This window comes from Nocardia puris, assembly GCF_003315035.1.
Taxonomy (GTDB): Bacteria; Actinomycetota; Actinomycetes; order Mycobacteriales; family Mycobacteriaceae; genus Nocardia; species Nocardia puris.
The window spans coordinates 167,192-282,534 of sequence record NZ_QNRE01000004.1; the positions used below are offsets into that span (position 1 = coordinate 167,192).

The 115,343-nt window shown below is 69.4% G+C and carries 96 protein-coding genes and 4 pseudogenes (1 of these 100 cut by a window edge); 56 read left to right on the forward strand and 44 right to left on the reverse strand.

Annotated features, from left to right (window positions below):
• Window positions 1-223, forward strand: the 3' portion of a protein-coding gene (locus tag DFR74_RS13855) for a cupin domain-containing protein (protein ID WP_067503233.1). Its footprint begins 167 nt before the window's first position; the window shows 223 of its 390 coding nt (coding positions 168-390); its start codon lies beyond the left edge, outside the window; its stop codon occupies window positions 221-223.
• A 196-nt stretch (window positions 224-419) separates the two neighbouring features.
• Here the strand turns inward: DFR74_RS13855 and DFR74_RS36655 are convergent, their stop codons facing one another.
• Both DFR74_RS36655 and DFR74_RS13865 read right to left on the reverse strand, forming a co-directional pair.
• Complete coding sequence (locus DFR74_RS36655) at window positions 420-737, reverse strand: hypothetical protein (RefSeq protein WP_198161663.1); 318 nt, start codon at window positions 735-737, stop codon at window positions 420-422.
• Window positions 738-774: 37 nt separating this feature from the next.
• Window positions 775-1,179, reverse strand: a complete 405-nt coding sequence (locus DFR74_RS13865; RefSeq protein WP_067503226.1) for an SdpI family protein — start codon at window positions 1,177-1,179, stop codon at window positions 775-777.
• Window positions 1,180-1,320: 141 nt separating this feature from the next.
• Between DFR74_RS13865 and leuS the strand changes: the two genes are divergently transcribed.
• Window positions 1,321-4,167, forward strand: a complete 2,847-nt coding sequence (leuS, locus tag DFR74_RS13870) for a leucine--tRNA ligase (RefSeq protein WP_067503221.1) — start codon at window positions 1,321-1,323, stop codon at window positions 4,165-4,167.
• A gap of 49 nt (window positions 4,168-4,216) precedes the next feature.
• Here the strand turns inward: leuS and DFR74_RS13875 are convergent, their stop codons facing one another.
• The gene (locus tag DFR74_RS13875) at window positions 4,217-5,008 is read right to left on the reverse strand and encodes a polysaccharide deacetylase family protein (protein WP_232331619.1); all 792 of its coding nucleotides are present in this window, start codon (window positions 5,006-5,008) and stop codon (window positions 4,217-4,219) included.
• A gap of 162 nt (window positions 5,009-5,170) precedes the next feature.
• The gene (locus DFR74_RS13880) at window positions 5,171-5,860 is read right to left on the reverse strand and encodes an SDR family oxidoreductase (protein WP_067503213.1); all 690 of its coding nucleotides are present in this window, start codon (window positions 5,858-5,860) and stop codon (window positions 5,171-5,173) included.
• Window positions 5,861-6,079: 219 nt separating this feature from the next.
• Here DFR74_RS13880 and ggh point away from each other — a divergent pair, with 219 nt between their 5' ends.
• From ggh to DFR74_RS35955, 3 genes are all read left to right on the forward strand, one after another.
• Window positions 6,080-7,417: a glucosylglycerate hydrolase gene (gene ggh / locus DFR74_RS13885; protein ID WP_067503208.1), complete on the forward strand. Its 1,338-nt coding sequence runs from the start codon at window positions 6,080-6,082 to the stop codon at window positions 7,415-7,417.
• Window positions 7,418-7,527: 110 nt separating this feature from the next.
• Window positions 7,528-8,271 carry a glycoside hydrolase family 25 protein gene (locus DFR74_RS13890; protein WP_084537299.1) on the forward strand — a complete coding sequence of 248 codons (744 nt, stop codon included), beginning with the start codon at window positions 7,528-7,530 and terminating at the stop codon, window positions 8,269-8,271.
• A gap of 118 nt (window positions 8,272-8,389) precedes the next feature.
• A complete protein-coding gene (locus tag DFR74_RS35955) occupies window positions 8,390-8,563 on the forward strand; it encodes a hypothetical protein (protein ID WP_157115789.1) in 174 nt (57 codons plus the stop codon).
• A 21-nt stretch (window positions 8,564-8,584) separates the two neighbouring features.
• On the opposite strand, the gene DFR74_RS13895 is transcribed toward DFR74_RS35955, so the two are convergent.
• The 3 genes from DFR74_RS13895 to DFR74_RS13905 form a co-directional block, all read right to left on the reverse strand.
• The gene (locus tag DFR74_RS13895) at window positions 8,585-10,648 is read right to left on the reverse strand and encodes a PhoX family protein (RefSeq protein WP_067503423.1); all 2,064 of its coding nucleotides are present in this window, start codon (window positions 10,646-10,648) and stop codon (window positions 8,585-8,587) included.
• A gap of 185 nt (window positions 10,649-10,833) precedes the next feature.
• The gene (locus DFR74_RS13900) at window positions 10,834-11,631 is read right to left on the reverse strand and encodes a hypothetical protein (protein WP_067503202.1); all 798 of its coding nucleotides are present in this window, start codon (window positions 11,629-11,631) and stop codon (window positions 10,834-10,836) included.
• A gap of 93 nt (window positions 11,632-11,724) precedes the next feature.
• Window positions 11,725-12,261 carry a lipoprotein LpqH gene (locus DFR74_RS13905; protein ID WP_067503199.1) on the reverse strand — a complete coding sequence of 179 codons (537 nt, stop codon included), beginning with the start codon at window positions 12,259-12,261 and terminating at the stop codon, window positions 11,725-11,727.
• Between the two features lie 152 nt (window positions 12,262-12,413).
• Between DFR74_RS13905 and DFR74_RS37980 the strand changes: the two are divergent.
• The 4 genes and pseudogenes from DFR74_RS37980 to DFR74_RS13930 all read left to right on the forward strand — a co-directional run.
• Window positions 12,414-13,334 (forward strand): annotated as a pseudogene (locus tag DFR74_RS37980) (hypothetical protein); the annotation flags it as partial.
• Window positions 13,335-14,017: 683 nt separating this feature from the next.
• The gene (locus DFR74_RS13920) at window positions 14,018-15,649 is read left to right on the forward strand and encodes a hypothetical protein (protein WP_067503196.1); all 1,632 of its coding nucleotides are present in this window, start codon (window positions 14,018-14,020) and stop codon (window positions 15,647-15,649) included.
• Window position 15,650: 1 nt separating this feature from the next.
• Window positions 15,651-17,174 (forward strand): tetratricopeptide repeat protein, encoded by a 1,524-nt coding sequence (locus tag DFR74_RS13925; RefSeq protein ID WP_067503192.1) that lies wholly within the window; start codon window positions 15,651-15,653, stop codon window positions 17,172-17,174.
• Window positions 17,175-17,195: 21 nt separating this feature from the next.
• Window positions 17,196-18,461, forward strand: a complete 1,266-nt coding sequence (locus DFR74_RS13930; RefSeq protein WP_411719601.1) for a CHAT domain-containing protein — start codon at window positions 17,196-17,198, stop codon at window positions 18,459-18,461.
• Between the two features lie 57 nt (window positions 18,462-18,518).
• Here DFR74_RS13930 and DFR74_RS13935 read toward each other — a convergent pair whose 3' ends face one another.
• The 3 genes from DFR74_RS13935 to DFR74_RS13945 form a co-directional block, all read right to left on the reverse strand.
• Entirely contained in the window at window positions 18,519-18,815 is a 297-nt protein-coding gene (locus DFR74_RS13935) for a hypothetical protein (protein WP_084537317.1), read from the reverse strand.
• A 112-nt stretch (window positions 18,816-18,927) separates the two neighbouring features.
• Window positions 18,928-19,653: an amino acid ABC transporter ATP-binding protein gene (locus DFR74_RS13940; RefSeq protein ID WP_067503182.1), complete on the reverse strand. Its 726-nt coding sequence runs from the start codon at window positions 19,651-19,653 to the stop codon at window positions 18,928-18,930.
• Window positions 19,654-19,656: 3 nt separating this feature from the next.
• Window positions 19,657-21,441: an ABC transporter substrate-binding protein/permease gene (locus DFR74_RS13945; protein WP_067503179.1), complete on the reverse strand. Its 1,785-nt coding sequence runs from the start codon at window positions 21,439-21,441 to the stop codon at window positions 19,657-19,659.
• 247 nt (window positions 21,442-21,688) lie between these two features.
• Here DFR74_RS13945 and DFR74_RS13950 point away from each other — a divergent pair, with 247 nt between their 5' ends.
• Window positions 21,689-22,951, forward strand: coding sequence for a cytochrome P450 family protein (locus DFR74_RS13950; protein ID WP_067503175.1), 1,263 nt, complete (start codon window positions 21,689-21,691; stop codon window positions 22,949-22,951).
• A gap of 44 nt (window positions 22,952-22,995) precedes the next feature.
• Here the strand turns inward: DFR74_RS13950 and DFR74_RS13955 are convergent, their stop codons facing one another.
• Entirely contained in the window at window positions 22,996-23,793 is a 798-nt protein-coding gene (locus DFR74_RS13955; RefSeq protein WP_067503171.1) for an LLM class F420-dependent oxidoreductase, read from the reverse strand.
• 156 nt (window positions 23,794-23,949) lie between these two features.
• Window positions 23,950-24,147 (reverse strand): annotated as a pseudogene (locus DFR74_RS13960) (hypothetical protein); the annotation flags it as partial.
• Between DFR74_RS13960 and DFR74_RS37625 the strand changes: the two are divergent.
• Entirely contained in the window at window positions 24,068-24,526 is a 459-nt protein-coding gene (locus DFR74_RS37625; protein ID WP_267898905.1) for a MarR family winged helix-turn-helix transcriptional regulator, read from the forward strand. The pseudogene DFR74_RS13960 and the gene DFR74_RS37625 sit on opposite strands and share 80 nt — an antisense overlap.
• 12 nt (window positions 24,527-24,538) lie before the next feature.
• Here the strand turns inward: DFR74_RS37625 and DFR74_RS13970 are convergent, their stop codons facing one another.
• Genes DFR74_RS13970 through DFR74_RS13980 form a run of 3 tightly spaced genes read right to left on the reverse strand, consistent with a single transcriptional unit; the run spans window position 24,539 to window position 27,503 of the window.
• Window positions 24,539-25,924, reverse strand: coding sequence for a cytochrome P450 (locus DFR74_RS13970; protein ID WP_067503164.1), 1,386 nt, complete (start codon window positions 25,922-25,924; stop codon window positions 24,539-24,541).
• A complete protein-coding gene (locus DFR74_RS13975) occupies window positions 25,921-27,027 on the reverse strand; it encodes an MAB_1171c family putative transporter (protein WP_147265827.1) in 1,107 nt (368 codons plus the stop codon). The genes DFR74_RS13970 and DFR74_RS13975 overlap by 4 nt, the downstream gene beginning before the upstream one ends.
• 8 nt (window positions 27,028-27,035) lie before the next feature.
• Complete coding sequence (locus DFR74_RS13980) at window positions 27,036-27,503, reverse strand: hypothetical protein (RefSeq protein WP_195125052.1); 468 nt, start codon at window positions 27,501-27,503, stop codon at window positions 27,036-27,038.
• 270 nt (window positions 27,504-27,773) lie between these two features.
• On the opposite strand from DFR74_RS13980, the gene DFR74_RS13985 reads away from it, so the two are divergent.
• Window positions 27,774-28,856: an ABC transporter ATP-binding protein gene (locus DFR74_RS13985; protein WP_067503155.1), complete on the forward strand. Its 1,083-nt coding sequence runs from the start codon at window positions 27,774-27,776 to the stop codon at window positions 28,854-28,856.
• A gap of 499 nt (window positions 28,857-29,355) precedes the next feature.
• Here the strand turns inward: DFR74_RS13985 and DFR74_RS13990 are convergent, their stop codons facing one another.
• Entirely contained in the window at window positions 29,356-29,862 is a 507-nt protein-coding gene (locus DFR74_RS13990; protein WP_198161662.1) for a winged helix-turn-helix transcriptional regulator, read from the reverse strand.
• 94 nt (window positions 29,863-29,956) lie between these two features.
• Between DFR74_RS13990 and DFR74_RS13995 the strand changes: the two genes are divergently transcribed.
• Window positions 29,957-31,126 (forward strand): thiolase family protein, encoded by a 1,170-nt coding sequence (locus DFR74_RS13995; protein ID WP_067503152.1) that lies wholly within the window; start codon window positions 29,957-29,959, stop codon window positions 31,124-31,126.
• A 146-nt stretch (window positions 31,127-31,272) separates the two neighbouring features.
• Here the strand turns inward: DFR74_RS13995 and DFR74_RS14000 are convergent, their stop codons facing one another.
• The gene (locus tag DFR74_RS14000) at window positions 31,273-31,587 is read right to left on the reverse strand and encodes a hypothetical protein (RefSeq protein ID WP_147265828.1); all 315 of its coding nucleotides are present in this window, start codon (window positions 31,585-31,587) and stop codon (window positions 31,273-31,275) included.
• A 223-nt stretch (window positions 31,588-31,810) separates the two neighbouring features.
• On the opposite strand from DFR74_RS14000, the gene DFR74_RS14005 reads away from it, so the two are divergent.
• Window positions 31,811-32,776 carry an o-succinylbenzoate synthase gene (locus DFR74_RS14005; protein ID WP_084537295.1) on the forward strand — a complete coding sequence of 322 codons (966 nt, stop codon included), beginning with the start codon at window positions 31,811-31,813 and terminating at the stop codon, window positions 32,774-32,776.
• 40 nt (window positions 32,777-32,816) lie between these two features.
• On the opposite strand, the gene DFR74_RS14010 is transcribed toward DFR74_RS14005, so the two are convergent.
• The gene (locus DFR74_RS14010; RefSeq protein ID WP_067503409.1) at window positions 32,817-33,329 is read right to left on the reverse strand and encodes a TIGR04338 family metallohydrolase; all 513 of its coding nucleotides are present in this window, start codon (window positions 33,327-33,329) and stop codon (window positions 32,817-32,819) included.
• 164 nt (window positions 33,330-33,493) lie between these two features.
• The gene (locus DFR74_RS14015) at window positions 33,494-34,333 is read right to left on the reverse strand and encodes a DUF2786 domain-containing protein (RefSeq protein ID WP_067503145.1); all 840 of its coding nucleotides are present in this window, start codon (window positions 34,331-34,333) and stop codon (window positions 33,494-33,496) included.
• 147 nt (window positions 34,334-34,480) lie between these two features.
• Between DFR74_RS14015 and DFR74_RS14020 the strand changes: the two genes are divergently transcribed.
• The 8 genes from DFR74_RS14020 to DFR74_RS14055 all read left to right on the forward strand — a co-directional run bounded on the left by DFR74_RS14020 (window position 34,481) and on the right by DFR74_RS14055 (window position 41,910).
• The gene (locus DFR74_RS14020; protein ID WP_067503406.1) at window positions 34,481-35,782 is read left to right on the forward strand and encodes an ABC transporter substrate-binding protein; all 1,302 of its coding nucleotides are present in this window, start codon (window positions 34,481-34,483) and stop codon (window positions 35,780-35,782) included.
• Between the two features lie 45 nt (window positions 35,783-35,827).
• Window positions 35,828-36,853, forward strand: coding sequence for a carbohydrate ABC transporter permease (locus DFR74_RS14025; RefSeq protein WP_407675169.1), 1,026 nt, complete (start codon window positions 35,828-35,830; stop codon window positions 36,851-36,853).
• A complete protein-coding gene (locus DFR74_RS14030) occupies window positions 36,853-37,731 on the forward strand; it encodes a carbohydrate ABC transporter permease (protein ID WP_067503142.1) in 879 nt (292 codons plus the stop codon). The genes DFR74_RS14025 and DFR74_RS14030 overlap by 1 nt, the downstream gene beginning before the upstream one ends.
• Window positions 37,732-37,903: 172 nt before the next feature.
• A complete protein-coding gene (locus DFR74_RS14035; protein WP_067503139.1) occupies window positions 37,904-40,195 on the forward strand; it encodes a transglycosylase domain-containing protein in 2,292 nt (763 codons plus the stop codon).
• Between the two features lie 260 nt (window positions 40,196-40,455).
• A complete protein-coding gene (locus tag DFR74_RS14040; RefSeq protein ID WP_067503136.1) occupies window positions 40,456-40,914 on the forward strand; it encodes a GyrI-like domain-containing protein in 459 nt (152 codons plus the stop codon).
• A gap of 10 nt (window positions 40,915-40,924) precedes the next feature.
• Window positions 40,925-41,350, forward strand: coding sequence for a GyrI-like domain-containing protein (locus DFR74_RS14045; RefSeq protein ID WP_067503135.1), 426 nt, complete (start codon window positions 40,925-40,927; stop codon window positions 41,348-41,350).
• 36 nt (window positions 41,351-41,386) lie between these two features.
• Window positions 41,387-41,644 (forward strand): type II toxin-antitoxin system Phd/YefM family antitoxin, encoded by a 258-nt coding sequence (locus DFR74_RS14050; protein ID WP_067503134.1) that lies wholly within the window; start codon window positions 41,387-41,389, stop codon window positions 41,642-41,644.
• A complete protein-coding gene (locus DFR74_RS14055) occupies window positions 41,641-41,910 on the forward strand; it encodes a type II toxin-antitoxin system RelE family toxin (protein WP_067503133.1) in 270 nt (89 codons plus the stop codon). The genes DFR74_RS14050 and DFR74_RS14055 overlap by 4 nt, the downstream gene beginning before the upstream one ends.
• Before the next feature lie 64 nt (window positions 41,911-41,974).
• Here DFR74_RS14055 and DFR74_RS14060 read toward each other — a convergent pair whose 3' ends face one another.
• From DFR74_RS14060 to DFR74_RS14075, 4 genes are all read right to left on the reverse strand, one after another.
• Window positions 41,975-43,072: an inositol-3-phosphate synthase gene (locus tag DFR74_RS14060; RefSeq protein WP_067503132.1), complete on the reverse strand. Its 1,098-nt coding sequence runs from the start codon at window positions 43,070-43,072 to the stop codon at window positions 41,975-41,977.
• Window positions 43,065-43,622 (reverse strand): PadR family transcriptional regulator, encoded by a 558-nt coding sequence (locus DFR74_RS14065; RefSeq protein ID WP_067503131.1) that lies wholly within the window; start codon window positions 43,620-43,622, stop codon window positions 43,065-43,067. The genes DFR74_RS14060 and DFR74_RS14065 overlap by 8 nt, the downstream gene beginning before the upstream one ends.
• 125 nt (window positions 43,623-43,747) lie before the next feature.
• Window positions 43,748-44,533, reverse strand: coding sequence for a DUF1707 SHOCT-like domain-containing protein (locus tag DFR74_RS14070; protein ID WP_067503130.1), 786 nt, complete (start codon window positions 44,531-44,533; stop codon window positions 43,748-43,750).
• Between the two features lie 19 nt (window positions 44,534-44,552).
• Entirely contained in the window at window positions 44,553-45,617 is a 1,065-nt protein-coding gene (locus DFR74_RS14075; protein WP_084537294.1) for a DUF1707 SHOCT-like domain-containing protein, read from the reverse strand.
• A 506-nt stretch (window positions 45,618-46,123) separates the two neighbouring features.
• On the opposite strand from DFR74_RS14075, the gene DFR74_RS14080 reads away from it, so the two are divergent.
• The 3 genes from DFR74_RS14080 to DFR74_RS14090 all read left to right on the forward strand — a co-directional run bounded on the left by DFR74_RS14080 (window position 46,124) and on the right by DFR74_RS14090 (window position 51,355).
• Window positions 46,124-46,543: a DUF5318 domain-containing protein gene (locus DFR74_RS14080; RefSeq protein WP_170160757.1), complete on the forward strand. Its 420-nt coding sequence runs from the start codon at window positions 46,124-46,126 to the stop codon at window positions 46,541-46,543.
• Window positions 46,544-47,012: 469 nt separating this feature from the next.
• The gene (locus tag DFR74_RS14085) at window positions 47,013-49,574 is read left to right on the forward strand and encodes a transglycosylase domain-containing protein (protein WP_411719602.1); all 2,562 of its coding nucleotides are present in this window, start codon (window positions 47,013-47,015) and stop codon (window positions 49,572-49,574) included.
• A 68-nt stretch (window positions 49,575-49,642) separates the two neighbouring features.
• On the forward strand, window positions 49,643-51,355 hold the full coding sequence (locus tag DFR74_RS14090; RefSeq protein WP_084537292.1) for a glycosyltransferase family 87 protein: 1,713 nt from the start codon (window positions 49,643-49,645) through the stop codon (window positions 51,353-51,355).
• A 14-nt stretch (window positions 51,356-51,369) separates the two neighbouring features.
• On the opposite strand, the gene DFR74_RS37820 is transcribed toward DFR74_RS14090, so the two are convergent.
• On the reverse strand, window positions 51,370-52,920 hold the full coding sequence (locus DFR74_RS37820; protein ID WP_067503125.1) for a TerD family protein: 1,551 nt from the start codon (window positions 52,918-52,920) through the stop codon (window positions 51,370-51,372).
• A gap of 19 nt (window positions 52,921-52,939) precedes the next feature.
• Complete coding sequence (locus DFR74_RS37120) at window positions 52,940-54,253, reverse strand: TerD family protein (RefSeq protein WP_067503122.1); 1,314 nt, start codon at window positions 54,251-54,253, stop codon at window positions 52,940-52,942.
• Between the two features lie 179 nt (window positions 54,254-54,432).
• On the opposite strand from DFR74_RS37120, the gene DFR74_RS14105 reads away from it, so the two are divergent.
• The 6 genes from DFR74_RS14105 to DFR74_RS14130 all read left to right on the forward strand — a co-directional run bounded on the left by DFR74_RS14105 (window position 54,433) and on the right by DFR74_RS14130 (window position 60,323).
• Window positions 54,433-55,056, forward strand: a complete 624-nt coding sequence (locus tag DFR74_RS14105; RefSeq protein ID WP_067503119.1) for an AIM24 family protein — start codon at window positions 54,433-54,435, stop codon at window positions 55,054-55,056.
• 11 nt (window positions 55,057-55,067) lie between these two features.
• Window positions 55,068-55,760, forward strand: a complete 693-nt coding sequence (locus DFR74_RS14110) for an AIM24 family protein (RefSeq protein ID WP_067503115.1) — start codon at window positions 55,068-55,070, stop codon at window positions 55,758-55,760.
• 3 nt (window positions 55,761-55,763) lie between these two features.
• Window positions 55,764-56,525 carry an AIM24 family protein gene (locus tag DFR74_RS14115; RefSeq protein ID WP_067503112.1) on the forward strand — a complete coding sequence of 254 codons (762 nt, stop codon included), beginning with the start codon at window positions 55,764-55,766 and terminating at the stop codon, window positions 56,523-56,525.
• A 295-nt stretch (window positions 56,526-56,820) separates the two neighbouring features.
• Window positions 56,821-58,272: a serine/threonine-protein kinase gene (locus DFR74_RS14120; RefSeq protein ID WP_233444440.1), complete on the forward strand. Its 1,452-nt coding sequence runs from the start codon at window positions 56,821-56,823 to the stop codon at window positions 58,270-58,272.
• Window positions 58,248-59,474 (forward strand): DUF7373 family lipoprotein, encoded by a 1,227-nt coding sequence (locus tag DFR74_RS14125; protein WP_147265829.1) that lies wholly within the window; start codon window positions 58,248-58,250, stop codon window positions 59,472-59,474. The genes DFR74_RS14120 and DFR74_RS14125 overlap by 25 nt, the downstream gene beginning before the upstream one ends.
• A gap of 3 nt (window positions 59,475-59,477) precedes the next feature.
• The gene (locus DFR74_RS14130) at window positions 59,478-60,323 is read left to right on the forward strand and encodes a hypothetical protein (protein ID WP_067503104.1); all 846 of its coding nucleotides are present in this window, start codon (window positions 59,478-59,480) and stop codon (window positions 60,321-60,323) included.
• Window positions 60,324-60,335: 12 nt separating this feature from the next.
• Here the strand turns inward: DFR74_RS14130 and DFR74_RS14135 are convergent, their stop codons facing one another.
• Genes DFR74_RS14135 through DFR74_RS14150 form a run of 4 tightly spaced genes read right to left on the reverse strand, consistent with a single transcriptional unit; the run spans window position 60,336 to window position 66,314 of the window.
• Window positions 60,336-61,178, reverse strand: coding sequence for an HAD family hydrolase (locus DFR74_RS14135; protein ID WP_067503101.1), 843 nt, complete (start codon window positions 61,176-61,178; stop codon window positions 60,336-60,338).
• The gene (locus tag DFR74_RS14140; RefSeq protein ID WP_084537291.1) at window positions 61,179-63,875 is read right to left on the reverse strand and encodes a phosphoribosyltransferase; all 2,697 of its coding nucleotides are present in this window, start codon (window positions 63,873-63,875) and stop codon (window positions 61,179-61,181) included.
• Window positions 63,872-65,083 (reverse strand): HpcH/HpaI aldolase/citrate lyase family protein, encoded by a 1,212-nt coding sequence (locus DFR74_RS14145; protein ID WP_084537290.1) that lies wholly within the window; start codon window positions 65,081-65,083, stop codon window positions 63,872-63,874. The genes DFR74_RS14140 and DFR74_RS14145 overlap by 4 nt, the downstream gene beginning before the upstream one ends.
• Window positions 65,084-65,096: 13 nt before the next feature.
• Entirely contained in the window at window positions 65,097-66,314 is a 1,218-nt protein-coding gene (locus tag DFR74_RS14150; protein WP_232331616.1) for a coiled-coil domain-containing protein, read from the reverse strand.
• A gap of 144 nt (window positions 66,315-66,458) precedes the next feature.
• On the opposite strand from DFR74_RS14150, the gene DFR74_RS14155 reads away from it, so the two are divergent.
• The 3 genes from DFR74_RS14155 (at window position 66,459) to DFR74_RS14165 (ending at window position 69,010) form a co-directional block, all read left to right on the forward strand.
• Window positions 66,459-67,034: a TerD family protein gene (locus DFR74_RS14155; protein WP_067503098.1), complete on the forward strand. Its 576-nt coding sequence runs from the start codon at window positions 66,459-66,461 to the stop codon at window positions 67,032-67,034.
• A gap of 169 nt (window positions 67,035-67,203) precedes the next feature.
• On the forward strand, window positions 67,204-68,304 hold the full coding sequence (locus DFR74_RS14160; protein ID WP_067503095.1) for a DUF475 domain-containing protein: 1,101 nt from the start codon (window positions 67,204-67,206) through the stop codon (window positions 68,302-68,304).
• 94 nt (window positions 68,305-68,398) lie between these two features.
• On the forward strand, window positions 68,399-69,010 hold the full coding sequence (locus tag DFR74_RS14165) for a TerD family protein (RefSeq protein ID WP_067503091.1): 612 nt from the start codon (window positions 68,399-68,401) through the stop codon (window positions 69,008-69,010).
• Window positions 69,011-69,166: 156 nt separating this feature from the next.
• Here the strand turns inward: DFR74_RS14165 and DFR74_RS14170 are convergent, their stop codons facing one another.
• A complete protein-coding gene (locus DFR74_RS14170) occupies window positions 69,167-70,537 on the reverse strand; it encodes a glycosyltransferase family 87 protein (protein ID WP_084537289.1) in 1,371 nt (456 codons plus the stop codon).
• 147 nt (window positions 70,538-70,684) lie between these two features.
• Here DFR74_RS14170 and rpsF point away from each other — a divergent pair, with 147 nt between their 5' ends.
• From rpsF to DFR74_RS14200, 6 genes are all read left to right on the forward strand, one after another.
• On the forward strand, window positions 70,685-70,972 hold the full coding sequence (rpsF, locus tag DFR74_RS14175) for a 30S ribosomal protein S6 (RefSeq protein WP_067503084.1): 288 nt from the start codon (window positions 70,685-70,687) through the stop codon (window positions 70,970-70,972).
• An 87-nt stretch (window positions 70,973-71,059) separates the two neighbouring features.
• Entirely contained in the window at window positions 71,060-71,602 is a 543-nt protein-coding gene (locus DFR74_RS14180; protein ID WP_067503383.1) for a single-stranded DNA-binding protein, read from the forward strand.
• 57 nt (window positions 71,603-71,659) lie between these two features.
• Window positions 71,660-71,911 carry a 30S ribosomal protein S18 gene (gene rpsR, locus DFR74_RS14185; RefSeq protein ID WP_067503081.1) on the forward strand — a complete coding sequence of 84 codons (252 nt, stop codon included), beginning with the start codon at window positions 71,660-71,662 and terminating at the stop codon, window positions 71,909-71,911.
• A gap of 17 nt (window positions 71,912-71,928) precedes the next feature.
• Window positions 71,929-72,387 carry a 50S ribosomal protein L9 gene (gene rplI, locus DFR74_RS14190; RefSeq protein ID WP_067503078.1) on the forward strand — a complete coding sequence of 153 codons (459 nt, stop codon included), beginning with the start codon at window positions 71,929-71,931 and terminating at the stop codon, window positions 72,385-72,387.
• 686 nt (window positions 72,388-73,073) lie between these two features.
• Window positions 73,074-76,166 (forward strand): replicative DNA helicase, encoded by a 3,093-nt coding sequence (locus DFR74_RS14195; RefSeq protein ID WP_067503076.1) that lies wholly within the window; start codon window positions 73,074-73,076, stop codon window positions 76,164-76,166.
• A 357-nt stretch (window positions 76,167-76,523) separates the two neighbouring features.
• Window positions 76,524-76,847: a helix-turn-helix domain-containing protein gene (locus DFR74_RS14200; RefSeq protein ID WP_084537288.1), complete on the forward strand. Its 324-nt coding sequence runs from the start codon at window positions 76,524-76,526 to the stop codon at window positions 76,845-76,847.
• Window positions 76,848-76,994: 147 nt separating this feature from the next.
• Here the strand turns inward: DFR74_RS14200 and helR are convergent, their stop codons facing one another.
• Both helR and DFR74_RS14210 read right to left on the reverse strand, forming a co-directional pair.
• On the reverse strand, window positions 76,995-79,145 hold the full coding sequence (gene helR, locus DFR74_RS14205; protein ID WP_067503074.1) for an RNA polymerase recycling motor ATPase HelR: 2,151 nt from the start codon (window positions 79,143-79,145) through the stop codon (window positions 76,995-76,997).
• A 20-nt stretch (window positions 79,146-79,165) separates the two neighbouring features.
• The gene (locus DFR74_RS14210; RefSeq protein WP_084537287.1) at window positions 79,166-79,825 is read right to left on the reverse strand and encodes a glycosyltransferase; all 660 of its coding nucleotides are present in this window, start codon (window positions 79,823-79,825) and stop codon (window positions 79,166-79,168) included.
• Window positions 79,826-80,128: 303 nt separating this feature from the next.
• On the opposite strand from DFR74_RS14210, the gene DFR74_RS14215 reads away from it, so the two are divergent.
• On the forward strand, window positions 80,129-80,653 hold the full coding sequence (locus DFR74_RS14215; protein WP_084537286.1) for a hypothetical protein: 525 nt from the start codon (window positions 80,129-80,131) through the stop codon (window positions 80,651-80,653).
• A 16-nt stretch (window positions 80,654-80,669) separates the two neighbouring features.
• On the opposite strand, the gene DFR74_RS14220 is transcribed toward DFR74_RS14215, so the two are convergent.
• Window positions 80,670-82,034, reverse strand: coding sequence for a flavin monoamine oxidase family protein (locus DFR74_RS14220; protein WP_067503071.1), 1,365 nt, complete (start codon window positions 82,032-82,034; stop codon window positions 80,670-80,672).
• A 92-nt stretch (window positions 82,035-82,126) separates the two neighbouring features.
• Window positions 82,127-82,735, reverse strand: a complete 609-nt coding sequence (locus DFR74_RS14225; protein ID WP_067503068.1) for a TetR/AcrR family transcriptional regulator — start codon at window positions 82,733-82,735, stop codon at window positions 82,127-82,129.
• Between the two features lie 368 nt (window positions 82,736-83,103).
• Between DFR74_RS14225 and DFR74_RS37130 the strand changes: the two genes are divergently transcribed.
• The 5 genes from DFR74_RS37130 (at window position 83,104) to DFR74_RS14250 (ending at window position 89,226) form a co-directional block, all read left to right on the forward strand.
• The gene (locus tag DFR74_RS37130; RefSeq protein ID WP_067503065.1) at window positions 83,104-83,697 is read left to right on the forward strand and encodes a hypothetical protein; all 594 of its coding nucleotides are present in this window, start codon (window positions 83,104-83,106) and stop codon (window positions 83,695-83,697) included.
• A 135-nt stretch (window positions 83,698-83,832) separates the two neighbouring features.
• Window positions 83,833-85,527, forward strand: a complete 1,695-nt coding sequence (locus DFR74_RS14235) for a cutinase family protein (protein ID WP_067503062.1) — start codon at window positions 83,833-83,835, stop codon at window positions 85,525-85,527.
• 171 nt (window positions 85,528-85,698) lie between these two features.
• Window positions 85,699-86,361 carry a class I SAM-dependent DNA methyltransferase gene (locus DFR74_RS14240; protein ID WP_067503059.1) on the forward strand — a complete coding sequence of 221 codons (663 nt, stop codon included), beginning with the start codon at window positions 85,699-85,701 and terminating at the stop codon, window positions 86,359-86,361.
• A 156-nt stretch (window positions 86,362-86,517) separates the two neighbouring features.
• Entirely contained in the window at window positions 86,518-87,870 is a 1,353-nt protein-coding gene (locus DFR74_RS14245) for a WS/DGAT/MGAT family O-acyltransferase (protein WP_067503056.1), read from the forward strand.
• Between the two features lie 237 nt (window positions 87,871-88,107).
• On the forward strand, window positions 88,108-89,226 hold the full coding sequence (locus DFR74_RS14250; RefSeq protein ID WP_067503052.1) for an NAD(P)H-dependent flavin oxidoreductase: 1,119 nt from the start codon (window positions 88,108-88,110) through the stop codon (window positions 89,224-89,226).
• A 7-nt stretch (window positions 89,227-89,233) separates the two neighbouring features.
• On the opposite strand, the gene DFR74_RS14255 is transcribed toward DFR74_RS14250, so the two are convergent.
• From DFR74_RS14255 to DFR74_RS14265, 3 genes are all read right to left on the reverse strand, one after another.
• Window positions 89,234-90,202 carry a DUF5996 family protein gene (locus tag DFR74_RS14255; protein ID WP_067503376.1) on the reverse strand — a complete coding sequence of 323 codons (969 nt, stop codon included), beginning with the start codon at window positions 90,200-90,202 and terminating at the stop codon, window positions 89,234-89,236.
• Between the two features lie 154 nt (window positions 90,203-90,356).
• On the reverse strand, window positions 90,357-91,127 hold the full coding sequence (locus tag DFR74_RS14260) for a FadR/GntR family transcriptional regulator (protein ID WP_067503050.1): 771 nt from the start codon (window positions 91,125-91,127) through the stop codon (window positions 90,357-90,359).
• A gap of 610 nt (window positions 91,128-91,737) precedes the next feature.
• The gene (locus DFR74_RS14265) at window positions 91,738-92,340 is read right to left on the reverse strand and encodes a GDSL-type esterase/lipase family protein (RefSeq protein WP_067503045.1); all 603 of its coding nucleotides are present in this window, start codon (window positions 92,338-92,340) and stop codon (window positions 91,738-91,740) included.
• A 169-nt stretch (window positions 92,341-92,509) separates the two neighbouring features.
• Here DFR74_RS14265 and DFR74_RS14270 point away from each other — a divergent pair, with 169 nt between their 5' ends.
• The 3 genes from DFR74_RS14270 (at window position 92,510) to DFR74_RS14280 (ending at window position 96,508) form a co-directional block, all read left to right on the forward strand.
• Window positions 92,510-93,193, forward strand: a complete 684-nt coding sequence (locus DFR74_RS14270; protein ID WP_233444441.1) for a 2OG-Fe(II) oxygenase — start codon at window positions 92,510-92,512, stop codon at window positions 93,191-93,193.
• Window positions 93,180-93,947: an SDR family NAD(P)-dependent oxidoreductase gene (locus DFR74_RS14275; RefSeq protein ID WP_228789774.1), complete on the forward strand. Its 768-nt coding sequence runs from the start codon at window positions 93,180-93,182 to the stop codon at window positions 93,945-93,947. Before DFR74_RS14270 ends, DFR74_RS14275 begins: the two co-directional genes overlap by 14 nt.
• A gap of 188 nt (window positions 93,948-94,135) precedes the next feature.
• A complete protein-coding gene (locus DFR74_RS14280; protein WP_067503037.1) occupies window positions 94,136-96,508 on the forward strand; it encodes a lysylphosphatidylglycerol synthase transmembrane domain-containing protein in 2,373 nt (790 codons plus the stop codon).
• On the opposite strand, the gene DFR74_RS14285 is transcribed toward DFR74_RS14280, so the two are convergent.
• The 3 genes from DFR74_RS14285 to fadD5 form a co-directional block, all read right to left on the reverse strand.
• Window positions 96,505-97,059 (reverse strand): GNAT family N-acetyltransferase, encoded by a 555-nt coding sequence (locus tag DFR74_RS14285; protein ID WP_067503034.1) that lies wholly within the window; start codon window positions 97,057-97,059, stop codon window positions 96,505-96,507. The genes DFR74_RS14280 and DFR74_RS14285 overlap by 4 nt on opposite strands.
• A 54-nt stretch (window positions 97,060-97,113) precedes the next feature.
• Window positions 97,114-97,908, reverse strand: coding sequence for a hypothetical protein (locus DFR74_RS14290; protein ID WP_147265830.1), 795 nt, complete (start codon window positions 97,906-97,908; stop codon window positions 97,114-97,116).
• Window positions 97,909-98,071: 163 nt separating this feature from the next.
• Window positions 98,072-99,643 carry a fatty-acid--CoA ligase FadD5 gene (gene fadD5, locus DFR74_RS14295; protein WP_067503028.1) on the reverse strand — a complete coding sequence of 524 codons (1,572 nt, stop codon included), beginning with the start codon at window positions 99,641-99,643 and terminating at the stop codon, window positions 98,072-98,074.
• Between the two features lie 335 nt (window positions 99,644-99,978).
• Between fadD5 and DFR74_RS14300 the strand changes: the two genes are divergently transcribed.
• From DFR74_RS14300 to DFR74_RS14330, 7 genes and pseudogenes are all read left to right on the forward strand, one after another.
• Window positions 99,979-100,950 carry an NAD(P)H-dependent flavin oxidoreductase gene (locus DFR74_RS14300; RefSeq protein ID WP_195125032.1) on the forward strand — a complete coding sequence of 324 codons (972 nt, stop codon included), beginning with the start codon at window positions 99,979-99,981 and terminating at the stop codon, window positions 100,948-100,950.
• Window positions 100,951-101,131: 181 nt separating this feature from the next.
• Window positions 101,132-101,410, forward strand: a complete 279-nt coding sequence (locus DFR74_RS14305) for an acyl carrier protein (RefSeq protein ID WP_067503025.1) — start codon at window positions 101,132-101,134, stop codon at window positions 101,408-101,410.
• Window positions 101,407-106,878, forward strand: a complete 5,472-nt coding sequence (locus DFR74_RS14310; RefSeq protein WP_067503022.1) for a type I polyketide synthase — start codon at window positions 101,407-101,409, stop codon at window positions 106,876-106,878. The genes DFR74_RS14305 and DFR74_RS14310 overlap by 4 nt, the downstream gene beginning before the upstream one ends.
• Window positions 106,879-106,911: 33 nt before the next feature.
• Window positions 106,912-108,657 carry a fatty acyl-AMP ligase gene (locus DFR74_RS14315; protein ID WP_067503018.1) on the forward strand — a complete coding sequence of 582 codons (1,746 nt, stop codon included), beginning with the start codon at window positions 106,912-106,914 and terminating at the stop codon, window positions 108,655-108,657.
• Between the two features lie 402 nt (window positions 108,658-109,059).
• Window positions 109,060-110,202, forward strand: a complete 1,143-nt coding sequence (locus DFR74_RS14320; protein ID WP_067503015.1) for a cation:proton antiporter — start codon at window positions 109,060-109,062, stop codon at window positions 110,200-110,202.
• An 84-nt stretch (window positions 110,203-110,286) separates the two neighbouring features.
• Window positions 110,287-111,067: pseudogene (locus tag DFR74_RS14325) on the forward strand (transposase).
• Between the two features lie 176 nt (window positions 111,068-111,243).
• Window positions 111,244-112,632: pseudogene (locus tag DFR74_RS14330) on the forward strand (IS1380 family transposase).
• A gap of 173 nt (window positions 112,633-112,805) precedes the next feature.
• Here DFR74_RS14330 and DFR74_RS35405 read toward each other — a convergent pair.
• The 4 genes from DFR74_RS35405 to DFR74_RS35415 form a co-directional block, all read right to left on the reverse strand.
• Complete coding sequence (locus tag DFR74_RS35405) at window positions 112,806-113,369, reverse strand: hypothetical protein (RefSeq protein WP_147265831.1); 564 nt, start codon at window positions 113,367-113,369, stop codon at window positions 112,806-112,808.
• Entirely contained in the window at window positions 113,366-114,268 is a 903-nt protein-coding gene (locus DFR74_RS35410) for a hypothetical protein (RefSeq protein WP_147265832.1), read from the reverse strand. The genes DFR74_RS35405 and DFR74_RS35410 overlap by 4 nt, the downstream gene beginning before the upstream one ends.
• Window positions 114,265-114,432, reverse strand: a complete 168-nt coding sequence (locus DFR74_RS35965; protein ID WP_157115788.1) for a hypothetical protein — start codon at window positions 114,430-114,432, stop codon at window positions 114,265-114,267. Before DFR74_RS35965 ends, DFR74_RS35410 begins: the two co-directional genes overlap by 4 nt.
• Window positions 114,433-114,578: 146 nt before the next feature.
• Window positions 114,579-115,343, reverse strand: coding sequence for a hypothetical protein (locus tag DFR74_RS35415; protein WP_147265833.1), 765 nt, complete (start codon window positions 115,341-115,343; stop codon window positions 114,579-114,581).

Genomic DNA, 115,343 nt, shown 5'->3' on the forward strand with positions numbered 1-115,343 from the left:
CGTCCTCGTCGCGCGCGGCACCCTGGATCACCCGGGGGCGGATGGCGTTGCGGTGACCTACCGGCGCGGCCGCGTCTTCCGGGAACCGAGCGGCCCCGCGTACCCGCACGTGGCGCGCAATCTCGGGACCACCCCGGTCACCCTCTTCGTCGTCTACCTCACCCCGAAGGGCAGCCCGCTCTCGCGGAGCCTCCCACCCCCGCCGGGCATCGCCTCGGACTGAGCGCCTCGGGCGCCCACCCCAGCGGCGCGAAGATCCGTTCGACGTGAACCCCCATCCGGGCACACCCCGAGCGCTACGCCCCAGCGGCCCGAAGAACCGTTCGGCATAAACGCCCGCCCGGGCACACCCAGAGCGCTACGGCGCATCGTCCCCTATCAGCGGGCCGACGTCGCGCGGTGACCGGGGCACGCAGCGTTCAGCTGCCTCCACCCCCGCCGCAGCCACCTCCGCCACCGCAACCACCGCCGCCTCCCCCGCCGCCGTCACCCCCGTGACCGCCACCGTCGAAGATCCCGCCGAGGAATCCGCCACCGGCCGCGCCGGCACCCCAGCCCGCGCCGCCGCCGCTACCGCTACCGCTACCGCGCAGCGAGCCCCGGCCCGACGAGCGCGGCAGCGCGTTGTCGCGGATCACGCGGATCACGCCGACGACGAGCGAGAATCCGGCGAGCAGAAAGAACGGCCAGGCCGCGTCGAAGCCGAACGTGCTGGTGATGATGGCCCCGACCAGCACGACACCGCGCCGCCCCATTTTCCGGCGGCAGCGGGCCTCAGCTCGCGGGCTGGCAGGCGTCGCGCAGCGAGCACGCCCCGCAGGAGTTGCCGCAGCCGCCGGTGTCGGCGGGGACCAGGCCCGCGATGGCCCGCCCGGCCGCGTTCGCGCCCGCGCCCAGGGTGAACAGGGCGATCACGGCGGCGAATCCGGCGACGACCAGCGCCATCGGCCCACCGGCCGCATACGCGACGAGTCCGGCGGCGAACAGCAGCGCGCCGGCCATCACGGAGGTGGGGGCGGCGATGCGGTTCGCGACGCGGAAGGTCTCTTCGGTGCTGAGGGCCTCGTCGGTGTGGACACCGACGAAACGGTTGCGCGGCAGCTTGCCGGTGAGCCCGAGCACGCCGGTCGCGACGGCCACCGCGGCCAGCGCGAACAGGACGAGAGCGACGACGAACACCCCAGCAGATTAACCTACGACTCCGCGCGTACTACTCGCGGTAGGGGGTGGCCCCGATTTTCGGCCCCTGACGTCGGGCGTTCTACCCTGTAGGAGCAATCCCAGGCGACCGAGAAGCGACACAAAAGCGAAGGCAGGACCGTGGAGGACACCCGAGCCACCGACAGCGACGTACCCCAGCACCGGTACAACGCCGCTCTCGCGGGCCAGATCGAGGCCCGCTGGCAGCGGAACTGGGCGGAGCGGGGCACGTTCGAGGCCCCGAACCCGGTCGGCCCGCTCGCCGGTGCGACTCCCGCGGACAAGCTGTTCGTGCAGGACATGTTCCCGTACCCGTCGGGCGCGGGCCTGCATGTCGGCCATCCGCTCGGCTACATCGCCACCGACGTCTTCGCCCGCTACCACCGCATGCACGGCCGCAACGTGCTGCACGCGCTGGGCTACGACGCCTTCGGCCTGCCCGCCGAGCAGTACGCGGTGCAGACGGGCGCGCATCCGCGCGACACCACCGAGGCCAATATCGCCACCATGCAGCGTCAGCTGGACCGCCTCGGCCTGGGGCACGACCGGCGCCGCTCGTTCGCGACCACCGATCCCGAGTACTACAAGTGGACGCAGTGGATCTTCCTGCGCATCTACAACGCCTGGTACGACCTGGAGCTCAACCGCGCCCGGCCGATCGCGGAGCTGGAGGCGCAGTTCGCCTCGGGTGCGCGGGCGGTGCCCGACGGCAAGACCTGGGCGGAGCTGTCCACCGCCGAGCGGCGCGCGCTGATCGACTCGTATCGCCTTGTGTACCAGACGGATTCGGTGGTCAACTGGTGTCCCGGACTGGGCACGGTGCTGTCGAACGAGGAGGTCACCGCCGACGGGCGCTCCGAGCGCGGCAATTTCCCGGTGTTCCGTAAGCGCCTGTGGCAGTGGATGATGCGCATCACCGCCTACGCCGACCGCCTGGTCGACGACCTGGAGCTGCTGGACTGGCCCGACAACGTGAAGGCCATGCAGCGCAACTGGATCGGGCGTTCGCGCGGCGCGCAGGTGAAGTTCGACTCGCCCGCCGGACAGATCGAGGTGTTCACCACCCGCCCCGACACCCTGTTCGGCGCGACGTACGTGGTGCTGGCCCCCGAACACGAGCTGGTCGACGCGCTCGCTGCCGCGGCGTGGCCCGAGGGCACCAACCCCCGCTGGACCCACGAGGGCGCGGCCTCCCCGGCCGACGCGGTCGCCGCCTACCGCAAGGAGATCGCGGCCAAGTCGGATCTGGAGCGCCAGGAGAACAAGGAGAAGACCGGCGTCTTCCTGGGCGCCTACGCCACCAATCCGGTGAACGGCGAACAGATTCCGGTCTTCATCGCCGACTACGTGCTCAGCGGATACGGCACCGGAGCCATCATGGCGGTGCCCGGCCACGACCAGCGCGACTGGGAGTTCGCCACCGCGTTCGGCCTGCCCATCCGCGAGGTCATCGCCGGCGGTGATCTGAGCCAGGGCGCGCATTCCGGCGACGGCGAACTGGTGAATTCGGACTACCTGAACGGACTTCCGGTCGAGGAGGCCAAGGCCACCGTGATCGGCAGGCTGGAGGCCGACGAGTACGGCACCGGCACCATCCAGTACAAGCTGCGCGACTGGCTGTTCGCCCGTCAGCGGTACTGGGGCGAACCGTTCCCCATCGTCTACGACGAGGACGGCGCACCGCACGCGCTGCCGGAATCCATGCTGCCCGTGCAGCTTCCGGAGCTGGACGATTTCGCGCCGGTCACCTTCGACCCCGACGACGCCGACTCCGAGCCCTCCCCGCCGCTGGCCAAGGCCACCGACTGGGTGCACGTGGAACTGGATCTGGGCGACGGCCCCAAGACCTACCGCCGCGACACCAACGTCATGCCGAACTGGGCGGGCAGCTCCTGGTACCAGCTGCGCTACACCGACCCGACCAACGCCGACGAATTCTGCGCCAAGGAGAACGAGTCGTACTGGGTGGGCCCGCGCACGGACGAGCACGGCCCGAACGATCCGGGCGGCGTGGACCTCTACGTCGGCGGCGTGGAGCACGCGGTGCTGCACCTGCTGTACGCGCGGTTCTGGCAGAAGGTGCTCTACGACCTGGGCGATGTGAGCGGCAGCGAGCCCTACCGACGCCTGTTCAATCAGGGCTACATCCAGGCCCACGCCTACACCGACGAGCGCGGCGCGTACGTGCCCGCCGCCGAGGTCGTCGAGCGCGACGGCAAGTTCTTCTGGACCGACGCCGCCGGCGCCGAGATCGAGGTGTTCCAGGAGTACGGCAAGCTGGGCAAATCGCTGAAGAACGCGATCTCGCCCGACGAGATGTACGAGCAGTACGGCGCGGACACGTTCCGGTTCTACGAGATGTCGATGGGCCCGCTGGACCTCTCGCGCCCGTGGTCCACCAAGGACGTCGTCGGCGCGCACCGCTTCCTGCAACGCGTGTGGCGACTGGTCGTGGACGAGGAGACCGGCGCGGTCCGCGTCATCGAGGACGCGCCGTCACCGGAGACGCTGCGCCTGCTGCACCGCACCATCGCCGGTGTGGACGAGGATCTGGCCGCGCTGCGCGACAACACCGCGGGCGCGAAGCTGATCGAGCTGACCAACCACCTCACCAAGACCTACCCCGACGGCGCGCCGCGCACCGCGGTGGAGCCGCTGGTGCTGATGCTGGCCCCGCTCTCCCCGCACATCGCCGAGGAGCTGTGGGAACGGTTGGGGCACACCACCTCCCTGGCGCACGGCCCCTTCCCCGTCGCCGATCCCGCACTGCTGGTGGAGGATTCGGTCGAGTACCCGGTCCAGGTGAACGGGAAGGTCCGCAGCCGCATCCAGGTGCCCGCCGACGCCGACAACGCCGCCATCGAGGCGGCCGCACTGGCCGACGAGAAGATCGTGGCCCTGCTGAACGGCGCGGCCCCGCGCAAGCTCATCGTGGTGCCGGGGCGGTTGGTCAATATCGTCGCCTGAGTCGAGGCCGGGGCGGTGCTCCTTCGATGCGAGTGAGTACCGCCCGGCGCTAGACGGGCGGCAGCAGGACGTCGTTCAACGTCACCATCGACAGGTTGCGCTCCCGGATGATGTCCACCAGCTGCCCGTAGCACCGCGTGACGGCGGGCGCGTTCGCGTGCCCGATGATGATCGTCTGCGGGTTGAAATACTTTCGCGCGCACTCGATCAGGAATTCTTCGGTGATCACCCCGGAGTCCGAGAGGGACCCGAACCACATGGTGGGCACGGTGTAGCCGAGGTCGGCGGCGACACGGTCGACGATCGCGTTGTGCCTGCCGAACGGCGGCCGGTAGTAGGGCGTGCCGTCGACGCCGAAGTTATTGCGCAGGAACGTCTTCGCACGTTCCAGCTGGGACGCGGCCGTCGAGGCGGAAATGGCCGTCAGGTCGGCGTGGTCCCAGGTGTGGTTGCCGAGCTGGATCTGTCCCGATTCCACCAAGGGCCGCAACTCGTCCCGGTGCTCGGTCCAGGACGGGTAATGGGCGGTGACGAAGAACGTGAACCGCGCGCCGGTGTCCTTCGCGAACTTGATGTAGGCGCCGACCACTTCGGGGCTCGCGCCGTCGTCGACGGTGAGCGCGAGACTCGAACCGGGGCCGGGCAGCCCGGTGATCGTGGCGGCCGGGATCGGGGTCTTCGGACCGCCGGGCGGCGGTGGCAGCAACGGCTGCGCGGGCGGCGGCGGGATTGCGGCTTCTCCCGCGCCACCGGCGACCGATTCCCCTTGGGCCGCGGTGCAACCCGTGAGGGCCGCGGCGGTCCCCGCGGCCACGAGGGCGAGCAATTGTCGTCTGTCCACAGCGGCCCCGCACTCGCTCGAACTCACCGCCCACCGGTCGGCGGGCGGCCCAGATCCCCGAACCGGTAGGGATCATAGAGCATCCAGCTACCGACCGGCGTACACCGCGCCGCCCTCGGGCGCGATTGGTCCGGGTCTGCGAATGCCCAGTTCCGACGCCCGCTATCGGGCGATGGGCCGCAGCACGATCTCGGTGGGGTGCGCGTCGCGCGGAGTCTCGACGGCGTTGCGCACCGCCGCGGCAACCGTTTCGGCGGTGAGAAATTCCTCGGGCCGGTACGGCCGCCCCTCGCCCGCGACGATCTCGCGCTGCATATCGGTGTCGATGCGGCCCGGGTGCACCGAGGTCACCCGCAGCAGCGGCTCCTCCAGGCGCAGCGCGTCACCGAAGGCGCGCAGGCCGAACTTGCTGGCGGCGTAGGACGCCCAGCCCGCGTTGGCGCGCAGACCCGCGCCGGAGTTGATCAGCACCACGTGCCCGCGCGCGGCCCGCAGCGCGGGCAGCAGCAGCCGGGTCAGCTCGGCGACGGCGATCAGGTTGGCCTCCAACGTATTCCGCCACTGCGCCACCGACGACTCCGCGACCGTGCCGAGGTCGGCGACGCCCGCGTTGTGCACCAGCACGTCGAGGTGGTCGATCTCCGAGACGGCCGCGGTCACCGCCGGATAGTCGGTGAGCGGCACGGCGAAGGGCCGGGCGTCGGGCAGTTCGGCGCGGATGGCGTGCAGCGAGGCGGGGGTGCGCGCGCCGAGCAGCAGATCGTGGGTCGGGGCGAGTTCCCTGGCGATCGCCGCGCCGAGGCCGCGGCTGGCGCCGGTGATCAGAGCGGTCGGTTTCCGGGCGGTGGTCATACACAAAACGTAATAGGTCCGGCCAATACGTACCGAGGGGCGTAAAAACGCGTAGCGCCCGGACGATCGGTAGCGATGCACGCATACGTCGTCGGTCACCAAACTCCACGGACGGGGCATGCCAGAGTGAGAACTGCCGAACACCATCCGGTCGCGCGCCGGGCCGAGCCGGACTCCGCTGAACGCGCGTACCTGCGCGTGGCGTCGCAGAATAGGGGGATGACGAACCCGGGTTTCACCCCCACCCAGCTCGCGGCCCGCGCCGCCTACCTGCTGCGGGGCAACGACCTGGGCAGCATGACCAGCGCCGCGCCGCGCCTGTACCCGCACATGTGGAGCTGGGACGCGGCGTTCGTCGCGGTCGGGCTGGCGCCGCTGAGCGTGGAGCGCGCGGTCGTGGAGCTGGACACGCTGCTGTCGGCGCAGTGGAAGAACGGGATGATCCCGCACATCGTCTTCGCCAACGGCGTCGACGGCTACTTCCCCGGTCCGGCGCGCTGGGAGTGTCGCAAGCTGGCCGCGAACGCGCCCGACGGGCCGGACACCTCCGGCATCACCCAGCCGCCCGTGCACGCCATCGCCGTGCAACGCATCCTCGACCACTCCCGCCGCCACGGCCGCAGCACCCGGGCCACCGCCGAGGAGTTCCTCAACCGGCGCTGGCCCGATCTGGTGCGCTGGCACCGCTGGCTGGCGCACGCGCGTGACCCCAAGGAGAGCGGGCGGATCACGCTGTACCACGGGTGGGAATCCGGCATGGACAACTCGCCGCGCTGGGACCGCGCCTACGCCAACGTCGTGCCCGGCGAGCTGCCGCCGTACCGGCGCGAGGATGTGCTGGTGGTGTCGGACCCCACGCAGCGGCCCACCGACCGCGAGTACGACCGCTACCTGTGGCTGGTCGAGCAGATGCGCCGCGCCGGCTACGACGACTACCAGCTGACCTCCACCATGAGCTTCGCGGTGGAGGACGTGTTCGTCACCGCGATCTTCGCGCTGGCCTGCGAGGTGCTGGCCAATATCGGCGAGGAGTACAAGCAGCCGCACGCCGACGTGCGCGATCTCTACGCCTGGGCCGACCGGTTCCGCGCCGGTGTGGTCGCCACCACCGACGCGCGCACCGGCGCGGCCCGCGATTTCGACGTGCGGTTGCAGCGCTGGATCACCACCGAGACCTTGGCCGTGTTCGCACCGCTGATCTGCGGCGGACTGCCCCGCGAGACCGAGCGCAGCCTGCTGCGCCTGTTCGAGGGCCCGCGCTACTGCGGCCACCCCGACCTGCGCTACGCGCTGCCGCCCTCCACCTCCCCCGTCGCCAAGGACTTCCGCCCGCGCGAATACTGGCGCGGCCCGGTCTGGCCGGTCATGAGCTGGCTGTTCTCCTGGGTGTTCGCCCGCCGCGGCTGGGCCGAACGCTCCTTCATGCTCCGCGCCGAAGGCCTGCGCCAAGCCAGCGACGGCAGCTTCGCCGAATACTACGAACCCTTCACCGGCGAACCCCTCGGCAGCATGCAACAGTCCTGGACCGCCGCCTCGGTGCTGGATTGGCTGGGGTGAGCGCAAGCGCGCCCTCTCCCCCGCGTCGTGGCCCAGCACAGTGAACTGTCGGCGAAAGACCCACTTGTCACTCTGGTCACAGGAGCCGGGGGTGGCTAGTCTCGGGCGGCATGGATAACACTCGGTGGAGAGCGGTTCGCGGTGTTGCGGGGTCCGTGCTCGTGGCGGGCGGCATCCTGGGGGTGGGCGCCCCGGTGGTGGGGGCGCAGCCGACCGGGCCCGATGTGTCGTCGTGGCAGCACGTCGACGGGCGGATGATCGACTGGGTCGCGGTGAAGCGGTCCGGGCACGACTTCGCGATGGTCAAGGCCACGGAGGGGCTGAACTACATCAATCCTTACTTCGTGCCCGACAGCGTGCTGATGCGGGCGGCCGGGGTGGCGCGCGGGACGTACCACTACGCGCAGCCGAGCCTGCCGCCGGAACCGCAGGCCGCGCTGTACGCGACGGTGGTGCTCGGGCAGAACGGACCGCTGGACATGCCGCCCGTGCTCGACCTGGAGCATTCCGGCGGACTGTCCCCCGCGCAGTTGATCGACTGGACGCACCGCTACCTGAACACCGTGCAGGCGCTCACCGGCCGGACGCCGATCATCTACACCTACCCCAACTTCTGGAAGACCGCGATGGCGAACACCAACGCGTTCACCCGCTACCCCCTGTGGATCGCCGACTACCGCGGCAACGCCCAACCGGAGGTGCCCGGCGGCTGGCCCACCTGGACGTTCTGGCAGCAGACCGACTCCGGCCGCATCCCCGGCATCAACGGCCCCACCGACGTGAACGTATACAGCGGAGCCCAAGGCGATTTCACGCGTTTCGCGAACATGGGCGGGTTGACGGGCAGCGGGTAGCAAGGTCGCCCGGCGTTCGCATAGCCCCGAAATATGCTGGGCGCTAACGATGTTCGCCCGCGTAGACGGCGATGAGCACCACTTTCGACCCTGTTCTGCGCCCCGGTGGGCCCGGGCGATGACCCGGCCGGTACGCGTCCTCGTCGCCGACGACGAACCGCTGGTCCGCGTCGGCATCGTCGGCCTTCTCGACACCGAGGAACGGCCGGCCGCGCTCGGATCGGGCTACGCTCGCCGGCTCACCAGGGTCCGGCAGAGCCGGCCCTCCGTGGAGAGGCCGGCTCTGTCCTGAAATCGGTTGGCGGGCCCTGCCTTACACGCCGATGCGCCCGTTGCCCGACTTCCACACCACCGCCACCGACGGGCGGGGCTGCGAGGAGCCGCCGTCAGGCCAGTGCGAGATCGGATTCTCCGCCGAGGCGTCGTCGGACTCGCCCGGGTGCTGCACACAGACCAGCACCCGCGACTCGGTGATGACCGGCCCGCAGGTCTCCGCGCCGCGCGGCACGGTGAGGAACTGCTTGGTCTCGCCGCGGTTCTCGCCCTCCAGCACCACCGAGAACAGCCCGTCGTTGGACTTCAAGGCGTTGCCGTCGGTGGAGATCCACAGGTTGCCGTACTGGTCGAAGGCCAGGTTGTCGGGGCAGGAGATCGGGCTCACCTTCGACTTGTCGAACCCGCCGAAGTAGGTGTCCGCGGCGTTCGGATCGCCGCAGACCAGCAGCAGCGACCAGGTGAACGTCGTACCGGTGTGGTCGTCGTCGATCTCGAGGACCTGCCCGTTCTTGTTCAGGTTGCGCGGGTTCGCCTCGTCGGCCGCGGGCTTGCCCTCGGCGCCGCGGTTGCTGTTGTTGGTCAGCGCGACGTAGACCTTGCCCGTGATCGGATTGGGCTCGAAGTCCTCGGGGCGGTCCATCTTGGTCGCACCCACCTTGTCGGCCGCCAGCCGGGTGAACACCGCGACCTCCTCGGCGGTGAAACCCTCCACCAGCGACCTGCCCTTTCCGTCGGAGCCGGTCTCCAGCAACGGAATCCACTCCCCGGTACCGGTGAACCCTTGATCGGAAGGCAGGGTGCCGCTGCCGTCGATCCGGTCCGGGTGGTCCCCGGTGAGCTTGGCGACGTACAGCGTGCCCTCGGCCAGGATCTTCATGTTCTCGCGCCTGCTCGACGCACCGGTGCCGGGCTGCACCTTGCGGGAGGAGACGAACTTGTACATGTAGTCGAACCGCTCGTCGTCACCGGAGTAGGCGACGACGTCTCCGCCGTCGGTGACGTAGACGGTTCCCGCCTCGTGCTTGAACCGCCCGAGCGCGGTGTGTTTCACCGGCGTCGACTGCGGGTCCCACGGATCGACCTCGACGATGTACCCGAAGCGGTTGACCTCATTGGGCTCCTGCGTGATGTCGAAGCGCTTGTCGGCACGCTCCCAGAAGTACGGCGTGGCCCCCTCGACCAAGCCGTAGCGCTTCAGGCGCGCCGCGGCGTCGGGGTCGGTGATCCGATCACCGTGGGAGAAGTACTGATTGAAGTTCTCCTCGCCGGAAAGAATGGTTCCCCAAGGGGTGACTCCGCCGGCGCAGTTGTTGAGCGTGCCGAGCACCTTGGTGCCGGTGGGGTCGGCGGAGGTCTTCAGCAGATCGCTGCCCGCGGCGGGACCGGTCACGGCGAACTCGGTGGACGGCGTGATGCGGCGGCTGTACTGACCGAAGACCGGGGTCAGCTTGCCCGATCCGGACTCGCCCCTCACCTCGATCACGGTGAGTCCGTGCGCGGCCAGGGTGATGCCGATCTGCTCGTCGGTAGGGTTGCTCTCGTCGTACCCGCGGAACATGTGCGGCGCGGTGGTGTACTCGTGGTTGACCACGAGCAGGAAGCTGTTGGCCTGGCCCTCGATGGGCAGCAGCGCGGCGAAATCGTTGTTGTACCCGAACTGCCTGGCCTGCGCGGCGGCGGTCTGGTTGTCGAAGTCGAAGGCGGGCGCGTCCTCGAAAAGCGGGTCGCCCCAGCGGATCACGACGGACTGTTCGTAACCCTCCGGTACGACCAAGGCGTCGTCGGTGTTCGGCGCGACCGGGGTGAACCCGGTGCCCACGCCCGGCGACCCGGCGGCGTCGGTATCGGCGGCGCCGGAGGCTCCGTCGTCACCGCAGGCCGCGAGCGCCGAGGCGGCGCCGACCGCGAGCACCGCCGCCGCGCCGCCCTTGATGAGGCCGCGCCGGTTCAGCGAGCTGACGATATCGCCGAAGTAGGCACCGGCGGAATCGTTCGGCGGCTCGTGGAAGCACGCGTTACCGCATTTGTACTCGCAGGTCACGGCGGCGCGATTGGAGCGGCCGTCGTGCTGCACGAAGAGGGCGAGTGGCTTGAGACTCACGATCACTCCTGACTCGAGCTGACGGCCGCACGGTAAACGGCGCAGACAATTCCAAGGAAACACCCAGATGAACAGCCGACCAATTAGGTAACCCTCAGTTTGCGGACGCCCAGCGAGGCGATCCACGACAGGTTCGCAGGCCCCGGTGGATCGCGCCACCGGAACCCGCGAACCGACGGGTGCGCTCACGCGTTGACGGGGATCGCGGTCACCACCTCGCGCTCGTTCTCCGGCAGGTAGTGCACCTGGAGGATGCGGCCGACCTGCACGTTCCCGATCGCGGCCGGCGGCAGGAACTTCTCGGAGCGGGTGGCGAAGGTGCTGCCGTCGGGCCTGGTCACCACCAGGTCCAGCTCGACCTTGGTGTGGCCGTCGCGGATCTCGCCGGGCACCGAGAGCGCCCGAACCACCGCCTGCGCCGCCACGCCCCGCGCCACGATGTCGAGCTTGGCCTTCGTGGTGAAGCCCTTGCGGATCATGGATTCGTTCATGGCCCGCTGGGCCGCGACGGCATCGCCGGACATGTCGATCTCCACCCGGTCGGTGCGGCCGGGCAGATAGCGCACGGGCAGCACCACACCGGGCCGCAGCAGCGACAGCTCGGTGAGCGGCACGATCTTCTTCGCGGACGACTCGAAGACCTTCCCGTCGGCCGTCTCGACGGAGAACTCGATCAGCACCTGCGGCTGGTCGTTGAGCCGTACGCCGGTCTGCTGGAACGATTTCACGGTGCCGATGCCCATCGGCGCGTTGCGGAACTCACCGGAATTGCGGCCGGTCATCGCCGACCCGATCCCCTCGCCGGTGAACGCGAACACGAAGATCAGCAGCATGAACGCGAGCATCGGCAGGACCATCAGGCCGTTCGCCCAGGCGCCGGAGTCGTAGGGGCCGGACGGTTCGTAGGTGAGGCCGTGCCAGAGGTAGGCGCCGACGGCGAGCACGGCGATGGCTACGGTGGTGAGGCGGACATTGCGGATCATGGTCGCTCCCTGGGGTTTTCGGTGTGGCCGGGCTCTCGGGAACCCGCCGCCCCGCGCGGAGGGCGCCGGGCGGCGGGAAGCCGAACGTCCGGATCAGCCGCCGACGATGGTCGAGCAGGCGAAGGTGATGTCGAACGTGGCGGTCGACGGGCCGGCCATCGGGTTGGTCATGTCCGGCGCGCCGACGCCCTCGCCGGTGACCTTGAAGGTGTTGCCGTCCTTGACGACCTTCGCCGAGCCGCCGGGCTGGCCGTTGCCGTATCCCACGGCGTAGGGCAGGCCCGACGAGCCGCCCTTGCTGCCCGCGATGCCGACCGCCTGCACAGTGTCGTCGCCGGTGAGAGTGGCGCTGACCGAGAGCTGGCCGTAGGTGGCGTTGTCGTTGTCGGTGAGGGCCAGCGCCAGCGTGTCGCCCTGCTTGGCGCAGGTGGTGTCGAAGCTGCCCGCGAGCTCCTTGCCGTCGACCAGCGCCACGGAGCCGCCGCCCGACGGGGCGGCCGCCGCGCTGGTGCCGGGGGCCGAGGTGGCGGGGGCGGCGCTGTCGGAATCGTCGCCGCAGGCGCCGACGAACGCGGTGAGCGCGACGGCGGCGAGGGTGGCGGCTCCGGCGCGGAAGACGGTGGTGTTCATGGTGGTGCTCCTTCGTTTCTCGGTGATGCGGCCCGTTGCTGGGGCGGCCTGAGAGAAACGTAGGAACGGCGCCCGGCCTACCGATCCCAGGTTTGCGCGTTCCGTCGCGGCGGCGGTGGCGTTAACCTGGCACGATGCGACGACCGCGCGCCATGGTGCTGGACGAGGTGTGGCGCGGTCTGGACGGTGTCGAAGCGCTCAGCGGCCCACACGGCGGTCCGCTGCGCCGCACGGTGAAACTCGTGCTGGACCCGCTGGTCATCCGGCCGGTGCGACACCCGGCGTGCGCGGGTCCGCTGATCGGCGCCGACGGCGCGACGCTGCTGGCGAGCCTGGTCCACGCGCACGCCGACGCGCTGCGCGCCACGGCGGCGTGGTTCACGCTGCTCAAGCAGGTGCGGCGCGGGTTGCGGGTCACCGAGGGGAATCCGCAGGACCTGTACTTCCAGCGCTGCTTCGAGCTGGCCGTCACGGCGGGGCATCCGGATCCGGCGCGCGACCGCCCGCGCGCCGAGGCGGCGTTGCGCGACATCCACTCGTTCGCCGCCGGGCGCACGACGCAGGCGCTGAAGGACCATCTCACCGATGCCGAACGGGCCGAACGGCTTTCGGCGTTGATCGCGGTGGCGTGGGGAAGGCGGCCCGGTGCTGTCGCGGGGCGGGAGTTCGCGTTCGCACCGCTGCTGGAAGCGTGCGTGAGTGGGGATGGTGGTGAGCTGTTCCGGCGGCTCGTCGCGTCCAATGCGGGTACACACACCGGGATCTCGCTGTGGTACCGCGAGAAGGATTGCGGTGCCTTCGATTTGGGGCTCACCGAGCACCCGTTGCCGCAGCCGCCGCGGCTCGGTGCGTCGGCCTCCACCGCCGACCTCGGGTTACCGTTCGATCGCACCGTGTACGAGCGGGTCTTCACGGTGTTGCAGGCGTCTACCGAACGGGCCGAGCTGCCCGCGATCCCCGATCTGGTGACCGACGAGATCGCCCGCAGCTGTGCGCCGTGGGCGCTGCTGGACGAGACGCTGCGCGTGGTGGCGAGCGCGGGAGTCGCGTTGGCGCTGGGTCTTTCGCCGATCGTGGGGGCGGAGGGGATGTCTGACGCGGCGCGCAGGGAGCATCGGAGCGGCGGTCCGCGGGCGCGAGGTCACGAGTCCGGCTCGGACCCGCGGCATGCCGTAGCCGGCGGGCGGGTGACTGCCGAGGCCAGCTCGCATCGCGAGTTCTCGGGCGAGCGCCGGAGGGAGGTCGGGGTGGCGAGTCTCGCGTCGGCCGGCACGGGCGCCGACAGCGCGGTCCGCGCCAGGGAGGGCGCGCCGCACACCCGAGCGGTGGCAGTCGATACCGGTGCGAGTGCACCCCATACCGGAGTCGTCGGCTCGCGGGATTCGGGTCCGGACGGTGTCGGGCCCGAGCGTTCGAGCGGGGAGACGGCCGCGCATCGGGTCGTGAATGCCCGGTGGCGGCGGGAGGCCTATGTGTTGCAGGCGCGGCGGTTGGTGGTGAGCGGAGCCGAGGTCGAGGGGCCGCTCGGGGCGATAGCCGAGGAGTTGCGGACGCCGTGGCGGCCGTATCTGCGCAGGCTGTGGGTGCGGCTGCACGGGCGGGATGTGCGCGGTGCGCCGGCGGACGAGCCGGGCGAGCTGTGGGACCTCCTCGACGGCGTGGCGCGCTCGGTGATGCTCGATCACCGCACCCGCGTGCGCAAGGCGCTCAGTGTGCGGGCGGCGGAGCCGGGCGCGGCGGAATCGAGGGCGAGCTGATGGAAGTGCGGGTCCGCGTACTCACCGACGGGTCGATCGCCATCGCCCCGGCCGGCGCCCCCACCGTGCTCGACGACGCCCCGGCCCCCGACACGGCGGTCTTGGAGGTAGCGGGCGGCCACCTGACCTGGAGTCTCCTTGCCGGCCAACGCATCCCGGCCGCCGTCCTGGACAACGCCGACGCCGCCCAGGACTGGTTGTGGGCCCTGTACGGAGAACGCGTGGCCGTCGTGATCGGCGAACTCTCCGCCCCGACAGGGGATTCCGGAGGACCGGGCGATGGTGGGGCACCGTCCAGCGCCGGCATCCGGACCACCGAGCCCGGCAGTTCCGCCGCCGACGGCGGAGGCATCGGGCAGACCAGTGTCGGCGGAACAGACCGGTTCGAGATTGGCGCGGCCACGCGCCCGCGCGGTGGTGCGAGTCCACTCGGCGCCGACGACCATGCCGGCGAGAACGGCGGCATTACAGCTGGAGGTGGTGTGGAACCACCGCCCGACGACGACGTCGACGCAGCCGCCAGCGGAACGACCGAGCCCAGCGGCGCGACGGACCGGTTCGGCACCGGCCGGGCCATGCGCCCGCGCAGCGGTGCCACCGCGTCCAGTGGGACGGCTCCGCTCGGCGACGATGACAGCACCGCCAAGGTCGACGGCGGCGCGACCGACCCCGGCGACAGCGTGGTCGAGAGCCGCGACAGGGCGACGTCCAGCGCTCACCTCGATACGGCTGACGTCGCGAGGTCCGGTAGCGCTCCGGGCGAAGGCGGGGCCGCACTCGGCGATGGCAACGCGGCCGGGTCTGGTGGGGGTAACGCGGAGTCGGTCGTCGCGCCGGGCGTTCACGGATCGGCGGACACGTCCGGCACCGAGGCGAACGGCCCGGCCGTCGCGATCGATCTGCTGGTCGAACCCGCGCTGCCCGAGGTGGTGGGGCGGGCGTGGCGGTTGGCGTACGCGCACTGGGCGGCGCGGTGGTGGCCGGCGTCGACGGTGGATGGGATTCCGGCGTTGGATCAGGGGTTGCTCGCACGGGAGATCGCGACGTTGACCGAGGAGTGCGAGCTGCTCGTGGACGGCGCGGATGCGGAAGTTGCAACGGAAGACGTTGTGGCCGAACCACTGTCGGCCAGGGCCGAGGATTACGCGCTGGCGGCTGGTGGTGCGCGCGGCGGTGGGCTGGCGTTCGGGCGCGGGATCGGCGGGTGGGATTGGTGGCGCTGCCCGCCGGGACTGGTGGATGCGTCCGAGCGGGCGGTCTCGTGGGATTTGAGCCGGGAGGCGGGCGCGACCGTCGCGCGGGTTCAGGTCGTCGCGGCACCCACGCTGACCTCCGCGCCGGACCATCTGCGCCCCCGCGCGGCGTTCACGACTCCGGCGGGAAACGTGACCGCCGACCTCACCCTGCGCGGCGACACCTGGTACGGCGAAACGCCCCTCCCCGCCGACTCGGTCGACACCGTCGAGGTGTACGTCCCGGGCGTCGGCGCGACCACCCGCACCGATCCCGCACTCCGGCAACGCATCCGGGATTTCGCTACCACCCGCGTGCGCCGGGCGAGTGCGCCGGACGACGCGGACCCGCCCCTGCTCGCGGAAATCGCCGCCGCCGCAGGCGAATCGGACTTCTGATATGGCGCAGATTCCCGAGAACTCCCCACCCGGCCTGGAACTCCTCTACGAGGGCGCCGCCGCGCATCAGCGCGGTGACGTGGTGGAAGCATTGCGCATCTTCGAGCACGCCGCGCGCACCACCGAAGGCGGGGTGCGGGTGAGCGCGCTGATCAACGCGGCGAGCATGTGCGACGAGTTGGGCGAGCACGCGCGGGCGATCGCCATGTTCCGGGAAGCTCTGGCGCAGATCCCCGAGGACGCCGTGGAGAAGCGCGTATCGACGCTGATCAACTACTCGCAGGCGCTCCAGCACGTCGGCGAGCTGGACGAGGCGCAGGACGCGCTCGAGCGGGGCTACGCCGATCTGGCTACGCACCCGGATCTGGTGGCGCTGCGCATTCCGTGCCTGCTCTCGCTCACCGCCGTCGCGTTCCATCGCGCGCAGTGGTTGCGCGTGATCGACCTCGCCACCGAATCCCTGGATCTGGCCGACCGTTTCGCGCCGGAACTGCGCGCGCATCCGCTGATGAACCTGGCGGGCGCGTATTTCGAGACCGGACGGCGCGAGCTCGGTCTCGACTTCGCCACCCAGGCGCTGGCGGCGTTCGAAGCGGCGGGCGACGTGAACGGCGTCGCGGAGACCAAGCAGAACCTCGCGGTGCTGTACACGCGGGTCAACAGGTTCGACGAGGCGGAGGCGCCGCTGCGGGCCAGCCAGGAGTACTTCGAGCAGGCCGGGCTCGGCTACCGGGCGGGTGTGGGGCTCAAGACGCTGGGGTTTCTCGCCGAGGGCCGCGGCGATCTCGACGGCGCGGGCGAACTGTACCGGCGCAGTCTCGACTACTTCACCGAATCGGGGGCCGCGCTGGACGTGGCCGCCGTCCAGACACGCTTGGCCACACTAGAATTCGCCCACGGCCGCCTCGCCGAGGGCCGAGAACTGCTCGACACGGCGTTCCGGGCCTACGCCCAGCGCGGGCTCGGATTGCATTGCGCCCAGGTCGATTTCTGGCACGCGACTCTGCTGGAGATGGTGGTCGACCACATCGAGGGCACACCGCCCGCCGAACTCCTCACCCTCGGCCGCGACGTCGCCGTGACGGCCGCGATCGCCATCGACGCCGTGCGATACACGCTGCCGGGCGGCGGGCAGCGCGACCAGTGGAACCGCGAGATCGCCGACCCCGCCACGCGTCTGGCCTTCCGGTTCGCCTACCTGTGCGGCGACGCCCAGCTGATCGTGGACCTGGTCGAAACCCACTGCGCCGGAACCACACTCGACATGGACCGCGCCGCACGCCCCGCTCCACCGCGCCTACCCCTCGAACCCCTCACACCCACGGAGTCGCACGCCGACACCGGCCCGGCCCTGCGCTTGGGCTCCGCGCTCGCCCACGTCGCCGCCGAAGCCGGCCTCCCCGTCACCCCACCCCCGCGCCTGGCCGTTGCCCCGGACGGCCACATCGCTCTGGCGGATTACATCACCGCCGCCGAACAACGCTACGGCCGCACCGTGCGAGAGGACCGGGTGCTGCCGGTATGAGCAACGAAAGGTGTTGCGGGCGTGCCTGACACAACCGACACCCAGCCCACCGCCATAGTGCGGATGGCCGACGCCGGCGACCTCTACATGTCCTGGCGATGGGAAGGCGACCCGGACGCGCGCGGGACCGCCATGCTGCCCGGCGCGCAGGTGGACGAGGCGGTGGCCGCGCTGGCGGCGGCACTACCCGATCCGCGCGGCGCGGACGGCCTGCGGGATTGCCTCACCACAGGCGCGTTCATGAACCGGGACGCGGAATACCACCTCGCCCAACAGCTTTCCCGTGCCCTGCTCCCCCAGGCACTCGCCGTCCAACTGCACGCGCTGCACACGCGAGGCGTGCGCCCACACCTGCGGATCCAACCGTCACCGAGGGTGGCGCAGGTGCCGTGGGAACTCCTCGCACCCGACCCGACTCTAAGGCTCCTCGACATCGCCGACGTGAGCATGCTCGCCCCGGCGGGCGTCGTGCACGCACCGGGACGGGTCGCGCGCACATGGCACACCGACCGCGAGCTGCCGGTCGTCGCCGTGCTCGACCCCCGGGTGCCCGGTTTCCGCGCGGACTCGGCGCTCGGTTCGGTGCTGGGCCGCATGGACGCCACATCACCGCTGGCCGCTCGTGTGGCCGAACACAGTGCGCGCCAACGACTCCGGCCCGAGGTGGTCGATCCGGTCGAGGCGTTCCGCCGCACCGACCTGGACCGCGACTGGCTCTCGAAGACGTTGCGCGCCGGCGCCTCCCGGCTGATCTACGTCGGCCACGTCACGGCGGCCGCGCCGGAATCGGGGCGCAGCGAGAACGCGGAACTGCACCTCGCCTGCACCGCCGGCGCGCTCGGATTCGCCGAACCGCAGCGCACCCACCGCCCGCTCTCCGCGAAGGACCTCCTGCTCGGCACCCACACGCTGAGCGAGGAGCCCGTCGCGGGCCCCGAGCTCTGGCCGATCCCCAGCCGGGTCGCGCTCATCGCCTGCGAAAGCGGCGGCGACCTGCGGTTCACCGAGGCGCTGGGCCTGATCGCCGCCATGGTGAACGGCGGTGCCGAACTCGTCACCGCCACCCGCTGGCCGCTGCCGACCGACCTGGCGTTCCAGCGCCTGGCCGCCGTCGACGCGACACCGCTGCAAGACGTGGTCCGCGCCGTCGACACCGCCCACGACCACCCCGACCCCCTGACCACCCTCGCCGAGTGGCAACGCGCCCGCCTCACCGCGTGGCGCGAATCCGCCGCCCCGGCCGACTCACCTCTGCTCTGGTCCGCCTTCGCGACCTTCCACACCTAGCCACGAAGACCCGGGCGGACGCGAGAAACGCCCGCCCGGGGTCCGGCGCTCGCCGGGTCAGTGCTCGTCGTAGTGACCGTCGTGCGGGGCGTGGCGGTGGCCGTCGTGGATGTAGTCGACGTGGTCGCCGTGCGGGACCGCGACGTGCCCACAGCCCTCGCCGTGCACGTGGTCGTGGGCCGTGTGTTCGGTGTGACCCGCGGATTCGCACTCGTCGAAGTGGCCGTCGTGGGCGCGGTGCAGATGACCGTCGTGGACGTAGTCCACGTGATCGCCGTGCGGCACCGCCACGTGGCCGCACCCGGGTCCGTGCTCGTGCGCGTGACCGGTGTGCTCGAGGTGTGCTGTGGTCATCAGAATGCCTTCTTCCAAGCCGATGGACAGGAGATCTGTGATCGGTAACACATTAGCGTATATGCATCAGTATAGATTGCTGACGATGCGCTGACAGCCCCCGATCACCCCGTCAGAGCACTTGGGAGAGGAATTTCCGCAGCCGCTCGGTCCGCGCGTCGGTGAACAGGGCGTCGGGCTCGCCGGTCTCCACCACCTGGCCCGCGTCCATGAACACCACGTTGTCCGACACGCTGCGCGCGAACCCCATCTCGTGGGTCACCACCACCATCGACATCCCGCCCGAGGCCAGCTCGGCCATCAGCGCCAGCACGCCCTTGACCAGCTCGGGATCCAGCGCCGAGGTGGCCTCGTCGAAGAACATGATCTGCGGCCGCATGGCCAGCGCGCGGGCGATCGCCACCCGCTGCTGTTGCCCGCCCGACAGGTTCGCCGGCCGCGAATCGGCCTTCTCGGCGAGGCCCACGATCTCGAGCTGCTCGAGCGCCAGCGCCCTGGCCTGCTCCTTGGACAGTCCGCGCAGCTTGCGCGGGCCGAGCGCGATGTTCTCGGCCACCGTCATGTGCGGGAACAGGTTGAACTGCTGGAACACCATGCCGATGCGCTGGCGCAACCGGTCGGGGTCCTCGCGCAGCACCGATTCGCCGTCGAGCAGGATGTCGCCCTCGTCGGGCTCGTACAGCCGGTTGAGCACCCGCAGCAGGGTCGACTTGCCCGAGCCGGACGGTCCGATGACCGTGGTGGTGGTGCCCGCTTCGACGTGGATGTCGATCCCGCGCAGCACGTGGTTGCGGCCCAGGGTCAGGTGCAGGCCGGTCCCGGTGAGAGAGGCACTCATTGATCAGCGTCCTTCGGTGATGGTGGCCTGCTCGAGCTCGTCGAGGGGGCGGTCCGGGCGTCCCGTGCGCATCCGGCGGTCGATGTAGTTCACCAGGTGGGTCAGCGGCACGGTCAGCACCAGGTACATCAGGCCCGCCGCGACCAGCGGCGACAGGTTGCCGGTCTGGGCGTTGAGATCCCTTCCCACCGCGAACAACTCGCGCTGGCTGGCCAGCAGGCCGAGGAAGTAGATCAGCGAGGAGTCCTTGATGAGCGCGATGAACTGGTTCATCAGCGCGGGCAGCACGCGCCGCACGCCCTGCGGGATCACCACCAGCGTCATGGCCTGGCGGTAGCCGAGGCCGATGGCGCGGGCGGCCTCGAGCTGGCCCGGTTCCACGGATTGGATTCCGGAACGGAAGATTTCGCCGATGTAGGCCGAGGCGAGCAACGCCAGCGCGACCGCGCCGAGCCAGTACGGATTGCTGCCGGTGATGTCGCGGACCACCGGCCCGATGCCGAGACCGATGATCAGAATGATCACCACGGCGGGCAATCCGCGGAAGATGTCGGTGTAAACCCTTGCGGGCCACCGCAACCAGCGCGTGCGCGAGATGCCCGCGACGGCCAGCAGCATGCCGAGCAACGTGCCGAGCACACCCGAAACCACCGCCAGGATCAGGGTATTCGGCAGACCGGTCTTGATCAGATCGGGAAAGGCCTTGCGGTACAGCTCCCAATCGAAGAAGGTCTCGCCCAGCTGCTGCAACGTCGACTTGGGCGCGGACTGTTCGGTGGCGCCGGTGTCACCGCGCTCGGCGGCCAGCGCCGCGAAGTCGGGCAGGTCCGGCACCGGCGCGGCCTTGGAACCCGGCTTCCAGCCCGGCGGCAGTTCGCGCGGCACCCAGTCGCTGTAGAGGCGGGCGTAGGTGCCGTCGGCGATCACGGCGTCCAATCCGCTGTTGAGCGCGTCGATGAGCGGCTGATTGCCCTTGTTCACCGCCCAGGCCGCGAAATTGTCCAGGCTGAAGGAGTTCGCCACGATCGCGGTGCCGTCACCGGGTTTGACCGCGCCGTCCGCCTGCGCCGACGGCGCGACCCAGGCATCCACCTGACCGGTGCGCAGATTCGCGTAGGCGGTGTTGTAGTCGGGGAACTTCACCGGGTCCAGGCCCAGGGTGTTCACCACGTACTCGTCCTGCACGGTGCCCTGCACCACCGCGATCCGCGAGCCGGGCCCCAGGTCGTCGAAGCCCTTGACGGGGCTGGTGTCGGACACGACCAGCGCGAAATACCCGAAGTCGTAGCCGTTGGTGAAGCCGACGAGTTCGCGGCGCGCATCGGTGGTGGTGATGTTGGACGAGCCCACATCGAACCGCCCGCCCGCCACCTGGGCCAGCAGCCCGGCGAACTCGGTGCCGGAGAACTCCACCCGCAGACCGAGTTTCGCGGCGACCGCGCGCAGCAGTTCGTTGTCGAAGCCGGTGAACGAGCCCGCCGAGTTCACGCAGATGCTGGGCGGCGCGTCGGAGAGGGTGCCGACGCTGAGCACGCCCGGGGTGAGCAGCCCGAGCCGGTTCACGTCGATGCTTTCCAGCGGCGCGACCGTCGCGGTGGTGTAGCGATCGGGACCGGCCGCCGCGGGAATGGCGAGGTTCTCCGGCGCGGCGGAGGCGGCGTTCACCCCCGGTGGCGCGCACAGATCACGGCTCTCGCCCGTGGAGCCGCACCCCGTCGCGGCGAATCCCACGGTGAGCAGGATCAGGGCGAGCAGGGCGCGGTAGCGCGCGACGAGCAGACCGGACATGACGGATCACAGTAACGGGTATCGCGCAAATACACAGCAACACCAGGGGAAACGCGATTTGGGTCACGCGCGAGCGCCTCGGCGCGCTGTGCGAGAATCGCCGCGCGGTTTGCCCGGGGGAAGCAGACAATTCCGACATCCCGTTCGCCGCACGGGTTCCACCGATCGAAACGCTCGACGTTCCACCGCTGCTCGCCACGGCGCGCACGCCTCGCAGAACAGCCAAGCCACCTTCGAAAGGACGTACGTGAACCACCCGGAGTCGCAGCCGCCCGCACCGGCCGACGAGATCCTCGAACTGACCGACGACAGCTTCTACCGTGACCCGCACGCCGTCTACCGCGTGCTGCGCGCCCGCGGGCCGATCCACCGCGTGCGCCTGGACGGCGTGCTGGGCTGGCTGGTGGTCGACGGCGACGTCGCCAAGCAGGCCTTCGTCGAGCCGACCATCAGCAAGCGGGTCAGCTCGCCGGAAGGGCAGGCGGCGCTGGCGCGCAACGGCGCGGCCGGACTGTTCGGCGGCGCGGTCAACGACAACATGCTCTTCGCCGATCCGCCGCAGCACACGCGGCTGCGCGGACTGGTGTCGAAGGCGTTCGCGGGGCGCGCCGTGCGCGGGCTCGGTCCGCGCGTCACCGCCCTCGCCGACGACCTGCTGGACGACATGCTCGCGCGCGACCGCGCCGACCTCATCGACAGCTACGCCTTCCCGCTGCCGATCGCGGTCATCTGCGAACTCCTCGGCGTGCCGGACGACGACAAGGACGACTTCCGCTCCTGGACCGCCGTCGTGGTGGACGAGACCGCGGGCGTGGAAGCGCGCACCAGCGCGGGCATCAGCTTCTTCACCTACCTCACCGAGCTGATCGCGGCGCGCACCGACCACCCCGGCGAGGACCTGCTCTCCGACCTCATCGCGGCCAGCCAGGACGGCGACCGGCTCGATCAGCAGGAACTCATCGCGATGCTGTTCCTGCTGCTGGCAGCCGGGCACGAGACGACGGTCAACCTGATCGGCAACGCGGTGCTGGAGTTGCTGCGCGATCCGGCGACGGCGGCTCGGTTGCGCGCGGCACCGGAGCGGATCCCCGCGTTCGTGGAGGAGATCCTGCGCTGCCAGGGCCCGGTGCACTTGGCCACCGCGCGCTTCACCACCGCGCCGATCACGTTGGGCGGCAAGGATATCGACGCCGGGGAGTTCATCATGATCTCGCTGGCGGCAGCCAACCGCGACCCCCGGCGCCATACCGACCCCGACCGCGTCGACCTCGACCGCACCGACAACCGCCACCTCGCGTTCGGCCACGGCATCCACTACTGCGTCGGGGCCGCGCTGGCGCGCATGGAGGCGACCGTGGCCATCACGCGGCTGCTGGAGCGGGTGCCCGCGATGGCGCTGGACGGGGAGTTCGACGAATTGTCCTGGCGCAGGAGCCTGCTCATCCGCGGGCTGAGCGAACTGCCGGTGCGGTTCGCCACCGCGGACGAATACGTGCTCGCGCCCGTGTGATCCGTTGGTGGTGTGGACGATTCGCCCGATCGTCCACACCACGCTCACGCCAGGCCCGCGACCTGTTCCGGGTTCACCTCGTCGCGCCAGCGGATCGCGCGGATCAGTTCCCCGAGGTCGTAGTCGGGCCCGCTCACGCCGACCGTGAACAGTGAGACACCCGCCGCCCGGTAGGCGGGCGCCTTCTCCACACCCGGCCAGGCCAGCGACCGTTCGATGCGCGATTCGTCGGTGCCGACGGCGGCGGCGTGCTCGGCGAGGACCGCGTTCTTGCGGGCCAGCGTCTCCAGATCGGAGAAGCTGTGCCAGATGTCGGCGTACTCGGCGACCAGGCGCAGCGTCTTGCGTTCACCGCCGCCGCCGATCAGGATCGGGATGTCGCGCGTGGGCAGCGGATTCAGCTTGCGCAGTCGGGTGGTGAGTCGAACCATGTTGTCGCGCAACAAGTTCAGGCGCGACCCTGCGGTACCGAACTCGTAACCGTATTCGTCGTAGTCCTTCTGGAACCAGCCGCCGCCGATACCCAGGACCAGCCTGCCGCCGCTGATGTGGTCGACGGTGCGCGCCATATCGGCCAGCAGATCGGGGTTGCGGTAGCCGCCGCCGGTGACCAGCGCGCCGATCTCCACCCGCTCGGTCTGCTCGGCGAACGCGCCCAGCATGGTCCAGCACTCGAAATGCGCGCCGTCGGGATCACCGCTGAGCGGATAGAAGTGATCCCAGTTGAACACGATGTCCACGCCCGCGTCCTCGGCGCGCAGCACCGCGTCGCGGATCAACCCGTACTCCGGCGCGTGCTGGGGTTGCAGCTGGACGCCGATCCGAACCGGTCGAGTGCTCACAGTCCCTCCTCCTCGCTCGCCCCCGCGCACGAGGCTACCGGCGGGCGCGTTCCCTGCCCACCGCATCGCGGTTCACCAGCGGTTCCAGTGCAGGACCTGGGTCCGGTCGACGCGGGCGGCCGGGCGGAATTCGGTGCCGAGGGTGTAGGCGAGAGGGTGCCAGCGCTGCCGGTTGCGGCCGGTGGGCGCCTGGGTGGCGAGGTCGACGCACTCCTCGATGAGGTGCCGGGGTACCGGCCGGGTGAGGTCGAGGCGTTTGCGCACCGCGCGGGTGGTGGACAGGACTTCGTCGGCGGTCAGGTTCAGCGATATCGGGGCCCGCTTCCTCGGGGCGGGCGCAGCGCCCGTCTCCATCTGTTCACAAATCATCTTCGGCGCCGCCGCGGCGGCGGCCACGGAACCAGGTCTCGGCGTCGGACAACACCTGGTGCTGCGCATGCTCGCGGCGGTGGGCCCGTGCTCCCAGCGCACGCTCAGCGAGGAACTGCGGATCGACCGCAGCGTCATGGTCGGCATCGCCGACGACCTCGAAAGCCACGGCTACGTTCGCCGCGAACGCGATCCCGGCGACCGCCGCGCCTACGCCGTCACCCTCACCGCGGCGGGCAAACGCGCACTCACCGCCGCCGAGCGCACCGTCCCCGCCTTCCTCGACCGCACCTTCGCCGCCCTCACCCCCCGCGAACGCGACCAGCTCACGACTCTTCTCGGAAAACTCTTGGCCGCGAGCTGAATCCGGCCGCACTCAGCGGGGATGCAGCCTCAGGCGGAAACCGTCGGGCTTCAGGGTGATCTGTTCCCGGACCTTCAGGCGGTAGCGCGGGTCCGGTTCGAAGGTGAAGGTGCGCAGGATGTGCGCCAGGGCGAGCAGGATCTCGTGGTAGGCGAACTGGCGGCCGATGCAGGCGCGCTCCCCGGTGCCGAAGGGCTTGTAGATGTGCGGGCCGAGGCGGCGGAGGTTCTCCGGGAGGAAGCGGTCCGGGTCGAATTCGTCGTGGTCGGACCCCCAGACGGGGTCGCGGTGCGCCTGCAAGGTCAGGACGAACACCCAGTCACCCTCGGCGAACGAATACTTCCCGTCGCCGATCGTGACGTCGTGCCGCGCTTCCCGGAAGTACCCGGGGGCGATCGGCCACAGACGCAACGTCTCGTCCACCACGCGACGCAGGTACCGGAGCTTGCCCACGTCGGCGTACTCGAGCTCGCCACCGGACCCGCGTTCGTCGACTTCGGCGCGCGCCCGCGCGGCGATCCCGGGATTCGCCGCCAGGAAGTGGAGCGCGAATGCCAGTGCGCCCGCCGACGTTTCGTGACCGGCGACCAGGAAAGTGAGGATCTGGTGGCGGATATTGATCTCGTCCAGTCGCTCGCCCGTCACCGGATCGGCGCTGTTGAGCATCAATCCGAGCAGGTCGGCGGTGCCGTCGGGATCCTCGCGGCGGCGCCGGGCGATGACCTCGTCGACGAGGCCGTGCGCGAACGCGATATCGCGCCGGTGCTGGGCGGCGCGTGCCCGCGGCAGATTGTGCAGGGCGGGAGGCAGATTGGCATTGCGGTTGATATGGCGCAGCCCGCGGCCCATCGCGGCGACGAAAGGATGCTCGTCGCCGCGCGTGAACGAGTCGAAGGAGTAGCTGAATCCGGCCCGGCCGATCACCTCCAGCGTGAATCTGTTGGCGGAATCGGCGATGTCGATCCACTCGCCCGCCCGGGCGGTCCAGTGCTCGAGCAGGTCCGACACGGCACCCGCCATGGTCCGGTGGTAGCCGCGCATCGCCTCCTGCGTGAAGGCGCTCGCCAGAATGTGGTGTGCCCTGGACCAATTGGGCTCGTGGTTGTAGGCGGTGAACAGGCCGTCGCGCACGATCGGGCGCATCAGCTTGAACAGCACACCGACGTTCTTGGTCCAGTGCCGCTCGTCGTTGATCTCCGCGATCAGATCCGGCCCGCTCACCACGACGATCGGATAGCCCGCGATGCGGCGCTCGAAGATCGGCCCGTAGCGCCTGGCATCGGCCATCGACGCCTGGGTGGGCCGGACCGGGTTCACCGTCAGCACATCACCCAGCCACGGCAGCCGCCAGCGCGGGTGCGGCAGCGGCGTCGCGCGATGTTCCGATACGCGTGTCAATGGATTCGCTCCTCATACATCCGGTCGCCCACGCGCCGGACAGCGTCGGGCCAGAAGGCGGCGATCGCCGCGAGCTGCGTCGAATCTCCTGGCAGAGAATACGTTTCGACGTCGGCGGACTGGTTCGACACGCGGCCCTCCCGCTCGGCACGCAGCGCCCGCGCGATGCGCAGCGCGGCGCCCTCCGGTGGGGCGGCGATCGGCTCGGCCGGCGGTTCCGCACCACGGCGCAACCGCATCAGCGCATCGTGAATCTCGACCGTCATGCGGTGCCAGCGCACCCGGTCGTCCAACGCCGCCCACTCCGCCGGGGTGTAGAGCACGACCTCAGGAAAAGCGTCGGTCAGATCCCGCCACATCGGACGCAGCAACCGGATCTCGCGACCCATGCCCGCCCACCCCAAGCGCGAAAGGGTCTCGGTGACAAGGGGAATCGACGTGACGACGGCCGCGCAGAGGGTGGCGGCGAAGAAGGTGGCCGCCTTGCGCACCATCTGCGGGTCCGGCGAATCGGTACCGGTGAGCACGTGGACGGCGGCGACCGACGGTCCCGCGATCGCATCGATCAACAGCCCGCCCGCGGCGGCGAGAATGACGGCGTACACCAGCCGCTCACGCGCCTTCGATTCGGCGGCCCGGAATTCGCGAACGCCCAATCGCAGGATGCGCAGCGCGCACACCGCCAGGGGCACCCCGAAAACGCCCCAGAACAGGATCGACGGAACACCGAGCGCCTGATCGATGAGCAATCCCTCGGATCGGGCCGGTGTACCGGCGATCAGGACCACGGCGAGCACACCCGCCGCCGCGGCGTCGTAGCGCCGTTGGCGCGGCCGCGCCGAGGCCGGGTCCGCACCACCCCAGAGGGCGGCGATGCCGTAGACACCGGAGAGCGTGAAAAGGATGCAGCCGAGCGAGAATTGATGCAGCCAGCTCGCGATGCCGGGCGCCACGCCGCGTTCGTGGAGCAGCAGCCCGGCCAGTGCCCACGTGAGCGACCGGTTGATGAGGTGGTCGACCGCGCTGTCGCGCACCATGATCCACCGCGCGGCGGCGATCAGCGCGACCACCGCGATCACCGGAATCGCGAAAGCGGCGGGCACCGGCGAGATCATCGCTGTCGTCCGCGAAAGAACGTGGCGCGCAAGGTACTCGGTGCCGCGGCCGGGGACTGCGCGCGCACCATCGCCAGATCGGCGAACATCTCCGCCTCCCGCTCGCGCGCGTTGGCGTAGGCGTCGCGGCCGAGCACGCGGTGAATCGCCTCGGCCGACACCGAGGGGAGCAGTTCGCGCAGCAACCCGTGGTCGGTGTCGGTGCCGGCGGGGGCACGGTCGTGTCCGAGCAGCATGTGCCCGACCTCGTGCAGCACGATGTGCTCGGCGTGCCGATCGGAGGTGCGGTCGTCGTAGGCGATCAGGTCGTCGTCGCGGCGGACGATCCACAGGCCACCGCCACCGCCACATCCGGCGGTCGCCACGCCGGACATGCTGACGGGGTGGAGGGTGATCGGACGCGCTCGGTACTCCGCGACCGCCGAGACGTAGGCGCCCAGATCCCACGGGACCGGGATCGGCACCGCGCGAAGGAGATCGTCGAACCTCTCCTCGATGTTCCGCACCCCGACCCCCGGTGATATGCCGATGAAGCGGGCGCATTTCGCGACCCGACGATCGGGAAGACCCCGCCGACAACGACAGTACCGGGGGTCGCGCCGGCGGGCGAGGGATGGAGGGGGTGGCGAGGGCCGGGGTGGCGGCTACGATCGCGGGGTCGCCGGGGGACCGGCGGCGCAACCCCTCTACTCGGATCGTCCGGCACGTTCCTGCCGGTGAAGGGAAGATTTCTCGTGGCTACGGTGACGTTCGACGGTGCTACGCGCCGGTATCCCGGGGCGAACAAGCCCGCGGTGGATCAGTTGGATCTGGAGATCGCCGACGGTGAGTTCCTGGTGTTGGTGGGGCCGTCGGGGTGCGGGAAGTCCACGTCGCTGCGGATGCTGGCGGGATTGGAGGAGGTGAACGGCGGGCGCATCCTGATCGGGGCGAACGACGTGACGCACGCCGAACCCAAGGACCGCGATATCGCGATGGTGTTCCAGAACTACGCGCTGTACCCGCACATGACCGTCGCCGAGAACATGGGCTTCGCGCTGAAGCTGGCCAAGGTGGCCAAGGCGGAGAAGGAACAGCGGGTGCTGGAGGCCGCGCGACTGCTGGACCTCGAGCCGTATCTGGACCGCAAGCCCAAGGCGCTGTCGGGCGGTCAGCGCCAGCGCGTGGCGATGGGGCGGGCGATCGTGCGCCAGCCGCAGGTGTTCCTGATGGACGAACCGCTGTCGAACCTGGACGCCAAGCTGCGCGTGCAGACCCGCACCCAGATCGCGCAGTTGCAGCGGCGGCTCGGCACGACCACGGTGTACGTCACCCACGACCAGGTCGAGGCGATGACGATGGGCGACCGCGTGGCGGTCCTCAAGGACGGGCTGTTGCAGCAGTGCGCCGCGCCGCGCGACCTGTACCGCGATCCGGCCAACGCGTTCGTCGCCGGGTTCATGGGCTCGCCCGCGATGAATATGTTCACGCTGCCGGTGGAGAACGGCGCGGTGTCGCTGGGCGGGTTCGCGCTCGCGGTGCCGCGCAGCGTGACCGACGCCGCCGAGGGCAGCGTGGTCGTCGGCATCCGCCCCGAGCACTTCGAGATCGGCGGGCACGGCGTCGAAATGGAGGTGGACGTGGTGGAGGAGCTGGGGTCGGACGCCTACGTCTACGGACGCACCATCGCGAGCAACGGGCGCAACGGTGGCGGGGAAACGATTGTGGCGCGGGCGGATTGGCGCAACCCGCCGGCCAAGGGGGCGCGGCTGCTGCTGTCGACGGTCGCGGAGTGCACGTACTTCTTCTCGACCGTCGACGGACGTCGGCTGACGTGAGCACGCCGCCGGGCCGGGACCGCGATCGGCGCCCGGCTCGGCAGCGCTGGATTTCGGCTCAGTTCTCGCACGAGGGCGATTTGTTCTCGCCGATGCACCGGGGCAGCGCACCTTGAAATCGTCGACGCGCTCGCACCCGGAACCGATCCCGTTGAAGATGTTCGCGACCCGGCTCACGACGACCACCGCATTGCCTTCGGCGCGGAACTCGATGTCGTCGGACAGGTCACTACCGGTCATACGCAACTGCGATCCGTTCATGACGACGCCCGCGGTGGCGGCCGCATGCGCGGGCGCCGCCGTCCCGATGACGGCCGCGGCGGCCGCCGCGCTGACGAATGCCGATACCACAGCGCGTGTTCTCTTCATGGGTCCTCCCGAGGGTCCGGCGAGCCGTTGCTCGTCGTTCACAGGAGGTCACACGAACCGGAAACGGCTGGTTCACGCGAGAGAAACCACAGGCGTCCGGTGAAACGATCCCGGGCGCGCGTGATGCGCGTCAGCCGCGGCGGGCGCGGCGGAACTCTTCGTTGAGGCGCACGCCCAGCTGATCCAATGCGATCTCGCGGCCGGACGCGCTGCGCACTTCCACGCGGACCGGGTCGCCGGTGGCCGCCTCCACCAGCAGCAGGGGCGACGGGCCCGGCTGTAAGTACTTGTCGCCCCACTGCATCAGGGCCAGCACCGCGGGCAGCAGATCGCGTCCCTTCTCGGTGAGCCGGTACTCGTTGCGGGTGCGCTGCCCCGCCTCGCGGTACGGGTGCTTCTCCAGCAGGCCCGCGTCGGTCAGTTTGCGCAGGGCGGCGGCGGCAGCGGCGTCGGTGATGCCGATGCGCGCGGCGAAACCGTCGAAGCGGCGGGTGCCGTAGTAGGCCTCGCGCAGCGCCAGGACCGCCGACCGGCTGCCGACGATGTCCATCGCCTTGGCGATCGAGCACTCGTCGGCCCGCCACGCACTCAGATCGGCCAGGGGCCCTTCCATCACGGCTGCCATGACGGACATCATATCCCGTTCTGGATTGAGTGAACTATAGCCAGGCGTTACTCTGGCTATAAGCAAATAGAGCCAGGGGTCACCCGGGCCGGAGGAAGGAATCGCCATGAGAGACGCGGTGATCGTGGAAGCGGTACGCACGCCGATCGGCCGGGGCAAGCCGAACGGGGCGCTGCACGACGTCCACGCCGTCGATCTGCTCGCGCACAGCCTGCGGGCGGTGGTGGAGCGCAGCGGTATCGACCCGGCGCTGATCGACGATGTGATCGGCGGCGTCGTCACCCAGGTCGGCGAGCAGGGCGCGAACGTCACGCGCCGGGCGGCGCTGGCCGCCGGCTATCCGGAATCGGTGCCCGCCACCACGGTGGACCGGCAGTGCGGCAGCAGCCAGCAGGCCATCCACTTCGCCGCGCAGGGCGTGATCGCCGGCGCGTACGACGTGGTGGTGGCCGCGGGCGTCGAGTCCATGGGACGAATTCCCATGGGGTCCAACCTGATCGGCTCCGAGGATCTGTCGGGCGTCGCGTTCGCCGAGCGCTACCCGGACGGCCTGGTGCCGCAAGGCATCAGCGCGGAGCTGATCGCGGCCGAGTGGGGGCTCACCCGCACCCAGCTCGACGAGTTCGCGCTGGGCAGCCACGACAAGGCCGCGCTGGCCACGAAGAACGGGCTGTTCGCGCCCGAACTGGCCCCGATCAACGGGCTCGAGACCGACGAGGGCATCCGCGTCGGCAGCACGCTAGAGACGCTGGCCGAGCTGCGGCCCGCCTACTACGACCCGGCGATGGCCGAGCGATTCCCCCAGATCGGCTGGGAGATCACCGCCGCCTCGGCCAGCCAGGTGAGCGACGGCAGCGCGGCGGTGCTGATCATGACCGGCGAGCGCGCGGCCCAGCTCGGCCTGCGCCCGCTGGCGCGCCTGCACAGCTTCGCCGTGGCCGGCGACGATCCGCTGATGATGCTCACGGCGGTGATCCCGGCGACGCGAAAGGTGTTGCAGCGGGCCGGGCTTCAGCTGTCGGATATCGACCTGATCGAGATCAACGAGGCGTTCTCCCCCGTGGTGCTGGCGTGGGCGCAGGACACCGGGGCCGACCTGTCGAAGGTGAATGTCAACGGCGGGGCGATCGCCCTCGGCCACCCGCTCGGCGCGTCCGGGGCGCGGTTGATGACCACGCTGGTGCACGCCCTCCGGGAGCGCGGCGGGCGGTACGGGCTGCAAACCATGTGCGAAGCAGGCGGACTCGCGAACGCGACCATCGTGGAACGGTTGTGAGCGCGTTCTGATCTGTTGAGCATCGAATAGTCAGGGTGTACAGGGGAGTTCGCCGATCGCTGCGGTCGGCGGACTCCCTTCGCACGATTCGCGGCTCGATCGGGCGAGCATGCGGCCGGCGGACCCCCACCTCCCCACCCAGCCGCTCAGGAGAACAACACCGCGACCAGCAGCCCGGCGATCCACGCCTCGACGATCAACGGGATCGCGATGAGCGGCGTCCACCCGATCGGACGCCGGGCACGGACACGCCCCACGACGCGGTACGCCGCCCAGGCGAGCGCGGCGAGGATGCCCGCCCACGCGAGCACGTAGGCGGCGGACGTGGACCGCTCGCCGCGGCCGGCGACGTCGTAGAGGGGAACCGTGTTCGCCGCGAACCAGGCGAGAGCGAGCGCGAGGGCGGTGCCCACCGCGGCGCGCGCCAGGTCGGCCGGACGGTCGCGGAGCGGTGGGCGCACGGGTTCCATGATGCGGGGGCCCCGCACCGGCAGGGGCCGGTATTCAAGTAGTCGGCATTCCGGCCCGCCGGGCGATAGCGGCCAGCGGCTGCGGTCGCCAGGTGCAGGATGTCGATCCGAGGCGTCCGGAGCGGTCGGAACAGTGTGTCGCGCGCCCGCGGCGGCCGGTAGCCGGTGGAGCCGATCGCGACCGAGCCGCCGGTAGGCGTCGTAGGGTGGCTGGGTGAGCAGCGCTGAGCCCGTTGTGTACGCGATTCCGATGCGCACCCGGTTTCGCGGGATCACCGTGCGGGAGGGGGTGGTGATTCCCGGCGCGGTGGGGTGGGGGGAGTTCTGTCCGTTCCCGGAGTACGACGACCGCGAGGCGGCCGCCTGGTTGGCGACGGCGCTGGAGCAGGCGGGCGAGGGGTGGCCGGAGCCGGTGCGCGAGCGGGTGCCGGTGAACTGCATCGTGCCCGCCGTCGGGCCGGAGCGGGCGCACCGGATCGTCGCCGAATCCGGTTGCCGCACCGCGAAAGTGAAGGTGGCCGATCATCCCGTCTCGCTCGCCGAGGACATCGAGCGGGTGGCGGCGGTCCGGGACGCGCTGGGGCCGGGCGGGGCCGTGCGCATCGATGCGAACGCGGTGTGGGATGTGGACACGGCCGTCGCTCGTATTCTCGAGATCGACCGCGCGGCAGGCGGTTTGGAGTACGTCGAACAACCCTGCCGCACCATCGAGGAACTGGCGGCGGTGCGGCGGAAGGTGGACGTGCGGATCGCCGCCGACGAGTCCATCCGCCGCGCCGAGGACCCGCTGCGGGTCGCGGTCGCCGGCGCCGCCGACGTGGCGGTGCTCAAGTGCACCCCGCTGGGCGGCGTGCAACGCGCGCTGGAGGTCGCCGAGGCCGCCGGGCTGCCCTGCGTGGTGTCCTCGGCGCTGGAGACCGGTGTCGGCCTGGGCGCGCAACTGGCCCTCGCGGGCGCGCTGCCCACCCTCGATTTCGCCTGCGGCCTGGACACCCTCTCCCTCTTCGAGGGCGACCTCGTCACCGACTCCCCGCGCCCGATCGACGGCTACCTCCCCGTGCCGCACACCCCCGCCACCCCGGACCCCACCCTCCTCGACCGCTACCGCCACCCCGACCCCGACCGCGTGGCCTGGTGGAACGCCCGCTACGAACGAGTCCGCGCACTGCTCAACCGCTGACGCGGCCGCAGCCTGCCCCGTGTCGGCACGCCGACGGCCTTCACGCGAAGCGCACGCCGCAGCCGTGCATCGTCGCGCGCAACAGCAACGCCGCCTCCGGGCCGATCACACCGTCCACCAATTCCACGTAACGAGTGCAGAATTCGGGTCCGTGGGGTGCCGTGGCGCCCGGGGCCGGGTCGAGGTGGTGCGCCAGTTCGTGCAGGACGACAAGTTCGCGCAGCGCCCACGCGGTGCCGCCGGCGTGCGGCGGCACCGCGAGGACCGCCGCGTCCGCTTCGTAGTGGGCGGCGGTCGCTCCGGCACGCGACCGCACCCGAACCGGCACGACGGCTCGATCCCATTGGGCGCGAACCCAATTGAGCGCTAGTACCTTCTCAGCATAGGACTGCACCGCGTCCACCGAGGCGAAACGGCGCTCGATCGGCAGCGTCAGATGCGACCCGTACATGTCGAGGGCGCGATCGCCGTGCTCGTCGGCCAGGTCGAAGGCGTTGCGCACCAACTGTTCCGCGTCGTAGACCTTGGTGCGCTGCACGTCACGCGCGGCCACGCCCACACCTCACGTCGCCACCACCACGGTCGACCGCGATCCGCTCGGAGCACAGGCGCCTACTCGCCCGCGCCTCGTATCACGCAGCAGCCGTGCGCACTCCGTCACCAGTCGCGGCACCCCACCTCGGCACTCCCTCCGCCACCGGGCCGAGGACACACCCTTCACGCCGAGCCCCGCGACGGCAATTCCCCACGCACGCCACCCAATTCGGTCGACGGACGCAGCCGCGCCGCCTGTCCCGCGCGATCCCCTGCCCGGCGTGCGGCAGCGGAATGCCCGGTCGAGGTCTGCGGACCGCGCCAGGTGCCGCGCGCCTCGGAGGTCGCAGTGTAGAAGTCGACGAGTTCGATCTCCTTGTCGCGCAACGCGAGTGCTGTCCCGGCCGCGGCCGACTCCACCGCCTCGGCCTCCACCTCGGACTTCACCTTTGCCAGCCGCCTGCCCACCCGCGCGGCGAACGCCATCTGGAAGTTGAGCCGGGCCGTCACGGGCGCGGCGGGCGCGCGCACCCGCGTGCGGACCGTGCGCCCGAAGCGACGCTCGGTCACGATCTTCTCGACCGTCGCCGTGCGGTACTGCCCCGATTTGATGTAGTGATCCGACGCGCGCACCATCTGCACCAGCAGGCTCGCGTACAGCGCCTCGCAGGTGTCGATATCGGTGTCGAAGCCGTAGGCGTACACCTGGGTGGAGGTGCGGGCAACGTCGCAGCGCACATCGTTGGCGTGCGCGATCGCGACGAACAACTGCACGTAGGTGCGCAGCCCCTTCTTCCCCGGCTCGCCGATCGGGATGATCCGCTGCACCGGCGTGGCCCGGCGCTCACGCACCGCGACGTGCGCCCGCGCCACCGCGAGGTCGATGGAGGACTTGGTCGCCAACCGCTGCGCGGCCGCGAGGAACGCCTCGGCCTCGTGCTCGTTGTCGGTGGCCTCCGCCTTGCGCAGCAGGCCGCCGATGCGGGTGAGCATCCGGTCGGGAACCGCGTCGGGCGAAGTCATCGGCAGCCAGCGTAGTCATCGCGGCGGGGTCCCGCCGCGCCCGGATCTGGACCGCAACTCGGGCGTGGCGGATGAACGCCGTGTATCTTGCGTTGTGCAACCGGCAGGGTGTGCTGCTGCTCACGTCGTAAACATGGAGTGTCCGCGATGGCTTTGAAGAAGGTGTCGTCCCTACGTTCGTCGCTCGTGCCGAAAGCCGCGCTCGCGGCGGTCTCGGCCGCGGTGCTGGCGACGACCTTCGCCACGGCGTGCTCGAGCGACGGCGGCGGCAACCCCACGGGCGAGAACCTCGAGGGCCGCGGCCCCATCACCTACGTCGAGGGCAAGGACACCACCGAGACCGGTGTGGTCAAGCAGCTCATCGAGCGCTGGAACGCCTCGCACCCCGACGAGCAGGTGACGTTCAAGGAACAGTCCAACGACGCCTCCCAGCAGTACGACGACCTGGTCGAGAACCTGCGCGCCAAGCGCTCCGACTACGACGTGATCGCCCTGGACGTGCCCTGGACCGCCGAGTTCGCGGCCAAGGGCTGGATCCAGCCGCTGAAGGACTCCTTCGCCATCGACACCTCGACGCTGCTGTCCCCGCCGGTCGCCAGCGCCACCTACAACAACACCCTCTACGCCGCGCCGCGCAACACCAACGGCGGCCTGCTGTTCTACCGCAAGGACCTGGTGCCCAATCCGCCCACCACGTGGGCCGAGATGCTGGGCCAGTGCCAGATCGCGCGCGACAACAACATCGGCTGCTACGCCGGGCAGTTCGCGCCCTACGAGGGCCTGACGGTGAACACCTCCGAGGTGATCAACGCGTTCGGCGGCACCTTCGTCGGCGCCGACGGCAAGACCCCCACCGTGGACAGCGCCCAGGCCCGCGCCGGCCTCAACACCCTGGTGACCGCCTACAACAACGGCGACATCCCCAAGGAAGCCATCACCTTCAAGGAGCCCGAGTCGGCCAACGCCTTCACCCAGGGCAACCTGCTGTTCCTGCGCGGCTGGCCCTCCACCTTCGGTGACGCGGGCGCCGAGTCGTCGCTGGTGAAGGAGAACTTCGCGGTCGCGCCGCTGCCCGGCGAGAGCGGCGTCGGCGCCTCCACCCTGGGCGGCTACAACGCGGCCATCAGCGCGTTCTCCAAGAACAAGGCCACCGCGCTGGACTTCCTGCGCTTCCTGATCAGCGAGGACGCCCAGCACATCATCGCCTCCGGCGCGCTGCCCTCGGTGCGGGCCTCGATGTACGACGACCCGGCCCTGATCGCGAAGATGCCGTACCTGCCCGCGCTCAAGGAGTCGATCTCCAGCGCGGTGCCGCGCCCGGTGACCCCCTTCTACCCGGCGGTGTCGAAGGCCATCCAGGACAACGCCTATGCTGCCCTGACCGGAACCAAGTCCGTCGACGACGCGATCATCGGCATGCAGAAGGGCATCGAGACCGCGGGCTCGTAGAGGATGCGCAGCGGACCCGGCCAGACCGTAGGAGAGAGATAAACGGTGTCGGACCCAACGCGCGCGGCCACAGGCGTGTCCGGCGAGGAGTTCCTGCCGCGTAAGCGCGGACTCGGCGAGCGCATCGCCGCCGAGCTGCGCCTGTCGGCCAAGGCGTGGATGTTCGTGACGCCGGTGCTGATCGCGCTGGCGGTCGTCATCGGCTACCCGGTGGTGCGGGCCCTGTACATGTCCTTCCAGAAGGACTCCGGGCTCGACCCCGCCACCGGCATGTTCGTCGAGGGCGGCAGCGCCGGGATCAGCAACTACACGCACTGGCTGTTGCAGCAGTGCACGCTGCCCACCGGCGAGACCGTCGCCTGCCCCACCGGCAACCTGGGCTCCCAGTTCTGGATGGCCATCGGCGTCACGCTGTTCTTCACCGTGATCACCGTGACGCTGGAGGCGACCATCGGCCTCGGCATGGCGATGGTGATGGCCAAGAGCTTCCTCGGGCGCGGCCTGCTGCGCGCGGCGGTGCTCATCCCGTGGGCCATCCCGACCGCCGTCACGGCGCGCCTGTGGGAGTTCATGTTCCAGTACGACGGCGTGGTCAACAGGGTGCTCGGCACGAACATCCTGTGGACATCGGACCCGTGGGCCGCCCGGTTCGCCGTGATCGCGGCCGATGTGTGGAAGACGACGCCGTTCATGGCGCTGCTGCTGCTCGCCGGTCTGCAGGTCATCCCCAACGACGTGTACGAGGCCGCGAAGGTGGACGGCGCGTCGGCGTGGCAGCGGTTCACCCAGATCACCCTGCCGCTGCTGAAACCCGCGCTGCTGGTGGCGATCCTGTTCCGCACCATGGACGCGCTGCGCATGTACGACCTGCCCGCGATCATGACGCTGAACAACCCCGACACCCGCACCGTGTCGATCCTGGTGGTCGACCAGGTGCGACAGGGCCCCAACAGCGCCGCCGCGCTGTCGGTGATCACCTTCCTGCTGATCTTCGCGGTGGCGTTCGTGCTCGTGAAGGTCCTCGGCGCCAACGCGGTGCGCACCCAGGAAGCCCAGCGGGAGGCGCACTGATGAGCACCACGTTCGACAAGACCCGCGCGAACGGCGCCGTGCCGCTGCGCAAGCGCCTCTCCTCGCTGCGCATCTACCTCGGCGTGCTGATCGTGATCCTGTGGGGGCTGGGGCCGTTCTACTGGATGGCGGTGACCGCGTTCCGCGACCCCGTCTACCAGTTCGACAACACGCCGTGGCCGACGCACCTCACGCTGGAGAACTTCCGCGACGTGTTCGACACCAGCCGCGGCAACGACTTCGGGCGGGCGCTGCTCAACAGCGTGATCATCGGCAGCGTCACCACCGTGATCGCCCTGGTGATCGGGATCTTCGCCGCCTACGCGCTGGCCCGGCTGGCCTTCCGCGGCCAGTACGTGGTGGCCGGACTGATCCTGAGCGCGTCGATGTTCCCGGTGGTCGTGCTCGTCACGCCGCTGTTCCAGCTGTTCACCAACCTCGGCTGGATCGGCAAGTACCAGGCGATGATCATCCCGAACATCTCCTTCGTGCTGCCGCTCACCGTGTACATCCTGGCGTCGTTCTTCACCGAATTGCCCTGGGAGCTCGAAGAAGCCGCGCGCATCGACGGCGCGTCCAAGATGCAGGCGTTCCGCCTGATCATGCTGCCGCTGGCCGCGCCCGCCGTCTTCACCACCGCCATCCTGGCGTTCATCGCCTCGGTCAACGAGTACCTGCTGGCCCGCCTGCTCTCCAGCGACCAGACCGAACCCGTCACCGTCGCCATCGCCCGCTTCTCCGGCAACAACCCCCTGGTCCAGCCGTACGCGGCGATCATGGCGGCGGGCACGATCGTCACCATCCCCCTGGTGATCATGGTGCTGCTGTTCCAGCGGCGGATCATCTCGGGTCTGACGGCCGGCGGTGTGAAGAGCTGAGTTTTTGGCGCGCCGGGGCGCGCGTGGTCGGTCGTCGGGCTCCCTCCCCGAGGTGGCTGGGAGAGTGCGGATCGTGCGTCGCATCGCCGTGCTTGGGCCGGTTACTCGTGTGACAGGAGTAAAGTCCGGGGCGGTGGTTGGTCGTTGATCCTCGCTCCGGGAGGAGAGTGTCGTGGGCTCGGTCGGCAAGGGGCGCGGCAAGCGCGACGCCGGGCGCAAGGCGGCACCGACCCACGCGTCGATCGCGGGGTGGAAGGAGCGCGACACCCCCGAATCGCGGGAGCGCAGGGCGCGGGCCGAAGCGCAGGCCCGGGAGCGTGAAGCACCACCACCCCGCCGGCCGCGCACGCGCGGGGAGCGGGTGCGCCGCCTGATCCTGGCGCTGTTCATCATGTTCGTCGCGGTGCCCGCGCTGCTGTTCGTGCTCGTCTACTGGAGCGCCGACATCCCCGACCCGGCGGCCGTGCGGACGAACCAGATCGCCACCATCCTCGCCGCCGACGACACCACCGAGATCGCGAAAGTGGTTCCCCCCGACGGCAATCGCACGCCGGTGCCGCTCGCCGACGTACCCAAGCCGGTGCGCGACGCCGTGCTCGCCGCCGAGGACCGCGACTTCTACACCAACCCCGGCTTCTCCACCAGCGGCTTCCTGCGCGCGGCGCGCGACAACCTGCTCGGGCGCGAGGACGCGGGCGGCGGTTCGACCATCACCCAGCAGTACGTGAAGAACGCCTTCCTCGGCTCCGAGCGCACGCTCACCAGAAAGATGCGCGAACTCATCATCGCGGCGAAGATGTCGCGGCAGTGGAGCAAGGACGACATCCTCGCCGCCTACCTCAACACCATCTACTACGGGCGCGGCACCTACGGCATCGCCGCGGCCTCGCGGGCGTACTTCGCCAAACCGCCCGCCGAACTCACCCTCGCCGAGGGCGCGGTACTCGCCGCGGTGATCCGCACGCCCTCGATCCTCGACCCGGAAACCCATCTGCCGGAACTGAAAGCGCGCTGGCAGTACGTGCTCGACGGCATGGTCGAGATGAAGGTGCTGGCGCCCGGCGACCGCGACGCGACCGTGTTCCCCGAGATCGTGCCCGCCACCGAGATCCCCGACACCGACACCGCGCGCGGACCCGAGGGGCTGATCCGCACCCAGGTGCTGCGCGAACTGCGCGAGTCGGGCATCAGCGAACGCGATCTCAACACCGGCGCCCTGCGCATCACCACCACCATCGACCCGCGCGCCCAGCAAGCCGCGCTGGCGGCGGTGCGCGACCGGCTCGGCCCGCAACCGCCGGACCTGCGCGCCGCGGTGGTCTCGATCGACCCGCGCTCGGGGGCGGTGCGCGCCTACTACGGCGGCGAGGACGGCGTCGGCTACGACTTCGCGCAGGCGCCGCTGCAAACCGGTTCGGCCTTCAAGGTTTTCGCGGTGATCGCCGCGCAGCAGCAGAGCATCCCGCTGTCCCGGGTGCTCGACAGTTCCCCGGTCACCGACCGCGGCACCACCATCACCAACGTCGACGGCGAGTCCTGCGGGCGGTGCAGTATGGCCGAGGCGCTGAAGCGCTCGCTCAACACCAGCTTCTACCGGCTGACGATGTCGATGTTCGACGGGCCGCAGGCGATCGCCGACGCGGCGCACCAGGCCGGCATTCCCGAGGAGATCCCGGGCGTGGGCAAATCCCTCACCGAGCACGGGGAGCGACCGCTGAACGGCATCGTGCTGGGCCAGTACCTGGTGCGGCCGATCGATATGGCCTCGGCGTACGCGACCATCGCCGCGTCCGGGATGTACCACCAGCCCTACTTCGTGCAGCGCGTGGTGACCGGTGACGGACGGGTCCTGCTGGACCGGGGCAATCCGGAACACCCCGTCGGCAAGCAGATGCCGCCCGGCCAGCAGCGCGTCAAACCGGCGATCGCGGAGAACACCCTCCAGGCGATGCTGCCGATCGCCGCCTACTCCAACGGCAAGGCACTGGCCGGCGGACGGCCGTCGGGGGCCAAGACCGGCACCACGCAGCTCGGCGAGACCCGGCGCAACAAGGACGCGTGGATGATCGGCTTCACGCCCTCGCTGTCGACGGCGGTGTGGATCGGCACCGAGCAGTCGCAGCCGATCCGGACGGCGGGCGGCGCCGATATCTACGGCTCCGGGCTGCCCGCCGACATCTGGAAGCAGATGATGGACGACGCCCTCGACGGCACACCGGTCGAGCAGTTCCCGGTGGAACCGGCGAGCGCGCCCGCGAATCCGCAACCGCAGGGCGGGAATCCGTACGACATCCTCAACCCGCCCCGCGCGCCGGAGCCGCAAGCCCCGCAGACCCCGGCGCCCGAGAGCCCTCAACAGCCGGAGCCCGAGCCGCCGCAGGGGCCGGCGATCATCATTCCGCCCGCCCCGACCCAGCAGCTCCCGGCCGACATCTTCCCGGGGCTGGGCGGACCCGCGCCGTGAATCTCGATTCGATCTTGTGACCTTCTGGACGGCGCGGGGGAACGCACGGCATGGCAGCATCGTTGGCCAGAGTGAGAGCGCCGGACGTCGCCGGAGTGACCAGGGGCGACGCCCCGCCGACGGGAACGATGCGGAAGGATAGGCGCTCGAGCGACGACGGCAGCGGCGTGATCGTCGAGCCCGGAGGCGGTAGCGTGCGGACCGCGGCGGGCCCGCTCGCGCCGCCGATCGAAGACAGACTAGAAATAGGGGCTACGCCGGTGGATTTCAATGTCGTTGACCGTCCCGAGACGCTGGTGGCGGGCACAGTACTTCGCAGCCCGGCGCTCGCGGTCGAGGGACCGCGCCGCGCGAAGGTGGAGGACGCGTGGAAGCGCATCCTCTCCCGCCGGCTACCCGGCCCGCCGACCACCGCGTACGTCGACCACGCGCCGGAGATCAACTCCTATCTGACCCATATCGTGGGCTACCGCTGTCGCGGTCTGGAGGATCTGCTGCCGGGCGACGTGCTGGCCCGGGTGCCCGCCGGGCGCTTCGCGCGGTTCACCGCGAGCGGCGACAACCTCGGCGATACGATCGTCGGCATCTGGCGGGCGGTGTGGGACGCCGAGGCGGCGGGCCGTCTGGTGCGCTCCTACACCGGCGACTGGGAGCACTATCCCGACGCGCACACCGCCGAGGTCTTCGTGGCGCTGGCCGACGAACCGAGCGACGGGTAGGAACGCAGAAGTGGATTTCGAGATCGTCACCCTGGACGAGAGCCTGGTCGCCGGACTGACCGTGCCGCTGACCGGTCGCGAGGTGGCCGCGCGCGATCTGGACCTGGTCAACTTCACCTGGGATCGCTACCTGGCCAGGGAGAAGCCCGTGCCCCGCGTCGCCGCCTACATCGGCCAGAACGACCACGCCGTCGCGGTTCTCGGCTACGAGGTGTCCGGCCTGGACGATATGGACGCCGGCGACGTGCTGACCCGCATCCCCCGCGGCCGCTACGCCAAGTTCGTCGTCTCCGACAAGCCCTACGACCTGCTGCGCACCGCGTGGGCCCAGGTCGCCAAGGCCGAGAGCGCGGGCACCATCACCCGCTCCCACACCGCCGAGATCGAGCGCTACACCGGCCCGACCTCGGTCGAGGTCTACGTCTCGCTGGATTGAGACCGCCGTGTACACGATTACGTGTACACTTCGGGCATGTCCGAGATCAGCATTCGTGAGCTGCGCGCCAACCTGGCGACCCATGTCAAGGAGGCGGAGTCCGGTGAGCAGGTGATCATCCTGCGTGACGGCGTTCCGGCCGCGGCGCTGGTTCCGCTGTCGGTGGTCGAGGCCTTCGATGCGGCCGAGGACGAACTCCTCGCGCGGGAAGCCGTGGCCAGACTCGAAGAGGGCGGGCCCACTTTCACCATGGCGGAGGTTCTCGCCGATCTCTTCGCCGAAGACGACGAATGAAGTATCGCTTCCACTTCACGGACCAGGCGCGCCGTGAACTACGAGCGATCGAGCGGTACGACGCGATGCGGGTACTCACCGCACTGACCGCGCTCGGCAACGATCCCTACGCGCCGGGGCTGGATGTGAAGAAGCTGGCGGGTCACGAGGACCTGTACCGACTGCGAGTCGGCCGTTATCGGGTCGCGTACCGCGTCGACAACGGTGTTCTGGTGATCCTCATCGTGAAGGTAGGTTGGCGCAAGGACGTCCACCGCAGCCTATGAAACCCGCAAAGCCGGTCGGAGATCATTCTCCGACCGGCTTCCCTCATCATCGGGTGCAGGGTGCTCAGCCCTCGATGATGAACGCTTCCAGCTGGGCGCGGGCGATGTCGTCGGCCAGCTGCTGGGGCGGGGACTTCATCAGGTAGGCCGAGGCCGGGATGACGGGGCCGCCGATGCCGCGATCCTTGGCGATCTTGGCGGCGCGCACGGCGTCGATGATGATGCCCGCCGAGTTCGGGGAGTCCCACACCTCGAGCTTGTACTCCAGGTTCAGCGGGACGTCGCCGAAGGCGCGGCCCTCGAGGCGCACGTAGGCCCACTTGCGGTCGTCGAGCCAGCCGACGTGGTCCGACGGGCCGATGTGCACGTCGCCTGCGCCGAGCTCCTTCTTGAGGTTGCTGGTCACGGCCTGGGTCTTGGAGATCTTCTTCGACTCCAGGCGCTCGCGCTCGAGCATGTTCTTGAAGTCCATGTTGCCGCCCACGTTGAGCTGCATGGTGCGGTCGAGCTGCACGCCGCGGTCCTCGAACAGCTTGGCCATCACGCGGTGGGTGATGGTGGCGCCGACCTGGCTCTTGATGTCGTCGCCGACGATCGGCACGCCCGCGTCGGTGAACTTCTGCGCCCACACCGGATCGGAGGCGATGAACACCGGCAGCGCGTTGACGAACGCGACACCCGCGTCGATGGCGCACTGGGCGTAGAACTTGTCGGCCTCCTCCGAGCCCACCGGCAGGTAGGACACCAGCACGTCGGCCTTCGCGTCCTTCAGCGCCTTCACGACGTCGACCGGCTCGGCCTCGGACAGCTCGATGGTCTCGGCGTAGTACTTGCCGATGCCGTCCAGCGTCGGGCCGCGCTGCACGACCACATCGCTCGGGGGTACGTCGGAGATCTTGATGGTGTTGTTCTCGCTGGCGAAGATCGCCTCGGCGAGGTCGAAGCCGACCTTCTTGGCGTCCACGTCGAAGGCGGCGACGAACTTCACGTCGCGCACGTGGTACGGGCCGAACTTGACGTGCATGAGGCCGGGAACGGTGGAGGTCTCGTCCGCATCCTTGTAGTACTGCACGCCCTGGACCAGTGAGGAGGCGCAGTTGCCAACGCCCACAATGGCCACGCGAACTTCGGTGGCGTTCTCAGCCGTCTTGATTTCACTCATGGCCGCTGTTTCCCTCTTTCTGTGGTGCCGCCTTCGTTGATTGCTCCGCCGCAATCAACTCGTTGAGCCAGCGCACTTCGCGCTCGCTTGATTCCAGACCGAGCTGGTGAAGCTGCCGGGTGTAGCGATCCAGGGACCCGCTGGCCCGTTTGATCGCCTCCCGCAGCCCCTCTCGGCGCTCCTCGACCTGCCGTCGCCGGCCCTCCAGGATCCGCATCCGCGCTTCCGCGGGGGTGCGGCTGAAGAACGCCAGGTGGACGCCGAAGCCGTCGTCGGTGTAGTTCTGCGGGCCGGTGTCGGCGACCAGTTCGGTGAACCGCTCCCGCCCCTGCGGCGTCAGGTGGTAGACGCGCCGCGCGCGGCGCATGGTGACGCCCGCCGCGTTCTCCTCGGCGATCAATCCGTCGGCCTGCATGCGGCGCAGCGTCGGATAGAGCGACCCGTAGGAGAAGGCCCGAAACGGTCCGAGCAGGCCCGTCAGCCGCTTGCGCAGCTCGTAACCGTGCATGGGCGCTTCGAGGAGCAGCCCGAGGATTGCCAGCTCGAGCATCGGGCTTCACCCCCTGACTGTTGTGCAGACCTAACCGATGGATGCGACTTCCGAGTATATCGGACCGATATAACCGTGCACAGCGGTGTCCGATATGTGAGGTATTCGCGCAGGTGTGGCGCGGTTCAGTCGGTCGGCGGACTGATCTCGACGACCTCGCCCGCCAGGGTGATCGTGAGCGACCCGGACGCCTGGTCGTCGTTTGTGACGTACACGCGGACCGTCGGCTCGGTACGGCCGCGCGAGGTCTCGGGCAGCGCGAAGGAGAGGTGGGTGATGCGGCCGTTCGCCACGCCCAGCGTCCGCGCGGCACCGGCCAGCAGCGGGGCGAGGGCATCGACGTCGGTCGCGCCGAAATCGAGGGTCGGCGTGCTCGGTTTGCGACCGGGCCTGCTCTCCGGATCGCCGAACTCGCCGTCGAAGCGGAAATCCCGATAGGTGTTGCCGGTACCGCGCCGGAAGCTGGCGTACTCCGGATACAGCGACAGCGAGTCGGCGACCGCGTCACCGAACTCGGCGCGATGGCTGTCGAGGAAGAAGGCGACCCCGGCGCCGGTGGTGAGATCCGGGATCGACGGCTCGCCGGGCGCGCCGACGGCGTCCCCGGTCTCGCGCGCGACGCAGCCGACCAGCATGCCGAACAGCGCCACCACCAGCAGCAGCGAGGCCGGGATCCACCACCGCGTGCCGCGTCCGCGGACCACCGGGGCGTTCACCAGGTCGCCGGGGATCTGGAGGTCCGCGATGAGCGGGTCGAGCTGCCCGAACGACGTTGCGCGCATGGCGGTTTCGGTGCGCGCGGCGTGTTCGGCGGCGGTGAGCTGGCCGTCGGCCAGTGCCGCGTCGAGCAGTCCGCACACATCGGCGCGGTCGCTGTCGCGCGCCCGCAGCCGCGCCGTATCGGCCATCATCGCCGCCCTTCTCGCCCGCTCACGACGGTTCCCTGATGTCGAGGATCTCGCCTTCCGGCGTCAGATAGACCCGCCCGTACTGGCTGCGGTCGTTGCTCACGCTGATCTCCACCACGGGGCGCACCGCCTCCGGACGGGGCCGCCCGGAGATCCACACGGTGTCGGGCCCGAACTCGAGGTAGCCGATCCGGCCGTCCGGGACCTTGGTGAGCGCGACGGCCTCGGCCAGGACGCGACCGAGCGCGTCGAGATCGAGGGTGTCCAGATCCACGGTCGTGTCGCCTTCGCGCCGCGGGGTGAGCGTCGAGGAGGACCGCTGGAACCCGCCGCGATAGTCCCAGTCGACGGTCCAATCCGGCCCTTCCGGGGCGTAGCGCTCGGCCGAGGCGAAGGTCTCGTGGAAGCGCGCCTCGGCGACGACCGTGTCGCCGAACTTCGCCCGGTAGCGCTCGATGAACGTCCGGATGCCCTCGACGGTGTTCGGCGCCGGATAGGGCACCACCTGCGGGGCGACAGTTTCGAGATCGGCGCGCACGGTGATCTCCGGAGCGGCGGGCGCGTCGTCCTCGCCCGCGAGGACATATCCCGCGACCACACCGAGCACACCGGCGAGCGCGAGCCCGGCCGCGAACCACAGCGGACGCCGCGAGCGCGGTTTGTTCGGGGCGGTGTCGGCGACGCGTTGCAGATCGGCGACGAGTGTGGCCAGCTCGCCCAGGGTCCGCGCCTCGGCGGCGAGTTCGGTGGCGGCGCGGTGCTCGTCGGCGTCGAGCTGTCCGTCGCCGTGCGCGGTGTCCAATACGCGCACCACGTTGGCGCGATCGGCGTCACGCGCCCGGGTGTGCGGCGGATATCCGTGCCGCGCCCGGATCCGGCGCGGTGTGGCCACCCGCTCCGGCGCGAGGTCCTCGGCTCCGGCGGGAACCTGCAGGTCACCCGTGAGCCGCGCCAATTCCTCGACCGTCTTCGCGGAAGCAGCCCGTTCCCTGCGGTCGTGATACTCCTGCGCCCCGAGCTGACCCTCCGCGTAGGCGGCGTCCAGCAGGCTGGACGCCCGCACCCGATCCAGATCACGCGCTCTCATCCGCTACCACGCCTTCGAAACCTGACCCAGCGCACACATGTGTGTCCGGTACCTACTGCCAAGCAATACGCCGAAGGCGTTGGCTCCCGCATGCGTTACCCCACCCTCGCGACCTGGCTCAACGCACACAAGTGGATTCTGTCACCCCTTGCCGAGCAATACGCCGAAGGCGGTGGCTCCCCACATGTGGGCACTGTCACCCCGCTCGCAGCAATGCCCTCCGAAGACGTTGGCGTGCGCGCCCACATTCGCTACGACACCCTCGGAACCCAGCTCAGCGCATACATGTGGGTCCCGCGCTTACTGCCAAGCAATACGCCGAAGGCGTTGGCTCCCCCAGCTCAGCGGACACATGTGAGGTCGGCACTCACTGCCAAGCAATACGCCGAAGGCGTTGGCTCCCCCAGCTCAGCGCATACATGTGGGTCCCGCGCTTACTGCCGAGCAATACGCCGAAGGCGTTGGCTCTTCCCCCCGATGTCGCCGACGCAGTTACTCTGGGTGTCGTGCGAATTCAGCGGCAGGTGGTCGACTACGCGCTCCGGCGCCGGTCGCTGCTGGCTGACGTCTATGCGGGCCGGGTCGATGTCGCCGAGGTGTGTGATGCCAATCCGTACCTCCTGCGCGCCGCGAAGTTCCACGGCCGGGGGAGCGAGGTCACGTGCCCTATCTGCCGGAAAGAACAATTGACCCTCGTATCCTGGGTCTACGGCGACGGCCTCGGCCCGGTGGCGGGGTCGGCGCGCACACCCGAGGAACTCGTCCGGCTCGCCGAGACCCGCGAGGAGTTCTCGGTTCACGTCGTCGAGGTCTGCCGGACCTGCAGCTGGAATCATCTGGTGCAGTCCTATGTGCTCGGCACTGCCCCGGCGCCGACGCGCCGCCGTTCGGGGGCTCGGGCGAACCGGCGCACCGCCGCCGAGTGATGTGTCCGGTCATCCCTCCCCCGGATGACGCGCGGGACCCGCACGGGTCGGTACCGCGCCGCGCCTGCCCGACCGCTACGAGTTATGGAGATCCTGTTCAGTGAGTTCGCCCTACGAGAATTCCCCTTACGGCGATGATCGCGGCCGTACTCAGCGCAATTCACCCCCGGCTCCGCCGCCGGGCCAGCGACAGGCTCCCCCACCCGGCTTCCGCCCCATGCCCCCGCCCGGCCCACGTCCCGGGCCCGCGGGCGGCCCGAACGGCAGGCCGGGGCAGCCCGGTCCGGGCGGTCCCCGTCCCGGACCCAACAACCCGCCCAACGGACGCCCCGCGCCGCAAGGCGGTCCCGGCGGTCCGCGCGGGCCGATGCCCCCGAACCGGCAAGGTCCCCCGCCGGGGCGGCCGCCGCACGGTCGTCCCCCGCAGCCCGGCCCCGCCCAGGGCGGCGCGGCCGGCGCCACGCAACGCATGCCGCACCCCGGCCCCGTGCGAGAGGCGCCCACCCAGAAGGCGGGTCCCGCGCGTCCCGCGACGCTGAGCGAAGCGGTCGCCAATCGCGATCGCCGCACCGGCTCCGAGCCGACCGTCCGCTCCGGCACCGAGGCGACGGTGCGCTCCGGCACCGAGACCACCGTGCGGACGGGCACGCGCACCGGTCAGCGGCGGGGCGCCGACCGCAAGTCGGGCCCGAACACCGGAGAGCGGCGCGCCCAGGCGTCCGGCGCCCCGCCCTCGGGTCCGCCGCCGCACCGCGGCGGCGGCGACGACTCCGGCGGCCCCGGCAAGCGCCGCCCCGAGGGCAAGCGCCGGTTCCCGTGGAAGACCTTCCGGCGCGTCTGTTACGCGCTGGTGGCGCTGATGATCATCGTGCCCAGCTCGGTCTTCCTGATCGCGTACACCACCGCGACGGTGCCGCAGCCCGGCGACCTGAAGACCAACCAGATCGCCAACATCTACGCCTCCGACGGCACCACCGTTCTGAGCAAGGTGGTGCCGCCGCAGGGCAACCGCACCGACGTCACCATCGACCAGATCCCGCCGCACGTGCGCAACGCCGTGATGGCGGCCGAGGACCGGGATTTCTACAGCAACCCCGGCTTCTCCATGACCGGTTTCGCGCGCGCGGTGCGCGACAACCTGCTCGGCAAGGAGAGCGCGGGCGGTGGCTCCACCATCACCCAGCAGTACGTGAAGAACGCGCTGGTCGGTGACGAGCGCTCGCTCACCCGCAAGATGCGCGAGCTGGTCATCTCGCTGAAGATGGGCCAGAGCTGGAGCAAGGACGAGATCCTCGCCGCCTACCTGAACACCATCTACTTCGGGCGCGGCGCGTACGGCATCGACGCGGCCGCCAAGGCGTACTTCGCCAAGCCCGTGGGCGAGCTCAACGTGGAGGAAGGCGCGGTCCTCGCGGCAACCATCCAGCTGCCGTCGCTGCTCGACCCGGAGAAGAACCCCGAGGGTGCGAAGGCGCGCTGGGAGTACGTGCTCAACGGCATGGTCGAGACGGGCAACCTGCCCGCCGCCCAACGCCAGGGCATGCAGTACCCGGCGGTGGTCCCGGCCACCTCCACGCAGGACAAGACGCTGGACTCCGGTCCGGAGGGCCTGATCAAGACCCAGGTGCTCGCGGAGCTGACGGCGGCGGGCATCACCGACAAGCAGCTCAACACCGAGGGCCTGCAGATCACCACCACCATCGACCCGAAGGCGCAGCAGGCCGCGGTGGACGCGGCGCGCAGCAACCTCGAGGGCGAGCCCGCGACGCTGCGCTCGGCGGTGGTGTCGATCGATCCGCGTTCCGGCGCGGTCCGCGCCTACTACGGCGGCGAGGACGGCCACGGCTACGACTTCGCCAACGCCGCGTTGCAGACCGGTTCCTCGTTCAAGGCCATCGGCCTGGCCGCGAATCTCGAACAGGGCGTGCCGCTTTCGCAGATGTACGACAGCTCCCCGCTGACCGTGCACGGCGTGCGGATCACCAACGTCGAGGGCGAATCCTGCGGCATGTGCACCATCGCCGAATCGCTGAAGCGGTCGTTGAACACCAGCTTCTACCGCATGCAGCTGGACATGCAGAACGGCCCGGAGAAGATCGCGGAAATGGGCCACAAGCTCGGCATCCCGGAGGAACTGCCGGGCGTGGGCAAGACGCTGTCCGAGCCGGGTGGCGTGGGCCCGAACAACGGCATCGTGCTGGGCCAGTACCAGTCGCGGCCGCTGGACATGGCCTCGGCCTACGCCACGCTCGCCGCGTCGGGCGTGTACCACGCGCCGCACTTCGTGCAGCGCGTCGTGACCGCCGACGGGCAGGTGCTGCTCGACCGCGGCGAGCCCGCCGGTGAGCAGCGCGTCTCGGCCGCGGTCGCCGACAACGTCACAGCCGCCATGCGCCCCATCGCGGCGTACTCGCGCAACCACGGCCTGGCGGGCGGGCGCGAGTCGGCGGCCAAGACGGGTACCGCGCAGCTCGGCGACACCGGGGAGAACAAGGACACCTGGATGGTGGGCTACACGCCGTCGCTGTCCACGGCGGTCTGGGTCGGCTCCGTCGACAACTCCCCGTTGCGCAACTACGCGGGGGCGAAGCTGTACGGCTCCGGCCTGGCCTCCGACATCTGGAAGTCGACGATGGACGGCGCGCTCAAGGGCACGCCGAACGAGACCTTCCCGAAGCCCGCCCCGATCAAGGGCCAGGCGGGTGTGCCGGAGTGGTCGGCACCGTACACGCCGCCCTCGACGGTGGACGCCCCCTCGCCCCCGGTGATCATCGCGCCCACCCAGGTCGAGATCCTGCCCGGCATCACCATCCCGATCCCGGGCGTGCAGCCCGCACCGCAACAACAGCAGCGCCCGCAGCAGAGCCAGAACGATCCCGGTCCGCTGCCGGGCCAGCCGACCGCACCCTCCGACGACTCCTCCCCGGGCAACGGCTCACCGAGCAATCCCGGCGGCGGCAACGGTGGCGGGACCGGCAACGGCGGGACCGGTGACGACTCCGGCGGCGGAGGCGCCGGCGAGGAAGAGTGACGGCCCCCGCCCACCGTGGGGACTGTGACTCGTAGCCGCCCGGTGAGCACCCACTAGGCTCGGATGCCGTGACCGATCAGCGAGTGGTGGACGCCGGGCGGCCGGGTGGGGGCGATGGGGCGCGGTATGTTTCGCCGGGGCCGGTCGCGTTCGATCCGCGGTCGGCCGACGGGCGGGACAAGCCGAGCCGCAATGATTCGCTGACCGCGCAGGTGAGCACGGTGGTCGGGGGGCCGGTAGGGGAGCACGCGCTGATCGGGCGGGTGCGGTTCTGGACGCCGCTGCGGATCATCCTGCTCTACACGGTGATCTTCCTGGCGCTGGGCTGGGCGGCGAAGGCGGGCTGCATCCAGCAGACGAGCACCGAGAACGGCGCGCTGACGCTGGACTGGAGCGACGGCCGCCAGTACGTCGCCCTGTGCTACTCCGACACGGTGCCGCTCTACGGCGCCGAGCGCCTCGACGAGGGCGCCTTCCCGTACAAGAAGTCGTGGGTGGAGGAGCGTCCGGACGGCACCATCGAGGTCCGGTACATGGAGTATCCGGTCCTGTCCGGCCTGTACCAGTACGGCGCTATGCAGATCGCCAAGACCTGGGACGCGCTGCCGCTGCCCGGGGCGCTCCAGGTGGTCATCTATTTCAACGTCGTCGCGTTCGGCCTGGCCATCGCGTGGCTGATCACGGTGTGGGCCTCGACGCTGCTGGCGGGGCGCCGGATCTGGGACGCGGCGCTGATCGCCTGTTCGCCGCTGGTGATTGTGCACGGGTTCACCAATTTCGACGCGCTCGCCACGGCGTTCGCCGCGACCGGCCTGCTCGCGTGGGCGCGGCGGCGGCCGGTGCTGGCCGGCGTGCTGCTGGGCCTGGGCGGCGCGGCCAAGCTGTATCCGCTGCTGCTGCTCGGCCCGATCGTGGTGCTGTGCCTGCGCGCCGATCCGCGCCATCGCGCGCCGAGCTCCCACGTGGGAGTGCGGTTGCGCGAGATCGACGGCGGGGAGGCGTTCGCGACGTGGGTGCGCGAGACGCCCGATCGCGTGCGCCACCTGGCCACCCGCCCGCTCGGCGCGGCCGGACTGGCGGTCTCGGCGGCGATCGGCACGTGGGGTCTGGTGAATCTGCCGATCGCGCTGCTGTTCCCGGACGGCTGGCGGGAGTTCTTCCGCCTCAACACCACCCGCCACGCCGACCCCGACTCGATCTACAACGTGATCACCTCGTTCACCGGCTGGCCGGGCTTCGACGGCGAGCTGGCGCACGGCCAGCCGCCGACGATCCTGAACGCGGTGTCGCTGGCCCTGTTCCTGCTGGCCTGCGCCGGGATCGCCTACATCGCGCTCACCGCGCCGCGCAGGCCGCGGGTCGCGCAGCTGTGCTTCCTGGTGATCGCCGCGTTCCTGCTGACGAACAAGGTGTGGAGCCCGCAGTACTCGCTGTGGCTGGTGCCGCTGGCGGTTCTGGCGTTGCCGCACCGCCGAATCCTGTTGGCCTGGATGACGATCGACGCCCTGGTGTGGGTGCCGCGCATGTTCTACTACCTCGGCATCGACCGCAAGGGCCTGCCCGAGGAGTGGTTCACCGCCACCGTGCTGGTGCGCGATATCGCGGTGATCATCCTGTGCGCGCTGATCATTCGCCAGATCTACCGCCCCGAGGAGGATCTGGTGCGCAACGACGCCGTCGACGACCCGGTCGGCGGCGTCCTCGACCGCGCCCCCGACCCGCTACTCCCCTGGCTCCCACAAGCCTTGCGCCCCAAGGACACTCTCACCCGCACGGGGTGAGAGTGAACCGTCCCCTACGTCCCCGGCCGCAGCAATCGCGCGACGTGCTGCGGGTCGCGCGGGAGCAGGTCCAGTTCGAGGTGCCAGGGGCTGCCGGTCCACGGATCGAACAGCGGAGTGTCCTGCACCGTGGGCAGGTGCCTGCACGCCTGGGAGAGCGCGGCGACCGTGCTGTCGGGCGAGGCGGATTCGTCGCTGCCGACGATCACCATGGACAGCCCGATCAGGTCCCCGCGCAGGGTGAGCGCCGAGATGCGCTGGGCGTCCAGTGACGAGTACCCGTGCGGGAAGTCGGCGGCCAGCAGCACCCGATGCTCGGCGGGCGGGACGAATGACCCACCGCTGTAGGCCATTTCGGCCATATCGACGGCGTCCACCAACGCTTGCAGGCGGGGCGAGATATCGGCGTGGTCGGTGACCGGCGCCCCGTTCATCGACCCGGCGAGCGGGGCGAGCAGGCCCGCGAACGCGCCCGACAGGTCGATGACATCGATGCGCGCCGGGCGACCGGGATCGGCGGCCAGCAGGCGCGCCAGCAGCGCGCCGACCACCGGCACCACGGCGGCGGAATGCTCGGTGTCGATCCACAGCGGCCGCGTGAGCGGCACGGGCACCGTGTACGGGATGCGCAGCGGGCCGCGGTCCAGCGCGTACAGCTCACCGAGGCGGATGCCGTCGCTCGGCTTCGGCGGACCGTCCCACGCGGGCGAGGACCACGAGGCCAGTGCGGGCGGCAGCAACCGGTCGGACTCGGCGAGTTCCCGGATGAGCTGTTCGCTGTCACGCCGGTGGTTGCTCTCGGCCACGGCGATCAGTTCGTCGTGACGACGTTGCGCCTCTTGCCTTTTCGCCTCCGCCCCCGGGGTGTTGCGGGTGGCCGGATCGCTGACGGCCGCGGAGAGTTCCTCGTCGAGCCGCTTGCCCGCGTAGTCGCGCGCCGATTCCAGCGCGGCGGCCGAGCGCGCGGCGTCCTCGAAGACCATCCACAGCCGCTCCAGCCCGTGCGCCACCTCCAGCGGGGCCGGACCGCCGACCGGATCGGCCTGCGGGATCGCGTCGCGATCACCCACCGGATGCGGTGCGTGCGAGGCGGGCTGCGCACCGGCCGCGTCCACGCCGTGCGCGGGCAGCAGCACGGGCAACCCGCCCGCGTACCCCTGCCCCACGGCGCGCACCTTCCATTCGGCCCCGCGCCGGTACACCTCGAGGCAGATCATCGCGGCCTCGCCGGCGGCGGGCACGATCGCGAATTCCGCGGTGACCACACCGTTTTCGGACAGCAGCGCCGTCAGCGGCCCCAGCGTGGCGCCACCGGTGCTCGCCACCAACAGCACCGCCTTGGCCTCGGACCGGAGGACGGAGGTCGTGATGACGACCTCCGCCCCGGCCAGTTCCACCCCGCCGGTGGCGGGGTTGCCGTGGTGCACGTGATCCGACGCGCCGGAAACGCGCAGGTCCTCCCCCACGACCAGAGCGGAAATATCCAGTGCCGCATCCGATCTCACACCGAATCGCAGCACGTCCGCGCGCAACGGGGTGTTCTGCCCCGCCTTCAACTCGATCACCTCGACGGTCCCCGGTCGATCAGAGGAAGCGGCCGAGCTGCGGGATGGCCTCGCCGGGATGCTTGGCCTGGAAGCCCTCGCCGAGCGCCTGCAACTTCCAGTCCGCGCCCACCCGGAACACCTTCGCCATCGCCATCGCGGTGAACGGCATGCCGCCCGCGAGGGTGTAGCGGGCCAGCTCGGCGCTGTTGGAGCCGTCGACGAGACGGCAGAACGCGTTGCGCACCTGCTCGAAGGTGTGGCCCTTGTAGGAGGTGACGATGAACACGAGTGAGGTGACATGCGGGGGAATTCTGGTGAGATCCACCAGAATGACCTCGTCGTCACCGTCACCCTCACCGGTCAGGTTGTCACCCTGATGGCGAATCGATCCGTCCTTGGAGGTCAGCTGGCCGTAGTAGGCGAAGTCGACCGGATTCGCCTCGGCGAACATGATCACCGAGGCGTCCAGGTCGATGTCGACGGTGCGGTTGCCGAACATGCCGCGGGTCTGCACCGGGTCCCAGCCCAGGCCCATCTTGACGAAGGCCAGCTGCTGGCCGCCCTCCTTGCGCAACGTGACGCGCTGGCCCTTCTGCAGGCTGACGGGCCGGTCCTTGCTCAGGCTGACCTCGCCCGTCTGCTGGGACGGGGCGGGCGGCGGAGCACCCTGGCCGGGCGGCGGCGGGAAACCCCCACCGGGCGGGGGCGGGTAGCCCTGATCGGGAGGCGGCGGGTAACCACCGCCGGGCGCGGCGTACTGCGGCGCGGGCTGCGCGGCCGGCGGCGGGTAGTTCGCGGGCTGCGGCGCGGGCGGCGGCGGGGCCTGCTGCGCGGCCGGGGGCGGCGAATCATCCACGGTGACACCGTGATCGGTGACCAGCGCCGCGAATCCCCCCGCGTAGCCCTGGCCCACGGCGCGGACCTTCCACGAGCCCTGCCGCCGGTACAGCTCGAGCGCGATGACGATCGATTCCGAATCGAGCCCGTCGATGCGGTACTGGTAGAGCTGGTTGCCCGCGGCGTCGGAGATGATCGCGGTGGGCGGCGCGAAGCGGCCGAAGCTGGCCGACGCGTCGTCGAGGGTGATGACGGCCCGGATCTGGTCGATATCGCCGGGCACCTGGTTCAACGAGACCGCCAGGGAGGCGGGCTGCCCCGCGGGCGCGGGCTGCAGGTTGACGCCGGGACCGCTGGGCTGGTTGAAGAACACGAAGTCCGCGTCGGAGCGGACCTTGCCCCGCTCGGTCACCAGCAGCGCGGACAGATCAGCCGGAGCCGTCAACTGGACGGAGATCACCACATCGTTGGTGGCCAGTGGACCGTTCTGGCCCTTGGCGAGTGTTGCGGACAAGTTCGACCCTTCGCTTGTCGGTGCGTACTGCCTGCCACTCTACGAGAAACGGACGCGGACGGTCCCGGGTCGGGACGAGGGGTGCGCGGCCCGCCTATCGGTTACTGTGACGCTCGCAGACCCCACCAGCGGCCACCGGCGCGCGCGGGGAGGAACTCGAGACAACGGGGCGGACCCCTATGGCACAGCTTTTCGAACAGTCGAAGAAGGTGATCGAAGCGCAGCTCGCGGGGACGAGCGTGCGCGCGATCTCCGGTTCGATGATCGCCTACGAGGGCAACGTGCAGTTCAAGTCGGCCGGTTTCGGCGGCGGCGACGGCGTGCTCGCGGGGCTCAAGCGCCGCGCGACCGGTGAGAGCCTGTCGCTGATGGAGTGCGCCGGGCACGGCCGGGTGTTCTTCGCGGTGAACGGCCAGCACGTCACGGTGGTGAACCTCAACGGCGACACCTTGCAGGTGGAATCGCAGCAGTTGCTCGCCTTCGCCGGAAACCTGCGCACCGACGTGCGTTTCGCCGGGATGGGCGGCGCGCGCAGCGGGCAGGGCCTGTTCACCACCACGGTCAGCGGGCAGGGCCAGGTGGCGCTGCTCTCGGCGGGCGGCCCGCTCATCCACCTCGAGGTGACGCCGCAGTTCCCGCTGGTGGTCGACCCCGACGCGTTCGTGGCGGCCAAGGGCAATCTGAATCAGTCGTTCGTCTCCGGCATCACCTGGCGCGACGCCATGGGCCAGGGCGCAGGCGAGACGTTCTCGCTGCGCTGGGAGGGCCAGGGCGTCGTGTCGATCCAGCCGGCGGAACGGTAAGGGGCACGGGCGTGTTCGAGAAGGTCAACGACAAGGTCGTCAAAGTGGACGTGGGCCGGGCGGGCGGCGTGGTCGCGCGGACCGGCGCGATGCTGTTCTATCGCGGCGACGTCGCGTTCGCGCCGCACCAGATCCCCGGTTCACAGGGGATGGGCGGCGGCGGGCTGATGCGCATGGCCGGCCGCATGATGGCGGGCGAGCACGAACGCACCATGCTGGCGCAGGGCAACGGCGAGGTGCACTACGGCTTCGCCGGGCTGGAGGTGCAGGTGGTGCAGATCCAGCCGGGCGCGACGCTGCGCGTGGAAGCCTCACGGCTGCTGGCCAATACGGCCGGGCTGCAGAGTTCCATCGTGTCGGTGGCCAGTTCCGGCGGCGGAGGCGGTGGCGGCCTCATGGGCGCGCTGCGCGGGGCCGCGTCGGGCGCGCTGACCGGGCAGGGCATGTTCACCACGCAGCTCTCCGGCCAGGGCGCGGCGGTGCTGCTCGGGCACGGTGGCTTTCTGGAACTGCAAGTGGGCGGCCCGAATCCGATCGTGGTGGACCCGCAGGCGTTCGTGGCGGCCTACGGCAACGTGCAGACCGAGCTGAAGACGGCGCTGAGCTGGCGCGACGCGGTGGGGCGCGGCTCGGGCGAGGCGATGCAGTTGCAGTGCGTCGGCCAGGGTGTGGTGTACGTGCAGGCCTCCGAAGAGAAGTTGTGAATCATGGCGCAGATCCTGAACCCGATGAATCTCGGTGAAAGCGACAACATCCCGCACAACAGCTACGCCTTCTGCATCGATCTGACCGGCCCGTGGTTCATGCGCAAGGGCGCGATGATCGCCTACTACGGCCAGATCGAATTCCAGCTGCTCACCCACGGCCTGCAGGGCGGCATGCTGCACATGGTGTCGGAGCAGTTCTCGGCGCCGATGTTCACCGGTGACTACGTGGTAGCCCAGGGCCATGGCAAGCTCATCCTCGGCGACCGCGGCTACGACATCAACTCCTACGACCTCGACGACGGCAACCTCACCATCCGCGCGGCCAACCTGCTGGCCTTCGAACCCGGCCTGGCGCTCAAGCAGTCGATCGTGCCCGGGTTCCTCACGCTCATCGGCACCGGCAAATTCCTGGCCTCCTCCAACGGCCCGGTGATCTTCGCCGAACCACCGCTGCGGGTGGACCCGGAGTCGCTGGTCGGCTGGGCCGACTGCCCGTCGCCCAGCCACCACTTCGACCAGCAGTGGGTAACCGGCTTCCTGGCCGCGGGTGCGCACCGGTTCGGGGTGAACTCCGGCGAGGAGCGCCAGTTCGATTTCACCGGCGCGGGCACAGTGCTGATCCAGTCCAGCGAGAAGGTGATCAGCGACGTGGAGATCGTGCGCACCATCGAGGGTCAGTTGCAGAGCGGCGTCAGCGTGGGCGGGTTGCAGCAGTTGCAGGCCGTGATCGCGCGACAGCTGGGGCAGCAGCAGAGTTACTGACGGCCGGACGCACGGTCGCGGCCGGTGTCGTGGCGGCCGTGCCGCTGGTGGGCTCCCCGGCCGTGCCCCAGATCAGATCGCTGGCAGGGCAGTCGGTCACGTCACCGGCCGGGCCGTCGGTCGCGCCCCGGTCGGGCTGTCGGCCGACCGCGCCCGTCGTCCTGCCGCCGGTCGAGCTGAGACCTATGACGACGCCGCCGAACCCGCGACCGATCGGTGCACCACCTCGCGCAGCCCGGCGGACACCCGGCGAGCGCGGGGACGCCGGGTGGATCTCCCGCTAGAGTCGGTCGATGTGGCCCCCGCGCAATCGCTTCGACCCGGCAGCGTGTTCGCCGGGTACCGGATCGAAGGGCTCGTGGGCGCGGGCGGAATGGGCAGCGTCTACTCGGCGCACCACCCGCGACTGCCCAGGATGGTGGCGCTGAAGCTGCTGCACCCCTCGTTCGCGGCCGACCCGGTGTTCCGCGGCCGATTCGAGCGCGAGGCGCAGCTGGCGGGCCGCCTGGACCACCCGAACATCGTGGCGATCCACGATCGCGGGCAGGAGGGCGAGCAGCTCTGGATCGCCATGCAGTACATCCAGGGCGGCGACGCCGACTCGCTGGCCCGCGGCGGTCCGCTGCCGCCCGCGCGGGCCCTGCACATCGCCCGCGAGACGGCCAACGCACTCGACCACGCGCACGCCGCGGGTCTGCTGCACCGCGACGTGAAACCCGCCAACATCCTGTTGCGCGCGCCCTCGGCGCCCGGCGCGCCCGAACAAGTGCTGCTCACCGATTTCGGCATCGCCAAATCCGCCGACGAGGTCGGCTCCCTCACCCAGACCGGCACGCTGCTGGCGACCCTGCGCTACGCCGCGCCCGAACAGCTCTCCGGCGGTGAGCTCGGCCCGCGCACCGACCAGTACTCGCTGGCGTGCACGCTGTTCCACCTGCTCGCGGGCCGCCCGCCGTTCACCGCCGACACCGCGGCCGGGGTCATCGGCGCGCATCTGATGCAACCGGTGCCGCGCATCAGCACGCTGCGCCCGGACCTGCCGCCCGCGCTGGACGCGGTGTTCGAGCGGGCGATGGCCAAGAATCCGGAGCACCGGTTCCCCAGTTGCGCGGCGATGGCGGCGGCCGCGTCGGCGGCGTTCGATCCACCCCGCGCGCCGCTCCCGCCCACACCGCCGCCGAGCCGAAAGCGCCGGTGGCTGTTGGCACTCGGCGCGGTGGCGGCCGTGCTCGCGGTGGCGGGCGCGGGCGCCTTCGCCTTGCGCCCCGACGAAACTCCTACCACCACAACGACTTCCACACCGCCGCCCACCACGTCCACCGCCCCCGATCCGTGGGCCGCCGGACGCGACACCGTCGCCTTGTTCCCCGACCTGCTGCCCGCCGGCCCCGACACGGTGGGCTACCGCGATCTGCGGTGCAGTTTCGCCACCAAGAACCCGGGCGCGGTGTGGGAGCACGGATTCAACTGCACCGACCGCCAGGGCCTGGAACTCCAAGTGCTCCAGCACGACAGCGCCGCCACCGTGGACCGCTACGTCGCGACGCTGGAGCAGGGCGCCACCGAGACGCTCACCTCGCGCTACGGAGAACCGCTCACGGTGCGCAAGTTCAACGGGTCCACCGGCCCGTGGATCCTCGTGCGATTCGGCGCCGCTCCGCGCTCGTCCGTGCTGCTCCAGGTCTTCGAGAAGGGGAGCTCCCACCAGGAGGTGATCGACGAATGGTTGCGAAGCGCCCCGCTGTGAGGCGGCTCGGGCCCGCCGCCGCACTGCTGTCCGCGCTGACGGTCACGGCGTGCTCGGGCGTCGCAGGCACGCCCACGCCCGCCGAGATCGACGTGCGCACACTGGATGTCGGCGCCTACAACATCGAACCGGCCGACGTGGAGGCCATCCGCACGCCGAACGACGGCCGCATCCTGGAAGGGTTGCGGATGGCCGGTGCCATCGCGATCCCCCACCAGATCGACGAGACCTTCGTGCACAACTGGGGCACCGACGTGCTCGAGTCACCCGCGAAGGCGGCGCAGGCCTCGGCCATCTCGAGCGTGAACACCCCGACGCTCGAAAAGCACGGCATGATAGTCGCTTTCGACATCGGCGAGGGCGACCGCGCGTTCCGGTCCGGTACGCCCGCGCTCGACATCGACGCGAACCTCACCCGCGTGGTGCTGTTCCGCTTCCCCGGCGAGGCCGCCGCACGGGACGCGGCGCGCGAGATGGAGGCGCTGGACTTCTCGGTCAGCCCCGACAACGAACCCGCCCCGATCCCGGATCATCCCGGCGCGCACGCGCATTGGCGCCCCGGCATCCGCACGATCGGCGCGACCTACGCCCAGGGGGAGATCGTGGTGAGCGTCTTCGCCCAGCACCGGACCCCCGACAAGGACGCGCTCGCCGACCGGGTGGCGCAGGTCCTGGACGCGCAGATCCCGCTGCTGGAGGAGTTCCAGCCCACCCCGCCCGACGAGATCGACGAACTGCCACGCGATCCCGACGCGATGCTGCGCCGCATCCTGGTGCCCGGCCCGGCCGGGCAGCGGCTGCCCATCTCGTCGCGCGAATACGGCTCGTGGAGCGGGCGCGCCACCGTGCACTATCGCCCGCTGGACAACGAGGAGATGGCGGCGGCCTGGGACGACGGCGGCGTGGAATCCGTCGCACAGGCGTTCAGCACCACGCTTTTCCGCTTCCGCGACAACGAGGCGGCGCGGGCCTTCGGGGACGCGTGGGCCGATACGGTCGGCGGCAACGTGCGGGCCGTCGACGGGCCGGAGGGCCTGCCCGACGTGCGCTGCGTGGAGCGCGCCGCGTCGAACGACGAGTCCGCGCTGGCCCGCTGCTACGTCATCTACCGGGAGCACGCCGCGTTCGTCAGCGGCGGCACCGCGGAGAACGCGCGGCAACAGGCGGCGGCGCAGTACGCGCTGCTGGTGAACGGCGCGTAGCCGATGGTGCGCGGCAGGATTCGGTTGCTGGTCGCGGTGCTGGCGGCCCTCGCGATCGGTTGCGGCCGCGAACCGGCCCCGCCGCCGCATCCCGCACCCGCCGGGCCGACCCCTGAGCAGCAGGCCGCGTTCGCGGTGATCGACGGGGTGTTCCGGGACTGCGGGTTCCCGATCGTCGGCCTGCCCACCCGCGACCTCGACGTCGAGGAGGACGAGCTGTCGATGGTGCCGTGGATCGTCGCGTCCCTCGGCAATGACACGCTGCCCGACGTGATGGCCGGGTTGCGGCGCTGCGCGGAACTGCTTCTCGCCGCCACCGAGTCGTACGGGCGCCTGTCCGTGAAGCTGTACATCACCGACCCCGCGACCGTGGCCGCGCTGCCGGAACCCACCGACACCGCCACCCCGCTGTCCCGGCTCGACGACTACGCGCGGCTGCTCGAGCTGCGCGCCGCACCCCACTACTTCCTGAAGGCGCTGACCATCCACTCGACCGGCGACCGCTTGGATTACACCTGGCCGCAAGACGATCGGGCGCTCGCCGAAGAAACCATCCAGCGCCGCATGACCGACTGGCTCGCCGACCCGGCCGCCGTCCTCGGGCCGAGCCCCTACCAGCGCAACCGCCTGGTGCCCGGACGGGCCGACCGCCTGCGGTACTACCGGATGCTGTGCGGGGTGCCGCTCGACCAACGGCAGAAATGCGACGGGCCGGTGCCCGGGATCGTCGCGGCCACCGTGGACATCCACACCCTCGAGGTCACCGACTTCCGCATGCTGCCCGGCCTGCCCCACGGGTACTCCCTCAACCGGCTGGACGACCCGCTCGAGCCCGACCTCACGGGCTGAGCGGGTCGCGAATCACGCCGCGCGGGGCGCGGAGTCGATGAACCAGTCGATGATCTCCTCGCCGGCGAGAATGCCGCTGGCCTTGGTGACGGTGAGGTTCGGGCTGGTCCAGTTCAGGTGCTCGAGCTCGCCGTGGCGGGGGCGGATGGCCGAGTCGGCCGCGCGCAGCATCGCCGCGTCCAAGGCGCCGTCGCCCGCGGCGAAAGTCAGTGCGTCCGGGCTCAATTCACCGCTGTCCACCAGGCGGCGGCGCACCTCGGCCACCGCCGTGCTCTTGCAGACCACGCGCGGCATGGTGTAGATCTTGCGTCCCTGCTGGGAGGCCGACCACCCGCGCTCGGCGCACCAGGCGCCCCATTCGGCCAGGAAGTCCTCCGGCACCGCTTTCGGCCGCACCACCAGGTAGCAGAACAGGTGGTCGGCGATGCGGAACTTGGTGCACCAGGAATCGTCGATGCGCGAGCGCAATTCGGCGCTCACCTCCGAGAGCGTCGCACCGCCCGCCCGCACCTGCGCATCGATGTCGATGCGCCAGCGCATATCCGGGACGCCGTCCACCAGGATGTTGCCGCCGTTGCTGGTGATGGCGTAGCGCCACGGCGCTCCCGGCAGGGCGATCCTGGTGAACTGCTTGATGGTTCGCGTGGTGGTCGGGATGACGGCCGCCGGTTCGGTCAGCGTCCGCATGCGCAGCGCCGCCGCGGTGGTCATGAAGGAGAGCGGCGCGCCCTCCAGGTGTTCCACGCACACGGTCGCCACCTCGTCGGCGGTGCTGAACGCGTTGCGCGAGTAGATCATGGTGCGGTCGAGATCGGTGGCGACGAGCGCCTGTCTTCGAGGTCCAGCGGGAAACATCTACTTCGGTACTTCCTTGATCAATCCCATGCACGAGTACGCGAGGTCGGGCACGACCTCGACGGGGACGCCGCGGGCGGCGGCCAGCAACCGGATGTGCGCGTGCTCCGGCGCGTCGGGCTCGCGGACGAGCACGCGCCATGGCACCCGCCGCAACAGCACCCGGGTGGTCTCGCCCACGCCGGGTTTCACGAAATTCACACTGGTGACGCCATATTCGGCGCGTACCTTGTCCACGGAAGCCCAGCCCGTCCAGGTCGGGGTACGGTCCGAGGCCCGCACGGCGGCCACCTCACCGGCCACCCGGGGGCGCACGGCGTCGAACGCGACGGTGACCGTGTCGAGCAGCCGCACCGACACGTCGTCGCCGGCGAGTTCCCGGTAGAACTTCGCACCGTGGAAATCGCCGGGCCCGATCAGCTCGTCGTTGAGCACGGTGCGCGAGATCAGCCCGGACACCGTGGAATTCAGGCAGGCCGAGGCGATCAGGAAATCGTCGCGGGTGCCGTAGGTGGTGACGCAGTGGCCCGGGTCGGCCAGCACGGCCAGCCGGTCGTCGAACCGCGCGCCGCCCGCGGCGTGATAGGCATCCAGCGCCTCGCCGAGTTCCTTGGTGATCGCGCCCTTGCCGGTCCACCCGTCCACGAAGACGATCGAGGACGGATCGTGGTGGTGCGCCAGGTAATCCAGCGCGACCGGGTCGATGCCGCGATCGCGCACGATCGACACCGCGTAGTGCGGGGTATCCAGGCTCGGCAGCCCGGCGCCGCGCCCCGAGGCGAGCCAGCGCCGCATGAGGATGCCGATCGGCGTGCCCGCGCGCGCCAGCGACACCAGCACGATGTCCTCGCCGCGCTCGGCGACCACCAGCTCCGATACGGTCCCCACCGCCAGGGCCAGGCGCTCGGCGCTCTCAGCGAGCACGCGGTCGAACAGGTCGCGGTAGGCGGCATCGGGCTGGTACTCGACCGGCAGGGATTCCGCGTAGTGCGCCTCTCCGGCCTGGATGCGTGTTTCCCGTTCCGCCACATCGGCTTCCAGGTCCACGTCGGAGAGATCCTTGAGCAGCCAGGTCACCTCGTCCGGGGCGTAGGAGCCGAAGGCGGGGCCGCGCAACGGCTCCGGGAAGGATGCCGAATCATCCTGCCGCACAGTATTTTCGGCTGAATCACCCGCCAGTGCGAGGTGGTCGGCCATCGCCGCTCCCCCTTCGCGCTCGCCGGTGCGCCCAGCGTCCTGTTCGCGGGGATCGGCTCCACCGGCGCGCGCGGAGTGCGGCGCGCGGGGACCGGCCGTGCCGCTGCGCGTGGCGGGCAGCGCGTGAGGCTCGGTCCGGCCGGTCCGCGCGAAGTGCAGCGCACGGGACTCGACCTCACCGGTGCGCGCGGCGTGCAGTTCTCGAGGATCGGCGCCCGGCAGCACCGCCAGCAGCACATCCGCGCCCGACGCCGTCAGCACGTCGATCAGCCCGCCCTCGGCCACCAGGTCGGCGGTGTCGGCGGGCGCGTCGATCACCACGAGCAGGATCGGCTCCCCGGTGGGGCCGGTCTGTTCCCCGGTGAGGGCGCGCAGCTCGTCGTCCAGATCGGCGGGCCACTGCGCGTTGTAGAGGTAGCGCGGTACGTTGTCGGGTTCCGGTGCGGTGAAACGGAATCCGCGCCGCAGCGGATACCCGGGCTCGTCCAGCACGTAGGCGGGCGAGCGCGTGGTGGTCTGGAACCGGGTCGCCACACCGGCGTCGGCCAGTCCCGACGCCAGCCGCAGCGGCAGGTACATCAGCTCCTCGTGACCGATCACGATCACCGGACGGTCGCCGCCGAGCCGCGTGCGCAGCGCGGCCACCGCCACGCCCACCGCCGCGTCGAACGCCGGCGCGTCGGTGTCGAGGATGCCGTGCCTGCCGCCCTCCGGCACCGCACCGGGCCAGGGCAGCGCCAGCCGGTCGAACGAACCACGCCGCGCGGCAACGGGATTCAACGCCGGTTCGGGCAGCGCCTCGACGGAGTCCACCAGTCCGTCGGGCAGCAGCGTGAGACCCGAAGCGAGACAGACGGTGTCGATCCGCGCGCCGAGCTCGGCGGCGACATCGGCGAACACCGCGCGGTCGGCCTCGGTGCGCATATCCACCAGCGAGGCCAGCACGTAGTGCGCCCGCGGCGAGGACGCGTGCAGCGCGCGGATCGCGTCGATCGCCGTCGCTCCCGTGGAGATCTCGTCGTCCACCAGCACCAACGGCAGGTCGTTGAGGAAGATGCCCGCGGGCGCGGGCTGCAGCAGGTGCGAGGTGGCGTGCGAATGGCCCTCCTCGAAACCGGTGAGCGTCTCGGCGGTGGCCACGTCGCGGCGCGTCGAATGCAGGTAGCAGTGCGCGCCCAGCCGTGCCGCGACGATGTGGCCGAGACCCGTTGCCGTTTCGGCGAATCCGAGCACCACGGCGTCGCCACCGTCCAGCAATGGACGCACCAGATCACCGAGCCGGTCACCCGCGTCCAGCACCACGCGCGGATCGGTCGGCAGGTGCTTGCCCAGCACCGTCGACACCAGCAGGTGCGCGCGGCGCGGATTGCGCCGCAGACCGGGCTGGATCAGCCACTCGATCGCCAGCTCCCCGGGCAGCGCGCCGCCGGCGGGCCCGCCGTGCGAAGCCACGTGCCGCAGCTCGAACCCGAGCGTGCGGGTCGCCCACGGCGCCGTCATACCTTCACCAACGCGCTGAGCAGATCCACGAACGACACTCCCTTGTTCGCCACTCCGAAAACCCTTGCCCGCAACAGTGTTTCGCGCGCCCAGCTGCGGTGCGGGCGCATCTCGTTCATCTTGTTCCGGTACTCCGAGGCGGCCACACCGCCCACGTCGACCTGCAGGATGTCCAGCGCGTCGGCGTACTCCTCGTGCGTCACCACCGACAGGGCGTGCACCGCCGCCACGTGCGAGGGATGGATCACCGTCTTGCCCTGGATGCCGTTGGCGCGGTCCAGCGTGATCTCGCGCAACAGCCCGTCCAGATCCCGGCTCACCAGGTACTGCCGGAACGGCACCGCGTCGGACTCCTCGAACGGCGCGGTGCGCAGCAGCGGGCGGAACATGCGCTCGTGATCGGCGAAGTACTCCCACACCGGGCCGGTGATCACGAACCCGGTGCCGTCGGCGCGGCCCAGGTAGTTGACGATGTCGGCGATCACGTCGGCGACCACCCGCACGTCGTAGATGGTCAGATCGCGGTCGCGCCGGATGCCGAACGTCGAGCACATATCGGTCGCCCCGACCCGCACCGCGAGCACCCGCTCCCGGTGCTCGGCCAGCACCGCCGCGATGTGCGCCAGCTCCTGATCGCGGGTCTGGCGGTGCACCAGCGCGGCCGATTCGAGCACCGGCATGCCGAACACCTGGCGCCGCAGTCGCACCGACGCCGCTTCCAGGGCGGCCAGGTACTTGTGGCAGGAGGCGCTGTCGAACTTCGGGAACACGAACCCGGTCAGCGCCGACGCGCCGATCCCCAGCTGCTCGACGATCTCGCCGATGGCGTCGGCGTCGCGCACCCGCACGAACAGCAGCGGGTTGGGGTCCTCCCCGGCCGCCAGCTCGTCCAGGGTCGCCACGGCCTGCCGCTTGGCGAACTCGACCTCGTGATCGGCCACCGCGTCCTCGAGGTCGATCACCATCGAACACACGCCGCGCTCGGCCCGGCGGCGGATGGTGTCGGCCAGATCCGGCCTGGTGGCGGGCGCGTACAGCGTGGCGCCCAGCCCGTAGGCGAGCAGTTCCCGATCGGTGCTGTCGCCGAAGGCTTCGGGCTGCCGATGGAACAGCGACCTCGCGTCCGGACCCTGCAACTGCCGGAAATGCCGCAGTGGCAGCCGTTTCCGGAGGGAAACCTCCCCCCGGACGGCGACAGAAGCGGTCATCGATCACCCGTCCTCATTCTCGTCGTGGTCCTGCGTGCTTTCTCATGCGATCCACCACCCCGGCTATGAATTCGGTGACGGCATCCAGTTCCGTCACATAGGCCCAGTAGTCGGGATGGCGCCCCGACAGTGTCTCGGTGATGCGCTCGATGCGCTCGGCCTGTGCGTCCAGCACCGAGCCCCATTCGGCGACGAGCCCCCGGCTGACCGCGAGCATCTGCGCGTCTCGCAGCCGGAATCGTACGGCTTTCGCCTTCTCTTGCGGATCCGCGCGGACCGAACGCAGCAACGCGAGCCGTCCGGTGACGGCCTCGATCCGCTGTTCGGCCTCGGCGAGGTTCCCCCGCGCCGTGGAGGTCAATTCAAGGGCTAGCTCCGGGTTGTTCTCGCCCGATGCCGCCCGCGCCCGTGCCAAGGCGTCGGCTGCCGCATCGATGGCTCGCTGACTGTCCCGCTCATTGTTGGCCAGATCCGCCGAACTCGCAGCATTGAACTCCCGCAGCAGCGCCGAGTACGCCTCGCTCACCCGCTCGGCCCGGTGCCGCACGGCGTCCACCCTGGTCCGCACCGACGCGATCGCCGTCTGGGCCGCCGCACGCCGAGATGGGGCCTGCGCCAAGGCATCCGAGAGTTCCCGTGTCACCGTTTCGAGCCGGTTCGCGGCCTCGCGCACCGCGCCCGCGGGCGTATCCGGGCCCGCCGATTCCAGTGTGAGCATCGCCTCATCGACCGCCGCCGCGGCGCGGCGCACCGAGGGATACCCGGCGTATTCGGAGCCCACGACACGCCCGCGTTCCTCGGCCGCCGCGGCCAGCACCCGCTGCGCCAGCTGCGGCACCGTGCGCAGCACCGACACCGCGTGCTCGAGCTGGCTCCGGTCGGCCTGATAGAACTCGTCCACGGCGCGGGCCGCGTCGAACAATTGCCTGGTCACGGCGTCGGCGCGGGCCTGCCCCCGCGGCAGGGCGGTGCCCTCGCGCTGCGCGGTCTCCAACTCCTCGGTGAGGCTCAGGTAGGCGCCCGCCGCCGCGTAGCAGCGCGCCCGCACCGGCTCCCAGGCCGCCGCGTACCGGGGATCGGCGAACACCTGCTCGGCGGCGTGCACCGCCGCGTCGGCGGCCGACTGCCGCCGATCCATGTCCAGGAACGCCTCGGCGAGCCGGGCCCGGGCCCCCTCGATCCACTCGTCGTCCCCCGAAAAGCGGAACCAGCCGCGCCTACGCCCTGCCACGCCCCGATGGTAGGAGATCTCGCTGCTCACCGGGGCGTACCCCGGTTCCTACGCAAGTTCGCCGAAACCTACTACTGTCGTAGGGCGTACCCGGCGATTCGGACATGCTGGGACCACAGACGAACTAATGGAAGGGATTCCCGTATGGGTGTCAGTCTGTCCAAGGGCGGCAACGTCTCGCTGTCGAAGGCGGCTCCGAACCTGACTGCTGTCTCCGTCGGCCTGGGGTGGGACATCCGGACCACCACCGGTACCGACTTCGACCTCGACGCCAGCGCCATCGCGACCGGCGCCGACAAGAAGGTCGTCAGCGACCAGCATTTCGTGTTCTTCAACAACCTCCGTTCGCCCGAGGGCGCCATCGAGCACACGGGCGACAACCGCACGGGTGAGGGCGAGGGCGACGACGAGGTCATCAATGTCGATCTGGCCGGCACCCCGCCCACCATCGAGAGCATCTTCTTCCCGGTCTCGATCTACGACGCCGAGTCGCGTCAGCAGTCGTTCGGCCAGGTGCGCAACGCCTACATCCGCGTGGTGAACCGTGCCAACGGCGAGGAGCTGGCCCGCTACGACCTGAGCGAGGACGCCTCCACCGAAACCGCCATGGTCTTCGGCGAGCTGTACCGCAACGGCGCCGAGTGGAAATTCCGCGCCATCGGTCAGGGTTACGCCTCCGGTCTGTCGGGCATCGCCCGCGACTACGGTGTGAACGTCTGACGACTTCTCACGTGAAATGAGGGGGCTCGCAGCGCGCGGGCCCCCTCGCCGTGCGACCGGGGGCAAGCGCTGCGTCCGGTGCCGCGTTGGACAACCGGCGAATCTGCGGCCACGCTGGTATCGATAGCGCCGATTCACTCTGCTCCCCTATTCACCGAAAGGTCCCCGCGTGGTCCTGCGAATATTCGGCCTCTCCGGCGTCGTCACGGTGGTGTCGCTGGTCATAGCCTTCCTCTACGGCGGTCCGACCGCCCTGTTCCTCTGCGCCATCCTCGGCATCCTCGAAGTCTCGCTGAGCTTCGACAACGCCGTGATCAACGCCACCGTGCTGCGGCGGATGAGCGAGTTCTGGCAGCGCATCTTCCTCACCATCGGCATCCTGATCGCCGTGTTCGGCATGCGCCTGGTGTTCCCGCTGGCGATCGTGTGGATCACCGCGGGTCTGGACCCGGTGCGCGCGTTCGACCTGGCGCTCAACCCGCCCGCGGGCGATGCCGCCTACTTCCCCGACGGCAGCCCGAGCTACGAGACGCTGATCACCGACGCGCACCCGCAGATCGCGGCGTTCGGCGGCATGTTCCTGGCGCTGCTGTTCCTGAACTTCATCTTCGAGGACCGCGAGATCACCTGGCTCAGCTTCATCGAGCGGCCGCTGGCCGCCGCGGGCAAGCTGGACATGCTCTCGGTCGTCGTCGCCAGCACCGGCCTGATCCTCACCGCGGAGCTCCTCGCCGCCGACGACAAACGCGCCACGGTGCTGTTGGCGGGCCTGCTCGGCATGATCACCTACATCGCGGTGGACGGCCTCGGCTCGATGTTCCACCCCGAGGACCACACGGGGCCCTCCGATGCGGTCAAAGCCACGGGTAAGGCGGGCTTCTTCCTGTTCCTCTACCTGGAAGTGCTCGACGCGTCGTTCTCCTTCGACGGCGTCATCGGCGCGTTCGCCATCACCGCCGACCCGATCATCATCGCGCTGGGCCTGGGCCTGATCGGCGCCATGTTCGTCCGGTCCATCACGGTGTACCTGGTGCGCAAGGGCACCCTCAACGAGTACGTCTACCTCGAGCACGGCGCGCACTGGGCCATCGGCGCCTTGGCCGCCATCCTGCTCGTCTCGATCGGCGTGCACGTCAACGAGATCATCACCGGCCTGGTCGGCGTCGCGTTCATCGGCGCGGCGTTCATCTCCAGCATCCTGCGCAACAAGCGCGAGCGCGGGGAGCCGGAAGAACTCGAGAGCGCGAAGGAAGTCACGCCGGTAGGCTGATTCCCGGCGGCCAGCCGACGAATTCGACGCGGCAGCGGCCCCTCCCCACGGGAGGACGCCGCTGCCGCTTTCCGTTTCCGACCAGGGGGAACCCATGACCCAGCAGCCCGGCGTGAACCTGTCCAAGGTCACCCTGTCCAAGGCCACGCCCAGCATCAACCTCACCAAACCCGGTGAGCACCAAGGCGTCATGCGGGTGAACCTGAACTGGTCGCGCCCGCGCGGCTTCTTCCGCCGCGGCAAGTCGGTGGACCTGGACCTCGGCTGCCTCTACGAACTGGCCAACGGCGCGAAGGGCGTCGTCCAGGCCACGGGCGGCAACTTCGGCTCGCTCGCCGGCGAACCGTACATCCAGCTCGACGGCGACGACCGCAGCGGCGACGCCAGCGGCGGCGAGAACATGCACATCGACCTGTCACGCCCCGAACGCTTCCGGCGCGTGCTGATCTTCGCATTCATCTACGAGGGCGTGCCGAACTGGGCCGCCGCCGACGGCGTGGTCACCCTGTACCCCACCAGCGGCCCGCAGGTGGAAGTGCGCCTGGACTCCCCCGTCGACGGCGCGCGCTCCTGCGCCATCGCGCTGTTGCAGAACCACGGCAACGGCATCACCGTGCAGCGAGAAGTGCAGTACATCAACGGATCCCAGCGCTTCATCGACCAGGCGTACGGGTGGGGGATGGAATGGCACAGCGCCAGTAAGTAGCGGCGCGCGGCCGCGAGCCGGTCGGGCGATTCGGTGACGACCCCGGTGCGCGAATTCTCCGGTGCGACTTCGAGGTCGGCCGGTCCGCGTGAATTCCGGGTCGCTCGGCCAGGCAGTCGTGGGGGGCGCGGGGTCAGGAGTCGCGGGGTCGCTCGGTCAGGTGGGGGCGGGGACCAGGTCGGCGCGCGGTCGATCCGGGACGAACATCACCGGCTCGCGCGGCGCGGCCCGCAGGAAGACGAAGAACAGCACGATCAGCAGCACCGCGCGCCCCCACACGCCGAACTGCACCACGCCCTCCAGCAGCCCGAACGGCTCACCGGAACCGAGCGCGTAGAAGTACCGGAACACGCCGATGCCGATCGCGGCGTCGGCCACCAGGTACGCGCCGATCACCGACCACGGCACCTCGAGCAGCACCAGGAACGGGATCAGCCACAGCGTGTACTGCGGCGAATGCACCTTGTGGAACACCAGGAATCCACACAGCATCGCTCCGCTCACACCCACCCACGGGAACACACCGCCGGTGCGGAAACGCTTCCAGCCCAACCACATCGCCAGCGCGAACGCCGCCAGGATCAGCAGCGGCGAGGCGATCGCCACGCCGTCGTGCCAGGTGGCACTCGCCTCGGACTCCGGCCCGAACAGCAGCTGGTGCCCCCAGTACCAGATCGAGTTGGTGGTGATGTCGGCCTGGCGCAACTGCTGGAAGGTGATCGACGCGCGCCACCCCTCGTAGCCGGCCAGCGCGAACGGCAGGTTCACCGCCAGCACCGTGCCCGCGGCCGCCGCGCCCGTCAGCAGCGCGCCCCGCACGTCGTATTCGGATTCCCCGCGCGTCTCGCGCGCACCCCCGGTCAACACGTACGCCATCAGCGGCAGCACGAAGATGCCGGGATACAGCTTCAAGCAGAATCCGAGCCCGAGCAGGACCGCCGCCACCATCGCCCGCGAGCGCAGCGACAAGCGCGCCGGCACCGCCATCACGTACACCGCCGCCACCGCCGTGAACACCACCGGCAGTTCCCAGTTGTGGAAGGCGTAGAGCAGCAGCGGCGGCCCCGCCGCCCACAGCAGCGCCGCCCACCCCGACAACCGCGCCAGCATCCACGCCACCAGCAGGCCGAAAGGCGCCAGCAGCAGCGCGGACAGGCGCAGGAAGTCGGCGTCGTTGTCCGCGCCGAGCGCGCCCGCCCACATCAGCACCCCGCTCAGCACCGGGTACTCCACCGCGCCGCCCACCAGCATCCCGTCGTCGGTGATGCCGCCGTTCACGTACGGGAACACGTGGCGGTCGATATCGCGGCCCAGCCACAGGAACTGGATGTCGGAGTAGCAGACCTCGGCGTCCTTGTCGTAGTCGAACACCACGCTGCGGCCGTCGGGATGGAACGGCGCGCCCGCGCAGCGCGCCTTGTTCGCGTACCCGAACGCCAGGAACGAGGCGCACACCAGCGTCACCAGCACGGCGAACACCGTGCGATGAGCCATCCGCCCACCGGGCGGGGCGGCACCTGTCGACATGCCGACAACACTAGGACGCCGCGGGCCGCGGAGGTGATTTCGGCGCGGGACCGGCCCTCATGTAGCCTTGTCGAGTTGCTGACGCAACGACCCTCCTGCCACGGACCGTCCGTGGCCGTTTCTGAGTCCACAGGAGGTGATTGGTCCGTGCGTCATTACGAAGTGATGGTCATCCTCGATCCGAGCCTGGACGAGCGCACCGTTGGTCCGTCCCTGGATAACCTTTTGAGCGTTGTCCGCACCGAGGGCGGCAAGATCGACAAGGTCGACATCTGGGGCCGCCGCCGTCTCGCCTACGAGATCCGCAAGCAGGCCGAGGGCATCTACGCGGTGGTTGATCTGACCGCGACCCCCGCCACGGTGAACGAGCTCGATCGCCAGCTCGGCCTCAACGAGTCGGTGCTGCGCACCAAGGTTCTGCGCCACGACAAGTAGTTCCCGCCGCACTCGTCGGAGCCTGTCTCTAGGCTCTAGCGCAACGAGCAGCGAGTGCCCGGCGAACTGCACACCAGGAGGAACCACATGGCAGGCGACACGGTCATCACCGTCATCGGAAACCTGACGGCCGATCCCGAACTGCGATTCACGCCCGCGGGGCAGGCGGTGGCGAACTTCACCGTCGCTTCCACACCCCGTGTGTTCGACCGTAATACCAATGAATGGAAAGACGGCGAAGCGCTTTTCCTGCGCTGCAACATCTGGCGGGAAGCCGCGGAGAACGTCGCCGAGAGCCTGACCCGCGGGTCTCGCGTCATCGTGCAGGGACGACTCAAGCAGCGCTCCTACGAAACCCGTGAGGGTGAGAAGCGCACGGTCGTCGAGCTCGAGGTCGACGAGGTGGGTCCCTCGCTGCGCTACGCCACCGCGAAGGTCAACAAGGCCGGTCGCGGCGGTGGCGGTGGTGGCGGATTCGGCGGTGGTGGCGGCGGTTACGCGGCCGCGAACGCCGCGCCCGCCGGTGGTGGCGGCGGCCGTTCCGGCGGCGCCGACGACGATCCCTGGGGCAGCGCGCCCGCGGCAGGCTCCTTCGGGGGCGGCCGCACGGATGACGAACCGCCGTTCTGATACGGCTTTCACCGGCCCGAATCGACTCGGGCCACACAGAATTCGGAGTAGAAGACCATGCCTAAAGCGCCCGCGCGCGAAAAGGTGCTGAAGAAGAAGGCTTGCTCGTTCTGCAAGGAGAGCAAGTCCGGCAACGTTTCGATCGATTACAAAGACACCACGCTGCTGCGCAAGTACGTCAGTGACCGCGGCAAGATCCGCGCCCGCCGGGTGACCGGCAACTGCGTGCAGCACCAGCGCGATGTCGCCGTTGCCGTGAAGAACTCGCGTGAGGTGGCGCTGCTGCCTTACGTGTCGACGGCTCGCTGAGAAAGGGAGGCACGCAAATGAAGTTGATTCTGACCGCAGACGTGGACAACCTCGGTGCCCCTGGCGACACCGTCGAGGTCAAGGACGGCTACGGCCGCAACTACCTGCTGCCCCGCGGCCTGGCGATCGTGGCCACCCGCGGCGCCGAGAAGCAGGTCGAGGGCATCCGCCGGGCCCAGGAGGCCCGCCGCGTGCGCGACCTGGACCACGCCAACGAGCTGAAGCAGGCCATCGAGCGCCTGGAGTCGGTGTCGCTGAGCGTGAAGACCGCGGGCAGCGGCAAGCTGTTCGGTTCGGTCACCCCCGCGGATGTCGCGTCGGCCATCAAGGCCGCCGGCGGCCCCGTGGTGGACAAGCGCAGCATCGAGCTGCCCAAGGCGCACATCAAGTCGACCGGCAAGCACGTCATCGCGGTGCACCTGCACCCCGACGTGACCGCCAAGTTCGACCTGCAGGTCGCCGCCACCGCGAGCTGAGTCCGCCGGCCGGTCGCGCTCCCCGGGAGTGGCGCCGGCTCGGTGCGGTTCGCCCCGCAGGCGATACACGCGTGACGTCGAGGACCACCCCGTGCTCTGTGCGGGGTGGTTCTCGGCGCTGTTCGCGCGCTTTTATCGCGTGATAACCGCAGGTTAGCTGTGGTGGCGCCCAGTGCTGCGGCACACGGTGTACAAGGCTCGGCTACGACGCGTCACCTCCGGTTATTCACCCTGTGGATCACTCGGAAAACCGACCGATCGCAATGTGACTCAGTTCATAGCCGACATACACGCCGTTTACCCAACACGCCCGGCTGTTCAACTCGGCCGACACGCCGAGACCGAAACTATCCACACGTCCACAGATGCGAAAACCTGCATCCATCTGCGGATTTCTTGGGCATGACCTGGGTTTTCCCCAAGTTGTCCACAGGGGGTGCACACGGTTTGGTAAACAGTCCCCACGTTATCCACAGGTGTGTACACAGCCCGGTTTGGCACGGGCCCTCGCGATCGCTAATTTCGTCGCAGCGCCCGGACACGACCTGCTCGCGACGATGCTGTCGCGAGGGTTGCTGGCGTGCTCCCCGGGCGGGTCGCGGGCGGAAGCTGTCGGTGTCCGGGAGTAGAACGAGTCATCGATACGGTGCGAACCGATCGCGGGGCAGAGAGGACGGTCGAGTCTGGTGACAGCCACCGATGACCGCGGGCACACGGACTACCCGCCCGAAGCGCCCGGTGAGGATTTCGGCCGTCAGCCCCCGCACGACATGGCGGCCGAGCAGTCCGTGCTCGGCGGCATGCTGCTCAGCAAGGACGCCATCGCCGACGTGGTGGAGGTGCTGCGCCCCGGCGATTTCTACCGTCCCGCGCACCAGGCCATCTACGACACCGTCCTGGACCTGTACGGGCGCGGCGAGCCCGCCGACCCCGTCACCGTCGCCGCGGGCCTCGAGCGCCGCGGCGAACTCAAGCGCATCGGCGGCGCCCCCTACCTGGTCACCCTCACCCAGACCGTCCCCACCGCCGCCAACGCCGGCTACTACGCCGAGATCGTGGCCGAGAAGGCCATCCTGCGCCGCCTCGTGGAGGCGGGCACCCGCATCGTCCAGTACGGCTACGCGGGCGCCGACGGACAGGACATCGCCGAGGTCGTAGACCGCGCCCAGGCCGAGGTCTACGAGGTCACCGAACGCCGCACCACCGAGGACTTCCTCCCCCTCGAAGAACTCCTCCAGCCCACCATGGACGAGATCGACTCCATCGCCTCCCGCGGCGGCATCTCCCTCGGCGTCCCCACCGGCTTCACCGAACTCGACGAAATCACCAACGGCCTCCACCCGGGCCAGATGATCATCGTCGCCGCGCGACCCGGTGTGGGTAAGGCCCTCGCCCTCGACACCCCGCTCCCCACCCCGACGGGCTGGACCACCATGGGCGAGGTCCGCGTCGGCGACGAACTCCTCGACGCCTCCGGCCACCCCACCCGAGTCCTCGCCGCCACCGAAACCCTCATCGACCGCCCCTGCTACGAAGTCGAGTTCTCCGACGGGACGGTGATCGTCGCGGACGAGGAGCATCAGTGGTTGACGACGTCCGTGCTCGATCGCACGCGCGCGGTGCGCACCACCGGCGACATCGTCCACACCCTGCGCACACCGGGTGACGATCTGAACCACGTGGTCCCGGCCACCGCCAAGTCCGCGACTCGGCACATCGTCGACGTGCGGAAGGTCGAGTCCGTGCCAGTGCGGTGTGTCGAGGTGGACAACGCCGATCACCTGTATCTGGCCGGGCGGTCGATGGTGCCCACGCACAACTCCACCCTCGGGATGGATTTCATGCGGAGTTGCTCGATCAAGCACGGGTTGGCGAGTGTCATCTTCTCGCTGGAGATGAGCCGGACCGAGATCGTGATGCGGTTGCTCTCGGCGGAGGCGAAGATCAAGCTCGGGGATATGCGGTCCGGGCGGATGAGCGATGACGACTGGACCAAACTGGCGCGGCGGATGAGTGAGATCAGCGAAGCGCCGCTGTTCGTGGACGATTCGCCCAACCTCACCATGATGGAGATCCGCGCCAAGGCCCGCCGCCTCAAACAGCGCCACGACCTCAAACTCGTCGTCGTCGACTACCTCCAGCTGATGACCTCCGGCAAAAAGGTCGAATCGCGCCAGCAGGAAGTCTCCGACTTCTCCCGAAACCTCAAACTCCTCGCCAAGGAACTAGAGGTCCCCGTGGTCGCCATCAGCCAGCTCAACCGCGGCCCCGAACAACGCACCGACAAACGCCCCATGGTCTCCGACCTCCGCGAGTCGGGCTGCCTGCCCGCCTCCACGCGAATCCTGCGCGCGGACAACGGCGCTGAGATCACCCTCGGCGAACTGCTGGCCAGTGGCGAACAGCCGCTCGTGTGGTCGCTCGACGATCGCATGCGCATGGTGGCTCGGCCGATGGTGAAGGTGTTCCCCAGCGGCCGCAAAGAAGTGTTCCGGCTGCGGCTGGCCTCCGGGCGCGAGGTGGAGGCGACAGGCAACCACCCCTTCCTCACCGTCGACGGCTGGATTCCGCTGGAGAAGCTCACGGTCGGCGACCGTCTCGCGACCCCGCGCCACGTTCCGGAACCGGTGCACACCGAGCGCATGGCGGACGAGGAGATCGTCCTGCTCGCCCACATGATCGGCGACGGCTCGTGCGTGAAACGCCAGCCGATCCGCTACGCGAGCATCGACGAGGAGAACTTGGCGGCGGTCTCGACGGCCGCACGGCACTTCGGCGTCACCGCCATCCGCGACGAGTACGCGGCCGCGCGCGTCACGACCCTGCGCCTGCCCGCCCCCTATCGACTGACCCACGGCAAGCGCAACCCGATTGCCGCCTGGCTCGACGACTTGGGACTCTTCGGCCTGCGCAGCTACGAGAAGTTCATTCCCCAACGCGTTTTCGCGCTGCCCAACGATCAGGTCGCGTTGTTCATCCGTCACCTGTGGGCGACCGACGGGTCGGTGCGCTGGGACGCGAAGGGCAACCAAGCCCGCATCTACTACGCATCGACCAGCCGGCGCCTCACCGACGACTTGGCCCAGCTCCTGCTCCGGCTCGGCGTACACGCCCGTATCAGCCGCGTCCGCAAATCCGGCTACCGCGACTGCTGGCACCTGACGGTGGACGGCGCGGAGAACCAGTCCGTCTTCCTCCGCGACATCGGCGTCCACGGCGCTCGCGGCAAGTCCGCCGAACACGCACTGGCGCACCTGGATCCGATCGCACGCAACACGAATGTCGACACCGTGCCGAAGGAGGTCTGGACCAAGGTCCGCGACCTGCTCACCGCCAAGCGCATGACCCACCGTGAGTTCTCCGCCGCCATGGGCTCCCGCTTCTGCGGCTCCACCATGTGGAAGCACTCACCCAGCCGCTCCCGCCTGGCCCGAGTCGCCACCGTCCTCGACGACGCCGACATCGAAATGCTCGCCACCAACGACGTTTTCTGGGACAAGATCGTCGAGATAACTCCTGTCGGCGAACAGGATGTCTTCGACGGTACCGTGCCGGGAACGAATAACTTTGTAGCGCAAGGAATTTCGCTTCATAATTCCCTGGAACAAGATGCGGATATGGTCATCCTGCTCCACCGCCCCGACGCCTTCGAACGCGACGACCCGCGCGGTGGTGAAGCCGACCTCATTCTCGGTAAACACCGAAATGGTCCGACGGCGACGATCACCGTGGCGCACCAACTGCATTTGAGCCGGTTTGTGGACATGGCGCGGGGCTGAGACATGACCTGCCCGCGGGTGTGGCATACAAGTCCGGTAGCAGCAGATCGCGAATAGGCTGGCTTCGTTGTGGGCGGCGGAGGCGACACCATGGACCTTCGTCGCGTCGTGCGATCGGGGTGCGGCTGTTCGTAAGGATCTGCGCCCTGGGCCAGCACAAGTGCCGGTCCAGCGCGGGATCGGCTCGCGTTGGACACGTCTGGCGATGCTGATAGGCCCCCTCATCCGGCCGGTGCCCATCAATCTTGGCATCGGTAGGCCGGGGACCGTCAATGGGATACGGATCTTCGTCGGAGACGGGTTTGCGCGCAGTCAGAGAGCCATCTATACCCGGCAGGGTTATAGATCTGGAATGAAATGCCATCTATAGATGGTCGACGCGGGGGTTGCCCCTCGGAAGCCTCGTTCAGGTGTCCGAATCCGCCGTCGAGAGAGCTCGCGGTTGTTTTGGGACAGCGGTTGGCCGCGCTTCGTCAGGCCAAGGGACTCAGCCAAGAGGAAGTCGCGCACGCCGCCGGGATCAGTCGCCAGCATTATCAGTTACTGGAGAATGGTTGGGGTGTGCGCAGTACGAAAGCGCCGGCGAATCCGAGATTGTCGACGTTGATCGTTTTGAGCCGGGTGCTCGGCACTACCGTACCTGATCTTGTGGACGAGATGTTCGGGCGGAACGCGAGCTGATTCCGGGCATATAACCTCCGCTGCGATGCCCCACGGTGATTCCGACCGGGTCCTCGCGCATGTCGACCGGAGTCATCGGCGGTCCGATGGCTTCGGGCATCGACGACGAGAGCGACGTGCGCACCACCAGAGCCCGCACCTGCACGGTCAAGAACAACCGAGCCCTGACAGGCACTGGGGCAACGGGTTTCGGTGGAGGACCCCGAGGCGTTGCGTCGCGCGGGTCAGCGCGACATAGAGATCGGACCACCCGCGCGGGGAGTCCAACAGATGGTCGGGATCGATGAGCAGAACGGAATCGTATTCGAGGCCTTTCGTTTCAGAAGCAGGAGTGGCGCCCGGAATATCGGGCGGCCCGATGATTATGCTCGTCCCTTCACGAGCGCCTTCGGCTACGATGAATTCTTCTATAGCGGAGGTAATTTCGTCCTCCGTGACGAAGCGGGCCCACGGTTGTACGCCGCTGGCACGCACGGAATCGGGTGGCACGATATCCGGCGCGAATTCGGCGAGCACCGCCGCGGCAACGGCCATGATCTCGGCGGGCGTGCGGTAATTGACGGCGAGGGAACGATAGAGCCAGCGGCCGGGAACATAGCGGTCCAGCATGTCGCCCCACGCAATGGCGCCGGCGGCGGAACGGCGCTGGGCGAGATCACCGACCACGGTGAACGAATGGCTGGGGCAGCGGCGCATCAGCACGCGCCAGTCCATAGCGGAGAGCTCCTGCGCCTCGTCGACCACCACGTGCCGGTAGGTCCAATCCCGGTCGGCGGCAGCGCGTTCCGCGACGTCGCGGCTGTCGCGTTCGAGGAAGCGCTCCGCCAGATCGTCGCCGAAGAGCATGTCCTGGGCGAAGAGATGGTCCTCGTCGTCCATCATGTCCTCGCGGTTGACCATGAGATCCAGCACGCCCGCGGCGTATTCGGCTTCGGCCTTGCGGGTCCGCTCGGCCTCGTCCTCGGTGGGACCGGTGGGGCCGAGCAGATCGACCAGCTCGTCCAGCAGCGGCACATCGGACGCCGTCCAGGCCGAACCCTCCGCACGCCACAGCGCCTCGTCGGCACCGGCCGCGCGCAACCGTTCCCGTGAGGAAAACAGCTCGGACAGCAGGGTTTCCGGCGTCGACACCGGCCAGAGCCGGTCGAGCGCGGCGGTGAACTCGTCGTGCTCGGCGACTTCGGCGACCAGATCCTCGCGCAGTTGCTCCCAGGCCTCCTTGTCGTCCCTGGTGAGCCACCCGCGGCCGATCCGTCCGATCGCCCGTTCGGTGAGCACGTAGGTGATGATCTCGGTGAATACCGCCCGCGCCTCGTTGTGCGGCCTGCCACCGGCGCGCGCCTCCTCCCTGGCCCATTCCGCGGTGGCGGCGTCGATCCGCACCGTGACGTCCTTCAGGTCGATGATCACCGGCTGGTCGGGCAGGCGCTGGAGGTCGGCCACCGCCGCCGCCAGCACGTCCAGGATTCGCAGGGAACCCTTGAGACGCGCGACTTCCGGGGCGTCCTCGGCGGTGACGCGCAGTCCGGGCACCAGCTCGCCGGTGGTTGTGAACACGACGTTCGTCTCGCCCAGCGAGGGCAGTACACGCGAAATATGTTTCAGGAAAGCGGGATTGGGTCCCACCACGAGAACGCCGTTGCGTTCCAAGCGTTCCCGCTGCGTGTAGAGCAGGTAGGCGACGCGGTGCAGCGCCACAACGGTTTTGCCGGTTCCGGGACCACCCTCGATCACCACGACGCCGGCGTGGTCCAGCCGGATGATCTCGTCCTGCTCGGCCTGGATGGTGGCGACGATATCGCGCATCTCCTCGCCGCGCGGTGCGTTCACCGCGGCGAGCAGGGCCGCGTCACCGTGCTCGTCGTCACCGGGGCGCCCCAGCACCTCGTCGGTGAAGTCGACCAATCTGCGCCCGCGCGTGTGGAATTGGCGCCGCCTGCGCATGTTCTCCGGATGCGCGGCGGTCGCTGTGTAGAACGGCCGCGCGGCCGGGGCGCGCCAATCGAGCAGCAGCGGTTCGAATTCGTTGTCCTCGTCGAAGATTCCGATCCGCCCGATGTAGGAACGTTCGCCCGACAGTGCGTCCAGCCTGCCGAAGCACAACCCGTTGTCGGCGATGTCCAGCCGCCGCACCTCCCGCGCCGAAGCCCGCACTTCGACGTCGCGATCCACCAGCGTGCCGCCGTCACCGCGCAACGCCGCGCGATACCTGTCCTTCGCCCGCGCGCGTTCCGCGTCGAGCCTGCCGTACAGCCCAGCCAAATAGTCTTGTTCGGAACGTAATTCGTCGCTCGTCATGAGTCCTATCCGATCGCGGTTCACGCGTTCACCAAGTCATTCCGCCGGATCGCGTCGACCAGCAGGTCGGCCGCCACGGCCGCCCCGCCGGCACGCATCGATCCCGCGACAGCACGAGCTCGGGCTTCCGAGGCCAGAGCGATTTCCACGGCGGCCGAAAGTGACTCGACCGTTGGCTCCGAACCCTCATGTTCCGCACCGATGCCCAAGTCCACCACCCGGCCCGCCCAGTACGGCTGGTCCACGACTTGCGGCACGAGCACCTGCGGAGCGCCCGCGCGGGCGGCGGCGGTGGTGGTCCCCGCCCCACCGTGATGGACGACGGCGGCGACCCGCTCGAACAGTGCCTGCTGGTTGACCTCGCCCACCACGAAGCAGTCGTCGCGGTCATCGATCGACTCCAGACCGGCCCACCCGCGCGAGAGGATCACCCGGCGGCCCAGCCCGCGGATCGCCTCGACGGCGACCCGGGCGGTGTCCGTCGCGGCGAGCATGGGGATGCTGCCGAAGCTCACGAACACCGGCGGCACCTCGACCCGAGTCAGCAGATCGGCGAAGTCCGGCGGCGCGCACACTGCTACCCGCACACCGCGCTCCCGCAACCGCACCGCGAGCGCGGCCATCGGTTCCACGTCCCCGCGCGACCCGTAGGTCGACAACACAACACGCACGATCGCCACTCCCTATTTCCGCAGTTCAGGAACTCAGGACGACGATTGTGCGGCATCACCCGGGCCTTGCCGCAAGCCCCGGGGTGCGCTATATGTTGAAGGTGGAAGGGAGTGCAGACCCTCTCCGATTCACCCGTTCGGGACGTGAATTCACTCGGTGCGCGATGGCACGATTCTGCTGCTCGGACCGAAAACCACTGGGCCGGAATGCATTTCGGCTACCGGGGCCGACGTCCACCGTGCGTACAGATCGGTACGCTGATTTCCCGGTACCCTCGGCACGTCGGAGGCGCGGACCGGGAAGGACCTCGGGTGGGGAACAAGACCACGCTGATCGGTTTCATGACGCTGCCGTGGAGGGCGGCCGTCGTGATCGGGGCGGCGGTGTTCGTGACGTCGATGCTCAGGGCCGGCTTGGCGCTGATGGATCGAATGGACCCGTCGAGCATGCTGGCCCCATTGTTGATCCCGGCGAGCCTGATGTTGGGCATACTCCTGTGGCCACTGGTGCTCGAACTCGCGTGGATCGCCCGGCGAGAATTCCTGCGTCGTGCCGGCACGGCGGTCGACGGGTCGGTGGTGAGCAGGAGCATTCGTCGCTTGCGGCGCGCCACCGGATACCGGTACGAGGTGAAATTCGAAGTGGCACTGCGTCATCCACGGACCGATGCGGATCAGCGACTGGCGAAGACGTTCGTTTTCCCGCGATTCTTCGAGAAGCGAGCGCAGTCGTTGCACGACCGGTTTCCGGAGGGCGCCCGGGTGCCGCTGCTGGTACGCGCGAATTACGGGGCGTTCGATGTTTACGAACGCCCCGTGTGGGTCGACATCTGGTGAGCCGACCCACCGCCCCTCAGCGAGCGTCGAGGATTTCGGTGGCGGCGCGGCGGCCGGAGCGGATCGCGCCGTCCATGTAGCCGCTCCATTCCTGGGCGGTTTCCGCGCCGGCCCAGTGGATGCGGCCGGCGGGGGTGGACAGCGCCTTTCCGTATTGGGTCCACACGCCGGCGCCGAGGCGGCCGCCGTAGCAGCCGCGCGTGAATTCTTCTGCCATCCAATCCTGTTCGAGGATGTCGAAGGGTTCGGCGGCCCGGGGACCGAAGTATTTGACCAGGGTGGTGACGATGAGTTCGCGGCGCTGATCGGCGGACAATTCGGCGGCGGCCCTGGCGTGCGCGCCTTCGAGGAATCCGACGAGCACGCCGCAGGAACCATCGGGCGGGGAATTGTCGAGCACGAGGTTGAACGCGTCGTCCACGCTGAGCACGAAACCGTTCAGCCCGTCCTCGCGCCAGAACGGCGTGGGATAGCCGACCTGTACCTTGATCACCGACCCGGCGGGAATCTGCTGGGTGAGACCGTCGCGGGAGGCGGGCAGCGGCGGCAGGTAGCGGATGCGTCCGGCGAGCGTGGCCGGGATCGCGACCACCACCCGGTCGGCGGTGACCGACCCCGCGGCGCCGGCGGCGGCGTCCTCGTAGAGCACGGTGACGCCGTCGGCGTCCTGCTTGATCGTGCGCACCACCTCGCCGAGGCGCACCCGGTCGCCCAGATCCTCGGCCAGCCGCTCCGAGATCCGGTGCGCGCCGCCCACCACCCGGCGCTCCTGCGCGCCGCCGGTGGTGGACAGCAGCGTCGCGAAGTTGGTGCCCGAACGCACGTAGCCGAGGAAGTGCAGCAGCGAGAGCTCCGGGCTCTCCGCGGAGAACAGGGCGGGGACCAGATGCCGGAAGAACCGCAGCGCCACGGTGTCGGAGGTGTTGGCGGCCAACCAGGCGTCGAGGGTCTGCCGGTCGAGTTCGGCCGCGTTCTCGGCCTGCCAGGGCGCCGAGGGCGGGATCGTGGCGGCGAGGGTTTCGATCTTCTCCCACAGCGCGCCCACCTCGGCGAGCGTTTCGGGCGGCAGGCCGAACGTCACGTCGGAGTAGCGGATCGCGCGCCCGTCGAGGAACGTGATCGAGTCGCCCGTGTCGTAGGTGGGGAAGGTCTCCAGGCCGAGTTCCTCGATCAACGCGAGCACCACGTCCTGGGTCGGGCCCACCCATTGGCCGCCCAGTTCGACGGGCACGCCGTTGCTCAGGAACCCGCCGTGGTTGCGGCCCGCCACCCGGTCGCGCGCCTCCAACACCCGCACCGATTTCCCGGCCGCGACCAGCTCACGGGCGGCGGACAACCCGGCGAGCCCGGCTCCGACGACAACCACATCCACGTCCGCCACGGCGGTACCTCCGAACCAATTCGGTCGTATGACTGAATTCAGAGTAAGCCACGCCACACCGTCGCCACAAGGGCAGGCGGAGAACAACCGGGTCAGCTCGCCGGCCGGACCCCCGCGAGGGTGACGAGCATGTCGGCGATCGCCTCCACATCCCCGGCCGAGCGCGCCGGATCCGGATTCACCACGTGCTGCATGATCAGCCCGTCGATATTGGCCACGACCACGCGGGCGAGCCGGTCGAACGGCACCGCGCACGTCTCACCGGCCCGGTGCGCGGCCTCCCGCGACCACTCCGTCACGACCTCGGTGTAGCGCTCGTACTGCCGGCGCGCGAGCCACTCCAAGCCCGGGGTGCGCAGCGCATGGGTGACCAGTTCGACCTGCAACAGCTGCAGTTGGCTCTGCTCGTCGACCAGTTCGTTCCAGAAGGTGCGCAGTCCGTGGCGGATCGCGTTCGCCAGGCCGTGTTCGGTGTCGGCGGTGCGCCGCAGGACGTCGGCGATCTCGTCCACCACGTCCTCGATCACCGCTTGCAGCAGGCCCTGTTTGGAGGGGAAGACGTACTGGAGCGTGCCGAGGGGGATGCCCGCCTCGGTCGCCACCGCGCGCATCGTGGTGCGGCCCACGCCTTCCCGGATGAGCACGGCGCGCGCGGCCGCCACCGCCTGCTTGGTTCGCAGCGCGGACTCGACGTACGGCATCGCATCTCCCATCTCCGGCGCGCCCGACCCGGCCACGGTCGCCGTAGCCAGGCTTATCACACCCACTGTGCCCGACCGGTCCGCGGAATCGGTTATCCACAGCGCCACCGGGTATCCACAGAAGTGGCGGCGAGGGGCTTTCCGGCGCGGACGTTTCACTACGCTCGGCCGCAGGTGCCACGACATTCCGAACAGGGGAGATCGAATCATGGCCGCTCCGCGAGTGCTCACGCGTGTAGCCCTTTGGCCCGCAGTGGTTTCAGCGTGCGCTCTGTTGCTTCTGGCGGTGGGCTGCGGCGGCGGGTCCACCGGCGAGGCGACGCCGACGTCGGGCGCGTCCGCCACCCACACCCGCGCAGTCCGAGGTCGTGATCGGGGAGGCGCCGGGCAGCCCGCGGGCGGCGACGGTGCTGCGCCCCTGGCTGGACGACGTGCTGGCCGGCGATGTGAAGGCGCTCGCCGTGAAGTGCTGGACGCAGCCGCCCGCCGAGGTGGAGAGCCGGTACGGCGACGCCGACGCGATCCGCGACGCGGTCACCCGGCCGGGCGTGCTCACCCAGTTCGGCGCGCAGTGGCGGGGCGACGAGGTGACAGTGCACCTGCGCCCGGCCGAACTCGACTCGGAGTGCGGCTGCCCCGACGTGTACCGCGACGAGGACGGCGTCTCTGACGAGAAGGCCCGCTACACCGTGGTCCGCTATCTCAGCCGCCACCTGGACCGGCCCGTGAATCCCGCCGACACCGAAAGCGCCTACCCGCTGCTGCGCTTCAACGCCGAGCCGCCCGATCTCGCCGAGGTGGCGGAGTTCGAGGTCGGATCGTTGCAGGTCGCGCGGCACACGCCGGCCGCCGCGACGGTGTCGGGCCCGGTCGAGACACCGTCGGGGCTGACGAAGGTCGCGACCTTCACCCTCGATCACGGACCGAACGGGTTCTGCATCGAGGATGCACACGTCTCGTGACCGCACACCTGGCACACCTCCCGCAAACACCCCATCCGTAACACTCACCGCCTGGTTTCCGACCTCCCCCATGACACTTGGCCCGTCGGGGGGCCCGTCCGTCCATCTGTCAGTCATCGGAATGGGGATCAGGACATGGCTCTTCGCGAGTTCTTCGCGCGACATCGGATAGCCACCGCCGTCGCCGCACCCGCTGTCCTCGGAGTGGCGGCGATCGTCGCCGCCTCCTGGGGTCTCAGTTCGGCTCCGCGCACCGCGGACACGCAGCTCACCACCTCGGTCACGGAATGCCGTGACATGGTGACGATCTCGGTGGCGGGCCGCAACGACACCCCCGTCGAGGGGACCACGCGGATGCTGGTCGACGCGAACGGCAACCCGCTGCCCGCCGCCATGGCGGGCGACCACAACAGCCGCTGGGTGGACCCGGTGGTCAACGCGCCCGCCGACGACGTGGACCCCGGCTCCTACGCCGCGGTCTACATCGCCTACCCGGCGAACATGGCCACCTACGAGGACGCCGTGAACAAGGGCGTCGAGAACACCCGGCAGGTGATGCGGGAGATCTCGGCGGCCTGCCCCGACACCAAGTTCGCCATCGTCGGCTACAGCGAGGGCGCCGACGTGGTGCGCCGCGTCGCGATGGAGGTCGGCAACGGCGAACCGGACGCCGACGGCACCTACGAGGTGGTGAACCCGGACAACGTGGTGGGCGTGGTCATCCTCGCCGACGCGGGCCGCTCCTCGGGCGACGGGCCGTTCCCCGGTTCGGAGGACCCGCACCGCAACCCCGACGGGTTCGACCAGGCGTACCAGAACGGCTCGAACCCGGTGCCCGGCCAGGGCGCGCTGCCGGGGACCAGCGGCGACTTCGGCAAGCTGAACGGCAAGGTCGCCTCGTTCTGCTCCGACGGCGACCTCACCTGCTCGGCGCCGGAGAACATCTCGCTGCTGCAACTGGTCGTGAACGTGGGCAGGCAGATCAACGTCGACGCGCTCGAACGCGAGGGGCTGACCCCGGCGACCGGCCAGGATGTGGCCGTCACGCTGGGCCGCATCGCGCTGGCCGCGTTCGCCGACATCGCCGCCCAGGACAACTGGATGGCCAGCGACGAGACCTTCCTCGAGGTGCTGCTGCGGGTCTCCGATCCCGAGTACAAGCCGGGGGAGCAGCCGAAGGAACAGCCCGCGGCCGACGCCATCGCGGCCGATGACATGTCGCCGCTGGCGTACCTGCCGCAGAAGATCTTCAACGAGATCATCGGGCTCATCGTGACCAACCAGAACACCATCCCGGTCATCCTGAGCGACCCGTACAAGCAGACGCTGGGCCCCGACCACGAGGGCCACCACTTCGACTACTGGCGCGACGCCGACCCCGACAACGGCAGGCCGCTGACCTCGGCGGAGTACGCCGCGGCGTGGCTGACCCACCTGGCCAAGCAGGCGCAGGCGGGCAAGGAGGTCGACAAGAGCACCAAGCCCGACTCCTCGGATGTGGCCGCGGTGTTCGAGGCGGCGGCCGCCACCTCGGAGCAGCCCGCTCCGGATACCACGCAGAGCGCGACCCCGACGACCACCACCACGACAACAACGACCAGTGGTGAGCCCACGACGACCACGCCGGAGTCGACCACCGCGACCCCGTCCGAATCGTCCACCACCACGACCACTCCCGAGGTGACGCGGACGACGACCTCGGCCCCGTCCGAGATCGCGGACCCGGTCACCACCACCCCGCCCACCACGACGACGACCACCACGTCGGAATCGGCGGCGCCGACCACGACCGAGTCGACGACCACCACCACGGCACCGGCTCAGCGCTGAGCCGACCCGAGACCGCCCCGCCGGGATTCCGGCCGGGCGGTCTCGCCGTTTCCGGGCCGGCCCGTTCGGCGCTGCCCACCCTGGCAGGCAATCCGGCGGACCGTGCTGGGCTTTCCACTCACCGGTGGTTGCCCGACCAGCCCCACCCCCGACAACGCCTACGCTGCCCGCATGGGGAACATCTCTGCGGACGAAGTCGGGGCCGCTTACGACGAAGTGGCCGAGTTGTACACCGATATGGCCCGGGACATCATGGCGGCCAAGACATTCGACCGGGCGATGCTCGACGCGTTCGCGGAGCTGGTGCCCGGCGGGCCGGTGGTGGAGCTGGGGTGCGGGCCCGGCAGGATCGCCGCCTACCTCGCGGCGCGCGGGCTCGACATCTGCGGCACCGACATCTCGGCGCGCATGATCGAGGTGGCGCGGCGCGAGTACCCGGGGTTGCGCTTCGAGGTGGGTTCGCTGGCGGAACCGCCCGCGGCGCCGGGCACGCTAGCCGGCATCGTCGCCTGGTATTCGCTCATTCACACGGCACCGCCGCAGGTTCCCGACATCCTGGACGGATTCCACCGCGCCCTGCGGCCCGGCGGCTACCTGCTGCTGGCATTCCAGGGCGCCGACGACGGGGTGGTGGAGTTCGACCACCGGGTGGCGCGCGCCTACCGCTGGTCACCCGATCGGCTCGGCGAACTGGCGCGGGACGCGGGGTTCACCGTCAAGACCAGGATGGTGTGCGCGCCCGATCCGGACGACCGCTTCGATCAGGGTTATCTGCTCGCCGTAAAACCTCCGGAGTCGGCCGGATCCACGCCGGGGACAACTCCTAGCGGGTAGTTTTGGTGCACCACACAGAATTGGCCACGGGTCGCACCCGGAGCCGGTAAGTTTGGTACAGCCGCGCAGGATCACCCCGGCGCGGCCGTTGCGGCGACAGCGAGGTCGGCAGTCCAGTACCCGCCAGTTCACTCCGTCGTCAGGGGGCGACACATCATGAAACTCATCGCACCGATCGATGCCATTTTCCTACTGGCCGAATCCCGCGAACACCCGATGCATGTGGGATCGCTGCAACTGTTCGAACCGCCGGAGGACGCGGGCCCCGATTTCGCGGCGCAGACCCATCGGATGCTGTTGTCCTGCAACGAGATACATCCGACGTTCCGCAAGCGCCCGGCCACCGCGCTCGGCTCGCCGCAGCTGGCCTGGACCCTGGCGGACGACGTCGACACCGACTATCACGTGCGCCGGGTCGCGCTGCCTGGGCCGGGCACCCAGGACCAGCTGGTCGACCTGATCTCGGGCTTGCACGGCACGTTGCTCGACCGGCACCGGCCGCTGTGGGAGGTGCACGTGATCGAGGGCCTGCGCGACGGCCGGTTCGCGATCTACTCCAAGATGCACCACGGCCTGATCGACGGCGTCTCGGCGCAGCGCCTGGTGCAGCGCACCCTCACCGAGGACCCGAACGCGACCGAACCGCGCATCCCGTGGAATCTGCCGCGCTCGGGGCGCCGCCGCGAACGCGAGGCGGGCGGCGGATTGCTCGGCGCCGCAAAGACTCTCGCGCAGGCAGCCGGTGGCGTGCCCGGACTGCTGCGCGCCGCGCGCACGGCACTGGTCGAGCAGCAGGCCACGCTGCCGTTCGCGGCCCCGCGCACGATGCTCAACGTCCCGATCGGCGGCGCGCGGCGCACGGCGGTGCGCTCGTGGCCGATGGAACGCATCAAGCAGGTGCGCAAGGCGACCGGCACCACCGTCAACGACGTGGTGCTGGCCATGTCGGCGGGCGCGCTGCGCACCTACCTCGCCGAACACGACGCGCTGCCCGACAAGCCGCTGGTCGCCATGGTGCCGATGTCGCTGCGCTCGCCCGACGACACCGCGACCGACGGCGTGAAAGTCGGTGCGCTGCTGTGCAATCTGGGCACCGACCTGGCCGACCCGCTGGCGCGGCTGCGGGTGGTGAGCGAGTCGATGCGCAGCAGCAAGCAGGTGTACGACGGATTGTCGCCGTTGCAGTCGATGGCGCTGTCGGGGTTGATGGTCTCGCCGATCGCGCTGAATCTGATCCCCGCGCTCATCCCGTGGACCACGCCGCCGTTCAACGTGGTGATCTCCAACGTGCCCGGCCCCCGCGAGCAGATGTACTGGAACGGCGCGCGGCTGGACGCGAACTTCCCGCTGTCCATCCCGTTCGACGGGCAGGCCGTGAACATCACGCTCACCACCAACGGCGGCAATCTCGACTTCGGCCTGGTGGGCTGCCGGCGCACGGTGAGCGATCTGCACCGCATCCTCGATCACCTCGAGACCGCGCTGGCCGAGCTGGAAGCCGCCGTCTGATCTGACTCCCCCGCGCACTATTGCCGGAAAACTAGAACGTGTTACTGTCGAGGTGACCGCCGGAGCCGACCGGGGACACCCCGCGCCACGATGGGGCGAGAATCGTGGTCAAGGGACGATTCGGCCGGCTCCGGCGGCGACAGCTCGCGCCGGGACCTGCGCGAGCACCATGCAACCCGTTCTACAACGAGAGCGGCCCGCGCCGAACCCTCACCGCCCGGCAGGAGACAGCATCCGATGCGTACCGAAATCTGCGACCGGCTGGGGATCGAATTCCCCATCTTCGCCTTCACCCACTGCCGCGATGTGGCGGCTGCGGTCAGCAACGCCGGCGGGCTCGGTGTGCTCGGCGCGGTGGGCTTCACCGCCGAACAGCTCGAGGTGGAGCTGGCCTGGCTCGACGAGCACGTGCACGGCGTCTACGGCGTCGACCTGGTGATCCCGTCCAAGTACGAGGGCAAGGGCATCGACGACCTCACCCCCGAACAGCTGGAAGCCAAACTGGCCGAACTGGTTCCGCAGGGCCACCGCGATTTCGCGGAGAAGATCCTGGCCGACCACGGCGTGCCGCCGCTGCCCGAGGGCGAACACCACAACCAGCTGCTCGGCTGGACCGCCACCACGGTCGCCCCGCAGATCGAGGTGATCCTGCGCCACCCCAAGGCCAAGCTGGTGGCCAACGCGCTGGGCACCCCGCCCGACGATGTGATCGCCCAGATCCAGGGCTCGGGCCGGCTGATCGGCGCGCTGTGCGGTTCGGTCAAGCACGCGCTCAAGCACAAGGCGGCGGGCCTGGACTTCGTGGTGTGCCAGGGCACCGAGGGCGGCGGGCACTGCGGCGAGGTCTCCTCGATCGTGTTGTGGCCGCAGGTGATCGACGCCGTGGGCGAGCTGCCGGTGCTGGCCGCGGGCGGCATCGGCGACGGCCGCCAGGTCGCGGCGGCCATGGCGATGGGCGCGGCGGGCGCGTGGACCGGTTCGCTGTGGCTGACCGTCGAGGAGGCCAATGTGCCGCCCGCGCAGATGCAGAGCTACATCGACGCCACCAGTCACGACACCGTGCGCTCGCGCGCGTGGACCGGCAAGCCCGCCCGGATGCTGCGCAACGACTGGACCGAGGCGTGGGAGTCGGCCGACAACCCCGATCCGCTGCCGATGCCGCTGCAGATGATGGTCGCGCTCGACGGCGTCAAGCGCGGCCACCGCTATCCCGAGGCCGCCAAGGACGTGAACTTCAACCCGGTGGGCCAGATCGTCGGGATGATGAACAAGGTCGAACGCTCGGCCGATGTGATGGCCCGGCTGGTCCAGGAGTACGTGGACGCCTGCGAGCGGCTGAACAAGCTCAACAGCTGAGCGCCGCTCAGCCGCCGAAGCGGATCTCGGTCTTCTTCAGCACCGGATCGGTGACCCCGCCCGAGCAGGCCAGCTGGTCGGCGTCCCAACCGGCCAGCTGGGAACCGGCGGCGTAGACCGACTGGAAGAACTCGAGTGCCGCGCCGACCGGGTCGTCGGCGCGGCGCGCCTCGTCGTAGGCGTAGTACGCGGCGTGCCCGGAACCCGACGTCACCCAGCGCGCGCCGGCCGGGCTCAGGGCGCGCCCGGTGAGCCCTTCGGGTTCGGGCGCGACGTAGGAGTAGAAGGTGGGTTCGGGCACGTTGTCGTCGCCGAACCAGAAGCCCGCGCTGATCACTTCGCGCGAATACGCCTCGCGGGTCACCGAATCCACCGACGCGGGCATCTCGATGTGGCGCGGTGAGAAGCGCTGCACGGCGATGTCGAAGGTGTGCCAGAAGACCTGGACGGGGCTGATCTTGCCGGAGTAGGTGGCGCTGAACTCCTCGAGGATCCGGCCCACCTGGCTCTGCACGCGGAACGCGGCGAGCGCCTGCTGCGGGTCGTAGCTCGCGTGTTCGGTGTCCTGTTCGAACGGGCGGTCGGCGTCGGGCAGGTCGAAGGGGTGCGGGTTGGGGATCACCACGTGGATGTCGAGGGCGCTGAGCGCGGCGAGCACGTCCTCGTAGAACTCGGCGACGGATTTGCCGGGCAGGTCCACCCGCACCTGCGCGCCGTCGTCGGTGGCGACGATCAGCGCGTGATCGAAGAAATCGAACGCGCAGGTGAACACGGGCCCGCTGCGGGCGGTGCCGAGCGGGACCGTGGTCCAGCCGCGCGCGGTGAGCCGGAAGGTCATATGCCACCAGTGATTGCGGCGGATGCCCTTGGCGAGGGCGACCTTGCCGACGACCTGGGCGAAGCGGTGCAGCGTCTCCTTGGTGGAGCGCCACGGCGCGAGGGGGAGGGCGGGCAGCGGTTCGACTGGCGCGGTCATACCGGCCACGGTACGGCCATCGTCGGCGTGGGCGTCGGCGAATCGCGGGCGCGCCCGCACGGCGTCGTGTGCGTCGATGCCCACGATCGACGTGCCCCGAGGGAGCGAGCCGCGTGCGACTCGCTTCCCTTACCGCAGGTGAGAGCGTCGCAGGTCAGGCGGTGGCGGCGTGCGCCTGCGCGGCGGGCAGGCCGCCGAGCAACTCCTCGAACTTCGCGACGACCTTCGCGTGGTACATGCCGAACAGGTCCTCGAACAGCGCGAGCTGCGCCTCCGACGGACCGGACCCGGATTCCCACACCGCCACCAGCGCGCGCCACACCAGCACGTGCAGGTCGGCGGCGCCCGCGAAGTAGGCCTCGATCGCCTCGGGCACCTCGAGCACCATCTCGCCGATGGAGTTGAGGATGGCGCGCTGCATGCTCAGCCCGAGCGCGGTGAGCAGCCCGCGCACCAGCGCGACCTCGAGCGCGAGGATCTGGCGGTAATCCGGAACCTCCAGCCGCGCAAGCCTTTCCAGCTCGTCGATGGCGGCCTTGAGTTCGGCCGGATCGATCGTTTGCTCGCTCGCGGTGTAGGCCAGCAGCGCCTCCATCACGATGCCGCGCTCCACGTCCACGATGTCGTGGAACATCTCGATCGCCACGTCCGGCATCGGCACCGAGAATCGGAAGAGGTGGCGGTACACGTCGATGCCGCCCGCCTCGCGCACGTCGCGAATGGTGAAACCTTTACCGCGCCGCGCCTCGACGAATCCGTACGATTCCAGCCGACCCAGGGTCAGCTGTGCCGTCGCGCGATTCATATCGAATTCTTCCGCGACCTGACGGACCGACGGCATCAAATCCCCCGGCTGATATTCCCCCGCGGCAACGCGGCGCGCCAGTTCGTCGGCGACGTCGGCGACTACCGTTTGGGACCCCATCGGATGCCACCTTTCGACTCTGTACACAATACGTCCCAGACAGTCTAAGCCCTCACCCGGCGCTCCGCACCCGGGTCGCGGCGATCCGCCCGCAGTGTGACTTGTCTCATGGGTCGGCGGCGACCGGCGTTGGTACCGATGATAATTCGACGTGGACTTTCGTTATCACGGGTAACACTCGCGGCGGGGCGGGCGGGTGCGCGCGAACCTCGGGAACCGGGACGGCCGGGGCCCGCCAGGGGGCGCGGGGCCGTCACCCGCGCGGACCGGGGCTCAGTCGGGGCTCGAGTCGGGGTGGGGTGTCGCGTCGCGAGTGGGGGAATGGTGATGCCACTACCGGCAATTTGCTGGCAACACGTGTGCAGTCGGTGCGGCGGCGTCAATTCGAGGCGCGCGGAGCAGCCCGCTGAATTTCGGTTCGCGGTATTTTTCGCTGCCGCGACGGCAACCCGTCCGGATGGAAAGAATGGGCCACGGAATGCTCGAGTGGCCGCATTTCCTCGGCGCTCCGGTATCGCACCGCCGATGGCGTTCGCGCACAAGAACATTCGCTCGCGACCGCGCCGGGCCCGCCGGAACCGCCGCGAACCCCGTCTGAGACGGAGTTTGTTCAGTCGGCCAGCCAGTCCAGCCACGCCGGGGTGACCAGGGCGGCGAACGCCTCGTAGCCACCCGCCGACGGATGGGCGCCGTCGCCCGCCCGCACCTCGCGCAGCCACACCTCGTCGGCGCGCAACTGCTCGTGGACGCGCACGAACGGCACGTGTTCCTCGGCGCATACGGACGCGAACCGGTCGCCCAACCGTGCGATACGGGTGTTGTGGGCGTCGTCATCGACCGGCGGCGGTTCGACCACCAGCGCCGACCAGCCGCGGTCGGCCGCCTGGCCCAGCATCTTGACCAGATTCGCGGCGGACGCGTCGGCGGGCACCCGCCGCACCCCGTCCTCTTCCATCGTGTCGTTCACGCCGAACGAGAACACGACCCGCCCGTCCACCCCGGACGGCAGCCGCTGCGCGCACTCCGCGAACCACCGCTTGGCGATATCCGTGGACGTCTGCCTGCGCACCCCGAGGTTGTACGCGGTCAGCGCGACCCCCGCACCGTGCGCGACCGCCGCCACCCGCCCGGCCCACCCCGCGCACACCGGATCCCCCACACCGGCGACGAAGGAGTCACCCACGAAACACACCCGCACATCGGATCCACCCACCCCACCATGCTCCCACGCGGAAGAAGCCGCGAGAACACAGCTATCATCGGCCGGGTTGGTCCGGGAGGGAGTGACTGTGGCAGGGGAATCGGTGGGCCGGGCGCCGGCTTGGTTCACGGACTTGTTCGCACACCGGCGGTGGGTGCGCAGGACGGAACCGTTTCCGCACGTGTACGCGCGGGACGTGTTCGTGGACGACTTCTACAAGCGGCTGGCCGAGCACTACGAGCGGGTGCGGGCCGAGCAGGCGGGCAAGTTCAACAAGGTGGCGGCCAATTACGGGGCGAGCGGTGTGCCGCTCACGCAGTTGCGCGACGGCCCGCTCGCGCTGTTCACCTCGCGGGAGTGGCACGACCTGATCGCGGGTATCGCGGGGGTGCGCACCACGGGCGACGTGGAGGGCTCGGTGCACCATCATCCGCCCAAGAGCAAACCGGGTTGGGCCCACAACGATTTGAATCCGGCGTGGTTTCCCGGCGACGCCCCGCCCGCGCGTGGCGAAGTGCGCTTGCCGCATCCCACGGTCGACATCAAGACCGGCGCGCGCGGCACGGGTGTGGCGGCGCGCGAGACGATCCGCGCGGTCGCGGTGCTGTTCTATCTGAACAATCCCGGGTGGCAGGCCGGCGACGGCGGCGAGACCTGTTTCTACGCGAACGTGTCCGACCCGGCGCCCACCTTGGCGGTGCCGCCGTTGGACAACTCGATGGTGATCTTCGAGTGCACGCCGCGCACGTGGCACGCCTACGCGGGCCGCAACCGGCGCGACCGCAACAGCATCGTGATGTGGTTGCACCGTCCGAAGGACGAAGCCGTGCAGCGTTGGGGAGGAGACCGCATTGTCTACTGGTGAACGCCGGGTGTGCCTGCTGACCGGAGCGGGCGGCACGCTGGGTGACGCGTTCTGCCGCGAGTTGTACGGCGCGTACGACATCGTGGCGGTGTGCCGCACCCGCACACCGGCCGCGCCCTCGCAGCACGAGTGGTTCGTGGACCCGTTCGACCCGGACGGCGACGTGCCGGAGAACGCCTCGCGGGTGTTCCTGATCCGCGCCGACCTGACCCAGCCGGGCGAGGTGGAGCGGGTGGTGGATCTGGCGCTGGCCAAGTTCGGCGGCGTGGACCTGCTGGTCAACAATGCCGCGAGCCTGCAACTGCATCCGAACGGCCTCATCGACGGCGACAGCGCGCTGGACGATTTCGATCCGATGTTCGCGATCAACGTCGGGGTGCCGCTGCGCCTGGCGGCGCGGCTGGCGCAACGCAGCTGGCTGCACACCGACGCGAAGAACCGGGAGCGCAAGCGCAATATCGTCAACGTGTCGAGCCTGTCGGGGTCGAACGTCTACCCCGGTGGGCAGGCGCTGTATTCGGCGTCGAAGGCGGCGCTCAACCACCTGACCCGGCATATGGCGCGCGAATTCGGCGAGTTCGGCGTGCGCGTGAACGCGGTGTCGCCCAATAGTTTTCCCGCGCTGGTCCCCACCGAGCAGGTCCTGCGCGCCATCGTGGAGCTGGATGTGGGCACCAAAACCGGGGGCGTGTTCAGCATCGGCGCCGAGCCCGTCGCGACCGAGGCGGTCGCGGGCAAGCACACCCGCGGCTGACGGGTCGCCCCGCCATCGCGGCGCCGTCTCTGGCAAGGTGAACTGCGGCCGAGGCGGCACCGCGCGAGGTCGGTCCGCCGCGGCGTGTTGGTGCCGATCGACCGCGGCGACCTGCTGCATACTCACGACACGGGTGAGACAGGGGGTGGCCGAGCCAGCGCCAACCGATCCGAAAGTGCCGATACGACATGCGAGTCGACGGGCGGGAGATCCCGGTCACGGGGAGTCTCCTGCAGCCGCTGATCCGGCGGACCACGGACATCGTCCGCGTCATGCTCGCGGCGCTGTGGCTCGGCGTGGTGATCGCGGCGTCGGTGATCACGCGGCCGGAGTGGCTGGCACTGGAACAGTCGGTGTCCGATATCGTCGGCTTCCTCACGCCGGACCAGTCCAATCTGGTGTATCTGCTGTACGGCATCGCGATCCTGATCCTGCCGTTCGCGATTCTCATCGAGTTGGTCATCGGCAGGCAGTGGAAGCTGCTCGCGGGCTACGCGGCGGCGGGGATCATCGCAGGTCTGCTGCTGTCCATCACGGGAACGGGATTGTCGGCTCCGCAATGGCATCTGCAGGTGCCCGAGCGTCTTGACACGTTCCTGTCCCAGTTCCTCGACGATCCGCGCTGGATCGCCATGCTGGCCGCGGTGCTCACGGTGTCGAGTCCGTGGCTGCCGACCAAGCCGCGGCGCTGGTGGTGGTTCCTGCTGCTGGCGTTCGCGCCGATCCACCTCGTGGTCAGCACCGTGGTGCCCGCGCGGGCGATGTTCGGCTTGGCGGTGGGCTGGCTGGTCGGCGCGCTGATCGTGTGGGTTGTCGGCACGCCCGCGCTGGAGGTGCCGCTGGAGGCGGCCGTGCGGGTGCTGGCCCGGCGCGGGCACACGGTCACCGCGTTCACGGTGGTGCGGCCGGCCGGGTCGGGACCGCTGGTGCTCGCCGCCGAGATCGACGGGCCCGAGCGGGAACTCACCGTCGAGATGTACGGCAAGAACCAGCGCAGTCACGGCGCGCTGCGCATGGTGTGGCGCTGGCTGACGTTCCGCAGCAGTGAGACGGCGGCGCTGCACGGTTCGATGCATCGCGCCGTGGAGCACCGGGCGCTGATGACGATCGCCGTGGGTGAGACGGGGTTGTCGGGGCAGCAGGTGGTCGCGGTGGCCTCGCTGGATCGCGGCTGGATGCTGTACGCGCACACCGACGCCGACCTCACCCCCCTGAACGAAACCCCGGTCGAGCACCTGCCGCGGGTGTGGAAAGCGCTCGACGCGCTGCACAGCAACACGGTCGCGCACGGGGATCTGCGCCCCGACGACGTCGGCATCGCCGGGGACAAAGTGCTGTTCAGCGGGTTCGGCAGCGCGGAGTTCGGCGCCTCGGACACCCAGCTGCACACCGATATCGCGCAGTTGCTGGTCACCACCACCGCGATCTACGGCAAGGAACCCGCGGTCGGCGCGGCGATCGATGCGCTCGGCGAGCAGACGGTGTTGATCGCGACGCGCAGGCTCATCAAATCGGCCATGCCGTCGGGCATCCGGATGGCGATCCCGGAGTGGGGCTCGATCGTCGGCGAGGCGCGCGACGAGGTGCGCAGGCAGACCGGACAGGACAAGATCGAGGCCGATCAGATCACCCGGTTCTCCCGCAACCAGATCATCCAGCTGGTGCTGTTGATCGGCCTGGTGTACGTGGCCTACCCGTTCATCAGCGCGGTCCCGACCTTCTTCTCCCAGCTGCGCACCGCCAACTGGTGGTGGGCGCTGCTGGGGCTCGGCGTCTCCAGCCTCACCTATTTCGGTGCGGCGGCGGCGCTGTGGGCGTGCGCGTCGGGGTTGGTGAGCTACCGCAACCTGGTGATCATGCAGATCGCCAACACCTTCGCCGCCACCACCACGCCGGCGCGCGTGGGCGGTTTGGCGTTGAGCGTGCGGTTCTTGCAGAAGGGCGGGCTGGGCACGGTGCGCGCCACCGCCGCCGTCGCGCTGCAGCAGGCGGTGCAGGTGATCACGCACCTGAGCCTGCTGGTGCTGTTCTCCATCGTGGCCGGGACCTCGGCGGACCTGTCGCACTTCGTGCCCGACCCCACCATCATCTACCTGGCCGCGGGCGTGGGCGTGGGCATCATCGGCACGTTCATGTTCGTGCCGAAACTGCGCCGCTGGCTGAACAATTCGGTGCGCCCGCAGTTGCAGGAGGTGCTGGGCGAGCTGGGGCAGCTGGCCAAGGACCCGAAGCGGTTCTCGATCATCATCGCCGGCTGCGCCGCCATCACGCTCGGCTTGGCCGGGGCGCTGTGGTGCAGCGTGCAGGCGTTCGGCGGCGGCACCACGTTCGTCACCGTCACCATCGTCACGATGATCGGCGGCACGCTGGCCTCGGCCGCGCCGACGCCCGGTGGTGTCGGCGCCGTCGAGGCCGCCCTGATCGGCGGCCTCGCGGCGTTCGGCCTGCCCGCCAGCGTCGCCGTCCCGTCCGTGTTGCTCTACCGCGTGCTCACCTGCTGGCTGCCGGTGTTCTGCGGCTGGTTCACCATGCGCTGGATGACGTCGAAGGAGATGATCTAGGCGCGCGCGCCGGGATCGTCGGCGAGCATCCCGTAGATCACGGTGTCGGTCCACTCGCCCTTGCTCCACCAGTCCTGGCGGAGGTGGGCTTCGCGGCGCATGCCGAGACGTTCGGCCAGGCGGGCCGACGCGGTGTTGCGCGCGTCCATCTGGGCGGTCACGCGGTGCAGGCCATAGGTGCGAAAGCCCAGGCGCAGCACCGCGCCCGCCGCCTCGGCGGCGTAGCCGCGGCCACCGGCGGCGGGGTCGAGCACCCACCCGATCTCGGCGACGCCGCGCTCGGCGTCGGTGGCCCACAGCGCGACGTCCCCGAGCACCACCGAGTCGGCCTCGATGACGAGCGCGAGGGCGTGCTCCTCGGTATCGAGGCCGGTCCTGGCCAGCCGCGCGGCGACCTTCTCCTCGGCGTCGCTCGGGGTCCACGGCTCGTCCAGCAGGAGGCGCGCGACCTCGGGCTGGCCGTAGATCCGTTGCAGCGCAACGGCATCGGCGGGCTCGTGCGTACGCAGGACGAGGCGTTCGGTTTTGATGGGGAGTTCTAGCGAGGACACGCCTCGATAGTACCGATCGGAACCACTCGCCCCGACCGGGGCGAGGCGCGTCGCTCAGTTCAGCGCGATGGTCAGGCCGTCCTTGGTGCAGCCCGCGGCGGCGCACTGCCAGCCCCGCACCGTCCTCGTGTCGGAATCGCTGATGGTGCTGACGAATTCCGTCGCGACGTCGATGGCCTCGGTGCAGCCCACTCGACCGGCGGCGGTGCCGACCGCGATGACGGTGCGGGTGCCGCCACCCGCGTCGGTGACCGGGCCGCAGTTCACGTCCTCGACGCTGTGCCCGGGGTCGGGTGCGGGCGGCTGGTCGGGGTCGACGGTGCGGATCGGCGTCGGCGCGGGCGGCGGCGGAGTCGCCGGACCGGCCTGGCCGCGCAGGCCGATGGTGAGGCCCTGGTTGACGCAGATGTGCGGAATCGTGGTGTCGGGCTGCGGTTCACACGTCCAGCCGTCGACGGTCTGGGCGTCGCCCGTGCGCGGCACGCCCACGTAGTCGGAGGCGACGGTGATCGCCTCGGTACAGCCCGCGCGACCCGCCGCGGAGGCGAACGCGATCACGTCGGCGGTGGCGCCGTTGGACCCGGTCACCGGGCCGCAGTTCACGTCGGCCAGCGGTTCGGGGGTCGGGGTCGGCGCCGGGGCGGGCGGATGCGTCGGACTCGGCGGTGGGAGCGGGGCGGCGCTCGGGCCCACGAGTTTGCGCGCGCTGGTGGGGGTCGCGGTGGCCGACGTGGTGGTCGACGTGGCGTGCGCCGCGTTCTCGGAATCGTCGTCGCTACCGCAGGCGGCGCCACCGGCAACCACCACCGCGGCCAGCCCGACCAGGACAGCACACCGCTTGGAATTCACGAATTCGCTCCTGACCTCGTTCGACAATGCCGAAGCCGAACAGCTTCAGCACGATTCACACGTAGCCGAGAAGTAGCCAGGGGAATTCAATCACAGCGGGAGCGGCCGGGGGACGCTTTCCGGCACAGCGCCGCCCGGCACGCGGCCGGGCGGCGCTGGAGACCTAGGAGCCGTGGTCCTTGCGCAGTTGCACCTTCACCACTTTGCCGCTGGCGTTGCGCGGCAGTTCCGGCACGAGCACCAGATCCTTCGGATGCTTGTAGCGGGCCAGGCTCTCGTTCAGGTACGGCTCGAGCTCCGCGAGCGTGAGGTCGCCCTCGGGATCGGCGAGCGCGACCACGGCCACCGGAACCTCGCCCCACTTCTCGTGCGCGCGGCCGATCACCGCGGCCTCGCGGATCTTCGGGTGCGCGAACAGGACGTTCTCCACCTCGGCGCAGTAGATGTTCTCGCCGCCGGAGATGATCATGTCCTTCTTGCGGTCCACCACCCAGACGAAGCCCTCCTCGTCCTGGCGCACCAGATCGCCGGAGTGGAACCAGCCGCCGGCGAACGATTCGGCGGTGGCCTCGGGCTTGTTCCAGTAGCCCTGCATGAGAGTCGGTCCGCGATAGACGATTTCACCGATCTCGCCGGGCGCCACGTCGTTCATCCCGTCGTCCACCACGCGAGCCTGGATCGTCGGGACGACCTTGCCCACCGAGCCCAGTTTGCGCAGCGCGTCCTTGCCCTCGAGCACGCAGGTGATGGGCGACATCTCGGTCTGGCCGAACACCGCGACGTTCTGCGCGTCGGGGAAGCAGTCGGCCATCGCGCGCAGCACCGTGTCGGAGGCGGGCGCGGCGCCCCAGCTCAGCATCCGCAGCGCCAGATCCCGCTGCTTGACGGTGGGTTCGGCGCAGATGAGCTGCCACTGCGCGGGCACGCAGAAGGCGGTGGTGGCGCGCTCGGCCTCCACCGCGTCGAGGAACTCGGTGGCGTCGAAGGCGCCCAGCGGATGCAGCACGGTCTTGCCGCCGAGCTGGAAATACGGTGCGAGACTGCCCAATCCGGCGATGTGGAACAGCGGCGAGGTACAGAAGCCGATGGAGTCGGGGCCGATGTCCATGGCGCGGATGCAGGTCAGCGCCTGGGCGTTCATGTTCGCGTAGGAGAGCACGGCGCCCTTCGGGCTGCCCGTGGTGCCCGAGGTGTACATGATCAGGGCGGGCGTGTCCTCGGGGATGTCGAGCGGCGTGTGCGGTGCGCCGTCCTCAGCGAGGGCGTCCTCGTAGGCGACCACGTCCTCGGCCGACTGGCCGCCGATCACCACACAGGTGGCCAGCGCGGGCGACTGCGCGCGGACGGCGGCGGCCAGCGGTTGCAGCGGGGCGTCGGTGACGAGGGTCGTCGCGCCGCTGTCGGCGGCGATGTAGGCGATCTCGGGCGGGGTGAGCCGGAAGTTGACCGGCACCGCGATCGCGCCGAGGGCGTTGATGCCGAACACGGCTTCCAGGTATTCGGGGTGATTCAGCGCGAGGATCAGCACCCGGTCGCCGAAGCCGACGCCGCGGCGGGCCAGGGCGTCGGCGAAGCGCTGGGAGCGCTCGTGCAGTTGCCGCCACGTGGTGTCGGCGCCGCGGAAGCGCAGGGCCACCGCGTCGGGGCGCATGAGCGCGTGGGTGGCGATCTGGTTGTTCCAGTGGTTGCGCCGGGACCTGATGGGCTCGTCGAGCGCCTGCGCGCCGGTGGTCATGCCGCCTACTCCTCTCGGGCCCGCCGCCGGGTCGACCACCGTGGTCGGCCGCGCATCGGAGCCTCGGAACGTGGGTGAGAATACCAACTAACTTAATTGATCATCAAGGGATGCGGGGCAGAATGGCGGTTCAGGCCAGCTTCTCGGCTTCTTGGCCTGTCTACTCGTCTTTACCAGGTGATTTGCCGAACACTGTAGGCATTTCCGGCCACATCAGTTTGCTCGAATCTGTGAATCGTCGCTTACTTATGACTTGAGCACGGGAGGATTCCCGTGTCACCATCGGTGGCGTGCGGGCGGAGCAGAACGCCCGCGAGAGCTGAGGAGAGAGCACCGTGCTGCGTACCAGGTTCACCGAGGAATTCGGCGTCGAGCACCCGATCGTGCAGGGCGGGATGATGTGGGTCGGCCGCGCCGAACTCGTCGCCGCCGTGGCCGAGGCGGGCGCGCTCGGCTTCCTCACCGCGCTCACCCAGCCCACCCCCGACGACCTGCGCCGCGAGATCGACCGCACCCGCGCGCTCACCGACAAGCCGTTCGGCGTGAACCTGACCATCCTGCCCTCCATCAACCCGCCGCCCTACGGCGAATACGTCGAGGCCATCATCGACAGCGGCATCAAGATCGTGGAGACCGCCGGCTCCAACCCCGAACCGTTCCTGCCGTACTACCGCGAGGCCGGCATCAAGGTGCTGCACAAGTGCACCAGCGTGCGGCACGCGCTCAAGGCGCAGAAGATCGGCGTCGACGGCGTGAGCATCGACGGATTCGAATGCGCTGGTCACCCCGGCGAGGACGACATCCCCGGCCTCATCCTGATCCCCGCCGCCGCGCGCGTGCTCGACATCCCGATGATCGCCTCCGGCGGCATCGCCGACGCGCGCGGGCTGGTCGCGGCGATGGCGCTGGGCGCCGACGGGGTGAACATGGGCACCAGGTTCCTGTGCACGCGGGAGTCGTGCATCGACCAGAAGGTCAAGGAGCAGATCGTCGCCAACAGCGAACTCGACACCCAGCTGATCTTCCGCACCCTGCGCAACACCGCCCGCGTGGCGGACAACGAGATCAGCCGCAAGGTGGTCGAGATCGAGAAGGCGGGCGGCACATTCGAGGACGTGCGCGAACTCGTCTCCGGCGCGCGCGGGCGCCGCGTGTTCGACGAGGGTGACCTGGACGCGGGCATCTGGTCGGCGGGCCTGGCGCAGGGGTTGATCCACGACATCCCGAGTTGCGGCGAACTCATCGAACGGATGGTGAGCGAGGCCGAGGAGCTGATCCGGGCGCGGTTGGGCGAGCTGATCGCCTGACCCCGGCCGGTCGCCGGGGTCGGCGGCAGGTCGTCGCTCGGCCGACACGCGAGGGTGTGCGGATGTGCTCGGCGTGTCGTGAAACCCTCAGTCGCCCAGCGGAAAACGGCCGCTTGCCGAGGCTCTCGGGTACGGCATAATCGCGGGGGAACCGTGCCGGGGCGCGGGGAGGGAGGACGCGATGCGGCCGAACGGGCGCGACGAGCACAGCGCGGGCGACGTCCGCGGGCGCCGGATCGTGCTCACCGAGGCCGCCGTCACCGCCATCGCCGAGCTGCTCGGCGTCGACCCCGGCGACGTGTCCACCACCACGCCGTTCGCCGAACTCGGCCTGAGCTCGCTGCAACTGGCCCGGCTCACCGCGCAGCTCGAGGACGCCATGGGCGTGGAAGTGTCGCTCGCGGCGCTCTACGACCACCCCGATATCGAACAACTGGCCGAGTTCCTCGCGATGCGATGACCACCCCCGAACCCCCTCCAGTGGCCATCGTCGGGATGGCGTGCCGGGTGCCCGGCGCGGCGGGCCTCGACGCGTACTGGCGGCTGTTGCTCGACGGGCGCGATGCCACGGGCGACCCACCGCCGAACCGCCCGCTCACCCGCCGGGCGGGCTATCTCGACGATGTCGAGTGGTTCGATAACGAGTGGTTCGCCGTCTCGGCCCGCGAGGCCGCGGCCATGGACCCGCAGCAGCGACTCGCCATGGAAGTGGCGGTGGAGGCGGTGGACGACGCCGGAATCGGCTACCGCACCAAGGGTTCCGACGCGGCCGTGGTGTTCGGCGCGTGCGGCTACGACCACGGCATCGCCACGCTGAGCGGCGGCGAGCGGGACGCGCCGTACGCGGTGACCGGGTCGGCGCTGAGCATCATCGCCAACCGCCTCTCCTACGCCCTCGACCTGCACGGGCCGAGCCTGGTGGTGGACAGCGCGTGCTCGTCGTCGCTGGCGGCGGTGGATCTGGCGCTGCGGCTGCTCGCCGACGGGACGGTGCCGTTCGCGCTGGTGGGCGGGGTGAACCTGACGTTGCTGCCGCACACCTCGGATTACTTGGCGCGCAGTGGATTCCTCGCTCCCGACGGGCGATGCAAACCCTTCGATGCGACCGCCGACGGATACACGCGCAGCGACGGGTGCGGTGTGATCGTGTTGCAGCGCACGGAAGACGCTCAGCGCGAGGGGAACCGGATCTACGCCGAAATCCTCGGCGCCGCCGTCGGTTCGGACGGCCGGTCCAACGGGCTGTACGCGCCGAACGGGCGGGCACAGAGCCGCGCGGTGCTGGACGCCTGGTCGCGGGCCGGGCTGGAACCGGGCGCGGTGGGGTACCTCGAATGCCACGGCACGGGAACGTCTCTGGGCGACGCGGTGGAGGTCGGCGCGCTGGCGTCCGTGCTGCCGGAGGATTCGGGCGTGTGGATCGGGTCGGTGAAGTCCAATCTCGGGCACCTGGAAGCGGCGGCCGGGGTCGCCGGGCTCATCAAGACGGCGTTGTCGGTGTACCACGGCGTGATCGCGCCGACCATCCACTTCGAGACGCCCAACCCGCTGTTGAAGCTGGAGGAGCGCGGGTTGCGCGTTCCGACCGGCCCCGTCGACTGGAGCGCGGTGCCGCCCGAACTCCGGCTGGCGGGGGTGAGTTCGTTCGGGTTCGGCGGGACGAACGCGCACGTCGTGTTGCGGGGGTACGCGGAGCGGGCGCTCGATCAGGAGGAGTCGCCGGTTGTCCTCGCCGTGACGGGGCGTGACGTGGGGGCGTTGCGGGAGAATGCGCGGGAGTTGGCGGCGCGGCTCGATCCGGTGCGCGTGGGGGTCGGGCGCGCCGACGAGCCCGATCCGGCGCGCAACCCCCTGTCGCCGCCCGCACGCGCGGCGCGAAGCGAACGGTCCCCGGCATTCGCACAGGCGTCGGGGGACGATCCACCAACGGCCTTGCGCTCCTTCGCGGTGGCGACCGCGCGGGTGATTCCGGAGAACGCGCGGGCGGCGGTGGTCGCCGGTTCCGCCGACGAGGCTGTATCGGGATTGCTTGCACTGGCGGAGGATTCGCCGTCGAACGCAGTGTTTGGGCCGGTCACCCGTCGGCGGCGCGGTGGGGTCTTGTTCCTCTTCTCAGGGCAAGGCGGGCAGCACGCGCGGATGGGTCGCGCGCTGGCGGCACGGTATCCGGTGTTCGCGGGGGCGCTGGCGGAGGTATCCGATGCGATCGCGGCGCAGGGTGGGCCGCGAGTGTGGACGCCGCGCCGCGGGTTCGGGCTGGGCGCGGGGGCGGCGACCGAACAGGTGCAGCCAGCATTGTTCGCGTACCAAGTGGCGCTGGCCCGGCTGCTCGACTCGTGGGGCGTGCGGCCCGACGCTGTGGCCGGGCACAGTCTGGGTGAGGTCGCCGCGGCGGCGGTGAGCGGCGCGTTGAGCACGGCCGAGGCGGCGCGGGTGGCTGTGGTGCGCAGCCGGGTGCTGGCGCGTCTCGACGGGCGCGGGGCGATGGCCCTGCTGGAGTCGACGCCCGAGGAGGCCGATCGGCTGGTGGCGCCGATGCGTGAACACGTCGCGGTGGCGGCGGTGAACGGTCCACGGGCGGTCGTGGTTTCGGGGACGCCGCGCTATATCGACACGCTCGTGCGCCGGGCGAGCAGGCGGGGGTTGTTCGCGCGACGGATCGCGGTCGATTTCGCGGCGCACAGCCCGCAGGTGGGGGAGGTGCTACCGGAACTCACGGCCGGGCTCGAAGGGTTGACGCCGGCGGCGCCCTGGGTGCCGGTCTACTCGACCGCGCGGCGCGGAGCGGTACTCGACTCGGCGGCCATGGATGCCGAGTACTGGGCCGACAACGTCTCCGGCACAGTCGAACTCGCGGCCGCGCTCGACAGTGCCGCCGCCGACGGGCTCGGGACCGTCCTCGAATTGTCGCCGCAGCCCGTCCTCACGCCCGCCGCGCGCGAGCACCCCGATTTCCGCGAGAGCGCCTACCCGGTCGCCGCCCGCACCGACGAGGCGGCAGCTCTCCTCGACTGCCTAGCGCACCTGTATATCGAAGGGCGAGCGGTGAACTGGGCCGTACACGGCCGCTTCGACGGGCCCGCTGTCCGAAGGCATTGGCGGCGCCATCGTTTTCCCCTGCTCGGCATCGAGGAACCGGGCGCGCCGCACCTTCCCTATCGCGCCGAACCACTGGATGACCATGTGGTGCAAGGCATTCCGACGGTGCCCGCCGTGCACTGGGTCCGCCGACTGCTGCACACCGCCCATCGCGGCGGCGCGGGCACTCTCGCGGACTTCTTCGTCCACGAGCGCACCGACCTCGCCGCGCTGCCGACAGTCGTCCATCGACTCGACGGTGCGAGCGTCCGCGCGGAAACCACCGACGGTACGGTCCTGGCGGCCGCTCGCCCCGGTCCGTCGCCGACACCGGCCGATATCGTCGCGTGGATGCGCGCGGTCGACGCCAATCGCGCGGCCCGCCACCGGATGCGAGAAATTTCCGGCACCGACTTCTATGCGGCGCTGCACGATAGGGGCCTCGAGTACGGCCCACGGTTCCGGCCCCTGACGCACCTCTTCGCCACCACCGACGCCGCACTCGCCGACCTCGAGGCCGCCGAATTACACAGTGCCGCACCGCTGGACGGATGCTTGCACCTGCTCGCCGCAGCAGCCGGCGACCTTCCCGGCGACGCGCTCCCGCTTCCCATCGCGATGGACACCGCTTGGATCTCCACCGAACCGGGGCACACCCTGCACCAGGCCCACGCCATCCTGCGCACCCGCTCCCCGCACGGCGTCACCGCCGACGTGATCGGCACCGACCAGCACGGCGCGCCAGCGCTGGCGTTCCTCGGCGTCCAGGTGCGGTTCGTGGACGGGGGGCGTATCGCGAAGCGCATCGAACGCCGCGATACGACATCGGGCACGGTGGCGTACCACGAGCCGGCAACGGGCACAGCACCACAATCCGGCACGGCACGCAGCAAGGCGATACCCGGCACCGGACCACACACCGGCACCGCGCCAACCGCACCACCCATCGCCACCGCACCACGCCACGAGCGGACACCTGGCGCAGCGCCAGGCACCAGCACAGGACAGAGACCCGGACTGTCACCGAACGCGACGCCATACACCGGAACCGCACCACGCGCCGGGCTCGCACCAAACACGTCGCCACTCCTCGACATCACGCCGAGCGCCGCTGCCGCGCACGCCGACACCTCCCCGCAGGTTGGGGCGACACCGAGCACCACGCCGGAGGCGACACACCCGGCGAGCCCCTTCTACACCGAAGCGTGGACACCGGTACCAACCGACGCTGAGACTCAGCAGAGCACGCTCGTCGGGCACGGTCGCTCGGCACCCTCGGTGCCGAAACGTGGTCTGGTCGTGGGGGAATCGCGGCCGACGCGGGAGATCGCCCGTGCGCTCGAACGCACCTTACCCACGGAACGCCTTGCCCGGGATCCGGATTCGGCGACTGCCGTCTTCGAATCGGTATTGCTGGGACGCCCCGCCTCCGAGCGCACCGCCCTGGTGGTCGTCTGGCCGGAGGAACAGGACGGTCGCACACCGGTGGCTCGGGTGCTGGAATTGCTGCAACGAGCGCGGGCCCGTCCCATCATCGAGTCGATCACCGTGGTGCTGCCCGAATCCGCGCTGCGCGGGGGCGTCGTGGCGCAGGGGATCGCCGGACTGACGCGCACCTTGCAGCTCGAGTCGGGCCGGCACGTGCGTCTGGTGTGGTCCGACGAGGACGCTCGGTCGACGGCGTTGCTCACCGAGCTGATCGTGCGCGGGAACGCACCGGCCGGGGAAGTGCGGTTGCGGGCGGGGACCTGTGCGGTGCGCAGGTTCGTGCCGGTGCCGCCGGATGCCGAGCCGATCGAGATCGACCCGGCGGGCACGTACGTCGTGACGGGTGGGCTCGGCGCGCTCGGCGCGGTCGCCGTGCGCTGGCTGCTCGACTCCGGGGCGCGAGACGTGGTGGTGTTCACCAGATCCCCACGCCCCGTGCCGCCGCTGCTCGATGGCTTCGAGGACCGCATGGTGGTGGTGCGCTGCGATGTCGCCGACCGCAGCGATCTGGACAACGCGCTCGAGGACATTCGTGAATGCGGTTCCACCCTGCGCGGCATCGTGCACGCGGCGGGCGCGCTGGAGGACGCCGCGTTCGACACCGTCGACGCCGGCCAGCTGGCTCGCATGTTCGCCCCCAAACCGGCCGCGGCCGCCGACCTGCTCGCGCTCACCGCCACCGATCCGCTCGACTTCGTCTTCCTGTTCTCCTCCGCCACCGGCGCGTTCGGCGCGCCCGGCCAAGCCGCGTACGCCGCCGCGAACGCGGCCATGGACGCGATCGCCCACACCCCGCACAAGGGCGTGATCACCAGCATCGGCTGGGGCGCCTGGGCCTCGGGGCTGGCCGAAAGCGCGGGCGGGGCAACCCATCTGCGGCGCGCCGGGCTCACTCCCTTCGACCCGGACCGGGGTTCCGCACTGCTCACCGAGGTTTCCCGCTACCGACTGCCCTACCTCCTCGCCCTGGATTACACGCCCACGGACGATTCCTCACCCGTGGCCGCACGACTGCGCGAAATGCTTTCTCCCACCGAGCCGCAACCCGTCGCTCCGATTCCTCCACAGCCGTCCACAGGAAACTCTCGGTCCGAGGCCGGTTCCGGCCGCCCCACCGGCGACGTCGCCGACGCCGTGCGCCGGGTGCTGGCCGCCACACTGGAGCTGACCAGCGAACGCATCGGCCCGGACGACGATTTCAACGACCTGGGCCTCAGCTCACTGCTCGCCATCGAGGTGCGGCGGGGGTTGGAGGAGCGGCTCGGGATCGTGCTCTCGACGGCGGAGGTCTTCAAATATCCGACCGTCGCCGCGCTCGCGGCGGCGCTCACCGACCGGGTCGCCGCGCGCGACGAGCGGTGAGGTCGGCGCAGTGACGGAATGTGGTGAGGCGACATGACAGGATTCGGCGCGGTGCCCGGCGTGGCACGATCGGACACGCTGGCCGAGCGGGTGGCGGTGTGGGCAGGCACCCGGGCCGACGACGCGGCGTTCACCGAACTCGCCTATCGCGGAACGAAATGCGTGCCGACCACCCTCACGTACGGCCAATTGCATCGTGCGGCAGGCGAAGTCGCGCACCGGCTGCGGGTTGCGACCGCACCGGGTGATCGCGTCGCGATACTGACGGCGCACGGACTCGACTACGTGGTGGCATTCCTCGGCTGCCTGTACGCGAATCGCACCGCGGTGCCGCTCTTTCCGGTCTCGGGATCACGGAACACCGACCGGCTGGACGGCGTACTCGCCGACGCGGAACCGTCCGTGAGCCTGCTGTCGGCGGCGGACACGGTCACCGAACCGGCGATTGGCCGTGCGCTCGGCGAAATACTGCGACTACCCGATGATCTCACCCAGTCCACCACCACACCTGTGATCGATCCGATCGGGTCTTTTCCGGCTTACCTTCAATACACGTCCGGGTCCACCAAGGCGCCCGCCGGTGTGGAGGTCGGGCATGATCACCTCGCGGCGGCGCTCGGGCAGCTGTGGGGCGCGATCCCGGCGATCCGGGACCGGCCGATCGTCACCTGGCTGCCGTTCTTCCACGACATGGGCCTGGTGCTGGCGCTGTCCATGCCGCTCTACTCGTGTGTGCCCGGCGTGACGATGGCGCCCATGGATTTCGTCAAACGGCCGATCCGATGGTTGCGGGCCTGCTCGGACTACCGGGCTGGCGTGACAGGCAGCCCGAATTTCGGCTTGGCCCTGGCTATTTCGGCGACCACGCCCGAGGAGCGCGCCGGACTGGACCTCTCCGGGTTGGATGTCCTGTTCAACGGTGCCGAGCCGGTGCGCGCCGAGGTGCTGACCGAATTCACCGAGACCTTCGCGCCCAGCGGATTCCGGCACCACGCGCACACACCCGGCTACGGGCTCGCGGAAGCCACGCTCACGGTGACGGTTTCCGTCCAGGATGCCGAGCCCGTCACGAAGCGCTTCGATCGCGGCGCGCTCACCGAGGGCCGGGCCGTCGCGTCCGACGACGATTCCGTTCCGGCACTGCCGCTCGTCGGCTGTGGCGCGCCGGCGGGGCAGCACGTGGCCGTCGTCGATCCCGCCGACCGCACCGAAGTCGCGGCGGGGACCGTCGGCGAGATCTGGGTGTCGGGGCCGAACGTGTGCGGCGGCTACCACGCCAACCCGGCCGCCACGGTCGAGACGTTCGCCGCCACCCTCACCGGACGCACCGAAAGATGGTTGCGGACAGGCGATCTCGGCTTCTGGCACGACGGGCAGCTCTATGTGGCCGGGCGACTGAAGGATCTCATCGTCATCGACGGCCGCAACCACTACCCCGCCGACATCGAATCCACGGTCGCCTCCGCCGCCCCCGAGATCCGGCCCGGCCACATCACCGCGTTCGGCACCGACGGCGGGCAGCGCGAAGACCTGGTCGTCATCGCCGAACTCGCCACCGACACGGCCGAATCCGCCGTGCTCACCGATATCGCCCGCCGCATCCGCGGCGCCGTCGCCACCGCCCACGAAGTCATGCCCGGCTCCGTCGTCCTGGTCGAACCCGGACGCATCCCCAAAACCTCCAGCGGGAAACTCCGCCGCACCGAATGCCGCAGGCTCTACAACAGCGGCACGCTGCCGCGACTGCTCGCCGTGGGGAAGGTGCCACCCGCCGGGTGAGGTGCGCGCGCAAGCCGATCACGTCGAGTCCGCCGGGAGTACTCCGCGCACCGCCGCACCCGCCCGACCGCGCCGAGTCCACTCCGCGCTTCGATGTTGCGAGTGCGGGCTGGGCGCGACCTGGGCCGAGGAGACAATTGACCCCGGGCGCACGCACCGAGCGGTCTACGCGACCCGCCCGTGGGGCTGTCCACCGGGATACTCTCGCGCCGCGCGGTAACCCTGCCGCGCGATCCCGACCGCGCACAGGCAGGTTCGACAATCGGCTCGCACGAGCGACCGTGCGGTGCGACGCCGCGCGCGAAGCGGTCGGTACCGGCGTAGCCCCGGCCGGGCGGGTCGTTCGTCGATCGCGGCCCGTCCGTCCGATGATGGGGGGATGGTCAGACGATCGGCCGCGCCATGACGTTCTCGATGCTCGCGCTGGTGGTGGTGCTCGGGTTGTGCGGGCCGCTGCTCGCGCTGCGGCGGAGCTGGCATGTGCCGGTAATCCTCGGGGAGTTGGCGGCGGGAGCGGTGTTCGGGGCGACGGGTTTCGGGGTGCTGGACGCGAGCGATCCGGTCTTCACGTTTCTCGCGGATCTGGGGTTCGCGCTGGTGATGTTCGTGGCGGGCACGCATGTGCCGGTGCGCGATCCGCTGGTGCGCACGGCGCTGGGTGTGGGAGCACTGCGGGCGGTAGTGGTCGGAGTTCTCGCGGGCGCACTGGGTTTCGGGATCGCGGCGTGGTTCGAGACCGGGCACGGGGCGATCTACGCGGTGCTGATCGCATCCTCGTCCGCGGCGCTGGTGCTGCCGATCATCGACTCGACCGGCTTGAGCGGTAAGCCGGTGCTAGCGCTGACGGCACAAGTCGCGATCGCCGACACGGCCGCCGTGGTGGCGCTGCCCCTGGTGATCGATCCCGGCAACGCGGGCCGGGCGGCGCTCGGTGCCGTCGCGGTGGCGGCGTGCGCGGTGGGGCTGTTCCTGGCGCTGCGCGCGGTGGAACGGTCGGGTGTGCGCAAACGGGTGCACCGGATCTCGGAGGACCGGCTGTTCGCGTTCGAACTCCGCGTCAGCCTGGCGCTGCTGTTCGCCCTGTGCGCGGTCGCCACCCAGACGCACGTGTCGATCATGTTGGCGGGCTTCGCCGCCGGGCTCGCGGTGGCGGCGGTCGGGGAGCCGCGCCGGGTCGCGCGCCAGCTCTTCGCCATCAGCGACGGCTTCCTCGCCCCACTGTTCTTCGTCTGGCTCGGCGCCCGCCTGAACCTGCGCGAATTCGGCGAACACCCCCGCCTGATCCTGCTGGGCGTCGCCCTCGGCGCAGCCGCGATCCTCGCCCACATCGCCCTGCGCCTGCTCGGCCAACCCGTCGGCTACGCCGCCCTCGCGGCCGCCCAGATCGGCGTCCCCGTCGCCGCCGTCACCGTGGGCACCCAACTCCACGTCCTACTCCCCGGCGAATCCTCCGCCCTCATGCTCGGCGCCCTCATCACGGTCGCCGCCTCCGCCCTGGCGGCCTCCCACCTCGCCCGTCAACCAAACTCCCACAGCACCAACTGATTCCGAACCTGCGAGTATGAATACTCAAGAACCAGCGTAGGAACCATCTCGGCTAAGGGATGTTCTGTAAGCCGTTGATCAGCAATGGGTATCGTGTCACCGGTTGCGATCTCGGCATCTGACCCGCTGATGGTGGAGCTGTTCTCCGGGCTGCGGCCGGCCACGTTCGCTCGCCTGATCATCCGGCTGCAGCGTGAGGGCGCTGACCGGCCGTTACGCGGCCGGCCGTGGGGTTTGTGTTTCGAGGACCGGGTGCTGCTGGTGTCCACCTACTGGCGGACCAACCTCACGATGCGTCAGCTCGCGGCGCTGTTCGGGGTCTCGAAATCGGCCGCGGCCCGAGTGATCGAGGACCTCGGGTCAGCGTTGGCGTTACGGCCCCGCACCCGGTTCCCGCGTGGCTCCGTGCTGATCGTCGACGGGATCTTAGTCCCGACCCGAGATCACAAGGTCGCCGCGCAGAGTAAGAACTACCGGTACTCGACCAATCACCAGGTCGTGATCGACACCGACACGGAACTGGTCGTTGCATTGGGAAAGCCGTTGCCGGACAACCGCAACGACTGCCGAGCCCGGACCGAATCCGGAGCCGCCCACACCTGCCGCAACGCGATGGTGATCGCTGACGGCGGCTACCAGGGCACCGGTCTGATCATCCCGCACGGACAGTCACCCGGTGTCGAGCTGCCGGAAGGGAAACAGGCTCACAACAAGTCACACCGCAAGGTCCGTGCTCGCATCGAGCATGCCTTCGCCCTGATGAAAACCTGGAAGATCCTGCGTGACTGCCGTCTCCGCGGTGAAGGGGTTGCGGTCGCGATGGCTGGGGGTGGCGAGGCTGGCCAACCTCGCCCACGCTCACTGATTCCTGGCCGGTGGACCGGTCACCGTCACCGCGTCAGACCTACGGGACACTCCTTAGCCTCGCCCAGTCACGGAAATAGGGCCTGACCTGCAATTGATATGGCGAAAGATGCTCTGACCTGCGGTAATTCGACTTGCGACAGTTTGAATTTCTCAAGGGTCTGGAGCACCCTTCTGGTGAGTGAGTCTATATCGCCGTATCCGCGGCCGGTCATCGATGGTCACGGCACCGGTGTCGTGTCACACGCCGGTGCGGTCCCGCTGCTGCGGGCAGCCGAGAAAGCCCGGTTGACCAGCGAGTTGTCCGAACAGCTGAAGTCGTGGCGTAAGCCGTTGGCCAGCCACGATCCCGGCAAGATCATCCTCGATCTGGGGGGGTTGCGCTCGCGATCGGTGGTGACTGCGCTGCGGACCTGGCGTTGCTGCGTGCCGAACCGGGTGTCTTCGGTTCGGTCGCCTCGGATCCGACGGTATCGAGGCTGATCACCGTTCTCGCTACCGATGCGCCGAAAGCGCTGTCGGCAATCAGTTTTCGCTCGGGCGCACGCTCGAGCACGAGCATGGAAACCTGCCGGGCCCAACGCTGTTGATCACCAGGTGAGCAACGACGATCCGGTGATCATCGATCTCGATGCCAGCCTCACCGACGCCCACTCCGAAAAACAGCATGCGGCACTAAAATTCAAGCATGGGTTCGGTTTTCACTCGTTGTGGTCGTTCATCGACCACGGGCCCGGCGGTGCCGGTGAGCCCGCGGCGGTGATGCTGCGACCGGGCAACGCCGGCTCCAACACTGCTGCTGACCACAAACAGATCCTGGCCGATGCCTGGCCCAGCTGCCGGGGCAACGGTCGTGGCGGTTTGGTCGGAAAGTGTTGGTCCGCACCGATTCCAGCGGCGGAACCCATGAGTTCCTCGACTACTGCCGCCGGCGCCGACTGGGGTACTCGATCGGGTTCACCCTCACCGACGACATCGTCACCACGATGGACACCCACCTGTGCGATCGGGATTGGAACCCGGCCTACGACTCCGAAGGACAGGTCCGGCCCGGTGCTTGGGACGTCGAGGTCACTGGCATCACCGACCTGTCCGGGTGGCCGCCCGGGATGCGGTTGTTGGTGCGTAAAGAACGCCCGCATCCGGGTGCGCAGTTGCGGTTCACCGACCGTGACGGGCTGCGGTTGACCGCGTTTCGTCACCAACACCAGCCGAGGTCAGGTGCCCGATCTCGAGTTGCGTCACCGCCGTCGCGCGCGCTGCGAGGACCGCATCCGAAATGCGAAAGACACTGGGCTACGTAATCTTCCGTTCCATTCCTTCGACGCGAATCGGATCTGGTTGGCCGTGGTCGCGCTCGCGATGGACCCGACGGCGTGGATGCAAACCCTGGCCCTAAACGACCACGACGCGCGGCGTTGGGAACCGAGAACACTGCGCTTGCGGTTGCTATTTGCGGCCGGTCGGATTGCCCGTCACGCCCGCAGAACCCGGCTCCACCTGACCAGACACGGGCCATGGACTGAACTACTCACCACCGCAGCAGCACGCCTACAACCTGGCTGACCAGGAAAATCACTGTCCCTACTTCTCAGAAATCGACCGTTCCGGGCTTGTGGAGCCCCGGAAGCCAGCCCGCTGCGCGGGCCGTCTGCCGCACCCATGACCGGGGAAACTACGATCGAAATGCCGATATGAGACCGCTCAGGCCAGCACGTCAGCCCCGCGAAAGATCAAGGCTAGCGCGTGCCGTCGATCAACGTCCGCGTCATCTCGATGAGAAACTGGGCAGCTTCGTCGATTTGCTCGTCGGTCAAGTCCAAAGGGCCGTCCGCTGTCGGCACTTCTGAACTCCGAATCTCAAGACGAGCATTCCAATCCTCGATTCGAGTTGCCAATTTCACCCTCGACCACACATACTCCGGATGCGCTCGCTCATCGAGTACCCAAACCGGGACATCCCAATTCAGCCGTCTTTCGAAGCCCGTCACGCCCTCAGTCGGATCAGTATCGTTCGGCACGCTCCGCGATTCCCATCGTCCTACATCCTTCTGATCTCGGGCGATCTTGCAAATTCCGCCGTCTGACAAGGCTGCATCGAGGGGGTTCACGGGGACCGCCTGCACGTCGATCGCCTGTAGTTCACCCGTGAAGAACGCCAACAGTGAGTCACACAGCTGAGCTTGCGTTATCCCTGTCGGGATCTCGGGGGGTACCTGCACCGCAGTCGGAGTAGTCGTCGAGCACCCTGCAACTGAGATCAGAAGCCCCACCGCAGCAACCGCGAACACCTTACTTCTCACTCTGCTGCCACCTTCGTATTTCCCGGCTCCCAGTCCGACTTGTCACCGTCACCGGCAGAACCGTCACCGATAGCCGTCCGAATCCCATCAACACCTTGACCGTACGATGCCTTTACGCCGGTCGGCCACTTATTGTTCGGTATTCCGGCTTGAATAGATAGAGTCTGTGCGATAATATTTCCTTCGATAATGTTTTCCAGAGCACTTTCAGCCATCGACACAACAGTGCCGAGGATTAATTGCCGTGACGCCTGTACCGCTGTCAGAAGGTCCGTTTGTGCCGTTATAGGACCAAAAGGAAGATCGAACGATGAGGACACAAAGCTACCAGTAACCTCGATGACCTTCGCAATCAGTTCCTGAGTTCTCGTGGCCAGCTCACCGTAGAGTTCCAACTCCTCCGTCGCCACTGACTCCAGACTTTTCGCCACATCTTCGCAGACGGCAGGCAAGGACACTAGTGCAGCCTTCTGCCTCGTTCGCATCTCAATATATCTATGCGCAGCGTCCCCCTCCCACTCAGAACTCAGATTCGTCTCATCAAAGTCGTGCTCGGCAGCCTGAATATCCCCCTTTACATTTCGCCATTCATTCGCGATCCGGACGAGTTCAACAGGAACTTCCAGTTCTGGATTCAGTTCATCCAGCTTGTTCCACGAATCCCTGATAGCTTCGTTTATCTTGTCCCGATTCGCCCATATTTCATCGATAATCTGCGTTTCATTAGATACGATGGGACCAGGGTTACCCTGAGCTAGCGCTGCGAAACCGCCCGTTCGAACTGCCTTTACAACGTGTCCACTGAAGCTATCCACCTTTTCGGGAAGATCACGGATTGCGTCAGTATTCGAACGAATGAAATCGATCTGGGCCTTGAGCTGACTGCTTACGTCTGTCACAACTCATTCTCCAGTCGCTTTATCTCGTCGCGCCGTGACTCGTCCTCCGACACATATTGCTCAAGCGCCTCACCCAACACGGCGGAGATATCTCTGAAGACAGTTGCACCTTCGCGCAGCCTGTCATGGAAGTAGGGGGCGGCTGGCGCATACTTGTCCAGCATCGGACCGAACGTACCCGCCTGTGATTTCGTTATTTCCAGCAGCGACGACCTGTCACTTCCAGCCTGTAGATGATTTGCCCCCTTCGCCCATCTCGAGACTGCGTGTTCCATTGCCCTAACGGAGAGTCGTATTTTTTCGGACACCTCTACCTCAGCCTCTCGTTCAGCAGCCGTTGCCTGTGCCCACGAAGGTGGTACTCGAGATCTTCGTCAGAATACCTAGAGAAGTCCATCTTCACTATGAATTTCGGGCGTAGCGATCGAATTACATCTGAGCAATACAGAATCTCGCCGACCAGTTGATCGGTATGCGCCGACGCCACCCAGTCGCTCCGCACTGAAATAGATTTAATATACTGTCGATCGGCGTTCAACACGACCGCATGCTGACCATCGATCTCGACACGACCACCGACCTGGTGACGAACTCCGTTTATCATGCCACTGGCGGCGTCTTGATACTGTTCCCAACTCTGCGTCTCGAGCAAAACCATCAGCCTTGTTCGATGGTCCGGAACTGCTGTATTCGATACTTCTTGAGGCGACGGCCACCGACTGCCCGAGTAGACTTTTCTGAGCCGCTCAACAACAGCACCCCTATAACCCGCCATGAGTTCGTCACCGACTTCGTATGGGGCGACGTAACGACTCCACGCGGGATTCAGGTGTATGTGTGCAGGAAGGAAGCCGCCATCGAGTTCCATTGATACCATGGATGATCCGCAGCGCTCCGCGCCCGATGCGCGATCTGAACTCAAATCCTGCGAGACCAGAGGTTGCGCAGCCGGAGGCGAGGTAATCACCGCAGGCTGGGCGATCGGTACGGAAGGATTTGGCCTCCTGACAATCGGCTCATCGTCCCAGAACTCGTCGGGGTCGTCGTAGTGGTTGTAGTGGCCTTGGACAGCCAT

Excerpts from the sequence above, each read along its gene's own strand:
- DFR74_RS13880 (WP_067503213.1), bottom strand. The coding sequence starts at position 5,860 with ATGACCACCGCCCGGAAACCGACCGCTCTGATCACCGGCGCCAGCCGC.
- ggh (WP_067503208.1), top strand. The coding sequence starts at position 6,080 with ATGACGAACCCGGGTTTCACCCCCACCCAGCTCGCGGCCCGCGCCGCC.
- DFR74_RS13890 (WP_084537299.1), top strand. The coding sequence starts at position 7,528 with ATGGATAACACTCGGTGGAGAGCGGTTCGCGGTGTTGCGGGGTCCGTG.
- DFR74_RS35955 (WP_157115789.1), top strand. The coding sequence starts at position 8,390 with ATGACCCGGCCGGTACGCGTCCTCGTCGCCGACGACGAACCGCTGGTC.
- DFR74_RS13900 (WP_067503202.1), bottom strand. The coding sequence starts at position 11,631 with ATGATCCGCAATGTCCGCCTCACCACCGTAGCCATCGCCGTGCTCGCC.
- DFR74_RS13905 (WP_067503199.1), bottom strand. The coding sequence starts at position 12,261 with ATGAACACCACCGTCTTCCGCGCCGGAGCCGCCACCCTCGCCGCCGTC.
- DFR74_RS13920 (WP_067503196.1), top strand. The coding sequence starts at position 14,018 with ATGGAAGTGCGGGTCCGCGTACTCACCGACGGGTCGATCGCCATCGCC.
- DFR74_RS13925 (WP_067503192.1), top strand. The coding sequence starts at position 15,651 with ATGGCGCAGATTCCCGAGAACTCCCCACCCGGCCTGGAACTCCTCTAC.
- DFR74_RS13935 (WP_084537317.1), bottom strand. The coding sequence starts at position 18,815 with ATGACCACAGCACACCTCGAGCACACCGGTCACGCGCACGAGCACGGA.
- DFR74_RS13940 (WP_067503182.1), bottom strand. The coding sequence starts at position 19,653 with ATGAGTGCCTCTCTCACCGGGACCGGCCTGCACCTGACCCTGGGCCGC.
- DFR74_RS13945 (WP_067503179.1), bottom strand. The coding sequence starts at position 21,441 with ATGTCCGGTCTGCTCGTCGCGCGCTACCGCGCCCTGCTCGCCCTGATC.
- DFR74_RS13990 (WP_198161662.1), bottom strand. The coding sequence starts at position 29,862 with ATGATGTCCGTCATGGCAGCCGTGATGGAAGGGCCCCTGGCCGATCTG.
- DFR74_RS13995 (WP_067503152.1), top strand. The coding sequence starts at position 29,957 with ATGAGAGACGCGGTGATCGTGGAAGCGGTACGCACGCCGATCGGCCGG.
- DFR74_RS14015 (WP_067503145.1), bottom strand. The coding sequence starts at position 34,333 with ATGACTTCGCCCGACGCGGTTCCCGACCGGATGCTCACCCGCATCGGC.
- DFR74_RS14020 (WP_067503406.1), top strand. The coding sequence starts at position 34,481 with ATGGCTTTGAAGAAGGTGTCGTCCCTACGTTCGTCGCTCGTGCCGAAA.
- DFR74_RS14030 (WP_067503142.1), top strand. The coding sequence starts at position 36,853 with ATGAGCACCACGTTCGACAAGACCCGCGCGAACGGCGCCGTGCCGCTG.
- DFR74_RS14050 (WP_067503134.1), top strand. The coding sequence starts at position 41,387 with ATGTCCGAGATCAGCATTCGTGAGCTGCGCGCCAACCTGGCGACCCAT.
- DFR74_RS14055 (WP_067503133.1), top strand. The coding sequence starts at position 41,641 with ATGAAGTATCGCTTCCACTTCACGGACCAGGCGCGCCGTGAACTACGA.
- DFR74_RS14060 (WP_067503132.1), bottom strand. The coding sequence starts at position 43,072 with ATGAGTGAAATCAAGACGGCTGAGAACGCCACCGAAGTTCGCGTGGCC.
- DFR74_RS14065 (WP_067503131.1), bottom strand. The coding sequence starts at position 43,622 with ATGCTCGAGCTGGCAATCCTCGGGCTGCTCCTCGAAGCGCCCATGCAC.
- DFR74_RS14070 (WP_067503130.1), bottom strand. The coding sequence starts at position 44,533 with ATGATGGCCGATACGGCGCGGCTGCGGGCGCGCGACAGCGACCGCGCC.
- DFR74_RS14075 (WP_084537294.1), bottom strand. The coding sequence starts at position 45,617 with ATGAGAGCGCGTGATCTGGATCGGGTGCGGGCGTCCAGCCTGCTGGAC.
- DFR74_RS14085 (WP_411719602.1), top strand. The coding sequence starts at position 47,013 with ATGCCGCACCCCGGCCCCGTGCGAGAGGCGCCCACCCAGAAGGCGGGT.
- DFR74_RS14105 (WP_067503119.1), top strand. The coding sequence starts at position 54,433 with ATGGCACAGCTTTTCGAACAGTCGAAGAAGGTGATCGAAGCGCAGCTC.
- DFR74_RS14115 (WP_067503112.1), top strand. The coding sequence starts at position 55,764 with ATGGCGCAGATCCTGAACCCGATGAATCTCGGTGAAAGCGACAACATC.
- DFR74_RS14125 (WP_147265829.1), top strand. The coding sequence starts at position 58,248 with ATGGTTGCGAAGCGCCCCGCTGTGAGGCGGCTCGGGCCCGCCGCCGCA.
- DFR74_RS14130 (WP_067503104.1), top strand. The coding sequence starts at position 59,478 with ATGGTGCGCGGCAGGATTCGGTTGCTGGTCGCGGTGCTGGCGGCCCTC.
- DFR74_RS14135 (WP_067503101.1), bottom strand. The coding sequence starts at position 61,178 with ATGTTTCCCGCTGGACCTCGAAGACAGGCGCTCGTCGCCACCGATCTC.
- DFR74_RS14140 (WP_084537291.1), bottom strand. The coding sequence starts at position 63,875 with ATGACGGCGCCGTGGGCGACCCGCACGCTCGGGTTCGAGCTGCGGCAC.
- DFR74_RS14145 (WP_084537290.1), bottom strand. The coding sequence starts at position 65,083 with ATGACCGCTTCTGTCGCCGTCCGGGGGGAGGTTTCCCTCCGGAAACGG.
- DFR74_RS14155 (WP_067503098.1), top strand. The coding sequence starts at position 66,459 with ATGGGTGTCAGTCTGTCCAAGGGCGGCAACGTCTCGCTGTCGAAGGCG.
- DFR74_RS14165 (WP_067503091.1), top strand. The coding sequence starts at position 68,399 with ATGACCCAGCAGCCCGGCGTGAACCTGTCCAAGGTCACCCTGTCCAAG.
- DFR74_RS14170 (WP_084537289.1), bottom strand. The coding sequence starts at position 70,537 with ATGTCGACAGGTGCCGCCCCGCCCGGTGGGCGGATGGCTCATCGCACG.
- DFR74_RS14180 (WP_067503383.1), top strand. The coding sequence starts at position 71,060 with ATGGCAGGCGACACGGTCATCACCGTCATCGGAAACCTGACGGCCGAT.
- rpsR (WP_067503081.1), top strand. The coding sequence starts at position 71,660 with ATGCCTAAAGCGCCCGCGCGCGAAAAGGTGCTGAAGAAGAAGGCTTGC.
- rplI (WP_067503078.1), top strand. The coding sequence starts at position 71,929 with ATGAAGTTGATTCTGACCGCAGACGTGGACAACCTCGGTGCCCCTGGC.
- DFR74_RS14200 (WP_084537288.1), top strand. The coding sequence starts at position 76,524 with ATGCCATCTATAGATGGTCGACGCGGGGGTTGCCCCTCGGAAGCCTCG.
- helR (WP_067503074.1), bottom strand. The coding sequence starts at position 79,145 with ATGACGAGCGACGAATTACGTTCCGAACAAGACTATTTGGCTGGGCTG.
- DFR74_RS14225 (WP_067503068.1), bottom strand. The coding sequence starts at position 82,735 with ATGCCGTACGTCGAGTCCGCGCTGCGAACCAAGCAGGCGGTGGCGGCC.
- DFR74_RS14235 (WP_067503062.1), top strand. The coding sequence starts at position 83,833 with ATGGCTCTTCGCGAGTTCTTCGCGCGACATCGGATAGCCACCGCCGTC.
- DFR74_RS14240 (WP_067503059.1), top strand. The coding sequence starts at position 85,699 with ATGGGGAACATCTCTGCGGACGAAGTCGGGGCCGCTTACGACGAAGTG.
- DFR74_RS14245 (WP_067503056.1), top strand. The coding sequence starts at position 86,518 with ATGAAACTCATCGCACCGATCGATGCCATTTTCCTACTGGCCGAATCC.
- DFR74_RS14250 (WP_067503052.1), top strand. The coding sequence starts at position 88,108 with ATGCGTACCGAAATCTGCGACCGGCTGGGGATCGAATTCCCCATCTTC.
- DFR74_RS14255 (WP_067503376.1), bottom strand. The coding sequence starts at position 90,202 with ATGACCGCGCCAGTCGAACCGCTGCCCGCCCTCCCCCTCGCGCCGTGG.
- DFR74_RS14260 (WP_067503050.1), bottom strand. The coding sequence starts at position 91,127 with ATGGGGTCCCAAACGGTAGTCGCCGACGTCGCCGACGAACTGGCGCGC.
- DFR74_RS14280 (WP_067503037.1), top strand. The coding sequence starts at position 94,136 with ATGCGAGTCGACGGGCGGGAGATCCCGGTCACGGGGAGTCTCCTGCAG.
- fadD5 (WP_067503028.1), bottom strand. The coding sequence starts at position 99,643 with ATGACCACCGGCGCGCAGGCGCTCGACGAGCCCATCAGGTCCCGGCGC.
- DFR74_RS14305 (WP_067503025.1), top strand. The coding sequence starts at position 101,132 with ATGCGGCCGAACGGGCGCGACGAGCACAGCGCGGGCGACGTCCGCGGG.
- DFR74_RS14310 (WP_067503022.1), top strand. The coding sequence starts at position 101,407 with ATGACCACCCCCGAACCCCCTCCAGTGGCCATCGTCGGGATGGCGTGC.
- DFR74_RS14315 (WP_067503018.1), top strand. The coding sequence starts at position 106,912 with ATGACAGGATTCGGCGCGGTGCCCGGCGTGGCACGATCGGACACGCTG.
- DFR74_RS14320 (WP_067503015.1), top strand. The coding sequence starts at position 109,060 with ATGACGTTCTCGATGCTCGCGCTGGTGGTGGTGCTCGGGTTGTGCGGG.
- DFR74_RS35965 (WP_157115788.1), bottom strand. The coding sequence starts at position 114,432 with ATGCTGGACAAGTATGCGCCAGCCGCCCCCTACTTCCATGACAGGCTG.
- DFR74_RS35415 (WP_147265833.1), bottom strand. The coding sequence starts at position 115,343 with ATGGCTGTCCAAGGCCACTACAACCACTACGACGACCCCGACGAGTTC.